The following is a 112,243-nucleotide window of genomic DNA, read 5'->3' as shown; positions in this document are numbered from 1 at the left end:
CCCCTCAGTTGGCAGGCCGACTGTGGTGCAGCAACAGCCGACTGCGGCCTCGTGGCCGGCGAGAGCCTGACTGGTGACCTGCTCCGGGAGCCCGGTGAAGAGGTAGGGCGCTATGAAATCGAGCAAGGCTCGCTTACTGACACCGCCAACCCCAACTATGCCATCACCTTTGAGGAGGGCGAGTTGTTGATTGCCGCCCTCCCCCCTACGCCGGAGCCGGAGCCCGAGCCCGAGCCCGAGCCCGAGCCCGAGCCTGAGCCGAGCCCAGAACCGGAACAAAGCGGCTCAATAGCCTACCCCGCGGAGGTAAGCATCGCGGTATTGCAACGGCGAACCATCGATAAGGCGGGGACATCGCTGTCGGAGAGTGAGGCGGCACCGCAACCCTTCGAGACGCTGCAACTGCGCGTGGAAGAAGACGGTATTCGCCTACCGGCCGGCGTCAGTACCCCACCTTTCTCGCCTTGACCGCCGCAAATGGATTATTGCCACGGGGACATGGGAACCATGCAATCGCCATATGAGATCACGACCTTTCGCTCCGAACCGGGGCGGAGACGAACGACCCGCCTGGGCCTGGCGCTACTCGGCGGTCTGCTGACAGGCCCGCAGGCATGGGCCCAGACGCCCCCGGATGCCGGACAAATACTGCAGCAGAGCCAACCGGACACCATCGCGCCACGCACGCCTTCCGTGGCACTGGAACTGGGGGGCGAGCCCTTGGCCGAGGCACCCGTCGGCGGTCAGCGGGTCACCTTGTCGGGAGTCCGTTTCGTGGGCAACACCCGTTTCTCCGACGGGGCATTGACGGAGGCCATCCACGACGACCTGGACGCGCCTCAGGATCTGGCTGGGCTACGCCATCTCGCCAACCGGATCAGCCGCTACTATCGCGAGCGGGGTTACCTTTTCGCCCGAGCCTTCCTCACGGCCCAGTCCCTGAAGGATGGCGTCCTGACTCTGCGGGTGCTCGAGGGGCGCTATGGCCAGGCCGAAGCCACCAGCGACGATGACGCGCTGGCCGATGCCGCACGCCCCTACCTGGCGCCGCTGGCCACGGGACGCCTGATCGCGTCGGACACCCTGGAGCGTCAGCTGCTGCTGCTGGGCGACCTGCCGGGCCTGGCCGTCACGCCGATCATCCGCCCGGGAGCGGAGCTCGGCCAGGGGGATCTGGAGGTACAGGTACACGACGCCGAACGCCTGGCCGTCGAGCTGGGCGCCGATAACCACGGCAGCCGCTTCGCCGGGGAATATCGCGCCCGCACCACGCTTGCCGCCCACCGGGTCCTGAGCGTCGGCGACGCGCTGAAGCTCTCCGCGCTTTACACTAACGAAGCGACCTGGCTGGGGAATGTGAGCTACTCACTCCCCCTGGGCGCCAACGGCCTGCGCGGCGAAGTGGGCTATGCGCATACCGATTACACCCTGGGCAGGGGGTTCGAAGGCTATACCGGTACGGCAGCGGTCTATTCGGCGACCCTGAGCTACCCGCTGCTACGCAGCCAGCGAGCCAATGTGTCACTCAGCGCGCGTTACCAGTACAAGGACCTGGACGACGACATCGATTTCGCCGACTACCGCAAGGCCACCGAAAGCCATGGCCTGCCGCTCGGCGTTCGCTTCGATGCCCGCGATGGCCTGGGCCGAGGGGGTATCACCTTCGGCACCCTGAGCGTAACGCCGGGTACGCTGGAACAGTCGCAGACCGGCATGGCCGACAGCGACTATGATTTTACCAAGCTCAACCTGAATATCGCCCGTGTGCAGACGCTCGGCCATGGCCTCGACCTGTATGGTCGAATTAGCGCCCAGTGGTCGGATCGCGACGCGCTGGATGGCTCGGAGAGCTTTTTCCTCGGCGGCCCCAACGGTGTGCGCGCCTTCCCTACCGGAGAGGGATCGGACAGCCGAGGCTGGCTGGCGCAGATGGAGCTCCGCTACCGCGCGGGTAACGATCTGGCCCCCTATCTGTTCTACGACCTCGGCCGCAGCCCGAATGGCGGACTGGACGCCGGCGACCCGCGCTCCCTGGCCGGGGCCGGGCTAGGACTGCGCTTTCAGCGCGCCGGGTTCCAGCTGGATATCAGCAGCGCCTGGGAAGTCCGCGGTGGCGATGCGCTGTCGGACGATCGCCAGCGCGACCCACGCATATGGGCCTCGGCGGCATACCGGTTTTAAGCCTGAAATGCCCATGGGCTAACGCGTTGAGGCCCCTGCCACATGTGCCCGGGCATCGCGCCTGACGAACGGCAAGCCGCCAAGGCATCGCCAGCGCAACGCAGAAAGGCCGACCCGCGAGGGTCGGCCCTTTCGTCATCGTTTCCAGGGCGAGGACGCTCAGCCCTGGGTTCGCGGCTCTCCCCACTGGGGCTCGCCGTCGACCACGCGGACCGTCTCGCCCTCGGGGCGCCGGTCCAGCCGGCTGGTATGGGCCTGGCCGTCGTAGCGCCAGCTGACCTCGTAACCGGTGGTCTCCTGATGGGAGTCGGTCACGGTATGGCAGCGCTGCTCGGTGGTGGAGACGGTCTGGCCGGCCTCGACGCGACGCTGGACCTCGCGGCCCGCGAAGCCGCCGCCGATGGCACCGGCCACGGTGGCGATCTTCTTGCCGCTGCCGCCGCCGACCTGGTTGCCCAGCAGCCCGCCGACGATGGCGCCGGCCGCCGTGCCGACCACGCTGTGCGGGTCGCGGGTCGGCGCCTGGCGCTGCACCACCACGTTCTCGCACACCTCGCGCGGCGTCTCCACGGTGCGGGTCAGGGGCTCGACCCCGGTGATGTCGGCAAACTGGGGCTGACGGCTTTCCTGGACCTGCCAGGCCCCGAAGGCCATGCCGCCGAGACCCAGTACCGCCAGGACGCTCCCCACCACGATCGACTTGCTCATGTTTCACCTCTTGTCGGGTTGTCGGGCGCCCGGGGCGCCACTCGCTGGAATCCTGGGAATCGCTCCAGACGGCTGCGATGGTCGGCCGGGGCGCGTCCTGCGCCGCCTTCGACGTCGATCAGTATCGTCTCCCCCGGCCCGGCACTCCAGGCGCTGCGGCGGAGTTTCACAGTTGCTGCGCCCCTGTCGCCTTGCCACGACACCCGCCGCCACCCCGGGCCGCCTGTCGCCGGGGCACATGCGAGCGTCGCCATGAGGCACTCCGGTGCCCCGAGGTGCATTAGCTTGACAGGATGGGGCACGCACCCGGGCAACGGAGGAGCACGACCATGGCGACCTTCCCCACGCAGGCGGACGCGGTGATCATCGGCCAGGGAGGCATCGTCGGCGCCTCCGTGGCCCATCACCTGATCGAGCTGGGCTGGAGCAATCTGGTGGGGCTCGACAAGTCGTCGATTCCCTCGGACATCGGCTCCACGGCCCACGCCTCGGACTTCTGCTTCATGACCGCCCACGACAAGATGTCGTGCTACACCACCACCTACAGCCAGCGCTTCTACGAGGAACGGGGACACTATGCCCGCATCGGCGGCCTGGAGGTGGCCCGGGTCGGCGACGACGCGCGCATGGCGGAACTCGCCCGCAAGGTGGCCTCGGGCAAGGCCTTCGGCACCCGGGCGCGGCTGGTCGGCCCCGACGAGGCCGCCGAGCGCTTCCCGCTGCTCGACAAGACGCTGATCCAGGGGGCGCTGTGGGATCCGGATGCCGGCCTGGTGGTGCCACGCTCCCAGCAGGTCGCCGGTGAGCTGATCGAGGAGGCCAGGGCCTCGGGCAAGCTCGCCGCCTTCGCCGACACCCCGGCGCTGGCCATCGACGTCCGCGACGGCCGGGTCCACGGCGTCGAGACGGCCAAGGGCTATATCGCCACCCCGGTGGTCATCGTCACCTCCGGCATCTGGGGGCCGCTGCCCGCGGCGCTGGGCGGGGCCGCCCTGCCGCTGATGCCGGTGGAGCACCCGCTGCTGTTCTTCGGCCCCTTCGATGCCTTCGCCGGCACCGGCAAGGAGATCGGCTACCCGCTGCTGCGCGACCAGGGCAATTCCGCCTACCTGCGCGACACCGGCGACCCCGCCACCACCGAGGGCGGCCAGCTCGAGTGGGGCTACTACGAGACCACCAACCCCAGGCTGGTACACCCCAGCGAGATACTGGAACGCCATCAGGCCAGGCTCTCGCCCTCCATGCGCGACCTGGAGCTCGACCAGGTCATGCACGCCTTCGAGCGGGCCATCGAGCTCACCCCGGTGCTCGGCGAGCTCGGCTGGGACGAGAAACACTCCTTCAACGGCCTGCTCTCGGTGACCAATGACGGCGGCTCGCTGCTCGGCGAATCCCCCGAGACCCGCGGGCTGTGGTTCTGCGAGGCGGTATGGGTCAAGGACGGCCCGGGCATGGGCAAGGTGCTGGCCGACTGGCTGACCACCGGGCATCCGGCGCTCGACCCGTTCGGCATCGACATCGCCCGCTTCTACCCGGTGCAGAAGACGCCGGACTACGTCTACGGCCGCTGCCAGGAGATCGCCCGCAAGATCTACGACCCGGCGGTGCATCCTCGCGAGCCCTTCGAATCAGGCCGCAACCTGCGCCGCGGCCCCTTCTGGCCCCGCGAGGTGGAGCTCGGCGGCCACTTCATGGAGGCCGCCGGCTGGGAACGCGCCCACGGCTACGCCGCCAACGACCACCTGCTGGAACGCTACGGCGATCGCGTGCCGGAGCGCCCGGCCGAGTGGGACGCCCGGCACTTCTGGCGAGTCTCCAACGCCGAACACCTGGCGCTCAGCGACGACGTGGGCATGATCAACCTCTCCCACTTCGCCATCTTCGACCTGCGCGGCCCCGACGCCGAGGCGCTGCTGGAGTATCTCTCGGTGGCCAGGGTCGGCGGCGACACGCCGATCGGCAAGGGCGTCTACACCCACTTCCTCGACCAGCTCGGCGGGATCCACTCCGACCTGACCATCGTGCGCCTGGCCGCCGATGCCTACCGGGTGATCTGCGGCGGCGACACCGGCCACCGCGACCTGATGTGGCTGACCCGCCAGGCCGAGGCCCGCGGCCTGACCCGCTGGCACCTGGAGGATCGCACCGACAGCCTGGCCACGCTGGGCGTCTGGGGCCCCAATGCCCGCCGCACCCTGCAGGCGCTGGCCGACGATCCCGAGGCCCTGTCGACGGAGCGCTTTCCCTTCGCCACGGCCCGCGAGATCCGTCTGGGAGGCTTGCCGGTATGGGCCTTCCGCATCTCCTACGTGGGCGAGCAGGGCTGGGAGCTCTACGTGCCCTTCAGCTACGGCCTGGCCCTGTGGGACCGGCTCTTCGCGCTCGGCGTCACCCCGGTGGGTATCGAGACCTACGCCAACAGCCGACGCCTGGAGAAGAGCCTGCGGCTGCAGAACGTCGACCTCTTGACCGAGTACAACCTCTATGAGGCCGGCCTGGCCCGCCCCAGGGTCAAGGCCGAGGACTTCCACGGCAAGGCCGCCTACCTGGAGCAACGCGGCCGCGACCGCCAGCCGGCCTACCTGTGCACCCTGACCCTGGACGATCCCCTGGACGCCCGGGGCCAGCCCCGCTACCCGGTGGGCCAGGCGCCGATCCTCGACCCCGATAGCGGCGAGGTGCTGGTCGACGCCCTGGGTCGACGCTCCTACGTCACCAGCTTCGCCTTCGGCCCCTCGGTGGGCAAGACCATCGCCCTGGGCTACCTGCCGGCGGACGCCGCCCGGGAGGGCGACACCCTGCTGATGGAGTACTTCGGCGAGCACTACCCGATGCGCATCGCGGCGGTAGGCTACAAGCCGCTCTACGATCCCGAGAACCGGCGCCCCAGGAGCTGAGGGGCCGCTCGGGGATCATGGCCACGGGCAAGGGGTAAGGGGTAAGGAGCGAGGAAGAAGGAGTGGGGAGAAAGGAGGGATAAGGAGCCGCATCTTCGGGAGGTGCTGCGCACGGGAGGGTCGGCCCCGATGAGCCAACCCCGCCGTCATGGCACGTCCTGAGATCCGGGGCGCCTCAGATCCCCAGGCGGTCGCGGGTCTCGTAGTACCAGGCGCCCATGGCCGAGAGCGGCACGCGCAGCATGCGCCCGCCCGGGAACGGCAGGTGCGGCAGGTCGGCGAAGGCATCGAAGCGTTCCTCGCGCCCGGCCATGGCCTCGGCGATCAGCCGTCCGGCCAGGTGGGTGCAGGTCACGCCGTGGCCGGAGTAGCCCTGGGCATAGTAGACGTTGTCGTTGATCACCCCGAACTGCGGCAGCCGATTGAGGGTCATCAGGAAGGTGCCGCTCCAGGCGTAGTCGACGCGCACGTCGTCGAGGCCCGGGAAGGTCTTGAGCAGCTTGGGCCGGATCACCGCCTCGATGTTGGCCGGATCCTGCCCGCCGTAGTTGACCCCGCCGCCGTAGATCAGGCGATTGTCGGCTGTCAGCCGGAAATAGTCGAGCAGGTAGTTGCAGTCCTCGACGGCGAGGTTGTTGGGCAGCAGCGCCCGGGCGCGCTCCTCGCCCAGCGGCTCGGTGGTGATAATCTGGGTGCCGCAGGGCATCGACTTGCCCTCCAGCGCCGGCATGATGCCCTGATGATAGGCGTTGCCGGCCATCACCACTCGCTCGGCGCGCACCATGCCACGGGGCGTGGACAGCCGCACCGGCTGGCCGTGCTCGACCGCCGTCACCGGCGTGCGCTCGTAGATCACGCCGCCCAGGGACTCCACCGCCGCGGCCTGGCCCAGCACCAGGTTGAGCGGATGGAGATGCCCGCCGGAGTGGTCGACCAGCGCGCCCACGTAACGCTCGGTGCCCACCTCGCGCTTGACCTCATCCCCCTCCAGCAGCTCCAGCTCGCGGTTGCCATAGCGCTCCCACAGCGCCTTGTGCTCGACCAGGCCCTTCATCTGTCGATCATTGCAGGCGGCGAACAGGTTGCCCTCGCGCAGGTCGCAGTCGATGGCGTAGCGGGCGATGCGGTCGCGGATGATGCGGTTGCCCTCGAAGGCCATGTCGCCCAGCGCCCGGGCCGTGTCGACGCCGTACTTGTCCTCGATGACGTCCATGTCACGGCTGTAGCTGTTGACGATCTGGCCGCCGTTGCGCCCGGAGGCCCCGAAGCCGACCCGGGCGGCCTCCAGCACGATCACCTTGTGACCCTGCTCGGCCAGGTGCAGGGCCGCGGAGATGCCGGTGAAGCCGGCGCCCACCACGCAGACGTCGCAGCTCGCCTCGCCCTCCAGGGCGGGCCGTTCGGGGGCGGCGTTGGCGGTGGCGGCGTACCAAGATCCGACGTGTTCGGTATCGTTCGAGACGCTCATGGGGCCTCCAGAGTGGTTATTTTATTTAACACATGATGCCCAATGATACGGCGCATTGGCGGGGAATGCCAAGTCATTAGACATGCTTTTCTTGCCAGCCTCGTTGCCAACGCAAGAGGGCGCCGGCATGGCCGGCGCCCTCCCCTCCCTGACGCGCATGGCGGGTGGGGTCACACCCGCAGCAGCAGATGTTCGCGCTCCCAGGAGCTGATGACCTGGAAGTACTCGCGGTGCTCGGCCCGCTTGACCGCCAGGTAGCTGTTGGTGAAGCGCTCGCCGAGGATCTCGGCCAGCGCCGGGCAGTCGCGCAGCAGGTCCAGCGCCGGGCCGATGTCGTCGGGCAGCTTGTGGCCACCGGACCAGGCCGAGCCGACCACCGGCGGGCGGGGCTCGAGCTGGCCGAGCATGCCGAGGTAACCGCAGGCCAACGAGGCCGCCATCACCAGGTAAGGATTGGCATCGGCCCCGGCCAGGCGATTCTCGACCCGGGTCGCCTCGGGGGGCGACACCGGCACCCGCAGCCCCACGGTGCGATTGTCGGTGCCCCATTCGACGTTGATCGGCGCCGAGCCGCTGGTCTCGGTGCGCATCAGCCGCCGATAGGAGTTGACGTTGGGCGCCAGCAGCGGCATGGCCGAGGGCAGGTAACGCTGCAGCCCGCCGATGAACTGCTGGAACAGCCGGCTGGGCTTGCCGTCGTCGCCGGCGAACAGGTTGTCGCCGGCCTCGGTGTCCACCAGGCTCTGGTGGAGGTGCATCGAGCTGCCGGGCTCGTTGGACATCGGCTTGGCCATGAAGGTGGCGTACATGCCGTGGCGCAGCGCCGTCTCGCGCAGGGTGCGCTTGAACATCACCACCTGGTCGGCCAGCTTCAGGGGATCGCCATGCTGGAAGTTGACCTCCATCTGGCCGGCCCCTTCCTCGTGGATCAGGGTGTCCAGGTCGAGGCTCATGGCATCGCAGTAGTCGTACATCTCCTCGAACAGCGGGTCGAACTCGTTGACCGCATCGATGGAGAACGACTGGCGGCTGCTCTCCTGGCGCCCGTTGCGGCCGACCGGCGGCTCCAGAGGATAGTCGGAGTCGGTATTGGTCTTGACCAGGAAGAATTCAACCTCGGGGGCCACCACCGGCTTCCAGCCGCGCTCCTCATAGAGCGCCAGCACCCGCTTGAGCACGTGACGCGGGGCGAGCTCGACCGGCTCGCCGGTCAGGTAGTGGCAGTCGTGGATGATCTGGGCCGTGGGATCGTCGGCCCAGGGCACCGGAAAGACGGCATGGGGATCGGGCACCAGCTCCATGTCGCGCTCGGCGGGATTCCAGAAGTGGATGTCCTCGTCGTCGGGATAGCCGCCGGTGACGGTCTGGATGAAGATCGAGTCCGGCAGCCGCGGGCGACCGCCGCCCAGGTACTTGCCGGCGGGCATGATCTTGCCCTTGAGGATGCCGGTGAGGTCGGTGACCAGACACTCCACCTCGGTGATGCCGCGGGCCTGGAACCAGTCGTTGAAATGGGGATTTTCCTGGCGGTTACTCATGGGATTTCCTTGCTCTGGGCTGGGGCCCCGGCCCTGCGGCCGGGGCCCGTCGTCTCACCGCGCCTTGACCTCGGACCACAGCTGCTGGAAGGTCTGCAGCTGCTCGCCCGCAAGGGTCGGAGTGAAATACAGGTGTTCCATGTCCTCGTCGGAGGGCAGGATCGGCGGCTGGGTCAGCGCCGCGTCGAGGTAGGGCTCGGCCGCGGCGTTGGGGCTCGCGTAGTAGTTGTAGTTGGAGAGCTGGGCGCCGACCTCGGCATCGAGGATGAAGTCGATGAACTTGTGGGCCAGGTCGGCGTTGGGGGCCTCGGCGGGGATCATCATGGCGTCGACCCACATCTCGGCCCCCTCCTCCGGGATCATGAACGCCAGGTTCTCGAAGGCCTCGGGGTCCTCGTCCTTGTAGAAGAAGTAGTCGCCGTTGTAGGACATGCCGGCGTGGATCACGCCCCGCGCCAGCTGCTGCAGCGCCGGGGTGCCGTCGGAGAAGCCGCTGAAGGTGTCGCGGTTCTTGGTCTCGATCATCAGCTGGGCAGCCTCGCGCCAGCCGTCCAGGCCGGTGCAGTCGTAGCCGTGGCCCAGGTAAGCGCAGGCCCCGCCCATGCTGACCTGGCCGTCGCTGATCATGGCGAAGGGATACTCGCCGTTGACCTCCGAGTCGAACAGCAGCGACCAGCTCTTGGGCGCGTCGGGGAAGGTCTCGGCGTTGTAGATGATGCCGGTGGTGCCCCACTGGTAGGGGGCGCTGTAGCGGCCGCCGGGATCGTAGGACGGGTCCTGGAACTGATCCATGACGTTGCCCAGGTTGTCGAGCTTGGACTTGTCAAGCTCCTGGACCAGGCCGGTCTCGATCAGCCGCGGGATGTAGTAGTTGGACGGCACGATGATGTCGTACTGGGAGACCCCGCCGGCGTTGAGCTTGGCGAACATCTCCGGCAGCGAGTTGAAGTAGTTCTGCACCACCTCGACATCGTACTGTTCCTCGAAGGCCTCGATGATGGCCGGGTCCATGTACTGCGTCCAGTTGAACAGGTAGAGCTTGCCTTCCTCGGCCTGGGCATGGCCGGCGAGGGCGAGCCCTCCCAGCGACAGGGCCATGGCGATCTTGTTGAACTTCATTGATGGCACTCCTTCGTTCCCTAGGGTGATGGTGCCGGCTCAGGTCGGCCGGCGACGGCTGAACGCCAGACTGAGAATGGCGGCGACGGCCACCGCGGCGATCATCAGCGCGGCGATGGCGTTGATCTCCGGCGACACGCCCTTCTTGATGGCGCCCCAGATGTAGATCGGCAGGGTCGCGCTCTCCGGTCCGGCGGTGAAGAAACTGATGACGAAGTCATCCACCGACAGGGTAAAGGAGAGGAAGAAGGCGGAAATCAACGCCGGCTTGATGGTCGGCAGCATGAAGTGCACCACTCGCTTGACCGGGGTCGCGTAGAGATCCTTGGCGGCCTCGAACAGCGTCGGATCCAGCCCCACGAAGCGCGAATAGACGATCAGCGCCACGAACGGAATCTGGAAGGTCACGTGGGCGATGATCATGGTGGAAAGCCCCGGCTGCAGCAGCCCGGTCCACTCGTGGATCTGCACGAAGAAGGCCATCTCGGAGATGCCGAAGACGATGTCGGGCAACACGATCGGCAAGTAAATCAGCACGATCAGCCAGCCCAGCTTGCGGTGACGATGGCGATACATGCCGTAGCCGAACACGCAACCGACCATCAGGGCGATCAGCGACGAGGCGATGGCCAGCACCAGGCTGTTGCCGAAGGCCGAGAGGATCTCCTCGTTGCCCAGCAGCTGGAAGTACCAGCGCAGCGAGAAGTCGGCGAAGTTGGCCGAGCTGTTGGCCGAGTTGAAGGAAAACAGCACCACCACCGCCAGCGGCAGGTAGAGAAAGGCCAGGGTCAGCCACCAGAAGGCGGTCAGGCCGCGATGCAGGGTCCGCTTTCTCATATCACCACCTCCTCGCCGCCGCCCAGGCGCTTGCCGAGGCGCCGCATGACGTAGAGCCCCAGGAAGGTCGCCAGCAGCATCAGGATCGCGCCGGCCGCCCCCAGCGGCCAGTTGGCCCCGCCGGAGAACTGATTGGCCACCAGGTTGCCGAGCATCATGCCCTTGCCGCCGCCGAGCAGCTCGGGGATCACGTACATGCCGAAGGCCGGGATGGCCACCAGCACGATGCCCGCCAGCAGCCCCGGCAATGTCTGCGGGAAGACGGCGTGCCAGAAGGCCCGCACCGGGCTGGCATAGAGGTCCTGGGCGGCCTCCACCTGGGCGGTGTCGAGCTTCTCGAAGGCGCCGTAGAGCGGCAGCACCATGAACGGCAGGAAGTTGTAGACCAGCCCCAGGGTGACCGCGAAGTTGGACGGGTAGAGGCCCATGTTGGGAGCGATCAGCCCCAGCCCCTCGGCCACCCCCGACAGCGGGGTCCCCGGCGCCAGCAGGTTCATCCAGCCGAAGGTGCGGATCACCTGGTTGGTCCAGGACGGCACCACCACGGCGAGCAGCAGGATCGGCCGCCACTTCTCACGGCAGGTGGTGATGTAATAGGCGATGGGATAGGCCACCACCACCACCAGCGCGGTGGACACCAGGGTCTGCCACAGCGAGCGCAGCAGGGTATAGAGGTTGCCCGGGCTCCAGCCCAGGAAGCCGAAACCGGCCAGGCGCTCGAAGGAGGCCAGCGACAGCGGCATCTGCGGCAGGCCGTAGGGCCCGTTGGTCATGAAGGCCACGCCCATCAAGTAGGCGCTGGGCAGCACCAGGAACAGGAAGATCCAGAACGCCCCCGGGGTCACCGTGAACAGCAGGTGGCGGGTCTCGCGGACCATGGCCCGGCTGCGGGCCGGGGGTATGACGCCGGCATAGGACATGTCCGCCTCCTCACTCGCTCAGGGTGACCAGGTCTTCCGGCGCCACCGCCACCGTCACCGTCTCGCCCACCTCGGGCAGGTGACGGCCGCGGTTGTTGACCGTGGCCTGCAGGGTGGTGTCGCCGAGCTCCAGGCGGAACTCGGCATGGCTGCCGCGATAGAGCCGCTCGGCCACCGTCGCCGTCAGGTGGTTGTCGCCCGCGACCTCGCCGGGCAGCAGGTCCAGGGTCTCGGGACGGATCAGCAGCAGCTCGCCGTCGCCGGCGTCCTCGGCGGTGAGCGTGCCCAGCGCCGTGGTCAGCCGCTCGCCCTGGCGGGCGCTGATCGGGTAGAGGTTGTCGTGGCCCATGAAGCGCGCCACGAAGGCGTTCACCGGCCGCTCGTAGACCTCCCGCGGCGCCCCCACCTGCTGGATGTTGCCGCCGTTGAGCACGGCGATGCGATCGGACATGACCATCGCCTCGTCCTGGTCGTGGGTAACGAACACGAAGGTCATGCCGAGGCGCTTCTGCACCCGCAGCAGCTCCACCTGCAGCTGGCTGCGCAGCCCGGCGTCCAGCGCCGAGAGCGGCTCGTCGAGCAGCAGCACGTCGGGCTCGCAGACCAGCGCCCGGGCCAGGGCGATGCGCTGGCGCTGGCCGCCGGAGAGCTGGTCGACGCGGCGGTCGACCAGGTCGCCAAGCTTGATGAACTCGGCGATCTCGTCGACCTTGGCGTTGCGCTCGGCGGTCGCCAGGCCGCGCATCTTGAGCCCGAAGGCCAGGTTCTCGCGCACCGAGAGATGCGGGAACAGCGCATAGGACTGGAAGACCGTATTGACGCTGCGCCGATGGGGCGGCACCTCGGTGACGTTCTTGCCACCCACCACCAGCGAGCCGTCGTCCGGCTCCTCGAGGCCGGCGAGGATCCGCAGCAGGGTGGTCTTGCCACAGCCGGACGGCCCCAGCAGGGTGAAGAACTCGCCGGCCCGGATGTCCAGGTCGACGCCGTCCAGGGCCACGGTATCGCGCCCGAAGCGCTTGTGGAGGCCCTGCATCTCGATCGAGGACGCCTTGCGGTTCGCCCGGTCTCGCTCATCGGCGGCCGGGCGGACCCCCGGCTCATCGGCGATCTCCGCCGTGATGGTCTCGCTCATGGGGATACCCTCTTCGCTTGTCGGCGGCCTCTCTCAGAGCCGGTCGCGCAGTTTGTAGAAGTTGGTGGCCAGCACCAGCAGCGGCTTGCGCAGGGCTCGCCCGCCCGGAAACCGGCGGTGCGGCATGGCGGCGAAGACGTCGAAGCGCTCGCTCTGGCCGGCGATGGCCTCGGCCATCAGCTTGCCGGCCAGCCCGGCCATGGCCATGCCGTGGCCGGAATAGCCCTGGGCATAATAGAGATTGTCGCCCAGGCGGCCGAAGTCGGGGGCCCGGTTCAGGGTAATCGCCACATCGCCGCCCCAGCGGTACTCGATCGGCACGCCCTCGAGCACCGGAAACAGCCGGGCGATCTTGGCGTCCATGCGCGCCTGCAGCCGCGGCGGCTCGCGGCCGTCGTAGCTGACCTCGCCGCCGTAGATCAGGCGGCGGTCGGCGCTGAGGCGATAGTAGTCGAGCACGAAGTTGGCATCGGCCAGGGCATCGTTCTTCGGCAGCACCTGCGCCGCCTGGGCCTCGCTCAGGGGGGCGGTGGCGATCATGTAGTTGGCGGCCCGCATGATGCGACCGGACAGCTCCGGGACCAGGCCACCGTGATAGGCATTGGTGGCCAGCACCACGAAGTCGGCGGTTACTCGGCCGCGCTCGGTGGTAACCGTGGCCGGCCGCTCACGGCGGATCTCGCGGGCGGCGCTGTGGGGGTGCACGCGCACCCCGGCACGCTGGGCCGCGCGGGCCAGGCCCAGGGTGTAGTTGAGGGGATGGAGATGGCCGCCCTCGCGATCGTGGAGGGCCGCCGGGTAGGCATCGGTGACCACGTGCTCGCGCAGGGCGTCGCCCTCGAGCCACGCCAGGGCGTCATAGCCGTAGTCGCGGGTCATCTGCTCGCGGAAGGCCTCGAGCTCCTTGACGTGGCGCGGCTTGACCGCGGCGTGCAGATAGCCCCAGGCCAGCTCGCAGGGAATGGCATGGCGCTCGACCAGCTCGGCGGTGAGGCGCACCGCCTCGCGGCTCATTTCCCATATCTCGCGGGCGCGAGGCAACCCGAGGGCCTGCTGGATGGTGGTGATGTCGGTGCCCAGGCCCGGCAGGATCTGCCCGCCGCTGCGGCCCGAGGCGCCGTGGCCGATTTCGCCGGCCTCGAGCAGCACCACCGAGTAGCCGCGCTCGGCCAGGTGCAGGGCCGTGGAGCAGCCGGTCACCCCACCGCCGATCACGCATACGTCGGCCCGGGTATCGCCCTCCAGCGGCGGGCTGGGCTCGAGCTCGACGGCGACGGAGGCGCGGTACCAGGAGGCCGGGCCGTCGGAGACGGAACTGCGCATACATTGCATCCTGTTATTGTTGTTGAATACTTTGACCGAAGGAGAGCCCAGGTCGGTCGACCCGTGGGCCTCACCGTCCCCTACAGTCTGACACCAGTCGCCGATCGCATGTCAAGTATTCAACAACACAAAATCGTGATTTTTTCATTATTAATGTAAAAACAGCGAGATAAAAAACAGTCTCGGTCGTTATCGTAAAGAAAAGACCGCCGGACGCCACCGCAAGACCGCGCCGGAGCCGCGTCGACACTCAACCGTTGAGATCGTTGAATATCTTGCGACCTTCCAACCAGGGACATGCGCCAGGATGGAGGGATCGAGCAACGCGCCAAGGGGGGGCGTAAAACACGACTGCCCGTCGATTCTCGGGGGTCGCAGGCCCAGCGGCAAGGGCCGGAGAGGGCGAAGACAGGCGGCACGGTGAACAGCCGAGCGGAGTGGAGGGAGCGAGGGCAATGGCGGCACCGCATGAGGAGCGCCGGCGGCGGCATGCAACATCCCAGGGCCGGCGGGACAGCCTGGCGATCCGCGGTCATCTCGCCCAAGCGGGCCCGCCCTCTAGAGGGTCATCCGCATAGCGGCTATGCGCATAGCGCTTCTACCGCGGCGGCGCTGCTTCACGACCCGGAACGCGCAAGAATGACCATGTAATCGCCCTCCCCTCACAAGGCCCGCACGATCTTGCAGGGGTTGCCAGCGGCAAAGACATTTTCCGGCAGTGATTTCGTGACCACTGACCCGGCCCCGATGGCCGTGCCCTCACCCACCGTTATCCCGGGAAGCAGTATTGCACCGCCTCCGATCCATGCGTTTTTCCCGATGATGACAGGCGCCGCATTCGTGCGGTAGCCGGGGATGCCGTCGCGCTCGAAGATACGGTCGCCGCTCGAGAGCGGGTGGCTGGTGGCGTAGATCTGGACCGCCGGGCCCAGAAGAGTGCCCTCTCCCACTTCGACGGTGTCGCCATCCAGGATGACGCAGTTGAAGTTCATGAAGACGCCATCTCCGAGGTGGATATTGCTGCCATCGTCGCAGTAAAACGGCGGTTCGATCCAAACTCCTTTGCCGCAATGCCCCATGAGCTCCTGGAGAAGGCGCTCGCGATGGGCAGGGAGGTCCGAAGCAGAGCGATTGTACTGCGTCAGTAAGCGGCGGGTTCTGTGGTGCCTTTCCAGGAAGTCGGCGGATCGGGTGTCGAACGAACCTCCCGCTCGCTGCCCGTTCCTATCGCCTTCTTTCATCCGTGCTCTCCTTTCCGGTGTCGTGGCTGCGGGCGGCAAATGAGGCGTTCATCCGCCGCCTGCAGCTCGGCCAGCGAGCCGGCAATGCTCGGGGCCCTGACCGCAGCGCCTTCAGGAAGGCGAATCCCCGTATCGCTCGGGGCGAGCGGCGCTGTCCATGGCTTCCCAGCCGTGCCCAGCGAAGGGGTCGACGCCGAGCTGCTGCATGACCGACGGAAAGTCGACCATGACCCAGTTATCGACGATCTTGCCGTCCACCACCTTCCAGAAATCCATGTAGCGGATCACCACTCGCTTGCCGGTGGGCGCGATACCCATGAACTCGCCGCTGTGCACGGCTTCCTGGCGGCCGAAGGCGGCACACCACTCGCCCTGGGCCAGGCGCGCCTCGTCGATGCACACCTTGTCGGAGAAGGCCGCCTGGAAGGGCCGCTGCCAGTTGGCCTGGAACTCCTCGAGCCCCTGCTTGAAACCGCAACCGGCATTACCCATCCAGCGAAAGGCATCGCTGAAGAAGCGCCCCATGTGGTCGATGTCGTGGTCGTTGAGGCCATCGACCATGGCATCGATGGTGGCGAGGGTCTCGTCGGTTTTGGAGAGGTCGTTGTGCCGCGTCAGTGCGGCCTGTTGAGGGCGTGCGCCGGGCATGGAATCACCTGTTGGGTTGATGAATCGTAACGTGCGATAGCACCTGGTCAGCCTAGCGCTCCCACGGCTCCGCCCACCATGTCACGGCGCCCTCCCTGCATGTGTTTTTGCACCCACCGATCTCGCGAGATGATAGTCTGTGCCGCTCGCCCCTTCCCGCGACGACTCGCCGGTATCGCCACCCGACAGGAGGGCCTCTCGCCATGCCACCCTTCCGTGCAGCCGCTTCCGACTTGACCGATGCCCTGCGCTGTCGCATCGACTGGTCGACCCATCGCAGCGCTCACTGCGTGAATACCGGTTGGCGGGTGCTGCCCTACTGGGTGGTCCTGCATGTGGTAAGCGGCGCCTATCACTGCGAATGGGCCGAGGGAGGCGGCGTCAGTGCGACGCCGGGAGAGGTCTTGCTGGTGCCCGCCGGGGCCCGCCACGCCCTGACCTACGAGGCAGGTACGGTGACCGACGGCCTGCATGTCGACTTCAGCCTGCATCACGCGGTCGATGTGTTTTCCGGCTATGCGGTACCGACCATCATCGCCGACGAGGCCGCCGGTGTCGGCCATGCCACCGCGGCCCTGACCGACCTGCTGGCGCGCCAGGGCGCCGATGCCCTGCAGGGGGCGGCGGCCCGTCAGGCCGCCGCCTTCGATTTCCTCGCGCGAGTGCTCGCCGTGTCCCGGGAGCGGCCGGAACGCCGGCACCACCTCGCCGCCCTCCAGCGCCTGGAGCGAGCCCTCGCGAGGATCGAGGGGCATTTCGATCGAGCGCCGACGGTCGAGGAGCTCGCCAAGTGCTGCGCGCTGTCGCGCAACCGCTTCACCGAGCTGTTCAAGGCGACCCTGGGCCAGAGCCCCAAGCAGTATCTCGACCAGCAGCGCCTGCGCCGGGCCATGTCGTTGCTGGTCCACAGCGATCAGGCCGTCGCCGAGATCGCCGACGGCCTGGGGTTCTGCGACCCCTTCCACTTCAGCAAGCGCTTCAAGCGGCTGACCGGCGAGAGCCCCAGCGACTACCGGCGCCAGGTGCGCCAGACCCTGCTGCGCTGACGCCGCCCCCGACCCTCAAGCGCCCCGGGCGGCGTCCCGGACAGCCTCGTGAGCCAGCAGCTGCTTCCAGACCGCCACCTCGTCGACGGTGATCCACTCCTGGGTGACCCGGCCATCGACCATATGGGCGTGGGACAGGCCCATGATGTAGACCGGCGCCCCGGTCGGCGCGCCGAAGTGGCCCCAGCCGGAATGGGTGGCGCGAATCGTCCAGCGCATGGCCAGGCGCACCGGCTGGCCGGGGTCGCGATTGACGATCAGGTGTTCGACCCGGAACTCGGCGTCGGGGAAGGACGCCAGGTAGCCGAGGCAGAAGCGGTCAATATCGCCATGGCCGTTGATGCTGTCGCCGCCGGGAACATTGACCGTGGCCCCCGGATGGTAGAGATCGAAGACCCCGGCCACTTCCTTGTCCGCCCAGATTCGCTGCCAGCCCTCGGCGTAGCGACTGGCCTCGGCACTGTCGTCGAACTGTGCCCGGTAGGGGCCCGGCACGTCGGTCTCGGGGGTGAAGTAGCGGGCCTCGCCGAACTGGCGCAGGTCGCTCTCGACCTGGCGGTGGGCGAGCTCGCGGGGCTCGATGCCCAGGCAGCGGGCGAAGGCCGCCTGGTCGCGCACCAGCCACTCCTCGAGAACCTGGTTCTCGCTGACCACGCAGTCGGCGATGATGCGCGAACGCACCACCTTGCCGGTGGCCTCGCCGTAGGCGCCGCTGCCGGTGTGGCGCATCACCGAGATCAGCCGGTGGGAGGAGAAATAGCCGCGCTCGTCGTCGCCGGTCCAGATCACGTCCTCGCCCACCAGTTGGCGGTCGGGGAATTCATGCAGGGTCTGCAGCGTCGCCGCCGTCACGCCGGTATTGTCGGTGATGATGCCGCTCGGGGCGCGCACCAGCACATCATCGGCGTAGTAGCGCTTGAGCTTGGGGCCGACCCCGCGGTCCTCCCAGATCTCGCGGGTGATGCCGTAGATGTAGTCGGGAAAATCCTTGAAGTGCTCGTCGAAGCCTCGCATGGGCTGCCTCCTGGGGTTCATTGTCTGTTCATGACTCGGCCATGGCATTCACCATGGCGCGTGATAGGCGACCGCCGGATCACGGCGGTCGCGCGGCCGTCAGCCTTGCGGCATGGCCCGGTGGGCCCCCTGCCTCGTCGCGGCCTTGTGCCGACGGCGCTCACCGAAATAGATCTCCAGCACTTCGTTGCTCTGGCGCGGCGCCAGCCAGCTGCCCGCCACGCAGCACGCCAGCGACAGCAGGAACGACCAGACGAAGGGGTGGACGCCCAGGAAGCTGCTGCCACCCATGGTGGTGTACTGGATGACGAAGGAACCGAAGCCGCCGATGATGCCCGCCAGGCAACCCAGGCGGTTCATGCGCGGCCAGAAGATCGCCAGGATGGTCGGCCAGGCGAAGGTAGCGCCGAGGCCGGCCCCGGCGAAGACCACGATCAGCTGCAGGTACTGCGGCGGGTTCAGGGCCAGCGCCACCCCGATCAGGGTGATGACGAAGGTCATGACGTGGGTCAGACGCTTGGCCTTGTCGCCGCTCAGGTTGGGGTCGATGTTGTGCTGATAGATATCGCGCACCACCGCACCGGCGGTGACCAGCAGGAAGGAGCTCAGCGAAGACATGATCGCCGATACCGGCGCGGCGATGATGAAGCCCGCCAGGGCCGCCGGCAGCGCCATCATGACCGTCGCCGTCAGGGCGTGATCCGGCGATTCGATCTCCGGCAGCAGCACCCGGCTGGTGACGCCGACCAGCATGATCAGCGGATACATCAGGCACACATAGAGCCCGGTGAGCAGCGCCGCGCGCTTCAGCGCCCGAGTGTCGGTGAAGGTTAGAAAACGGCTGACCAGCGCCGGCTGGCCCAGCTGCGACAGCGGCATCAGGATGAAGAACGACAGTGCGGTGACCAGCGGCAGGAAGTTGTCCGGCCCCGGCCCCGAGACCAGATCCTCTGACTGGCGGATCAGCGCCGTGTTGATCGTCTCCAGGCCACCGGCCAGGTCCACCGCGAACCAGGCGGTCAGGATGACGCCCAGCAGCATGACGATGGCCTGGAAGCTGTCGGTCCAGGCCACGGCGCGGAAACCGCCGTAGGCGGTATAGAGCGCCACCGAGACGGCGAAACCGATCACCCCCCAGTGGTAGGGCAGGCCGACGACCGCCTCCAGTACGCGGGCGCCGGCGGTGTACTGCGCCACCATGAAGGCCAGGTACAGGATCACGATCATCAGCGCCGCGAGGACGCCGATGGCCGGGCTCTCGAAGCGATCACGCAGCAGGTCCGGGAAGGTCAGCGCCCCGGTCTTGCGGCCGATCTGGCCGATCCGCTTGCCGAGGATGCCGAAGCCGGTGGTGATCACCACCATGAAGCCGGCGATCCACAGGAACACGCTCCAGCCGTAGCTGTGCAGCAGCCCGGGCACACCGATGAAGGTGCCGCCACTGGCCATGGTGGCGATCCAGGTCAGGCCCAGCACCCAGGGGCCGATCTGGCGCCCGCCCACGAAGTACTGCTCCATGAAGTCGCCCTTCCGGTTGCGGCGACCGCTGATGAAGGCGAACAGGAAGGTGATCGCCAGGTACAGGCCGATGATGATCGCCACCTGGGTCGAATTCTCCGAATACATGATGTCGCTCCCGTTATTGTGAGTCCTGGGGATCGTCTTCCAGGTAGAAGAAGGCGAAGAGGCTGTTGACCAGGGTGGCGGTGACGAAGGGCACCAGGACGCCCCAGAAGATCCAGGCGGGCAGCCCCATCACGGTGGAGAAGTCGTTGTCGACGTAACCCATGCGGTAGGAGACGCCCACCGTCCAGACCAGGAAGACCAACCAGATCAGGCCGGCGACCGCCGCTTCCTTGCGGGTACGCAGGTAGAAGCGGCGATCGCCGTTGTTGTTCGCGTCTAGGTTCATGAGAGGGCTCCGGGAACGAGGAGTGGCGAGGACCGGAACGGCATCGAGTCATCGGCGAGCGACTGCCGGGTGGCTCGTGGGCCTCGTCGGGCCGCTGCGCCGTCGGGGCAGACGCTCAGCGTCAGCAAGGAGGGAAAGGGCATGCTCGCTGTCTCGCCAGTGGTTGTCATTGTGCTGGGTCGATCACGCTCGAGCGTGATCAGGCCATCACCTTGTCACATAATGACTACGTATTCAATTTTGTTGTCAGCGCTCTCCGTCACCACAACTTCAAAGATAACTTATTGAAAAACAAAGAAAACCGCCGACTCATGAGGAGCCGGCGGCTAAAATGTCACCGAAAGGAGACGTAAGACTTTAGACCAATGATGCGCGATCCCCGATGATGCCGGCCAGGCCCTAACCGAATCCCAGGCGCGCCTTGACCCGGCCGAAGGCCGCCAGGGCCGCCTCCAGGTCCTCGCGGCTCAGGGCCGCCGATACCTGGGTACGGATGCGTGCCTTGCCCTTGGGCACCACCGGGTAGGAGAAGGCGATCACGTAGACGCCCTCCTTGAGCATCTCCTCGGCGAAACGCGCCGCCAGGGCGGCATCGTGGAGCATCACCGGCACGATGGGATGCTCGCCGGGCAGCAGCTCGAAGCCCAGTTCCTCGAGCCCCTGGCGGAAGTAGGCCGTATTATCGCGGAGCCGGTCGCGGAGTTCGCGGGATTCCGCCGCCAGCTCCAGGGCCTTGAGGGCGCCTGCGACCACCGGCGGCGCCACGGTGTTGGAGAACAGGTAGGGCCGCGAGCGCTGGCGCAGCAGCTCGACGATCTCGCCTCGAGCACTGGTATAACCGCCGCTGGCGCCGCCCAGGGCCTTGCCCAGGGTGCCGGTGAGGATGTCGATCCGGCCCAGGCAGTCGCGGTACTCATGGCTGCCGCGGCCGCCCTCCCCCAGGAAGCCGGTGGCATGGCAATCGTCGACGTGCACCAGGGCCCCATAGCGCTCGGCCAGATCGCAGATCTCGTCGAGCCGCGCGATATAGCCGTCCATGGAGAACACGCCGTCGGTGGTGATCAGCTTGAAGCGCGCCCCCGCTGCATCGGCGGCCTGGAGTTGCGCTTCCAGGTCGGCCATGTCGCTGTTGCGGTAGCGATAGCGCTTGGCCTTGCACAGCCTCACCCCGTCGATGATGCTGGCGTGGTTGAGCTCGTCGGAAATCACCGCGTCCTCGGGGCCCAGCAGGGTCTCGAAGAGCCCACCGTTGGCGTCGAAGCAGGACGGATAGAGGATGGTGTCCTCGGTGCCCAGGAACTCGCTGAGCTTGGTTTCCAGGGTCTTGTGCAGGGTCTGGGTGCCGCAGATGAAGCGCACCGAGGCCAGGCCATACCCCCACTCGTCCAGGCCCGCCCGGGCGGCCGCCTGGACCTCGGGGTGCTGGGCGAGGCCCAGGTAGTTGTTGGCGCAGAGGTTGAGCACCTCGCCTTCGGTCACGCCCACATGGGCGCCCTGGGGGGTCGCCAGCTCGCGCTCGCGCTTGGTCAGGCCCGCCTCGTCGATGGCCGCGAGCTCGTCGCGCAGATGTTGTCGAAAGTCACCGTACATGCTGTCGTTTCCTTCTTTACCGTCAGCCCACCCAATCTTGGAGCGGTTTCCAAATCCCGGGAAGCGATGAGCGTTCCCGACGACAAGCCCCGACGTGTCGGACCATCGCGAGGGCGCTGTGACCCCATCCCTGAGCGCTACCGACGCCCTGCGGCGCTCTCGCATCCTGCGCCGCTTGCAGGGCCGGTGCTGGCCATCCATGGCCAGCCCGTTCGGAGCAATGCTCCTCACCCATGGCGCAGGACCCTCGCTACACCTTGTCCCCGGCACGCATCGCTTCCGAGCGCTACGCGTATACCGATCAATCCCAGTTCAGGACCACCTTGCTGGCCTCGCCGGCCAGCATGGCCTGGAAGCCCTGCTCGAAGTCGGTATAGGGCAGGCGGTGGGTGATCACCGGCGAGATGTCCATTCCCGATTCCACCAGCACCGACATCTTGTACCAGGTCTCGTACATCTCCCGGCCATAGACGCCCTTGATGGTCAGCATGTTGAAGATCACGGTGTTCCAGTCGATGGCCAACTCCTCGGTGGGGATGCCGAGCATCGCCACCCGGCCACCGTGACACATGTTGGCGAGCATGTCCTTGAAGGCCGCCGGGCTGCCGGACATCTCGAGGCCCACGTCGAAGCCCTCGGTCATGCCCAGCGAGCGCTGCACCTCGGCCAGGCTCTCCTCGGCGACATTGACGGTGCGAGTCGCGCCCAGGGTCTTGGCCAGCGCCAGACGCTGTGGATTCAGATCGGTGATCACCACATGGCGCGCCCCGGCGTGGCGGCATACCGCGGCGGCCATGGCGCCGATCGGGCCCGCCCCGGTGATCAATACGTCCTCGCCGAGCACCTCGAATTGCAGGGCGGTATGCACGGCATTGCCGAGCGGATCGAACAGCGACGCCACATCCAGATCGATGCCGGGCCGGTGCTCCCAGACGTTGGACATCGGCAGGGCCACATACTCGGCGAAGGCCCCGGGCCGATTGACGCCGATGCCACGGGTATGGGCACACAGGTGCCGCCGCCCGGCCAGGCAGTTGCGGCAGCGCCCGCAGACCACGTGGCCCTCCCCCGAGACGATCTGCCCGGGGTGAAAGTCGTTGACGTTGGAGCCCACCTCGACGATCTCGCCGACGAACTCGTGGCCCACCACCATCGGTACCGGGATGGTCTGCTCTGCCCAGCGGTCCCACTTGTAGATATGCAGGTCGGTGCCACAGATGGCGGTGCGCTTGACTCGCACCAGCACGTCGTTGATGCCGACCTCGGGCTCGGGCACGTCCTCGAGCCAAAGCCCCGGGGCCGCTTCTCGCTTGACTAGCGCCTTCATGCGCGCCTCCTGGTTGTCGTGGATGGCTTCCATGAATGATCCCCCTGGCTGGCAATCCCCGCCGAGATGGCTAACATGGAGGAATTAATTCCAGCATAGTGGATAAAATCCACTATGCAAGAAAAAAATCTATTATCCTGGATACCAAGGAGGCCCGGGTGATCACGACACCCCCCGCACCGCAGGAGCACGGCGGCCAGTTGCTCTGCGACCGCGTCATCGAGCTGCGCAAGAGCCGCGGCCTGACCCTGGACCAGCTGGCCTCGGCCTGCGGCGTCAGCCGCTCGATGCTCAGCCAGATCGAGCGTGGCCGCGCCAATCCGACGCTGGCGGTGACCCTGCGTATCGCCCAGGCCTTCGGCCTGAGTATCGGCGACCTGGTCGACCAGCCCTGGACCGCCTCCACCATCGAGGTGGTCCGCGGCGACGACGCCACCCACCTGTTCCGCGACGACCGGGAATGCCGGATTCGCACCCTCTCGCCGCTGCATCTGGAAAAGCACGTCGAGTTCTACGAGCTGCGCATCGCCGCCCAGGCGAGCCTGCGCAGCGCTCCCCATTTCGAGGGCACACGGGAATTATTGACCATTACCCGCGGTCGCGCTCGGGTGGTCGCCGGCGACAACGAATGCCAACTAGCCGCGGGTGACTCCGCGCATTATCACGCCGACCAGGAGCACGTCATCGAGAACGAGAGCGGCGAGGAACTGCTGGCCTTCCTGGTCGTCACCTACGAATAGTCGGTGCCCACCAGCCCCGCGGTGCGCGCCAGGATGTCGAGGCCCTGCTGCTTCAACCAGTATGGCAGGTCGATCAGCACCCAGTTCTCGGCCAGCTTGTCGCCCTCGCGGCGGTAGATGTCCACCACTCGCATGTCGGCGCGAACGTCGCTGCCGGGCAGCCCCAGGAAGCCTCCCAGAGGCGTATTGGTGAGATTCGGCCAGCCGAAGAAGCCGGCATAGTCGCCCTCGGCGAAGCGCGTCACATGGCCATTGAAGACCTTGCCGGTCAGCCCAGTGCGAAACGGCAACTGGTGCTGCTCCTGGTAGCGGGGAATCGTGTAGGTGGCGCCGATGCCCGCCGGGCCATACCAGATCATGTCGTCGTGCCAGCTGCGTGCCAGCAGCTCCGGGGGCGGCAGGTCATCGCCGCTCTGATTGAGGGCGGTGAGATCGTCGACCATGCGGTTGACCAGCGCCAGGGTCTTCTCCCCCGCCGCCGGATCCTGGGCCTCGAGCAGCAGGCCGTCGTGGGTCCGAGGGCCGGGATAGACGAAGGAGGCGCCGGTCTGGGGCGGCAGCGGCTGGATCCCGGCCTGATGCATCACATCGATGATGTCGCAGAAGAATCCGCTGCGAACGATCCGTCCATCGCGGATACAGTGGAAATCCGCATAGCGCAGGAAGCCGATCTTGCGGGTCGCCGGGATGCCCAGCCAGGGCCGATCCCTGAGCCCCATGAAGTGGCCCATGCTGACCACCCAGTCGCTGCCGTCGCTTGCGTTGGTGCCGGCGAAGAACACGTCCTGGCGCCGCTGGACCGGCGACCAGGCGGCGAGGAAGGGCCGCCAGAAGGCCTCGGTGACGGCCTCGGCGCCCCGCTGCTCCTCGAAGGGATAAACGCCATGCCATTGGTAATCGGCGGCGGTGTAACGATCGACGACGCTGCCGACCGTCTCGGCATCGGCCCCCTCGAGCTCGCGATAGAACTCGAGAATCAGGGCCTTGTTGGCTTGATGACATGTCATGACAATCTCCGGGGGCAGGAAACACCGACGGCCGCCCTCGGTAACGACGACACCGAACGCGGCCAGGCGACGAGGAAGGGAACTATACGCGCCGCTTCTCGAAGGCCTCCCAGGCCTCCAGCAGGGCGTCGAAATCGAAGCCGGGCGCCCTGGCGCTGGCCAGCAATTCCTTTTCCGCGCCGACGATCTTGGCGATGGCCTCGGGCAGTGCCTGGGCCTCGCCCGGGGTCAGGCGCACCGCGCCGTGTCTGTCGGCATGGATCAGCTCGCCGGGGGCGATAGCCAGGCCGAAGACCCTGACCGGGACGTCGACGGCGGTGACCCGCACATAGGCATGGGAGGGGCCGACGCGGCCGCCCAACACGGTAAAACCGGGCTCCAGGTCGTCGAGGTCGCGGATCACCCCGTTGGTGAGCACGCCATCGACGCCCAGGCGCTTGTGCAGGCAGGTGTTGACCTCGCCCCAGTAGGCGCCCACGGCGTCCTCGCCGTCTTCGTCCTCGATCACCATCAGCGAATCGGCGGGGCTGTCGGCGACATAGCGGTAATAGGCGAGGCGTCGCTCGCGGATCACCCCGGCCTCTTCTTCGGGGGGCGTCAGGGCGCGAATCTTGGCACAGCGGGCATAGCCCACCAGGGGCGGCGCCGTGGGGTCGGCGGCCACCAGCGGCAGCCGGCTGAAGCCCTCGGCGCTGCGGGTGCCACGCACCAGGTCGAGGGCATTGGCCACCGTGGGGGTATCGAAGCGGCGCAGTTCGTTCAGCAGTTCCGGGCTCAGGGTCATGGGGTTCTCCGGGTGTGGGGATTCGGCGCACGGTCGAGCCAGCGCGCCAGCGCCTGGTTGACCGCCTCGGGGGCCTGCAGGGTGCTCAGGTGGCCGACGCCCTCGAGGATCACCAGCTCGGCATCATGAATATGCTCGGCCAGGTACGTGTGCCGGGACACCGGACACAGCCGGTCGCCGTCGCCACACAGCACCAGGGTCGGCACGGCGATGGCGGCGAGCCCGGCGCTGGCGTCGGGGCGGTCGCGCAGGGCGATGGCCTGGCGTCGGAAGGTCTCGAGGCCCCCGCGCTCGGCCATGGCCACCACCAGGGCACGGTGTTCGGGATCCTCGTCGTCGCCCTCGGCGGGATACAGCGGCGCCAGGGTCTCGCCGGCGTAGCGCCCCATGCCCAGCGCCTCGGCCTGGGCGATGTCGTCGGCCCGCTGCGCCCGGCGCTCGGGAACCTCGGCGAAGGGGTTGGTATCGAGCAGCGCCAGCCGCTCGATGCGCTCCGGCGCCAGGCGCATCAGCGCCAGCGCCAGGATGCCGCCCATCGACAGCCCGGCGACGCTGAAGCGCGGCCAGGGCGCCTGGTCGAGGATGTCCCGAGCCAGGGCTTCCAGATCGTCACTGGCATCGAGGCGCGGCACCCGAATATCGGCCCGCCCTTCCAGGGCCTCGACCTGGGGTGCCCATAGCCGCTCGTCGCAGAGGGTGCCGGGAATCAGCAGCAGCGGCTGTCGCCGGGTCACATTATGCATACGTAGTCCTCTTTGCCCTTCAGGCAGCGCGACGCGGGCCGGTGGGCGCATCCCCGCCACGCACCACGACCACTTCGGCGTCGGCATCGCCCTCGAGGCGATGCGTCCAGCCCTGGGGCGAGGTGAAGGTATCGCCGGTGCCCAGCGCCAGCTCGCCGGCCTCGCTGACCAGACGCACGCCGCCGGACTGCACGAACAGCACCTCCGGTTCGTCGCAGTGGTAGTCCGGGGTCACGGCCCCTTCGGCGATGCGCAGCACGCGCAGCTGGAAACCATGGGGCCACCAGCCGCTGATCGGCCCCGGCCCGAAGCCGTCGCCACTGGCCGCCGGGGCGATGACGCCGCACTCCTCGACGCCGGGGGCGGCGAGCACGGCGTCAGCGTTGCCGCGCAAGGCCTCGTGGCGCACCATGCATTCGGCGAGGCGCTCCGGCGAAGGCGTCACCAGCCGCGCGATCTCTTCGGCGTCGGGGGCGGTCTCGATCTCCTCGTCCTCGGGGATGGTCTCGCCGGCGGCACGGTCCACCAGGCGGCCGCTCTTGAGCAGCACCAGCCCATGATGCTCGGCCAGGTCGAAGACGCTGGGCGCCCAGCGCACCCGCCCCGGGTCGTCACCGCCCAGTACCACCCACAGGAAGCCGGTGCCGGCATCGAGCTTCTCGAAGCCGCGGAACATCTGGGTCGGCACGCTGACCACGTCGCCCGGGGCGATGTCCAGGGTACCCTCCTCCCGCTCCGGGCCGAAGAACAGCCGCCAGCGCCCGGTGTGCACCACGAACACCTCGGCACCCTCGTGGGAGTGCTGGGAGTTCAGGCAGCCATCGGGCTGGCGGGCGCCGCCGACGTTGAAGCCGTGAGGCTCGGAGATATGCACGTGCTGGTCGGAACTCTCCGCTACCCCGGGGCCGATGATGGTGAAGTTTTCCTTGCGATCGGACCCCGGCGAACGGGTATCGATGAAGGCATTGCGGCAGGGCACCAGGTCGTCGTAACGCACCCGGCGCTGGCGCAGCGTGTCGAGGGTCCAGGTCATGAGGCCTCCTGCTGTCGGTGTTGGGCGATCTGGGCGTGGATAGCGATCTCGTCGAGACGGTGCCGTTCACGAGACGACACCCTGACGCCTTCGAGGTCGCCCCTGTGATGGAGGCGGCACCGGGAAATACCGAAGTAAGTGGTCATGTCAGGCCTCGCCTACGGGAAAGGGAATCTCCCCCACCACGCGAGCCTTGTTGAATTCGCGCAGACGCGCGAAGACGTCCACGCCCAGCTGGCGATAGGCATCCAGCAGATCGACCGTCACCCAGTTTTCCCGGATCTTGCCGTCTTCCAGTCGCCAGAAATCCAGCGACCGCATGGCGATCTTCTTGCCCGAGGGAGCGATGCCCAGCCAGCCGTCGTCGGTCACCGTCTGCATCATGTTGGGCCAGCCGGTGACCGCCGCGTAATCGCCATCGCCGAAGAAGTGATAGGTGATCTCGTCCAGATACTGACCGCGGTCGGGCATGCCGCTCAGGAAGGGAATCTGGTGCCAGTTGCGGAAGCCGGCGATGCCACGGCCCGTGCCGATGCCGGCCGGACCGTACCAGTTCATTCGCTCATGCCAGAACCTTGGCATCTCCATCACTTCCGGTCCGCCCTGGCTGGGGTGTTTCTTCATGTGATCCAGCATATCGACGATGTGACGGCAGGAGGCCTGTGACTTTTCCTCGTCCCAGGGACCCGGCACAACGCCATCCATCGTCGCCGGCCCGGGGATGCAGAACTCGAGACCGAGCGAAGGCGCCAGCGGCCAGGCATTGGCCTGCATCATCACCTCGGGGATGTCCCAGATGGTCTGGATCTCGACGACTCGGCCTTCCTCGAAGCGATAAAATTCATGAAAGCGCATGTGCGTCAGGTGGCCGGTCGGTGGAATGTCCAGCCAGGGCTTCACGAAGGTGCCATAGTAATGGCCCCCGCAACCGATCCAGTCACCGCCATGTTCGGTGCGCCCGCCCATGACGATCCAGTCACGGCGCTCCAGGTCGGGCATGGACTCGAGCAGCGGCGCATAGCAGGTGTCGTAAAGCGCCTTCGGACCGACCAGGTCGCCGAAGGGGTGGCACATGTGCACCACCGCGTCCGGGGCGATCAGCCCTTCCAGCGCGGCCCGCACGCCTGTTTCGCTGAAATCGCGCATCGCTTCCCGCATCGGGGCAATCCGCATCTTGTTGTGGGTATGGGTGTCCGTCGTCATTCTGTAACCTCTACATTGCACACGTTCTTGCCGCCAAGCCGGCGGTCGCGGATATTGCGTTGTCCAGCGTTGCCGACGAAATCGGCGATCATGCAGAGAATCGTCCCTGGCTCGCCGGTTTATGTCGTTTCATCGCCGATCACGGTTTTCCTGTAACCCGGCTTTTTCCCATTCATTGCCTGCTTCTGGGCCGAGATGGCATCGGCCGGGGCGCGTTCGTCGAGCGGGTCGATAGTGCGCCCGCCCCCGCCGGGGATAGCCATCACGGATGGGTCACCCTTTCACCGCGCCGGCGGTGAGACCGCTGACGATCTGCCGCTGGAAGAGCAGTATCAGCACGAACAGCGGAGCGGTGGCCGACACCACGGCGGCGACGGCGTACATGACCTTGCCTTCGACCTGGGTCGTGCCCAGGAAGCTGTTGATCGCGGGAATGATGGTCTCGTTCTCCGAACTCAGGAGCATCGCGGTCACCGTGAAGTCGTTGTAGGCCAGCAGGAAGCTGAACAGCCCGGTGGTGATCACCCCGGGCCACATGACCGGAATGATCACGTGCCGGAAGGCCTGGAAGCGGGTGCAGCCATCGACCATGGCGCTTTCGTCCATGTCCTTGGGGATATTGAGGAAGAACGAGTGCAGCATCCACAGGGTGAAGGGCTGGTTGATCGCCACCAGTACGATGATGGTGGTCGGCAACAGCCCCCAGATGTTCCACTCGAAGAACGGCAGCATATAGCCCGAGACCAGGGTGATATGCGGCATGGCGCGGAACGCCAGCGCGGCCATCAACAGCCAGAAGGCATAGCGACGGCCCGAGCGGGCCAGGGCATAGCCGCCGAGCGTGCCAATGGTGAGTGAGATGATCACCGTGAAGAACACGACGATGGCCGAGTTGATCACATTGCGCCAGAACGCTTCGTCGACCCAGGCGCCGGAGTAGCCTTGAAGGGTAAAGGCACTGCCGGTCTCCTTGATCGTGTTGACCCCGTAGATGGCGTTCTGCCAGTCGACCTTGGAGAAGAAATCCGACTGAACCTTGAAGCTTCCCCAGAAGGTCCAGAAGAAGGGAAAGGCCGCGACGATCAGCCAGAGCGCCACGAGAGCCAGGGAGATGACGGTGAGCGGCGACAAGCGGAACCGGGCGTTGCTGCTCACCGCAGGGGCTGTGGTACGAGATAGTGTCTCGGTTGTCATGATCGTGCCCTCAGTGTGCTTTACGGTTGAAGTCGCGCCAGGTGCGAATCAACACCGGTGTCAGGAGGATGACCACGCCGATGATCGTCATCATCGAGGTCGCCCCGGCGGAACCGTAGAGGGGATTGCCGCTTTCGCGCAGGTCGTTGTAGATGATCCAGCTGAGCGACGTGGCATGGGCCTCGGCCTTGAAGCTGACGATCGGCTCGAAGACCCGGAAGTTGTCCATCAGGAGCATCAGCGTCACGAAGGACATCAACGGCGCCAGATGCGGCACCACCACATGGATCATGCGCTGCCACTTGGAGGCACCGTCGATCTTGGCGGCTTCCATGGTGTCCTCGGGCACTGTCTGAAGCCCTGCGTAGAAGGTGATGAAGCTGAACGGCAGGGTATGCCAGATGCCATACACGATCAGCATGCTCCAGGTGAGCGCCGTCGAGGCCTTCAGGCTGAGCGAGGGGTCGTCGAAGATCCGCTGGATGGTGGCGCCGATAATGCCGTCGCTATCGACCATCCAGAACAGGATCAACGCGCCCACCAGCGGCGTGACGAGAAAGGGCAGCAGCGAGATGAAGATCGACGGTCCCTTGAGCAACCTGGGCAGGTTGTTGACGCCCACCGCAATCGCCAGGCCCAGCACGATGACCACCGGGGTGACCACGGCGGTGTAGGTCAGGGTGAAGAACAACGCGCGGTAGAAAGGCAGGTTGGAGACCTGCCCCCAGAACTCGCCTAAGGTGTCGGTGCTGCTCCAGGCCTCGCCGACTTCCGCAAAGGCCAGATGCGAACGATTGAAGTAAGTCCCGAGCCCGTTGAACTGACCCAGGGGTTGCTCTTCCTGCAGCCTGGCCGTGGCCTCGGCATCGACTTTGGTGGTGGAGGTACAGCCGAACGGGCCGCAGCTTTCGGATACCACCAGCACCTGCTCGTTCTCGACGAACAGCGACTGGATGGCAACCGAAACGATGGGCAGCGCGATGAACAGGATCATCGCGGAAAGCGTCGGCAGGATGAACCAGAAGAAGGTGCGGTGCTTCATGGAGTGCGCCTCGGTGTTCAGTCCGGAACAGAGCGAGGGGGCCGATCGGCCCCCTCTAGCCGGAAGGCTTAGTTGATGAAACCGGCTTCCCTGGCCGAGGTGCGGTAGGCGGTCTCGACGTCTGCCAACGCCTTCTCGGCGCTTTCGTTACCCTTCAGGAAGTCGGTCAATTCCGAACCGAGCGCAGCGTGCAGCAGCGCCATCTGCGGGATCATCGGGTAGGGTCGGGCCCCGCCCCGCATGGTGGCGGCTACGCCCGCGGCCGCGGGGCCGGGCTCGAACCCGTCGATCATCCAGACGGCATCATCGTTGTTCTCCGCGACCATCTCCGGGGTCAGCGCACTGACCAGCGCGGCGAATGTTGCCTCGGCGTCTTCATCCGGAACGTTGGCGGCGATGGAGATACCGTCCCACCACAGGGTGGCCGCGGGGATCGAACCGCCACCGACGGTGGGCGCGGCTGACAGCACAGTGTTCGACGCCACCGCTTCGGTGGAGCCTTCCTCATCCAGGATGGGAGACCCGCGAGAGCCCCACATGATGCCCAACGCCGCCTGTCCGGACTCCCACAGGCCCTGGGTCTCGTTCGAGGCATGGGTCAGATGATCCGGATGGGCATATTCGACCAGCGCCTTCATGGTTTGCAGCGTGGCGATGCCCTGCTCGTTGCTGATCGAGGGTTCGGCGGAACCGGGCTCGAAAAACTCGCCATCGTGACCGAGGTAGAGCGTGTTGAACGCCTCGGCCAGGCTCCACCCGGTCTGGAGGTTCATGACCAGCGGATGCTCCATGATCCCCGCGGAACGGATCTTTTCCGCCGCCTCCAGCACCTCTTCATAGGAAGCCGGGATACCGTCCACACCGGCCTGCTGCAGAATATCCTGGCGCGAGAACAGATGCTGAGAATTGGCCATGAAGGCCACTGCCATCACGTCCCCATCGATGGTGATCAGCAGGTGCTCCGGGATGCTGTCTTCGTATTTTTCGACCAGGTCGTTCAACGGCCTTACCAACCCATCGTTCATCAGCTGGGTCAGCGTCGAGTTGGCCAGGATCACCGAGGTGTATTCCGCCGGGTTCGGCGTCAGCGCTGCGTTCATCATCTGGCGCGCCTCGGTGGTATGGTTGACGCTAAACTCGGCGGCGGACTCTGCACAGTTCGCTCTCGCCTGGTCCACGACGGCGCGAATCGCCGGGAAGTCGCTCGCCAGGATACGGATGGACTTCCCCTCCGGCCCACAGTCAGCAGCAAAAGCCGACGAGCACATCAGGCCCGAAACCAGTGATGCGGCAGCTAGCCTCTTCAATCGCATGTTGTCTTCCTTATATTGTTGTTAGATGAGATACCGGACTGGTTTTATTCACACGATGGGCGCCGGCGTCCGGCGACGTGGCAGATGGGTCATCACCCTCGACCCGCACACCCGTTGCATTATCAAACAGGTGGCATATTTCCTGAGGCACCGAGATCGATACCATGTCATCGATCTCGGCACGGAAGGTCTTGTCCGCCTTCACCGACACCAGTACACCGCCAACCCGCACCGAGATCATCGTCGCGTCGCCCAGCAGCTCCATCGTGTAGATGGGGGCGTTGATCTGGCCTTCCCCCGGAGAGGCAATGCTGGAATCTTCGGCACGAAACCCGATGGTCAGCGCTCCGTCCGGCACGCTCAATCCGGGGATTTCGACATGTGAGGCGCGGAAGGTACCGTTCTGGACATGCCCCTCTATCAGATTCATCGCCGGACTGCCGATGAAACTGGCGACAAAGATATTGACGGGGTTGTCATAGATATCGGTCGGGCTGCCGATTTGCTGTACTATGCCGTTTTTCATCACCACGACCCGATCGGCCAGGGTCATCGCCTCGATCTGATCATGCGTCACGTAGATCGTCGTCACGGCCAGTTCATGGCTCAGGTTCTTGATCTGAGCGCGGGTTGAAACACGTAGCTTGGCATCGAGGTTCGACAGCGGCTCGTCCATCAGGAAGACGTTGGGTTCGCGAACGATGGCCCGAGCCAAGGCGACACGCTGGCGTTGGCCGCCGGACAGCTCCGACGGCTTGCGATGCAGGAAGTCATCCAGCTCAACCATCGCAGAGGCGCGACGCACCTTCTCGTCATGTGTAGAGGGGTCGACCCCGCGCACCTTCAGCGGAAAGCGAATGTTGTCGTAGACCGTCATGTTGGGGTAGAGCGCGTAGGACTGAAACACCATTGCCACATCCCGGTCCTTCGGCTCCATGTCATTGACACGCTCCCCGTCGATCAGGATGTCACCTTCAGTGGCATCTTCCAGCCCCGCGATCATTCGCATTGTCGTGGTTTTTCCACATCCCGAGGGCCCGAGAAGTACCAGAAACTCCTTGTCGGCTATGGTGAGATCGAAGTTGTCGACACCGACAAACGATCCCCAACGCTTACCGACATTCTTGAGCGTTACTTCAGCCATAAGATCTCCCTATGGGTATCGTCTTATTTTTATGCTTACGTATGCAACAAGAGTAGACCCAAGGCCTTCGGGCCTGCAAGCCATTTCTCGATACCATACGCATGTCTTGGGTAAATCTTTATCACCAAGCTGCCGCTGGAGGCAGCCCTCATCGCAGGCCATGCACTCACCGAGGCACATTACCGGCGACACACCGGGTTTTCTCGCCACCCCTCGCGGCCGCTCGCACTAACCGGGATCACCATACCGACACCCGGGGAGGGCAACAGAGCGACCGGGCGCCAGGATTGTTGTTGAATACGCAACCACTCCGGGCCGCCACATGACCCGCCACTCACCACGCCCCACCTCGAAGCGGCATGGCCCTCGAGGCGATGCGAACGGCCCTGGCGAGAGGCAAGGGTCGACGGCATCCAGCGCTAGCTCGGCGGTCTCACTGACCGGCCGCACACCTCCGGCGCGCCCGAGGCCAGGCCATCAGGCCCCCTGCTGGCGATGCTGGGCGATCTGGGCGTGAATGGCGATCTCGTCGAGCTGGTGCCATTCGCGCACCACGGTGTCGCCGCGCAGCTCGGCATGGGTGATGCCGAGCAGCACCACCGGGGCCCCGCTGGCGGCACCGAAGACGCCGCCGCCCTGATGGGTGGTCGAGAGCGACCAGCGCAGCGCCACCCGGCGCGGCTCGCCGGCGTCCTCGCGGTCGATCCAGTGATGGATGCGGAACTGCCCCGCGGGGAAGGCGCCCTTGTAGCCGAACCAGAAGCGCTCCAGGTCGTCGTGGCCGCGCAGGGTGCGCGCTCCCGGCACCTTGGCGTCGATGGCCCGGTCGTAGCCGTCGCGCAACCGCTCGAGGCGAGCGTGCTGCCAGAGGTCCCGATAGCGCACGGCCACCGGTCCCAGGGCATCGATGTCCAGGTCCCCCTCGGGGCCGCGCCAGCGTTCCACCAGGGCCTCGGCGTCGGGCAGCGCGGCCTTGGCCGCCAGGGCCTCGCCGAGCGCCGCGGGGGAATGCCCCAGCTGCCGGGCCAGGCCGGCCTGGTCGCGGACCAGCCATTCATCGACGATGCGGTTCTCCCGGCACAGGCAGTCGGCGATGGTCATGACGCCGGCCCGCACGCCGCTAGGCGCACCGAAGGCGCCCTCCCCCGCATGGGTCATATGGGAGAAGATGCGATGCGAGGAATAGTAGGTGCCCGGGGCATCCTCGCTGTCGATGACGTCCTCGCCGAGCAGCGTGCGGTCGGGGAACTCCTGGAGCGTCTCCAGGGTGCCGCGGATCACCCCCTCGACGCCGCTGAAGGCGCCGCCCGGGGTCTTCACCGGGCAGTCCTCGGCGTAATAGTCGCGGATCAGGTCGATGCCGCGACCTTCCCAGATCCACTCGGTGATCTTGAGGATGTAGTCGCGCAGGTCGACGAACTGCGCGTCGAAACCGGTCAGGCTCATGGGGAACTCCTTGTGCTTGCTAGTGGGCGGTCCAGCCGCCGTCGACCATCAGCGCGCTGCCGGTCACCAGGCCGGCGGCGTCCGAAGCGAGGAAGGCCACCGGGCCCATGATGTCCTCGATCCGGCCGAGACGCCCCAGCGGAATCTTCGCCAGCACCGCCTCGCGAAAGCCCGGCTGCTCGAAGAACGGCCGGGTCATCGGCGTCTCGACGAAGGTCGGGCAGACGCTGTTGACGCGGATGCCGCGCGGCCCGAGCTCCACCGCCATGGCCCGGGTCATGCCCTCCACCGCCGACTTGGAGGCGCAGTAGAGGCTGCGGTCGGCGGCGCCCACGTGGCCCATCTGGGACGACATGTTGATGATCGAGCCGCCCTCCGGCATCGAGGCGATCACCGTCTGGGCCAGGAAGTAGGCGGCCCGCACATTGATATCCATCACCGCCGCGTAGTCGACCTCGCTGATCTCGTCGATCGGCTTGGGCCGATTGGTACCGGCGTTGTTGACCAGGATATCGATGCGTCGGCCGGTGAGCGCCTCGCGCACCGCCGCGGTATCGGTGACGTCCAGGGCCAGGGCCTCGGCCGAGTGACCGGCGGCGGTCAGCGCCGCCACCGCCTCCTCGAGGGCCGCGGGATCCCGGGCCACCAGGATCACTCGGGCGCCGGCCTGGGCCAGGGCGCAGGCCGCCGCCAGCCCCAGGCCCTTGCTGGCCCCGGTGATCAGTGCCGTGCGGCCATCCAGCCGCTGGCTCGGTGTCTGGGGTAGCGTCATGATTGCCTCCTCGATCGGACCGTCTCAGGCTTCCACCTGACCGGCATAGGGCACATCGCGCTGGCCGTAGCGACGCACGCGCTCGTTGGCCTGCTCGCCATGCCCGGCGAAGCCTTCGAGGGCACAGAGCCGCGAGCAGTAGCTGCCGATGCGGGCGGAGGCCTCGTCGGTGAGCACGCGCTGGTAGGTGCAGGTCTTGAGGAACTTGCCGACCCACAGGCCACCGGTGTAACGCGCCGCCTTCTTGGTGGGCAGGGTGTGGTTGGTGCCGATCACCTTGTCACCGTAGGCGACGTTGGTGCGCGGGCCCAGGAACAGCGCGCCGTAGTTGACCATGTTGTCGAGGTACCAGTCGGTGTTCTCGGTCATGATCTGGACATGCTCGTAGGCCATGTCGTTGGCGACCTGGAGCATTTCCTCGTGGCTGTCGCAGACGATGATCTCGCCGTAGGCCTCCCAGGACTGACGGGCGGCATCGGCGGTGGGCAGCTTCTCGAGCAGCTCGGCGATGGCGGCCTCGGTATCGCGGGCCAGGGTCTCGGAATTGGTCAGCAGCGCACAGGGCGAATTGGTGCCGTGCTCGGCCTGGCCCAGCAGGTCGGTGGCGCACAGCAGGCCGTCGACGCTGTCATCGGCGATCACCAGGGTCTCGGTGGGGCCGGCGAACAGATCGATACCGACGCGACCGAACAGCTGACGCTTGGCCTCGGCGACGAAGGCATTGCCCGGGCCGACCAGCATGTCGACACCGTCGATGCTCTCGGTGCCGATGGCCATGGCGCCGACCGCCTGGACGCCGCCGAGCACCAGGATCTCGTCGGCGCCGGCCAGGTGCATGGCGGCGACGATCGCCGGGTGGGCCTTGCCCTTGTAGGGCGGCGCCGCGGCGACGACGCGCTTGACGCCGGCGACCTTGGCGGTCAGCACGCTCATGTGAGCCGAGGCCACCATCGGATAGCCGCCACCGGGGATGTAGCACCCTACCGCCTCGATGGGCACATGCTTGTGGCCGAGGATCACGCCGGGGCTGTTCTCGATCTCCACCGGCTGCATGGAGGCGAGCTGGGCCTCGGCGAAGCGGCGCACCTGGGCCTGAGCGAAGCGGATGTCTTCCAGGGACTGAGCATCGACCTCGCTGATCGCCTGATCGATCTCTTCCTGGGTCAGGCGGAAGCTCTTCGGCGACCAGCCGTCGAAGCGCTCGGAGAGCTCGCGCACGGCGCTATCGCCGCGGGCCTCGATATCGGCCAGGGTGGTTTCGACGACGTCGCGCACCTTGCGGTCGGCTTCGGCGCGCACATCCTGGGTGGCACCGGACTTGAGATAACGGATCATGGATTCACCTCGGGAGTTACAGGGTATGGGTTTTCGGGTTACGGCGCCGTCGCTTGCGGCCCAGGCGCTGGCTCAGGATTAACGTGGCGCCGGTTGTTATCAGACGCTGATAGTAATCTGGCACTGATTGCATACGAATGCAAACCGGATTTTCTTATTCCTTCGTCGCGGCTCTCGTCCCGCCACCACCGGGCCCGCCCGCCATCACGGCCAGGCCCGGCGAGGCATCAGATCAATGCCGCGAACAGGTAGAGAAACAGCAGCGTGGCCAGGAAGAACGCCACCAGCAGCCAGCTGACGCGATCCACCTTGCCGGGAATCAGGTACCAGCCCTGGTCCTTGGCCGGCAGGTTCTTATCACGATACATCGCCTTCTGCCCCTGAATGGTATAGGCCGAGAGCTCTCCCTGGCGGCCATCCAGCAGCAGGCTGGCGGCGAGCGCGACGGGCACGTTGACCACCACGCCGACGGCGCAGAACCAGGGCCAGGCGAGCTCGGTCTGGGTGGCCACGAACCACACCGCCACGAAGCCGGCCGCCACCCCGATCAGCAGCCCCCGCTCGGTGGTATGCCGGGAGAAGAACCCCAGGGCATACATGCTCAGCTTGGCGCCGACGAAGTAGGAACCGACCTTGGTGAGCAGCTGCAACACCGAGCCTTCGCTCTGGGCGAACAGGATCGCCGGCAAGATGATCAGCACCGCCCAGCCGACGGTGAACCAGCGGGAAGCCTTCAGGTAATGGGCCGAGGAAGCGCCCTTCTTGAAGTACTTCTCGTAGAAGTCGAGGGTGGTCACCGTGGCCAGCGAGTTGAGCGCCGAGTCCAGGCTGGACATGGAGGCGGCCACTACCGCGGCGGCGACGATGCCCAGCAGGCCCGGCAGGCCGTAGTCGGAGGCGAACTGCAGCACGATGGTGTTGCTGTTGTCGAACTCGCGGCCGCCATAGTAGCTGTAGAACAGCACCCCCAGCAGCAGGAACAGGAAGTAGATGAAGAAGGCCGCGAAACCCATGAACAGGAAGGATTTCTTGGCATCGCCAATGTTCCTGGCGGCGAGCGCGCGCTGCACCACCATCTGGTTGGCGCCGTAGACGGTGACGTGATAGAGCACCATGGCGATGACCCCGGACCAGACGGTGGCCTCGACCCGAGGATCGAAGGAGAAATCCAGGATATTCATCCTGCCCTCGGCCTTGAGCTCGCCCAGGGTGGTCGCCAGCGACTCCGGCATGCGGTCGAGCAGGGCGTAGAAGATGATCGCCGCCCCCACCAGCAGGATCACCGCCTGCAGCACGTCGGTCCAGATCACCGCGCTGATCCCGCCCATCAGGGTATAGACCAGGGCGATCAGGGTGATCGCCAGGATCGCGGTGACCACATCCACGCCGGTGATGAAGCTCAGCACCAGCGCCGTGGCATAGAGCACCGCCGCCGAGGACAGGGTCTGGGTCATCATGAAGATGATCGACATCACGCCCCGCGCCTTCTTGCCGAAGCGACGCTCCTGGTACTCGTAGATGGACGCCACGCCGCTGTTGTAGAAGAACGGTAGGAACAGGGTGATCACCAGGAACACCACCAGCGGGTAGTTGATCTGGATCATCATCACCCCGAGCCCGCTGCCATAGGACCAGGCGGGCCCGCCCAGAAACGACATGGCGCTGACGTAGGTGGCCATCACCGACAGGCCGATCGCCCACCAGGGGATGGTCTTGTTGCCCAGGTAGTAGTCCTCGGCGCTGTTGACCTTCTTGCTCAGCAGCGACCCCATCACCAGGTTGCCGATGAGGTAGACGATCAGGATCGTCCAGTTGAGCGTCCCGAAACTTTCCATCAGTGGTGCCCCATTGCCGTTGTCGTAATCGGTGGCTGTCGAGGGAAAAATGGCACACCTTGAATACGTTTGCAAAAAACAGGCGGGACGCGACAGCAGCGTCACGCCTCTCTCGAGGCATTCGAAAATTCACTACATATCAATGAGTTAAAATGGGTTGCCGCAAAAACCTTCGCCCACGGTGCTGCGACTAAAGATTAAGTCCGACGGGCGAGTTCGACGCGGGGAACCGGCAACGGCTCACCGGGCGGGCAATCACTCGGGAGCCAGTTCCCGAGCGGGCTGGCGAGCGCTGTCGCGCAGGATGGGGGTCACCGGCAGCACCCGGTTCTCGGCACTGAAGTCGCCCTGGCGGATCTGCTTGAGCAGCAGCGTGGTGGCTTCCTCCACCATGCGATCCACCGGCTGTCGCACCGTGGTCAGGCGGTAACTCGGCCAGGCGGCGACCGGGGTGTCGTCGAAGCCGATCACCGAGACGTCCTCCGGCACGCGACGGCCCAGGTCGTCCCGCAGGGTCTCCATCACCGCGATGGCCATGTGGTCACTGGCGGCGAAGATGGCATCGGGATAGGGGGGCTCGGCGAACAGCTGCAGGGTCGCCGCCCTGGCCTGCTCGAAGTCGTAGTCGCCCCGAGCGACCACCTCGCACTGCTTGCCCAGCGAGGCCAGGCCATCGACCAGGCCCTGGTAGCGATGGCGGCTGGTCGACGAGCTCTCGAGCCCCGCCAGGTAGGCGACGCGCTGGTGGCCGCCCATGGCCAGGTAGCTGCCGACCCAGTAGCCGCCGTGATAGTTGTCGCTGTAGACCTGGCTGATCCCGGCGAAGTCCACGTTGCGGTTGATCAGCACCACCGGAATGCCGGTCTCGACGCACTCGTGGGCCAGCGACGAGGTCAGGGAGGCCGACATCATCAGGATGCCGTCGACCTGGCTCTGCAGGATGCTGTCCATGACCCCGGCGAAGTCGCCCTCCTCGGGCACCACGAACAGCAGCAGGTGGTAGTCCTCGGCCTGGAAGCGTCGCGAGGCCTTCTCCACCACCAGCGGGTAGAACATGTTGTCCAGGTGCGAGAGTACCAGGGCGATGGTGCGCGACGAGCGGGTGATCAGCGAGCGGGCGATGCTGTTGGGGCGATAACCGAGCTCCTTGGCGGCCTTGAGCACCTTGAGCTTGGTCTTCTCCGAGATGCTGGCCTTGGGCGAGAAACAGCGACTCACCGCCGACTGCGAGACTCCGGCTCGCTCGGCGACATCCCGCGATGTGACGGCAGACTTCCTCTTCATCGGCATCGGCTCACTGAGAATACGTAATCAATGTTAACAGCTTTCTCCACCACTCTCCGCCATTCACGCGCGGGGGGCATATCGAACCCGCGCACTCGACGCCAGACGCACCGCCTGCCCGGCCTCGCCGCCAAGGCTCGACTCAGCCGCCGCACACCGGGCAGGCGGGATCGCGGGGCACGCGGAAGTGGCGCCACTGGCCGCTGAGGCCGTCGAAGGTGGAGAGCCCCTGGTGCACCCGACCGGCCCGGGCGAGAAGCTTTACCGCCTCGAGCGCCTGGAAGCAGCCGATCAGGCCGACCAGCGGCGCCACCACGCCGTTCTCGGCACAGCGCAGCTCCTCGTCGCCGCCTTCCCCTGGGGGGTACAGGCAGGCATAGCAGGGGCTCTCGGCATCGCGCGGGTCGAACACCGCCAGTTGCCCGGAGAAGCGGATCGCCGCTCCGGAGACCAGCGGCACGCCGGCGGCCCGGCAGGCGGCGTTGATGGCGTAGCGACTGGCGAAGCGGTCGGTGCAGTCGAGCACCACGTCGGCCTCGGCCACCGCGGCGGCCAGCGCCTCGCCCTCGAGGCGCTCGGTGAGCGCCCGGATCTCGCAGTCCGGGTTGACCGCCAACGCGGCCTCGCGGGCCGACTCGGCCTTGGCACACCCCAGGTCGGCCATGCCGTGGGCGACTTGACGCTGCAGGTTGGAGAGCTCCACGGCATCGTCGTCGGCGATGTCCAGGCGGCCGACTCCGGCGGCGGCCAGGTAGAGGGCCACCGGCGAGCCCAGCCCGCCGGCGCCGATCACCAGGGCATGGCCGGCCAGCAGGCGCTCCTGGCCGGCGATCTCGATCTGCTCGAGCATGATCTGGCGGCTGTAGCGCAGCAGCGCCTCGTCGTTCATGTCGCTCACTTGTCCTCGAACTCCTCGACATCGGGCACGTAGAGGGAGAACTCCTCCTTGACCTCCTCCATCACCACATAGCTCTTGGACTCCTTCACCCCCGGCAGGGTCAGCACCACTTCGCCGAGCAGCTGGCGATAGGCGGACATCTCCGGAATCCGGCACTTGAGGATGTAGTCGAACTGCCCCGACACCAGGTGGCATTCCTGGATCTGCGGCAGCTTGGCCACCGCCCGGCGGAACTCGTCGAACACCGAGGGCGACTGGGTCTCCAGGCTGATCTCGACGAACACCAGCAGGTTGGCCTTGAGCGCCCTGGGGTCGAGCAGCGCCTTGTAGCCGCGAATCACGCCGGCGCGCTCGAGGCGCTTGACGCGCTCCAGGCAAGGAGTGGTGGAGAGCCCGACCTGGGAGGCCAGGTCAACATAGGAGATACGGGCATTTTCCTGCAGGCAACGCAGGATCTTGAGGTCGATACGGTCGAGCGAGCGGGTCTTGGTTTTCATTGTGGTCCAGGTGCGTCGATCGGGCCGCCACCGCATGTTCCTCTGAAAATCACCGCAAAACGGCTCCCTTCTGGAATGCATGCATGAATAGTCGGCGGCGGCTGGCGTTTTTTTCTGTTTTCAGGTGTACCACACCACGCCGGGGCGGCTCCAGTCCGCTCCTCGAGGAAGCACCGATTTATGTCGCGAGCGATGGGAGACTGGCCATCGCCGGAACGCAAAGACCGGAGTTTACGTGACAGTAAATGAGGGCGTTGACCGGGCTCGCGCACGAGTACCGCCGGTGGCCAGTATGCCGAGCGCAGCAATAAATCGGCGCTTCCTCAACGTCGCCCCAGGCTGACCCGCTCACGCCCGCCCAGATCCCGGCGACTCTGCACCTCGCCATAGCCCGCCTCGGCGAGGGCCTCACGCACCGCGGCGCCCTGCCCCGCGCCGTGCTCCAGCATCAGCCAGCCGTCGGACGCCAGGTGCGAGCGCGCCGCGGCGACCAGGTGGCGCAGGTCGGCCAGGCCGTCGTCGGCCGCCACCAGGGCGCTGCGGGGCTCGAAGCGCACGTCGCCGCGAGCCAGGTGGGGATCGTCGTCTGCGATGTAGGGCGGATTGGACACGATCAGCTCGAAGCGTTCGCCCTCGAGGGCGGCGAACCAGTCGCTGACCAGAAAGCGGGCGCCGGTGATGGCGAGCCGCAAGGCGTTGTCGCGCGCCAGGGCCACCGCCTCGGGCCGCAGGTCGACACCGGTCACCGCCCAGCCCGGCCGTTCGCTGGCGAAGGCCAGGGCCACCGCCCCGGTGCCGGTGCCCAGGTCGAGCAGCCGGCCGGCCTCGCCGGCCGCCGCCAGCGCGGCCTCCACCAGGGCCTCGGTGTCCGGGCGCGGGATCAGGGTGGCCGACGAGGTGGCGAGCCTGAGCCCCCAGAATTCCCGCTCGCCGGTCAGGTGCGCCACCGGGCGGCCCGCCTCGCGCTCGGCGACCAGCGCCTCGTATCGCGCCTCGGCCTCGGGATCGGCCTCGCGGTCGCCCCAGGTATAGAGCCAGGTGCGATCGACGCCCAGCACGTGGCACAACAGCACCTCGGCGTCGAGCCGGGCGCTCGGCGAACCGGCGTCCGCGAGGCGCCGGCCGGCGCGGGCCAGCAGCAGGTCGAGGCGCATCAGGCCTCCTGCTGCAGGGCGGCCAGCTGCTCGGCCTGATGCTCCTGGAGCAGCGGCTCGACCACCTCGTCGAGCTGTTCGCCGCCGATCACCTCGCCGAGCTTGTAGAGGGTGAGGTTGATGCGATGGTCGGTGACCCGGCCCTGGGGAAAGTTGTAGGTGCGGATGCGCTCGCTGCGATCCCCCGAGCCCACCAGCGAGCGGCGCTCGTCGGCCTGCTGCTGGCGCTGGCTGTCCTGGGCGGCCTGCTTGAGGCGCGCGGCGAGCAGCGACATGGCCTTGGCGCGGTTCTTGTGCTGGCTGCGCTCCTCCTGGCACTCCACCACCACCCCGGTGGGCAGGTGGGTGATGCGGATCGCCGAGTCGGTGGTGTTGACGTGCTGGCCGCCGGCGCCGCTGGAGCGGTAGGTGTCGACGCGCAGGTCGTTCTGGTTGATGTCGACGTCGCCCACCTCGTCGGCCTCGGGCATCACCGCCACGGTGCAGGCCGAGGTGTGGATGCGTCCCTGGGACTCGGTGGCCGGCACCCGCTGCACGCGATGGGCGCCGGACTCGAACTTGAGCCGCCCGTAGACGCCCTCGCCCTTGATCCGCGAGATGATCTCCTTGTAGCCGCCCTGATCGCCATGGCTGGCGCTGACCACTTCCACCTTCCAGCCGCGCTGCTCGGCATAGCGGGAATACATGCGGAACAGGTCACCGGCGAACAGCGCCGCCTCGTCGCCGCCGGTGCCGGCGCGGATCTCCAGGAAGACGTTGCCGGCATCGTCCGGGTCGCGGGGAATCAACAGCTGCTTGAGACGCGCCTCGAGCTCGACCAGCCGCGACCGCCCCTCGTCCCGTTCCAGCTCTGCCAGCTCGCGCATCTCGGCATCGGCGTCGTCGGCCAGGGCCTCGGCGGCCTCGATGTCGCCCTCCACGCCACGAAACGTCTGCCAGGCCTCCACCAGCGGCTCGAGTTCGGCGTATTCGCGCGAATAGTCGCGGAAGCGAGGCTGGTCGGCGATCACTTCGGGATCCGCCAACAGGGCGGCGAGCTCCTCGAAACGCTCGGCGAAGGCGTCGAGGCGCTGACGCAGGGAAGCTTTCATCAAGGATGTCCTATCGGGAAGTGTCGGAAGATTCGTCGAGCAGCAGCGCCGTGGCGGCCGTCAGCAACTCGCGTCGCTCGCCGCTGGCGGCCTCGCGCAGGGCCACCGTGGGCCGGTGCAGCAGCCGGTTGGTGAGCTGATGGGCCAGGCGGGTCACCACCGCCTCGGGGTCCTCGCCCCGGGCCAGGCGCTCCAGGGCCTGATCGCGGGCCTCGTCGCGCAGGGCTTCGCCCCGGGCGCGCACGTCGCGGATCAGCTCGCCGCCGCTGCGCAGGCGTCGCTCGTGCTGCCAGCGGTCCACGCCATGCTCGATCAGCGACTCGGCCTCGTCGGCGGCCACCTGGCGATGGCGGCGGTTCTCCTCGATGACCTCCTCGAGGTCGTCCACGGTATAGAGGAAGACATCGGAGAGCTCGCCGACCTCGGGCTCGATGTCGCGGGGCACGGCGATGTCGACCATGAACACCGGGCGGTGCCGACGCCGCTTGAGGGCGCGCTCCATCATGCCCTTGCCGAGAATCGGCAGCGGCGCGGCGGTGGAGGAGATCACGATATCGGCCCGGACCAGCGCCTCGGGAATCTCGTCGAGGGTGATGGCCTCGCCGCCGAGCGGCCCGGCCAGCTGCTCGGCCCGCTCGCGGGTGCGGTTGGCCACCGTCAGGTGGCGCACGCCCGCCTCGTGGAGATGGCGCGCCACCAGCTCGATGGTCTCGCCGGCGCCGATCAACAGCGCCGGCGAGCGCGAGAAATCGTCGAAGATGCGGCTGGCCAGGCTGACCGCGGCATAGGCCACCGACACCGGGTTCTTGCCGATGCCGGTCTCGGTCCGCACCCGCTTGGCCACGGCGAAGGTCTGCTGGAAGAGGCACTCCAGCTCGCCCCCCATGCCCCGGGCGCGGCGGGCGACCTGGTAGGCCTCCTTGAGCTGGCCGAGAATCTGCGGCTCGCCGAGCACCATCGAGTCGAGCCCGACCGCCACCCGCATCAGGTGGCGCGCGGCCTCGTCGTCCAGGTAGTGATAGGCGCAGCGGGTCAGCTCGTCCACCGCCAGGCCATGGAAACGCCCCAGCCAGGCCAGGACCGTCCGCTCGCCGGCCTCGCCGGTCACGCAGTACAGTTCGGTGCGGTTGCAGGTGGACAGCACGGCGGCCTCCTGCACCTCGGGCAGCTCGCGCAGCTCGGACAGCGCGGCCTCGAGCTGCGCGGGCGTGAAGGCGACCTGCTCGCGTACCTCGACGGTGGCGGTCCGATGATTGATTCCCAGGGCAAGAAGCGTCATGCGTGTCGGCGTCTTCGCGATAGTGATCCGGCGTCGTCGGGCGGCCTGCGACCAGGCATCGCTACCGCTCCACGGCGCCACATTCTACCACAGGCCACGGCCGCGCGGCGCCCGCCGGGACTATCGCCGGCATCGTCAACGACCATCGCCCGGCCGCCACGCGTCTTTGCCCCGCGCGGTCAAGCCGTTATGCTGGCGTCTCGACCGACTTCACGAGACAGGCATGCCCCGCGGATCCCCCATGACGCCTCACCGTCGACGCCCCCTCGCCGCCTTCGGCCTGGCCCTTGCGCTCGGCGGCTGCCAGAGCCTGTCCGCCGTCTCGCCGCCGGCGTCGGCCGAGGACCCCATGGCCGGGGCCCCACCCATCACCCGCGGCCTGGATGCCGAGGGGCTGTCAACCCTGCTGACGGCGGAGATCGCCGGCCAGCGCGGCGATTACCGGCGCGCCGCCCGGGGTTACCTGACCGTCGCCGAGCGCTACGCCGCCCCGGAGCTGGCGGAACGCGCCGCCCTGGCCGCCCGCTTCGACGAAGACCCGGCGCTGCTCGAGGAGGCCGCCCGACGCTGGCAGGCTCTGGCCCCCAGCAGCCAGGCGCCGGCCCGCCTGCGGGCCAGCCTGGCCGTGCAGCGGGGCGACTGGACGACCGCCCTGGAGCAGCGCCTGTCGCTGATACAGGAAGGCAGCGACGTCGAGCTGCTGGACTTCGTCGAGGGCGCCCTGGATGCTGGCGCCGACCCGGCCCCGCTGCTGGCCCGCCTGCGCGAGGCCACGGACGGCTCGGCGGAGGTCGAACTGGCCCTGGCGCGACTGGAGGCGGCCACGGGCGTGCCGGCCGCGGCCGAGGATCGCCTGGCGCGTCTCGCCGAGCGCCATCCCGCGCGGCCCGAGATATGGCGCCTGCGCGGCGAGGTGGCGCTGGAACGGGAGCGCCCCGAACGCGCCCGCCGCGCGGCCGATCGTGGACTGGCGCTGGCCCCCGGAGATCCACGCCTGATGCTGCTGCTGGCCCGCGCCGAGATTCGCCTGGGCCGGCTGGCCGAGGCCGAGGCGAGCACCGACGCCCTGCTCGACGACCACGGCGACCGGCCGCAGCTGCGCCTGGCCCTGGCGCGCCTGTATCTCGAGGAGGGCCACCCCCCGGCGGCGAGGCGCCTGCTGCTGCCGCTGGTCGAGGAGGACGAGACCCCGGACGTGGTGTACCTGCTGCTGGGCGGCATCGCCGAACAGCAAGGCGAAGTGGACAACGCGCTGCTCTATTACCGCCAGGTCCCGCCGGGCGACAACTTCCTGCTCGCCCGGCTGAGCGCCGCCCGCCTGCTGATCGGCGACGACCGGCTGGTCGACGCCCGCGCCTTCCTGCGCAACGAGCGCCTGAGCCACCCCGACCTCGCCTCGCAGTTGATCGCCCTGGAAGTGGAGCTGCTCGACGGCGCCGGTGCCCGCGCCCAGGGCGACGCCCTGCTGGACAGCCGCCTCGCCCAGGATCCCGACGACGCCCGGCTGCGCTACCAGCGTGCCATGCGGGCCTACCAGGACGGCGACCTGGCCGCCATGGAGGCCGACCTGCGCGCCATCATCGAGCGCGATCCCGACAACGCCAACGCCCTGAACGCCCTGGGTTACACACTCGCCGACGAGAATGTCGACGGTCGCCTCGAGGAGGCCCGGGCGCTGATCGAACGGGCCCTCGACATCGAGCCGGACAACCCGGCCATCCTCGATAGCCGGGGCTGGGTCGAGTACCGCCTCGGCCACCCCGGTGCGGCGCTGCCCTGGCTGGAGCGCGCCTGGGCGGCCATGCCCGACCAGGAGGTCGCCGCCCACCTGATCGAGGTGCTGTGGGCGCTGGGCCAGCGCGAGCGAGCCCGCGACCTGACGGCCACCGCCCTGGACCGTTTCGCCACGCGCCCGCGAATCGACGAACTGCTCGAGCGCCTGCCCGCGCTCGCCCCCTGACGCCCCGCAACGGAGAGGGACCCCGACCATGCGACGCCCGACGCTTTCCCTGCTGCCCGGCCTGGCCCTGGCCCTGCTCCTGCTCGGCGGCTGTGCCGCCCGCTCGCCCGCGCCGGACGCCGCTCGCGACGGCGACGACTGGCAGGCCCAGAAGGTCCGCCTGGAAGCCATGCAGACCTGGGAGCTGACCGGCAAGGCCGGCCTGCGCACCCCCGAGGACAGCACCAGTGCCAACCTCGACTGGCGCCAGACGCCCTACCACTTCCGGCTGCTGCTCAGCGGCCCCTTCGGCAGCGGCCGCAGCGTGCTGGAAGGGCGCGAGGGCCGCGTCTCGTTGACCACCGGCGAGGGGCGCTTCGAGGCCGACAGCCCCGAGGCGCTGATGGAGCAGGAACTCGGCTGGTCGCTGCCGGTGGGCGCGCTCAGCGACTGGGTCCGCGGCCTGCCCGCCGAGGACCGTCCGCATCGCCTGACCCGCGATGCCCGCGGCTTCCCGGACCGCCTGGAACAGGATGGCTGGACCATCGACTACCGCGACTGGACCCGCAGCGACGGCCTGTGGCTGCCGCGCCGGCTGTCCATGACCTACGGCGAGCTGCGCGTCACCCTGGTGGTGACCCGCTGGCAGCCGGAGACCACCGATGTCTGAGCGTGCGCGGCTCCGCCTGCCCGCGCCGGCCAAGCTCAACCGCATGCTGCACATCACCGGCCGGCGCGCCGACGGCTATCACGAGCTGCAGACGCTGTTCCAGTTTCTCGATCACGGCGACACCCTGACGATCGCTGCCCGCGACGACGGCGCACTGCGCCTGACCCCGACGCTGTCCGGGGTGGCCGAGGCGGATAACCTGATCCTGCGCGCCGCCCGCCGGCTGCGCGAGGCCACCGGCTGCCGCCACGGCGCCGAGGTGCACCTCGACAAGCGCCTGCCGCTGGGCGGCGGCCTGGGCGGCGGCAGCAGCGACGCCGCCACCGCGCTGCTGGGCCTGAACCGGCTGTGGGGGCTCGGGCTGTCTCTCGATGCCCTGGCCGAGCTGGGCCTCGCCCTGGGGGCCGACGTGCCGGTATTCGTGCGCGGCCACGCCGCCTGGGCCGAGGGCGTGGGCGAGCGGCTGACGCCGGTGGCGCTCGACACCCCCTGGTTCGTGGTCGTCCATCCCGGGGTAAACGTCGCCACCCCGACGGTGTTCCAGGCCCCGGAATTGACACGCCACAGCCCCCCGATTACCATGGCGCGCGCACTTCAGGGGGGAACGGCGAGCTGGCGCAACGACTGCGAGCTCACGGTCCGGGCGCTGCATCCCGAGGTCGCGAGTGCGCTCGACTGGCTGAGCGACCGGGCACCGGCCATGCTGACCGGCACCGGCGCCTGTGTCTTCGCCCGACTGGACCGGGAAGCCGACGCCGACGTGCTGCTGGCCGAGATGCCGACACGCTGGCAGGCCTTCAAGGCCCGGGGGCGGAATCGCTCTCCTCTCCATGATGCTCTGGATCGATGACCGCCCGAGCACGGCGGCCCCAAGGTTCGATCCGGCACGGTAAAGGTTGCTGGGGTATAGCCAAGCGGTAAGGCAGCGGTTTTTGGTATCGCCATGCGCAGGTTCGAATCCTGCTACCCCAGCCATTTCCCTCCCGGACGATCCGATCCGAACCCTGATGTCCCAACACTGCAAAGGTGGCTGCGCGTGTCAAAATTGATGGTTTTCGCCGGGAACGCCAATCCCGAACTCGCCCAGAAGGTCGCCGAGAGCCTGGACAACCGACTGGGTAACGCCACGGTCGGCCAGTTCAGTGACGGCGAAGTCGCGGTCGAGATCAACGAGAACGTGCGCGGCAAGGACGTCTTCGTCCTGCAGCCCACCTGCGCCCCGACCAACGACAACCTGATGGAAATGATCCTGATGGTGGACGCCCTGCGCCGGGCTTCCGCCAGCCGGGTCACCGCCGTGGTGCCCTACTTCGGCTATGCCCGTCAGGACCGTCGCGTGCGCTCCGCCCGGGTGCCGATCTCGGCCAAGATCGTCGCCGACATGATGGTCAAGGCCGGCGTCGACCGGGTGATGACCATGGATCTGCACGCCGACCAGATCCAGGGCTTCTTCGACGTGCCGGTGGACAACGTCTATGGCTCGCCGATCCTGCTCGACGACATCGAGCGCCAGAACTACGACGACCTGGTGGTGGTCTCCCCCGACGTGGGCGGCGTGGTCCGCGCCCGGGCCATCGCCAAGCAGCTCAACGCCGACCTGGCGATCATCGACAAGCGTCGCCCCCAGGCCAACCAGGCCCAGGTGATGCATATCATCGGCGAGATCCAGGACCGCACCTGCGTGGTGGTGGACGACATGATCGACACCGCCGGCACCCTGTGCAAGGCCGGCGAGGCCCTCAAGGATCATGGCGCCCGCCGCGTGGTGGCCTATGCCACCCACCCGATCCTGTCCGGCCCCGCGGTCGACAACATCACCGGCTCGGTGCTCGACGAGGTGGTGGTCACCGACACCATCCCGCTGTCCGAGACCGCACGCCGCAGCGGGCGCATCCGCCAGCTCAGCGTGGCCGGGCTGATCGCCGAGGCGATCCGCCGGGTCAGCAACGAGGAATCCGTCAGCGCGATGTTCCACTGACGACAGCGTCGTCAGCGCATCGCACGGATACGTGCTCCGGCCCGCCGGAGCGAATGGAACCACCGCCGCCTGGTCGCGGGCGCCGGTGGCTTCCTTACTTCAAGCAAGAGGCAAACTCATGTCCGATTACACACTCACAGCCAGCGTTCGCAGCGACCTGGGGAAAGGTGCGAGCCGCCGCCTGCGTCGTGCGAACCAGCAAGTCCCGGCCATCATCTACGGTGGCGAGAAGGCCCCGGAGACGATCGCCGTCGACAAGACCGCTTTCTACAAGGCGATCGAGGAAGAGGCCTTCTTCTCCTCCGTGATCACCCTGGAAGTGGAAGGCAAGGCCCAGCAGGTCGTGGTGCGTGACCTCCAGCGTCACCCCTACAAGCCGCTGGTGACCCACGCCGACTTCATGCGCATCGACGCCACTCACGAGATCACCATGCGCGTGCCGCTGCACGTGGTGAACGCCGAGACCGCGCCGAGCATCAAGGACGAGGACGGCGAGCTGCACGTCCTGGCCAACGAGGTCGAGGTCAGCTGCCTGCCGAAGGACCTGCCGGACTACCTGGAAGTCGACGTCGCCAACGTCGCCCTGGGGTCCACCCTGCACCTGTCCGACCTCAGCGTGCCGGCCGGCGTGACCCTGGTCGAGCTGAGCCACGGCGAGGACCATGACCAGGCGGTGCTGAGCATCACCCAGGCCAAGGTCCGCGGTGGCGATGCCGAGGAAGGCGAAGAAGGCGAGTCCGCCGAGGGCGGCGCCGAGGACGAGGGCAGCGCCGAGTAACTCGGTGTTGTCAGGGCCGCGCCTCGCGGCGCGGCCCCTCTTCCCGATCAAGCGCTCCGGCGCTTGATTTTTTTTGGGGGACCGCCACTGGCGCGACGCCACACGGGGTCCCGCAAGACGTGTTGGAGGCAGCGAAGATGCATCAGGTCAAAGCCATCATCGGGCTGGCCAACCCCGGCGCCGACTACGAGGCCACCCGCCACAACGCCGGCGCCTGGCTGATCGAGGCCCTGCTCCGCCAGGCCGGCGGCGAACTGCGCCCGGACAAGAAGTTCCTGGGCGGCTACGCCCGTATCCAGCTGGAGGGGCGGGACCTGCATCTGCTCGAGCCCACCACCTTCATGAATCGCAGCGGCGGTGCCGTGGCGGCCCTGGCGAAGTTCTACAAGCTGGCGCCGGACGAGCTGCTGGTGGCCCACGACGAGCTGGATCTGGACCCCGGGACCGCCCGCTACAAGACCGGCGGCGGCCACGGCGGCCACAACGGCCTGCGGGATATCATCCAGGCGCTGGGCAACGACAAGGGCTTCCATCGCCTGCGCATCGGCATCGGCCACCCCGGCGATGCCCGCCAGGTCACCAATTACGTGCTGGGGCGCCCGGGCAAGGCCGACCGCACCGCCATCGATGCGGCCATCGACGAGTGCCTCGCCACCCTCCCCCAGGCCGCCGCCGGGGACTGGTCGAAGGCCATGCAGCGGCTGCACAGCTTCAAGGCGTAAGAGAAAAGAGAGAAGAAGGAAGAGGACGCTGTCGCGCCTTGGAGCACGAGGTAAGGCAGCTGCCTTACCTCTTCCTTCTTCCCTCTTCTGGCTCGCCCCGATGGCATCTCTTAGAATGGCGAACGGCTCTGCCCTCGCCTTCCGGCACACCAATTTCAGGTACATCTTATGGGTTTCAACTGCGGTATCGTCGGCCTGCCCAACGTCGGCAAGTCCACCCTCTTCAATGCCCTGACCAAGTCGGGCATCGACGCCGAGAACTTCCCGTTCTGCACCATCGAGCCCAACGTCGGCATCGTGCCGATGCCGGACCCGCGTCTCGACCGGCTGGCCGAGATCGTGAAGCCCGAGAAGGTCATCCCCACCACCATGGAGTTCGTCGACATCGCCGGCCTGGTGGCGGGGGCTTCCAAGGGCGAAGGCCTGGGCAACCAGTTCCTGGCCAACATCCGCGAGACCCAGGCCATCGCCCACGTGGTGCGCTGCTTCGATAACGACAACGTCATCCACGTGGCCAACGAGGTCGATCCGCGGGCCGACATCGAGACCATCAATCTCGAGCTGGCGCTGGCCGACCTGGACACCGTCGATCGCGCCATCCAGCGCCTGGTGCGCGTGGTCAAGGGCGGCGACAAGGAGGCCATCGCCACCAAGGCGATCCTCGACCGCATCCAGCCGCACCTTGCCGAGGGCCAGCCGCTGCGAAGCTTCGGCCTGGACGACGACGAGAAGCAGCAGCTCAAGAGCTTCGGTTTCCTGACTCTCAAGCCGACCATGTACATCGCGAACGTCAACGAGGACGGCTTCGGCGACAACCCCTACCTCGAGACGGTCAAGGCCATCGCCGCCGAGGAAGGCGCCGTGGTGGTGCCGGTATGCAACCAGATCGAGGCCGAGATCGCCGAGCTCGACGACGATGAGCGCGCCATGTTCCTCGACGAGATGGGCATGGAAGAGCCGGGCCTGGACCGCGTGATCCGCGCCGGCTATTCGCTGCTGGGGCTGCAGACCTACTTCACCGCCGGCGTGAAGGAAGTCCGCGCCTGGACCGTCAAGATCGGCGCCACCGCTCCGGAGGGCGCCGGCGTGATCCACACCGACTTCCAGAAGGGCTTCATCCGCGCCGAGGTGGTCGCCTATGACGACTTCGTCTCGCTGAACGGCGAACAGGGCGCCAAGGACGCCGGCAAGTGGCGCCTGGAAGGCAAGGACTACGTGCTCAAGGACGGCGACGTGGTGCACTTCCGCTTCAATGTCTAGGGGAAACGCTGATTTATGTCACGAGCGAAGAGAGGCTAGCCGTCGCCGGAACGCAAAAACCGCAGTTTACACGTTAGTAAATGAGGATTTTGACCGGGCTCGCGTGCGAGTACCGCCGATGGCCAGGATATCGAGCGCAGTAATAAACCAGTGTTTACCTAGGCCGCCGAGGCTTGACGGCACGGGGTACCATCGGTAATATTCGCCCCCGTTGTCGGCTACGTAGCTCAGCTGGTTAGAGCACATCACTCATAATGATGGGGTCCCCTGTTCGAATCAGGGCGTAGCCACCAGATACCGAAAACCCGCCTGGTTCGCCAGGCGGGTTTTTGCGTTTTGGCCGAAAGGTGAGGCGTGAGGCGTGAGGCGTGAGGCGTGAGGCGTGAGGCGGCATGATGACACCTTATTGCCGCCTCGCAAGCCACCCCGCTTGTCTCAACGCCTGCCCCTCACTCCTTTCACCCCACACCTCACAACATCAGGGCAACTCGCGGCGATCGACGAAGGCGGTCAGCACCCGGGTCAGGTGCGCCACGTCCCGGGCGCCCGCGGTCTCGCGGATCGAGTGCATGGCCCATTGGGGCACCCCAACGTCCAGGGTCGGCACGCCGAGTTCGGTGGCGGTGATCGGCCCGATGGTGCTGCCGCAGCCCATGTCGGCGCGGGTCACGAAGGTCTGCACCGGCACCTCGGCCTCCCGACACAGCGTCCTGAACAGGGCCGCGGTAGCGCTGTTGGTGGCGTAACGCTGGTTGGCGTTGACCTTGATCACCGGCCCCTCGTTGAGCGCCGGGCCGTGGGCGTCGTCATGCTTGTCGCGGAAGTTCGGATGCAGGGCATGGGCGTTGTCGCAGGAGATCATCCTCGAGGCCTGGATCAGGCGGATATACCCCTCCTCGCTGCCGTCGCCCAGCTGGGCGTTGACCCGCCTGAGCACGTCGCCCAGGAAGGGCCCCTGGGCGCCGCAGGCGCTGGCACTGCCCACTTCCTCGTGGTCGTTGGCCACCAGCACCGCCCCCTGAGTGCCGTCGCTCGCCAGCAGCGCCTCGAGGCCGATAAAGCACGATAGCAGGTTGTCGAGCCGCGCCGAGGCGATCAGCTCGCCCTCCACGCCGACCCGGCCCGGCGGCTGCATGTCGTGGAAGCCCAGCTCGAAGTCGACGATCTCGACGTCGCCGAGGCCGTGCTCGGCCTCGAGCCAGCCGCGCAGCAGCCGGTCCAGGTCGGCCGACTCGCCGCCCTGCAGGAAGACCGGCGCCATCTGGGTCTGGGCGTTGATCGCCCGACCGCTGTTGGCCTCGCGATCGAGATGGATCGCCAGGCTCGGGATGATCGCCACGGCGCGGTCGACGTTGAGCAGCACGCCCTCCAGCCGACCGTCGGGGTGGCGTACATGGACCCGGCCGGCGAGCCCCAGGTCACGGTCGTACCAGGGCGCCAGCAGCGCGCCGCCATAGACCTCGACGCCGAGCTGCAGCCAGCCGGCGGCGGTCTGCGGCGCATGGGGCTTGAGGCGCAGACCGGGGCTGTCGGTGTGGGCGCCGATCATGCGCAGCGCCGAGAGCGGCTCGCCCGGCAGCTGCAGGGCGATGATCGAGGAATCGTTGCGCGTCACGAAGACCCGCTCGCCCGGCGCCAGCCGCCAGGCCTGGGTCTCGTCGAGGCGCCGAAAGCCGGCGGCTTCGAGGCGCTCGGCCATGTTGGCCGTGGCGTGCCAGGGGGTGGGCGAGCGGCGCAGGAAGTCGAGCAGCCGCTCGAGCGGGGCATCCTGGGACATGGAACTCCTCTCGGTGTCGTATCTTGGGGTCATGGGAACTCGACCGAGCTGCTACAATGGCGGCTCTGTCCGTGCAACTCGTGAGCCGATTCACGGTCTGGACGCTAGAGTGTACATGAATCCGGGAGTGCTTCATCGATGAGCCTGTTTGTGACCCTGGGTCGTGCCGCGGCCCTGGCCCTGCTGCTGGGTGCCGGCCCGGCCCAGGCGGCGTTCACCGCCACCGACGCCCAGCGCCAGGCCGCCGCGGAAGTGGCCGAATCGCTGCGCTACGGCCACTACGCGGACGTCAGCTTCGACGATGACTGGTCGCGGCAGGCCTTCGGGCGCTACCTGGACCTGCTCGACGGTCAGCGGGCCTACCTGCTGAAGCGCGACGTCGACGCCTTCGAGGACCTGTCGACCCGCCTGGACGACGCCCTGCTGGACGGCGATCTCGCCCGCCCCTATGCCCTCTACGAGCGCTATCACGAGCGCGCCGAGGCGCGCCTGGAGTGGCTCCTCGAGCGGCTCGACGGGCTCGACTACCGCTTCGACGGCGACCAGCGCATGGCCCTGGACCGCGAGGATGCGCCCTGGCCGCATCGCGAGTCGGCCCTCGACGAGCTGTGGCGCAAGCGCCTGGAGAATGCCGCCCTGACGCTGTCGATCAGCGACCAGGAGCCGGAGGAGATCGAGGACACCCTGCGCCAGCGCTACGAGAACCAGCTGACGCGCCTGGAACAGACCAACGCCGAGGACGTCTTCGGCCTGTTCATGGCCGCGGTGACCGGCAGCATCGACCCCCACAGCGAATACCTGTCGCCCCGCCAGAGCGAGTCCTTCGACATCCAGATGAAGCTCTCGCTGGAAGGCATCGGCGCCCTGCTGCAGGCCGATGGCGAGCACGTCAAGGTGGCCAGCCTGGTGCCCGGCGGCCCCGCCGAGAAGGCCGGCGTGCTCAAGCCCGCCGACCGCATCGTCGGCGTCGGCCAGGAAGGCGAGGAGATGGTCAACGTGGTGGGCATGCGGCTGGACGACGTGGTCGACATGATCCGCGGCCCCAAGGGCTCGGTGGTACGCCTCGACGTGGTGCCCGCCCAGGCCGTCGACACCACTCGCTCCAAGGTCGTGGAGATCACCCGCGACACCGTCAAGCTCGAGGACCAGGCCGCCCATGGCGAGGTCATCGAGGTCGAACGCGACGACGGACTGCATCGCCTGGGCGTCATCGAGGTGCCCACCTTCTACGTGGACTTCGATGCCTGGCAGGCCGGCGAGTCGGACTACCGCAGCACCACCCGCGACGTGGCCAGGGAGATCGAGCGCCTCAAGACCGAGGACGTGGAAGGCATCGTGCTCGACCTGCGCGACAACGGCGGCGGCGCCCTGCAGGAGGCCAACTCGATGATCGGCCTGTTCATCGATCGCGGCCCCACCGTCCAGGTCCGCGATGCCCGCGGCCGCATCAGCCTGTACGGCGACACCGAGAGCGGCACCCTCTACGACGGCCCGCTGGCGGTGCTGGTCAACCGCCTCTCGGCCTCGGCCTCGGAGATCTTCGCCGGCGCCATCCAGGACTACGGGCGCGGCCTGGTGGTGGGCAGCGACACCTTCGGCAAGGGCACGGTGCAGACCCTCGACGAGCTCAGCCACGGCCAGATCAAGCTCACCCGCGCCAAGTTCTACCGCATCTCCGGAGAGAGCACCCAGCATCGCGGCGTCACCCCCGACATCCGCTTCCCGAGCCTGGTGGACCCGGACACCATCGGCGAGAGCAGCCTCGATAACGCCCTGGCCTGGGACCGAGTACGCAAGGTGCAGTATCGCCGCTACGGCGAGCCGGAGCGCTATCTCGACACCCTGCGCCAGCGTCATCGACAGCGCGCCGACGACCACCCCAACTTCCACTACCTGGAACGCCAGGCCCAGCTCGCCGACCGGCTGCGCGAGCAGCACACCAGCGTCAGCCTCAACCGCGAGCAGCGCCAGCGCGAGGCCGAGGCCCAGGAAGCCGAGCAGCTCGCCCTGGAGAACCAGCGCCGCGTGGCACTGGGCCTCGCCCCCCTGGAGGAGTGGGTCGATGCCCGAGACGAGGACACCGAAGAGGCGCAGCCCATCGACCGCGCCCAGGTGGTGGAGAGCGCCGAGATCCTGCTCGACTACGCGCGACTGGATCACGGCCTGCGCATCGCCGACCACGACGACTGATCGCCGTTTTCCTCGCCACGCCATGACCGACGCCGGGCCCTGCGCCCGGCGTCGTCGTTCACGCGACGCTCAGGGGCCGACGACGCGCCCCGCACGGGTCACGCGCATGGCACGCAGACAAGCGACGGCCGCTACCGTCAGCGACGGGAAACATCGGCGCGCACGGGCACGAGCCGGCGTCGATCAGCGATGCGGAAAATCGCGCAGAGATGCGGAAAATCAGGGCGAAAGGCAAGGCATGGCATTGGCTCCCCGAGCAGGACTCGAACCTGCGACCCAATGATTAACAGTCATTTGCTCTACCAACTGAGCTATCGGGGAAGAATCGGTGCGCCCTGGCGGGCTGTTTCATGAGCCCTGGCGGGCTGGAAGGGCAAGCTGGCTCCCCGAGCAGGACTCGAACCTGCGACCCAATGATTAACAGTCATTTGCTCTACCAACTGAGCTATCGGGGAATGACCTTCAGCTTGTACTACCGTGGTGCTCGTTGCTCTGGGACGAAGCTGGCTCCCCGAGCAGGACTCGAACCTGCGACCCAATGATTAACAGTCATTTGCTCTACCAACTGAGCTATCGGGGAATGGCCTCGAGCACGGGGCGTAGTATACGGATCCGCTTGTAAACGTCAAGGCCCGGTTCCCGGGGCGAGCCCCGGCCCTGAAACGCAAGACGCCCGCCGGGCGCTGGGCCTGGCGGGCGTCTCGCGATGTCCTGGTGGCTACGCCCTGACTCGAACAGGGGACCCCATCATTATGAGTGATGTGCTCTAACCAACTGAGCTACGTAGCCATTTTCCACGCTGCGGGGCCAAGCCCCGACAACGGGTGTGGATTATGCACGGCGGCCCGCCCCAAGGCAAGCCCACCGTGCCCTACCCCGGGATCAGAGGGACAACGCTTGCTCGACCGCCGGCAGGCCCGGCTCGCCCTCGGCGGTGGTCACGCCGTCGAGCCAGCCCTCGAGCACCTCGGGGTTGTCCTGCAGATAGCCACGCGCGGCCTCGCGCGGGTCGGTGCCTTCGTCCATGATCTCGCCCATCAACTGGTTCTCCATCTCCAGGGTGAAGGAGAGATTGTTCAGCAGCGTGCCGACGTTGGGGCAGGATTCGGCATAGCCGGCACGGGTGTTGGTATAGACGGTGGCGCCGCCAAGGTTGGGGCCGAAGTAGTCGTCGGCGCCTTCCAGATAAGCGATGTCGAAGTTGGTGTTCATCGGGTGCGGCTCCCAGCCGAGGAACACCATCCAGGTCTCGTCCGACTCGCGGGCGCTCAGCTCGGCGAGCATGCCGGCCTCGCTGGAGTCGACCAGTTGCCAGTCGCCCAGGCCGAAGGCGTCGTCGTCGATCATGTCCTGGATGAGCTGGTTGCCGTCGTTGCCGGCCTCGATGCCGTGCAGGGTGGCATCGAACTGCTCGGCGTGCTCGTCCAGGTCGGCCACCGAGGTGACGCCCGCGTCATGGACGTACTGGGGCACCGCCAGGGTGTACTTGGCGCCCTCCAGGTTGGCGCCCAGGCGATCCACCTGGCCGCGCTCCACGTAGGGATCGCTGATCGAGGCCATGGACGGCATCCAGTTGCCGAGGAAGACGTCGAAGTCGCCGTTCTTCATGCCCGAGTAGGCGATGGGCACGGAGACGGTGTCGACCCGGGTCTCGTAGCCGAGCGATTCGAGCACCTCGGTGGTCAGGGCGGTGGTCGCGGTGATGTCCGTCCAGCCTACCTCGGCGAAGCGAACCGGCTGGCAGCCCTCCTCGGCGGCCATCAGCGGTGAAGCGGAAAACGCCAGTGCGGTGGTCGCCAGGCCCATGGTCATCTTGTTCATCGCGTGTCTCCCTTGGGTTGGACAATGAGTATAGTCTGGTAGGAAATCCGGCTTGCCGGCGTTTTTATTGATTGAACGTTCAATAAAAAAATGGCAAGCTGTGGCTATCTTAACCATGCTCCAGGGCATGGTTGCAAGACGAACCCCGGGAGAGGAGTCAGCAAGGTGCCCAAGGTTGGAATGGAACCCATTCGTCGCCAGCAGCTGATCAAGGCCACCATGGCGGCCATCGACGAGGTCGGCCTGGCCGACGCCACGGTGGTGCGCATCGCGCGTCATGCCGGCGTCTCCGCCGGCATCATCAGCCACTACTTCGGCGGCAAGGATGGCCTGCTGGAGGCGACGATGCGCCAGATCCTCAACGACCTGGGCGAAGCGGTGTCGGCGCGGCGTCGGGCGCTCGCCGCCGACGACCCGGTCGCCCACCTGGCGGCGATCATCGACGGCAACTTCGATCGTTCCCAGGTCACCGGGCCGGTGGCCAAGACCTGGCTGGCCTTCTGGGCCAGCAGCATGCACCGCCCCGTCCTGGCGCGGCTGCAGAACGTCAACGACCGCCGCCTCTACGCCAATCTCTGTCACCAGTTCCGCCGGCTGCTGCCCAAGCCCCAGGCGCGCGATGCCGCGCGCGCCCTGGCCGCCATGATCGACGGCCTGTGGCTGCGTGGCGCCCTGACCCCCGAGGGACTGGACAGCGACCGCGCACGCCGTTTGGCCCGTGACTACCTCGAGCAGTTGCTCAAGGCCCACGGCCTCGACACCCGACATCCCGAGCCTCTCTCACTCGAGTCCTGACTGGAGGTCCCCATGACCCACGCAACCGAATCCCTCTATATCGACGGCCGCCGGGTGGACGCCACCTCCGGTGAGACCTTCCCGGTCGTCAATCCCTATGACGGCAGCACCCTCGCCGAGGTCCAGCAGGCCAGCGAGGCGGACGTTGACGCCGCCGTCGCCGCCGCCCGTCGCGGCCAGCGCGTGTGGGCAGCAATGACCGGCATGGAGCGCGCCCGGGTGCTGCAGCGCGCCGTGGCGCTGCTTCGCGAGCGCAACGACGAAATTGCCGAACTGGAGAGCCGCAACACCGGCAAGCCGATCAGCGAGACCCGCGAGGTCGACATCGTCACCGGCGCCGACGTGCTCGAGTATTACGCCGGCCTGGCCCCGGCCATCGAGGGCAGCCAGATCCCGCTGCGCGACACCTCCTTCGTCTATACCCGCCGCGAGCCGCTGGGCGTGATCGGCAGCATCGGCGCCTGGAACTACCCGATCCAGATCGCCTGCTGGAAGTCCGCGCCGGCGCTGGCCGCCGGCAACGCCGTGGTGTTCAAGCCCAGCGAGGTCACGCCGCTGACCGCCATGGCACTGGCCGAGTGCCTCACCGAGGCCGGCCTGCCCGACGGCGTGTTCAACGTGGTCCACGGCGACGCCCGGGTCGGCCAGCTGATCACCGGCCACGGCGACATCGACAAGGTGTCCTTCACCGGCGAGGTGGGCACCGGCAAGAAGGTGATGTCTGCCTCCGCGGCGTCCAGCCTCAAGGACGTGACCATGGAGCTGGGCGGCAAGTCGCCGCTGATCGTGTTCGACGACGCCGACCTGGACCGCGCCGCCGACGCCGCCATGATGGCCAACTTCTATTCCAGCGGGCAGATCTGCACCAACGGCACCCGGGTGTTCGTGGCCAGCGCCGTCAAGAAGGCCTTCGAGGCCAAGATCGCCGAGCGCGTGGCACGCATCAAGGCCGGCGACCCGCAGGACCCGGCCGTCAACTTCGGCCCGCTGGTGAGCTTCGAGCACCAGGAGAAGGTGCTGTCCTACATCGCCATCGGCAAGCAGGAAGGCGCCCGGGTGCTGGCCGGCGGCGAGGCCTGGGACCAGGGCGAGTGGGCCAACGGGGCCTGGGCCGCGCCCACGGTGTTCACCGACTGCAGCGACGAGATGCGCATCGTGCGCGAGGAGATCTTCGGCCCGGTGATGTCGGTCCTCGCCTTCGACGACGAGGAAGAGGTGATCCGTCGCGCCAACGACACCGCCTACGGCCTGGCCGCGGGCGTGTTCACCGAGGGGCTGAACCGCGCCCACCGCGTCATCCATCGGCTGGAAGCCGGCATCTGCTGGGTCAACACCTGGGGCGAGTCCCCCGCCGAGATGCCGGTGGGCGGCTACAAGCAGTCCGGCGTCGGCCGCGAGAACGGCGTCGAGACCCTGGCCCACTACACCCAGACCAAGTCGGTGCAGGTCGAGATGGGCGCCTTCGAATCGGTGTTCTGAGGCCGGCGTAGGACCCGGGGAGGTAAGGCGCTTCCCCGGGGACGGCTCTGCGAGGAGGCGCTGTGAACCCTTCCCTGGGCGCTACCGACGCCATCCCTGGCGTAGGACCTCCTCTTCGAGCCGCCCCCGGCGCGCCTTACGCCCGGCGTCGGAGACGTCCCCTCCGACACCCTTTCAAGACCATGACCGGAACGCGGGGCCACCGGCGTTCCCGACCGGCGAGCGGCGCCCCAGCCGCTCGCCACGAGACCCTTTTGACTGTTTCAGGGAGGCTCCATGTCGCAGTCCCGTGAGTTCGATTACGTCATCATCGGCGCCGGCTCGGCCGGCAACGTCCTGGCCACCCGCCTGACCGAGGATCCGGACGTCAGCGTGCTGCTGCTCGAGGCCGGCGGCAAGGATCACCGCTTCGACTTCCGCACCCAGATGCCGGCGGCGCTGGCCTATCCGCTGCAAGGCAAGCGCTACAACTGGGCCTTCGAGACCGACCCGGAGCCGCACATGGACGGCCGGCGCATGGAGTGCGGTCGCGGCAAGGGCCTGGGCGGCTCCTCGCTGATCAACGGCATGTGCTACATCCGCGGCAACGCCCTGGACTACGACGGCTGGGCCAAGCGCGACGGCCTGGCGGACTGGACCTACGCCGACTGCCTGCCCTACTTCAGGAAGGCCGAGACCCGCGACATCGGCGCGAACGACTATCACGGCGGCGAGGGCCCGGTCAGCGTGACCACGCCGAAGGACGGCAACAATCCGCTGTATCACGCCTTCATCGAGGCGGGCCAGCAGGCCGGCTACCCGGCCACCGAGGACGTCAACGGCTACCAGCAGGAAGGCTTCGGCCCCATGGACCGCTTCGTCACCCCGAACGGTCGCCGCGCCTCCACCGCCCGCGGCTACCTCGACCAGGCCAAGCCGCGCGCGAACCTGACCATCGAGACCCGCGCCACCACCGACGTCATCACCTTCGAGGGCCAGCGTGCCACCGGCGTGCGCTACGCGCGTGGCGGCCAGTCCCAGGAGGTCAAGGCGCGTCGCGAGGTGCTGCTGTGCGCCGGCGCCATCGCCTCGCCGCAGATCCTGCAGCGCTCCGGCATCGGCCCTCAGGACGTGCTCGAGGAGTTCGGCATCCCCCCGGTCAAGGTCAACGAGAACGTCGGCGCCCACCTCCAGGATCACCTGGAGATGTACATCCAGTACGAGTGCAAGCAGCCGATCTCGCTGTATCCGGCGCTCAAGTGGTACAACCAGCCGAAGATCGGCGCCGAGTGGATGCTGTTCGGCACCGGCGTGGGCGCCAGCAACCAGTTCGAGGCCGCCGGCTTCATCCGCTCGCGCGACGACGAGGAGTGGCCGAACCTGCAGTACCACTTCCTGCCCATCGCCATCAGCTACAACGGCAAGAGCGCGGTACAGGCCCACGGCTTCCAGGCCCACGTCGGCTCCATGCGTTCCGAGAGCGAAGGCCGGGTGCGCCTGACCTCGCTCGATCCCAAGGCCGCGCCCTCGATCCTGTTCAACTACATGTCCACCGAGAAGGACTGGCAGGAATTCCGCGACGCCATCCGCCTGACCCGCGAGATCATCGCGCAGCCGGCCATGGACGCCTACCGCGGCCGCGAGATCTCCCCGGGGCCGAACGTGCAGAGCGACGCCGAGCTCGATGCCTTCGTCCGCGAGCACGCCGAGACCGCCTACCACCCCTGCGGCAGCTGCCGCATGGGCGAGGGTGACGACGCCGTGGTCGACGGCGCCGGTCGTGTCCACGGCGTGGAGGGCCTGCGGGTGGTCGATGCCTCGCTGTTCCCGGTGATCCCCACCGGCAACCTCAACGCGCCGACGATCATGCTGGCCGAGAAGATGGCCGACAAGATCCGCGACCGCGCACCGCTGCCGAGGAGCGACGCCCCCTACTACGTCGCCCACGGCGCCCCGGCCCAGCGGGAACCGCAGCGCCGCACGGCCTGATCGCGCCACCGGCAGCACCGAGACGCCTCGCCCCGTGCGGGGCGTCTTGCGTTGGTCGAGAAGGTATTGGCTGGCAGGCTTCGGATGCGCTAGGCTGAAGGCATTCAAACAAGTGTTTAAATCTCACGGAGCCATCCACCATGCTGACCCTGATCCTGCTGCTGCTGGCCGCCGCCGGCCTGCTCGTCGTGATGCACCGCGAGGCCGGCGCCCTGCCCGCCCTGGGCGTGACCGGCGTCCTCGGCCTCGCCGGCCTGGCCACCGGCGCCGTGGTGAGCGGCGTGCTGCTGCTGGTCGCCACCGCGGCCATCGCCGCCTGCGGCCTGCCCCTGCTGCGCCGCCGCTGGCTCTCGCCGCGGCTGTTCGCCATGTTCAAGCGCGTCGCGCCCAAGGTCTCGGCCACCGAGCGCACCGCCCTGGAGGCCGGCAGCGTGGCCTGGGACGGTGAACTGTTCACCGGTCGCCCCGACTGGCAGGCACTGCTGGCCTATCGCGACGACGGCCTGACCGACGACGAGCGCGCCTTCCTCGACCACCAGTGCGGCGTGGCCGCCGGCATGTGCAACGCCTGGGACATCGCCCGGGAGCGCGCCGACCTGCCCCAGGAGCTGTGGGACTACCTCAAGCGCGAGCGCTTCTTCGGCATGATCATCCCGCGTGAGTACGGCGGCCTGGGCTTCTCGGCCAAGGCCCAGTCGCTGGTGCTGCAGAAGCTGTCGATCAGCGAGACGCTGATGGTCACCGTGGGCGTGCCCAACTCCCTCGGCCCCGGCGAGCTGCTGCTCAAGTACGGCACCGAGGAACAGAAGAACCACTACCTGCCGAGGCTGGCCGACGGCCGCGAGATCCCCTGCTTCGGCCTGACCGGTCCCCGCGCCGGCAGTGATGCCACCTCCCTGCCGGACGTCGGCACGGTGGTGCGCCGCGAGATCGACGGCGAGGAGGTGCTGGGCCTCGAGCTGACCTTCGAGAAGCGCTGGATCACCCTGGCCCCGATCGCCAGCGTGGTCGGCCTGGCCTTCCGCCTGTTCGACCCCGATCACCTGCTGGGCGACGAAGCCGACCGCGGCATCACCCTGGCGCTGGTGCCCCGCGACACCGAGGGCCTGGAGATCGGCCGCCGCCATCACCCCATCGGCAGCCCCTTCCTCAACGGCCCGATCAAGGGCGACCGCGTCTTCGTGCCGCTGTCCACCATCATCGGCGGCGAGGAGATGATCGGCCAGGGCTGGCGGATGCTGGTCGAATGCCTGTCGGTGGGCCGCTGCATCACCCTGCCCTCCGGCGCCACCGGCACCGCCCGCTACGCGCTGGGCTGGACCGGCGGCTTCGCCCGCATCCGCCGTCAGTTCAACCTCCCGGTGGCCGAGATGGAGGGCGTCCAGGAGCCGCTGGCGCGCATGACGGCGCTCGCCTACATCGCCCAGGCCGCGGTCTACCAGACCGCCAACACCATCGATCGCGGCGAGAAGCCGGCGGTGCCCTCGGCGATCCTCAAGAGCCAGCTCACCGAGTTCCAGCGGGACATCCTGGCCGACGCCATGGACATCCACGGTGGCAAGGCGGTGACCCTGGGGCCGCGTAACTACCTCGGCATCGGCTACAGCGCCAACCCGGTGGCCATCACCGTCGAGGGCGCCAACATCATGACCCGCAACCTGATGATCTTCGGCCAGGGGGCGATCCGCTGCCATCCCTACGTGCTGGAAGAGCTGGCCGCCAAGGACGCCGACGACCTCGACGCCTTCGATGGCGCCTTCTTCGGCCACGCCGGGCTGATCTTCGGCAACGCCGCCCGCGCACTGACCCAGGGGCTCGGCCTCGGCCGGCCCTGCGTGCCCTTCGACGACGTCGCCGCCCCCTACGCCCGGGACATCGCGCGACTGTCCGCCGGCTTCGCGCTGACCGCCGACGCCGCCATGGCCAGCCTGGGCTCCAAGCTCAAGCAGCGCGAGATGCTCTCCGCCCGCCTCGGCGACGTGCTCTCCAACCTCTACCTGGCCAGCATGCTGCTCAAGCAGTGGCACGAGGGCGAGCGGGTCGAGCACGAGGATGCCCTGCTGCATTACGCCGCTCGCTTCCTGCTGGGCCGTGCCGAGCAGGCCTTCATCGAGCTGTTCGACAACCTGCCGAACCGCGCCCTGGGCCGGATGCTGCGGGTGCTGGTGATGCCGCTAGGACGGCGCTGGGCACGCCCTCACGACGACTTGACCCGCACCATCGCCCAGGCGGTGTCCCGCGACAGCGCCCTGCGCCACCGCCTGTTGACCAACACCTGGGACGCCGACGACGGCCCCCAGGACAACCCGCTGGCCCGCTACAACGCCCTGCTGGCCACCCAGGAACGCGCCGAGGCGCTCTATCGCACCGTCACCAAGGCCCACGCCAAGGGCGAGATCCCGGCCGAGGCCCTGCATCCCGAGCAGCAGGTCGACGCCGCCCTCGCCGCCGGACTGATCAGCGAGGACGACGCCACTTTCATGCGCCAGCGCGAGGCCGAGGTGCTGGACATGCTCAGCGTCGACGACTTCGAGTACGACGCCTTCGTCACCGACAAGAGCAAGGTGCTGCGCCACCATCCGGCTTGATCCTCCGCACCACTCCGTTCGCGACATCGCCCCGGCCCACGGCCGGGGCGATGTCGTTGAGGGGGCATGCGACAACAAATGAAAATAAATTTGCCAGTAAAGGCATCGTTCGCTAGATTTTAGAAAAAATAATTTCTTAAAAATGACACGCCTCGGCTCTCCCACCCCCAACAACGCCAACGGAGACGACACATGAAGCTCTCATCCCGCATTACCGCCCCCCTCGCCGGCCTGGCCATGGCCGCCGCCTTCCACGCCCAGGCCGCCGACGAGCCGCTGCTGGTGGCCGTAGACACCGCCTTCGTGCCCTTCGAGTTCGAGCGAGACGGCGAATATGTCGGCTTCGACATCGACCTGTGGCGGGCCATCGCCGAACGCCTCAACCAGCAGTACGAGCTCCAGCCCATGGACTTCGGCGGCATCATCCCCGCTCTGCAGACCGGCAACGTGGACGTGGCCCTGGCCGCCATCTCGATCACCGCCGAGCGCGAGCGGGTGATCGACTACTCGCATCCCTACTACGACAGCGGCGTCTCGCTGATGGTCGCCGCGGACGACACCACGGTGCACGGCGTCGACGACCTGACGGAAAAGCGCATCGGCGTGAAGCAGGGCACCGCCGCCGCCGACTACATCGATGACCTGGAAACCGGCGAGGTCATCAAGTTCCCCAACATCGGCGATGCCTACCTCGCCCTGCGCACCGGCCGCGTCGATGTGGCCGCCCACGACACCCCGAACGTCCTCTACTACATCCAGACCGCCGGCGACGGCGACGTAAAGGCGGTGGGCGAACGGATGGATGCTCAGTCCTACGGCATCGGCTTCCCCCAGGGCAGCGAGCTGCGCGACCCGGTCAACGCCGCCCTGCTCGAGTTGATGGAAGACGGCACCTACGACGAGATCTACGCCGAGTGGTTCGGCGAGAACTGAGTCTCGCTTCCCGCCATGCCGGGGCCCCGCCCCGGCCCACTGCCACACGGAGGCCTTCCGCATGGAATTCGACGTTTCCGCCATGGTCGCCGCGCTGCCGGAACTGGCCAAGGGCGCACGGCTGACGCTGCTGATCACCTTCTCCGGCCTGCTCGGCGGCCTGGTGATCGGCGCCCTGGCCGGCGCCGCCCGGGCCTACGGCAGCCGACTGGTCAACGCCATCGCCATGCTCTACATCGAGGTGATCCGCGGCACCCCGATCGTCGTCCAGGTGATGTTCATCTACTTCGCCATGCCGGTGCTGATGGACATGCGCATCGACGCCCTGTCCTCGGCGATCGTCGCCATCATGGTCAACGCCGGGGCCTACATCGCCGAGATCGTGCGCGGGGCCCTGCTGTCGATCGGTCGCGGCCATATCGAGGCGGGCAAGGCGCTGGGCATCACTCGCGTCCAGCTGTTTCGCGACATCATCGGCCCACTGGCCTTTCGCCGGCTGGTGCCGCCGCTGGGCAACCAGGTGATCATCAGCCTCAAGGACACCTCGCTGTTCATCGTCATCGGCGTGGCCGAACTGACCCGCCAGGGCCAGGAGGTGATGGCCAGCAGCTTCCGCGCCGTGGAGATCTGGACCACGGTGGCGCTGATCTACCTGGCCATGACCCTCACCCTGACTCTCGCCCTCAGGCTGCTGGAACGGAGGATGAAGATCCTATGAACATGGTGGAATTCAAGCGGGTCACCAAGGCCTTCGGCGACAACGTGGTACTGGAGGACCTCGACGTCGGCATCGGCCAGGGCGAGATCGTATTCATCGTCGGCCCCTCGGGCTCGGGAAAATCGACCATGCTGAGATGCATCAACGCCCTGGAACGCATCACCGCAGGCGAACTGTGGGTCGACGGCAAAGACGTCGCCGACCCGCGCACCGACATCCGCCGGGTACGCCAGGAAGCCGGCATGGTCTTCCAGCAGTTCAACCTCTTCCCTCACATGACCGCCCTGGAGAACGTCGCCTACGGCCTGCGTCGGGTCCGCGGCAAGCCGCGCCGGGAGGCCGAGGACATCGCCCGCGAGCTGCTCGACAAGGTGGGACTCTCCGATCGCGGCCACCACTACCCGGACGAGCTCTCCGGCGGCCAGGCCCAGCGCGTGGCCATCGCCCGAGCCCTGGCCGTGAACCCGGACCTGATGCTGTTCGACGAGCCGACCTCGGCGCTGGACCCCGAGCTGCGCCACGAGGTCCTCAAGGTGATGCGCGACGTCGCCGAGGCCGGCATGACCATGATCGTGGTCACCCACGAGATGTCCTTCGCCCGCGACGTGGGCACCCGGCTGCTGTTCATGGACGGCGGCCGCATCGCCCTGGATGGCGACCCTCGCGAGCTGATGCGCGAACCGCCCACCGCGCGCTTCGCCGACTTCCTGGCCCACATCCAATAGCAGGCACCTTGCCATGAACCATCTCGAGATCGCCGGCAGTCCCTACGCCATCGGCCGCGTCATGGGCGAACACGGCCGCGAGGCCTTCGCCACGCGGATCCTGCCCAGCGACGACTACCGGCGCCTCACCCCGGCCCTCGCCGACGGCTGGCTCGCCGAGGTCGGCGAGCGCGTGCGCCGGGAGTTTCCGACCTGCTTCGAGGAACTGCGGGGGCTCGCCGAGGGCCTGGCCCAGCCCCTCGAGCGAGTGCTGCTGTGGAACTGCCGGGGCGACCTCTCCCCCACCGGTCCCGAGGGCTGCACCTCGGTGGCCGTGGCCGCGGGGGACGAGGCCTGGCTGGCCCACAACGAGGACGGCAACCCGGCGCTGCGCGACGCCTGCTTCATCCTCGAGGCCCACCCGGACGATGCCCCCGCCTACCTGGCCTTCTGCTACCCGGGCTCGCTGGCCGGCCACACCCTGGGCGCCAACGCCGCCGGCTTCGCCTACACCGTCAACAACCTGCGGCTGACCGAGACCCGGAGGGGCATTCCGCGCATGGTCACCGCCCGGGCACTGCTCGCCTGCGCGACGGCCGACCAAGCCCTTCGACTATTGGGCGACACCCGGCGCTGCGGCGGCTTCCATTTCATGATGGCCGACGCCCGCGCGCGCCGCCCGCTGAGCGTCGAGGCGCCCTGGCAGGGAGTCTCGGCGCTCCCCGCGGCGCCCCTCGAGGTCCACGCCAATCACCTGGTGCATGCCCGCTTTCGCGACCTGCCGCAGCGCATCACCGCCTCCTCGGCGGAGCGCCAGCGACGTCTCGAGGAGTGGCGCGACGCCCGCCGGGGCCCGGTCGCCCCCGACGACCTCTGGGCCTTGCTCGGTGACCGCCAGCACGCGACCCTGCCCATCTACCGCCAGGCCCCGGATGATCCCGACGCCGAGAACACGCTGGCCAGCGTGCTGTTCCGAGTCAACGCGCACGGCGTATCGGGCCAACTACGATCGGGACCGGATCGGCCGGTATACTGGGAAGGCCGACTGACGCCCACCCCCTGACAAGACGAGCCGCCCATGTCCGCGACCGCCGAGATCCCCCTCCCCCCCGGTTCCCTGGAGACACTGCGCACACTGGCCGAGGCGGCCCGTCGACGGGCCGCCCCCGTGCGTCTTGGCCCCCGTCGTCAGGCCCTGCTCGAGGCACTGCTGGCGAACGCCGAAGAGGTCACCCTGCACAGCATCGGCGGCCTGGCCGAGCGTCATGGCGTCAGCGCCTCGATGCTGACCCGCCTGGCGCACCAGCTCGGCTTCGAGGGCTTTCGCGAGTTCCAGCGATTATTTCAGGAGGAGATGCTGCGCAGCCGCCATTTCTACAGCGAGCAGGTAAAGCGGCTGGCGGGCGCCCCCGGAAATGGCGATGCCAGGAGCGTGCGGATGATGACCGAAGAGCTGGACAACCTCTCGCGCACCGCGGAACACCTGGACAGCCATGCCATGCACGAGGCTGGCCAGGCCTTGATCGAGGCACGGCGAATCTACGTGCTCGGCCTGCGCGGCTGCTTCGGCGTGGCGCACTATCTCGGCTACTACCTCGGTTTCCTCGACAAGCCCGTCACCACCCTCGGCGGCGGCGGATTCACCCTCGCCGAGGATCTCGGCCGCATCGGCCCGGAGGACGTACTGGTGGCCATTGCCGTCAAGCCCGAAACCCAGATGACAGTGGCCTGCAGCGAACTCGCCACTCGCCAGGGGGCCCGGGTGATCGCCCTGACCAACCGCACCGACTCGCCGCTGCTGCCCTTCGCATGGCGTCACTTCCTGGCCTACGGCGAGGGGGACCATTTCTTCAACCCTCTGGCGGCGATGTTTGCCGTCGCCGAGGCGTTGCTCGCCGACGTGACCGCCGAACTGGGTGAAGCACTGCTACCTTCACTGCGCGCCAACGAAGCGGCCTTCCAGGCACTGAACATCGAATAGCGTGCGCTCTCAGGGCGGCCACACCAGCAGGATCATCGGGATCGCCACCGCCATCACGGCTAGCGACAGCGGCAGCCCCAGCCGCCAGTAGTCGCCGAAGCGATAGCCGCCGGGCCCCATCACCAGGGTATTGGACTGGTGCCCGATGGGAGTCAGGAAGGCACAGGACGCGCTGACTGCCACCGCCATCAGGAAGGGGTCCGGCGAGGCCTCGAAGCCACTGGCCAGGCTCGCCGCGATAGGCGCCATCAGCAGCGCCGCCGCGGCGTTGTTGACCACGTTGGACAGCAGCATGCCGATGCCGAACAGCGCCATCAGGGTGACCACCACCGGCCAGTCGCTGCCACAGGTCAACAGCAGCTCGGCGATCTGCCCGGCGCCGCCGCTGGTTTCCAGCGCCTGGCCCACCGGGATCATGGCACCGAGCAGCACGATCACCGGGCCGTCGATGGCCTGATAGGCCTCGCGCAGGGTCAACACGCCCGCCAGCAGCGAGACCAGGGCGGCGGCACTCAGCGCCACCGCCGCGGGCAGCCAGTCCAGCACCATGGCCAGGATCGCCGCGGCGAAGATCGCCACCGAGAGCAGCAGCCGCCGCGGCTGGCCCAGGGCCAGGTGTCGGCTGGCCAGCGGCAGGCAGCCCAGGGTCGCCAGGCTCTCGCCGAGATCACCCTCGCCACCCTGAAGCAGCAGCACGTCGCCGGCCCGGAAGCGGATGTCGCGCAATCGCTGGTTGAGGCGTCCGCCGTCCCGGGCCACCGCCACCAGGTGCAGGCCGAACTGGTTGAGCAGGCGCAGCTGGCCGACGGTGCGATGCAACATCATCGAGTCGTTGCGCACCACCGCCTCCACCAGTTGCAGGCCTTCGGTATCGACCGCGGTACGCTCGCCCTCCTCTACCGCTTCCGCGTCCTCCGTCTCGTCGTCCTCGCTCGGCTCGGGTCCCACCGCCAGGCCCGCCTTGTCCTCGAGCAGCGACATCTCCTCCGGGCCGGCCTCCACCAACAGGATGTCGTCAGCCCTCAGGGTGCCGAGGAAGGCGTGGCCGGGGTAGCGCGCCTCGTCGCGGACCACCGCCAGCACCGGGATGGGTTCCTCCACCGCCTCGAGCAGGTCGCGCAGCGACCAGCCCACCGCCTTGCCCTCCTCCGGCACGCGCAGCTCGATCAGGTAGTGGGCGGTGTCGAACATCGCATCCAGCGAGGCCTTGCCGGCCCGCTGGGGTACCAGGAAGCGCCCGGCCAGCACGATCACCACCAGGCCGGCCAGGGCGACGCTGGCACCAACGGGAAAGAAGGAAAACATGCCGAAGCCCTCGCCATCCAGCGACTGGCGATAGGCCGAAATGATGATGTTGGGGGGCGTGCCGATCAGGGTGGTCAGTCCGCCGAGCAGCGAACCGAAGGCCAGCGGCATCAGCAGCAGCGATGGCGGGCTGTCATGCTCGCGGGCCAGGCGCAGCGCCACCGGCAGCATCAAGGCCAGGGCGCCGACGTTGTTCATCACGCCGGAGAGCACCAGTACCGTGCCGCTGAGCACCAGGGTCTGCAGGATCAGCCGGTCGCCGACCCGCAGCGCCTGCTCGGCGATCAGGTCGACCAGCCCCGAGCGCTCGAAGCCACGGCTCAGCACCAGCACCGCGGCGACGGTGATCACCGCCGGGTGGCCGAAACCGAGGAAGGCCTCCTGGGCGGGCACCAACCCCAGCACGGTCGACACCAGCAGCGCCGCCAGGGCCACCAGGTCGTAGCGGAAGCGGCCCCAGACGAAGGCCGCAAGGGTCGCGCCGAGCAGGAGGAAGACCAGGGTGCTGTCGGCCATGGCGATTCACGTCCTTGTGACGAAACGGAAACGACGATCGATGCCTTCATCATCGCCGCTCCCGAGGCAAGACACCAGCCCGCATCGACCGACCAGTGCCGGCGGCCCTGCCCCTGCCGACCCAGCGCGACACTCGCCGCAGCCGGCCGACGCTGTGCCTCAGGCCACGGGGCCCACCCGCGGCGGCTCGGCGAAGGGCAAGGGCGCGCTGCCGCGGCGCACCTCGAAGACGTTGAGGGTCATGGCGACCAGGGCGTAGTAGCCCAGCACGCCCACCAGCTCCACCACCGCCGGCTCGCCGAAGGCCGCCACCGCCTCGGCGTAGAGGCCATCCTCGACCCGCCGAGTGGCGTAGAGGGAAGCGGCCAGGCGGTGCACCAGTGCCTCGTCATCGCGCTCGAAGGCCGGCTCGCGCCCCTCCCGCAGGGCCTCGATCACCGCCTCGGATACGCCGGCCTCGCGGGCAATGGGCGCGTGGATCTGCCACTCGGCCTGGGATCGCCACCAGGCGGCGGTGGCCAGGATCGCCAGCTCGGTGAGCCGCAACGGAAGGCGAGTGTCATAGCGGCAGAAGGCACCCAGGCGCTGGGCGTGATCGGCCAGCGCCGGGCTATGGATCCAGGCCAGGAAGGGGCCATCGAGGTTGCCGCGGGGACCGCTGAGGATGGCGTCCAGCACGCGGCGCTGCTCGGGCGCCATCTGGGCCTCGTCGAGGGGCGAGAGGCGGGAGTCGATCGACATCGGGCGAATTCCTTCAATGGTGGTCGAGAACGGTCTTCAAGGTCGCATCTAGCTTGTCGACGAGCTCGTCCAGATGCGATTCCTCGAGGATGAACGGCGGCGCCAGCAGGATATGGTCGCCGCGCTGGCCGTCGATGGTGCCGCCCATCGGGTAGCACATCAGGCCGTGGTCCATGGCCGTGCGCTTGATGGCGGCGTGAAGCCTGCGCGCCGGCGCGAACGGCGTCTTGCCGTCACGCTCGGCCACCAGTTCGAGGCCGCGGAACAGCCCCCGTCCGCGGATATCGCCGACGTGGGGATGCTCGCCGAAGCGATCCTCCAGGCGCCGCTGGAGCCCCTCGCCCAGCGTCCGGACGCGAGGCAGCAGGTCGCGAGACTCGATGGCACGCTGCACCGCCAGCGCCGCGGCACAGGCAGTGGCGTGGCCGATGTAGGTATGGCCATGCTGGAAGAAGCCCGAGCCCTCGGCGATGGCCGCGCGAATCCGCTCGCCGACCAGGGTCGCGCCGATCGGCTGATAGCCGGCCCCCAGGCCCTTGGCGATGGTGACCAGATCCGGCGACACGCCTTCCTGCTCGGCGGCGAACAGACTGCCGGTCCGCCCCATGCCGCACATCACTTCGTCGAGGATCAGCAGGATACCGTGGCGGTCGCAGATCTCGCGGACGCGCTTGAAATAGCCCGGCACCGCGGGCACGGCGCCCAGCGTCGCCCCCACCACCGGCTCGGCCACGAAGGCCATCACCGTTTCCGGCCCCAGCCGCTGGATCTCGGCCTCGAGTTCTTGTGCCAGGCGCTCTCCATAGGCCTCCGGCGTCTCGCCCGGGCCCTGGTCGCGATAGGCGTAGCAGGGGCTCACATGGCTCACCTCCACCAGCAGCGGCTCGAACTGCCGCCGCCGCCAGGCGTTGCCGCCGGTGGCCAGGGCGCCGAGGGTATTGCCGTGATAGCTCTGACGACGCGCGATCAGATGGCGACGCCCGGGCTCGCCGCGCTCGATGAAATACTGCCGGGCCAGCTTCAGCGCCGCTTCCACCGCCTCGGACCCGCCCGAGACAAAGTAGACCGAGGAGATCCCCTCGGGGGCGCGCCCGACCAGGAAGTCGGCCAGCGCCTCCATGGGCTCGGTGGTGAAGAAGGAGGTGTGGGCGTAGGCCAGTCGCCCCGCCTGCTCGCGGATCGCCTCGACCACCTCGCCATCGCTGTGCCCCAGGCAGGACACCGCGGCGCCACCGCAGGCATCGAGATAGCGTCGCCCGTCGGCATCGATCAAGTACGGACCTTCGCCACTCACGGCGGTGGGATAGCGCTGCTGCAGGTGACGATGGAACACGTGACTCATGCTGCCCTCCTCACGGGGCTATTAGCAAATACATTTCCAATTTTGATCAAAGGGAAATATATTTGCAAACAGATTCGACGCCGGCCTGACGCCATGCACCGCGGAAGCTACAATGCCCGCTCGATTGCCATCTGGAGCCCGCTCCTCACCATGTCATCTGCCTCGCCACAACGTCCGGACACCCTGGCCGATCTCGAACGCCTGCTCGCCGACATCGAGGCGGGCAACGGCGCGCTGCGCCTGGGCAAGCGCTCGCGGCAGGTGCTGACGGCGATGGTGTCCGCCCCCCAGCAGGTCGCCGTTTCGTCGATCAGCGACCTGGCCGTGCGCCTCGACGTCAGTCCTTCGACGCTGTCGCGCCTGGCCCAGCGGCTGGGGTTCGAGGGTTTCGGGGGGTTGCAGGGCGTGTTCCGGCGCCAGGTCACCGAAGGCAAGAGCTTCTACAGCGACCAGGTATCACGCCTGCTGGACGGCGAAGGAGATGGAGACGCCCTGGGCCGACTGGCCAGACTGGGACGCCAGGAAAGCGCCAATATCAGCGATACGATATCGGGGATGGATGGCGAAGCCTTCACCCGCAGCGCACGCCGGCTGGTCGACGCCCGACGCGTGAGGATACACGGCATGCGCCAGTTCGCCTCGCTGGCGTCCTTCATGGCCTACGGGCTGAGCATGCTGCGACCCGATGCGGCACCGCTCGACCCCATCCGGCACGGGGTCGCGGATGCCCTGGCCCAGCTCGACGCGGGCGACGTGCTGGTGGTGGTGAGCTGCTTTCCCTATACCCCCAGCGTGCTGGCCACGGCCGAGGTGGCGGCCCGCCAGGGGATTCACGTCATCGCCCTGACCGATGCCGCCGGCTCACCGCTGGCCAGGCTCGCCCAGGACAGCTTCACGGTGCCCAATCACAGCCTGTTCTTCAGCAACAGCATGTGCGCCTTCATGCTGCTGGCCGAGGGGCTGCTGAGCGAGGCGGCCAGCCAGCTGGGTGATGCCGGCCTGGCCGCCCTCAAGCGACGCGAGCGCCTGATCGGCGAACTCAACGACTCGCTGTGACCTCCGTCCTAGGGGGCGGTACGACTCAGGGCAGCAGGATGGTGGATCCGGTGGTGCGCCGCCCGGCCAGGGCTTCCTGGGCCCGGGCCGCGTCGGCGAGCGGGTAGCGCTGGCCGATGTCGATGGTGACCTTGCCGCTTTCCAGCATCGCGAACAGGTCGGCGGCCATGGCCTCGAGGCGCTCGCGGGTATCGGCATAACCGTTGAGGCTCGGGCGCGTCACGAACAGCGAGCCCTTCTGGTTGAGGATACCGACGTTGACGCCCTCCACGGGCCCCGAGGCATTGCCGAAGCTGACCATCAGGCCACGCTTCTTCAGGCAGTCCAGCGAGGTCTCCCAGGTATCCTTGCCCACCGAGTCATAGACCACGTCGCACATCTCGCCACCGGTGAGTTCGCGGACCCGCTCGACGACGTCCTCGCGGGTGTAGTCGATGGTTGCCCAGGCGCCGTTCCTCTCGGCCAGCGACGCTTTCTCCGGCGAACTCACCGTACCGATCAGCTTCACGCCCAGCGCCTTCGCCCACTGGCAGGCGATGGAGCCGACCCCACCGGCGGCGGCGTGCCACAGGATGGTCTCGCCGCCCTGCAGCGGGTAGGTCTGACGCAGCAGGTATTGCACGGTGAGCCCCTTGAGCATGGCGGCGGCGGCGGTTTCCACCTCGACGCCATCGGGCAACGCCACGACCTTCTCCGCCGGCAGCACGTGCTGCTCGGCATAGGCGCCCAGCGGCCCCTGAGCGTAGGCCACGCGATCGCCGACCGCCAGGTGGTCGACGCCCTCACCGAGGGCCTCGACCACCCCCGCCGCCTCGGTGCCGAGCCCTGACGGCAGGCCCGGCGCCGGGTACAGGCCTGTCCTAAAGTAAATGTCGATGAAGTTCAGCCCCACCGCCTGGTTGCGGACCCGCACCTCGCCGGGCCCCGGTTCGGCGGGGGTGAACTCGACGAGTTCGAGGACTTCGGGCCCGCCGGTACGGGAAAACTGGATGCGCTTGGCCATGCTGGGTAACCTTATGCCGCTAACGAAGATGATGCCCAGTCAAGCGCTCCCGCCTCCCGGGGTCAAGCCATACCCACCGGAGAAAGGCTTGACAGGTGGCCAGGGCTGTCAAAGAATGAAAGTGTATACATTAAGCGCACCAAATTGACGACAATAAGGACACCCCCATGAAAGCTACCTGGATGCTGATCACCACCGCCCTGGCCGCCGCCCTCACCGCCTCGCCCGCCATGGCGCAGGACGACGAGGCATGTCAGCTGACCATCGAGGGCAACGACCAGATGCAGTTCGACACCGACGCCATGAGCGTGCCGGCCAGCTGCGACGAGGTCACCCTGACGCTCGAGCATACCGGCTCGATGCAGGCCAACGTCATGGGCCACAACTGGGTGCTCTCCGAGACATCGGAGTACCAGGCCCTGGCCCAGGCCGGCATGAATGCGGGGCTGGAGGACGACTACCTGCCGGCGGACGACGACCGCATCCTCGCCGCCACCGATGTCATCGGCGGTGGAGAGAGCACCTCCATCACCTTCTCCACCGAGGGCCTGGCCGGTCGCGACCTGACCTTCTTCTGCTCCTTCCCGGGCCACTCCAGCCTGATGAAGGGCACCTTCACGGTGAACGAAGCCTAACGCCTCCCCCGAACGCGCGCCGCCCCGGCGGCGCGCTTCCCCATCAGTGGCGCGCCGACAGCGTGGCGGGAAAACCCTCCAGTCCCTTCACGAAGCGCTGCTTGTAGTCGTCGAACAGTGCCCGGTCGCGCTTGAACGACTGCACGATGCCCTTCTCGTCCACCGTCAGGGTGCGCGGCAGATCGCCGAGCCCGGTGGCCGGATGTCGGCTCGACAGCCCGATGCGTACTCCGCCCTTGCCGCTGAACCAGCGCTCGATGCCGGCCCCGCGAAAATGCCTTTCCTGGGCCTCGTCGACCGCGTCCACGCGCAGCGGCGCGCGCAGCGCCAGCTCGCCGACCAGCCGCAGCCCCGGGGCCTCGACGGTATCCGTGGACAGGTCCGCCAACTGCATCACGGTCATGCCCTCCCCGGTCTCGTCCAGGGCCAGCAGCGCCAGCGCCAGCGGCCGTCCCTGGTCGTCGGCCAGCGCCAGCAGCCGCGCGGCCTCCTGTTCGAACAGCACGCCCATCACCCCGGCGAAGGTCACCAGCGGGGCGATCCCGGCGTCCTGGCCGTACGCTTCGGCGCACAGCCGCGCCAGACAGGCCTCGCGCTGGGCCTCGTTCTTGATATGCACCACTCTCATCGCTATCGGCTCTCCCTCGATGCCTGGCGCCCGGCGCGACCGGGCTCGAAACCGCGCAGCCTAGCACACTCGTCACACCGCGTCCGGCCCCTCCCCGGCACCCTCGGGCTCGGCTCCCCACACCAGGCGACGATGATCGAAACGCTCGTCCAGGCTCGGCTTGACGACCTGGAAATAAGGCGAGACGTCGAAGTCCCGGGGCACGAAATGGCTGTAGTGACGCGGATAGAGCACCCGAATCTCGCAGCCCCAGCAGCCCGGGTCCAGCGAGGCGGCCGGCACCACTCGCGGCAGGATCGGATAGCGGATCGACTGGAAGGCCTGGGCGATCAGGGTGGAGCAGATCGCCCGGGTGGGGTCGCCGCTGCCCAGCGCCAGCATCGGCCGCCGCCAGCGCGTCGGCACCGGCGGGGTCGGCAACAGATAGCGCGCCAGGTCGACGACATGGCCCAGGTCATAGCGATGGCCCAGGCGCGCGCCGGCGAAGGCGATCAGACTCGCCACCTCCGCGTCGTGCAATCCTACCGGCCGACAGATCCGGCAGTGCAGGCCGGCATAGTGGTCGACGCCCACCCGCCGTACGCCCTCGCGCACGTCGGCCTCGACCAGGCCCCTCGGACCGCCGCCGGCCTGCTGGAAGGCCTCGCCCACATAGAGCGCGGCATGGGACCAGGTCGACTGGGTCAGGTACTTGATCGCGGTGCTGATCCGGGTATTGCCCTCGACCACCAGAACGTCGCCGGGCCGCAGGCAGGCCGCCAGGCGTTCGAGATCCACCGGCTCGAGGGTCTTCAATCCCGGCAACGGCTTGGTAAGGTAACGGCTCAGCCAGTCGCCGATATAGCGTCGCATGGTGCCCTCCTGCCCTGGGGCCGCCCCGACGACATCCGGGGGTGCACGATGGCCATCTTCCTCCCGCAACCGACACGGCGTCCAGGCCGCCCTCGAAAGGAGCCCTGCCATGCCCCTCGCTCTCCCTGCGGCACCGCCGCTACCTCGCCTGATCGCCCATCGCGGCCTCTCCGCCCATGCGCCCGAAAACAGCCTGGCGGCGGTACGCGCGGCTCATCGGGCCGGCATCGACTGGGTGGAGCTCGATGTCCAGCTGCTCGGCGACGGCACCCCGGTGATCTGGCACGACCGCGACGTGGCGCGCTGCTCGGACGGCCGCGGCCGGCTGGCGGCCATGGACCTGGCCGCGGCGCGTCGACTGGACACGGGGGCCTGGTTCGCCCCCGCCTTCGCCGGCGAGCGGATGGCGACCCTCGAGGCGATGCTCGCGCTGCTCGCCGAGCTCGACATGGGCGTCAACCTGGAGCTCAAGGTCAACCGCGGCCACGACCCGGTGGCGCTGGCCGAGGCGGCGGTGCCGGCGGTGATGGACGCCATGCCGTTCGAGCGGCGGCTGCTCTCGTCCTTCGACGCGCGGGCGCTGGCCCATTGCCGGGCACTGGTCGGCCCCGAACGGCTGGCCCTGGGCGCGCTGTTCGACCGCGTGCCCCGCGACTGGCAGGCCCGCGCGGAGGCGGTCCAGGCCGTCAGCGTGCACGCCAACTGGAAGTCCCTGAGGGCCACACGCGCCCGGGCGATCAAGGCCGCCGGCGTCGCTCTGCTCTGCTACACGGCCAACGACCCCGACGCCTTCGTCCCGCGCTGGGACTGGGGCGTCGACGCGGTGATCAGCGACGATCCCACACGCTTTCGCTGAGTCTTTTCTCGACGACCACGCGAGACCCACCCAGTGACCGTTCAGCCACCGATCAGCGCCTCGAGGGCGGCCGGGTCGAGATGTTGCTCCAGGGTATCGGCCAGGCGGTCGAGCTGGCGCTCGCGGTGGGCGGCCAGGTCCACGGCCGTAGCCTCGCCGGCAAGCCCCAGCATGGCCAGCAGCGCGGCGGCCGCCGGCGCCTCGTCGAACAGGCCATGCAGGTAGGTGCCCATCACCTGACCGTCCTCGCTCACCGCGCCGTCCGGCCGGCCGTCGAGGTCGAGCAGCGGGCGCGCCAGCGCCGGGCCCTCGCTGACGCCGTTATGGATCTCATAGCCGCTCACCGCCACGTTCTCTCCGCCTGATCCCCCCATCAGCCGCCCGCGCACGTTGCGCAGCTGCTTGCCGGCCACCATGCGGGTGCGCATGGCCAAGAGCCCCAGCCCCGGCACGCTGCCGGCCTCGCCCTCCAGGCCGTCCGGGTCGTCGATGGCCTCGCCGAGCATCTGGAAGCCGCCGCAGATGCCGAGCACCCGGCCGCCGTAGCGCAGGTGGCGGCGGATCGCCGGTTCCCAGCCCTCGCGGCGCAGCCAGGCCAGGTCGCTGGCGGTGCTCTTGCTGCCGGGCAGCAGGATGACGTCGGCGGGCGGGATGGCCCGGCCCGGCCCGACCAGCGTCAGCTCGACCCGCGGATGCAGGCGCAGCGCGTCGAGATCGGTGTGGTTGCTGATCCGCGGCAGCGCCGGCACCGCCACCGAGAGCCCCGGCGCCTCGGCGGCGCTCTCGGTGAGGCCCAGGCCGTCCTCGGCGTCGAGCAGCAGGCCATTGAGATGCGGCAGTACGCCGGTCACCGGCTTGCCGGTGCGCTCGGTGAGCCAGTCGAGCCCCGGCTCGAGCAAGGCGATGTCGCCGCGGAAGCGGTTGATCACGAGCCCGGTGGTGCGCGCGCGCTCGGACGCGCTCAGCAGCTCGAGGGTGCCCACCAGCTGGGCGAAGACGCCGCCGCGGTCGATGTCGGCCACCAGCCACACCGGGCAGTCCACCGCCTCGGCGAAGCCCATGTTGGCGATATCATTGGCACGCAGGTTGATCTCGGCGGGGCTGCCGGCGCCCTCGGCGATGACGAGATCATGGCGGCGCGTCAGCCGCTCCCAGGCCGCCAGCACGGTCTCCCGGGCCTGGCGCTTGAAGGCGTGGTAATCCAGCGCGTCCATGTGGCCGTGGACCCGGCCGTCGAGGATCACCTGGGCACCGCGGTCGGTCTCGGGCTTGAGCAGCACCGGGTTCATGTCGGCGTGGGGCGCAAGCCCGCAGGCCAGCGCCTGCAGCGCCGTGGAGCGGCCGATCTCGCCGCCCTCCGGCGTCACGGCGCTGTTCAGCGCCATGTTCTGGGGCTTGAAGGGTGCCACCGACACGCCGCGCCGGGCCAGCAGACGGCACAGCCCCGCCACCACCGTGCTCTTGCCGGCGTCCGAGGTGGTGCCCTGGATCATCAGCGCCTTCATCGCTCGCCCTCCCGCGCCGAGAGCGCCTCGAACAGCGCCGGGGCATCGGCCGCCTGGCCCCAGCCGTTGCCGTGCACTCGCTCGGCCAGCGGCAGGCGCTGGCGCCAGCCGGCGCGGGCCAGCTCGGGGCGATCGAGGAAGTCGTCGACGTAGCCCAGGCACAGGTAGGCGAGCGGATAGACGTTCTCCGGCAGGGCCAATACGTCGGCCAGCTCCTCCTGATCGAGGATGCTGACCCAGCCCACGCCGATGCCCTCGGCCCGGGCCGCCAGCCACAGGTTCTGGACCGCCAGGCAAGTGCTGAACAGGTCCATCTCGACGATGCTCTGGCGGCCCAGCACGTGCTCGCCGCCGCGGCTGCGGTCGCAGGTGATGCACAGGTTGAGCGGGCTCTCGAGGATGCCCTCCAGCTTGAGGCGGCGATACAGCGCGCCGCGCTCGCCGCTGTGGGCCTCGGCCGCCCTGGCGTTCTCGCGCTCGAAGATGGCGTGCACGCGGCTTCGCACCGCGCGGTCGTCGATCAGCAGGAAGTCCCAGGGCTGCATGAAGCCCACCGAGGGCGCGTGGTGGGCGGCCTCGAGCAGCCGCGCCAGCACCTCGGGCGGAATCGGGTCCGGGCGGAACTGGGCGCGCACGTCGCGGCGCTCGAAGATGGCCCGGTAGAGGCCCTCGCGCTGCGCCTCGGGGAAGGCGTGATCGGGTCGCCCGGTCGGGTCTGCCATGCGGCGGTCTCCTGGAAATCGTGGTGGTGGGATAGCACGAACCTCGGCGAATGATGAGCTTTCCCGGCGCCAAGCCGGCACGAGGGCGCTGTGAACCCATCCCTGGGCGCTAACTTTTGCCATCCATGGCAAAAACCCCTCGCGCCGTCTCGCCCCGGCGCTCATCCGGCGACAACAGGGCCGAGACGACTACAGCTCGACGCCTTTTTGCGCCTTGACCCCCTGATCCTTGAAGGCATGCTTGACCACCTTCATCTCGGTCACGGTGTCGGCCAGTTCGATCAGCGCCTCGGGGGCGTGGCGGCCGGTGACCACGGCGTGCTGCATGGCCGGGCGGCCCTGGAGGTCGTCGAACACCCGGTCGAGCTCCAGATAGCCGTGGCGCAGGGCGATATTGAGCTCGTCGAACAGCACCAGGGCATAGTCCGGGTCGGCCAGCATGCGCCGGGCCTCGGCCCAGGCCGCCTCGGCGGCGCGCACGTCGCGCTCGCGATCCTGGGTGTCCCAGGTGTAGCCCTCGCCCATGACGTGGTAGTCCACGCCCGGCAGCGAGCGATAGAAGGCCTCCTCGCCGGTCTGGAACTTGCCCTTGATGAACTGCACCACGCCGACCTTCATGCCATGGCCCAGGGCGCGTGCGACCATGCCGAAGCCGGAGCTGCTCTTGCCCTTGCCGGGGCCGGTGAGCACCAGCAGCACGCCCTGCTCCTTGTCGGCGGCGGCGATCCGCTCGTTCATGATCTTCTGCTTGTGGGCCATGCGCACCGCATGGCGCTCGGGGTCGACGTGCTTCATCGGGATCTCCAGCGATCGAGGGAATAGCGTGGTGGTTCTAGTGCCATACCGGGGGCAAGCCGCAGCGGAGCTCCTACGCCAGGGGTGAGGAGCATTGCTCCGAACGGGCTGGCCAAGGATGGCCAGCACCGGCCCCGCAAGCGAAGCGGGACGCGAGAGCGCCGCAGGGCGTCGGGAGCTACAAGGATGTATTTATCGCGTCTCCGCGTAGGCTTGTCCCCGGTATCCATCATTAGAGCAGCGGCGTACGCGCCAGCAGATAGACGTCCATGATCCAGCCGTGGCGCTCGCGCAGCGCGGCACGGCGCTCGACGATGGCGGGGCCGACCTCGGTCAGCGCGCCGTCGATCAGGCACTGCTTGTCCATGCCGAGATAGGCGCCCCACCAGATATGCAGCCCCTCCGGGGCCAGCACCTGGAAGGCGCCGCCGGCATCCAGCATCACCGCCACGCTGGCGACGTCGCCGGGCCAGCCGCGCTCGCGCAGGCGCCGCCCGGTGGTGATCTGCACCGGCTCGGCCAGGGCGTTCAAGGGGATGCGATGCTCGGCGGTCAGCACCTGCAGGCTGGTGATGCCCGGCACCACCTCCACCTCGAGCGCCATGCCGCTTTCGTCCTCAGGTCCCGCGCCCTTGAGGCGCGCGGCGATGCGCAGGCTGCTGTCGTAGAGCGAGGGATCGCCCCAGATCAGCATCGCGACCCGCCCGCCCTCGGGCAGTCGCTGCGTCATCTGCTCGCGCCAGGTCGCGGCGATGGCCGCGTGCCAGTCGTCCACCGCTCCCAGGTAGTCGTCGCGGCCGTCGCGGCGCGGCAGGTCGAACTCCATCACCCGCTTGAGCGCGGCCTCGTCGAGCAGATTGCGGCACAGCAGCCGACGCAGGTCAACCAGGTCCGAGCGGGCCTCGCCCTTGCGCGGCAGCAGGATCAGCTCGGCCTCGCGCAGCGCGCGCACGCCGGCCAGGGTGATGTGATCGGGGTTGCCGGTGCCGATGCCGATCAGCGACAGATGGATCATGCGCCGCCCTCTCGCTGCTCGCCCTCTTCTGCAAGGACACCGCCCTCGGCAAAGGGCGAGTCCGCCGACTGCGGCCGGAAGCGGCGGTCGTAGCCGACGGCGTAGAGGCAGCTGTCGTCGAAGTCGTCACTTGCCAGCGCCGGGCCGACCAGGATCAGCGCGGTGCGGTTCATGGCTGGCTCGAGCCTAGCGGCGAGGGTGTCGAGCCTCCCGCGGATCACCTTCTGGTCGGGCCAGCTGGCGCGCCAGACGATGGCCGCCGGGCAGTCGTCGCCGTAGAAGGGTTCGAGTTCCGCCACTACGCGGTCCAGGTTATGGATCGACAGGTGGATCGCCAGGGTCGCCCCGGTGCGCGCGAAGTTGGCCAGGGTCTCGCCGTCCGGCATGGCGCTGGCGCGGCCCGGCGTGCGGGTCAGCACCACCGACTGCGCCACACCCGGCAGCGTCAGCTCCTGGCCGAGGGTGGCGGCCGCCGCGGCGAAGGCCGGCACCCCGGGGGTGATGGCGTAGGGAATGCCGAGTTCGCGCAGCCGGCGCAGCTGCTCGCCCATGGCCGACCACACCGACGGGTCGCCGGAGTGCAGCCGGGCCACGTCCTGGCCGGCGGCGTGGGCCGCGGCGATCTCGTCGATGATCGCGTCGAGGGACAGCGGCGCGGTATTGATGATCCGCGCGTCCGCCGGGCAGTGGTCGAGGATCGCCTCGGGCACCAGCGAGCCGGCGTAGAGGCACACCGGGCTGGTGGCGATCAGATCGCGCCCGCGCAGCGTCAAGAGATCCGGCGCGCCGGGGCCGGCGCCGATAAAGTGAACGGTCATGGCATGTCTCCTGCCGGAGTGTCTTGCGTCGTAGCGGTGCTGGCCATGGCGGCGGTGGCGCGTCGATCCGACGACACCAGTCGCGGGCCGAGCAGCTCGCCGCTCGGCCCCGCCGCCAACCGCGCCACCGCCTCGGCGACGCTGCCGGTGCCGCGGGCCCGGCGGCTGTGCGGGGAGCGGGTCAGCGTCTCGGCCGCGGCCAGCGCCGCGTCGGGCACGACGAGGGTCTCGAGGCCCCGCGTATCGCCCAGGGTCTGCACCATCGACCGCATGCTGTCGGCCGCCGCCAGCCGGTCGGCCGGGCCATGGCGCGACTCGAGCCGCTCCAGCGCCTCGGCCAGCGAGGCGAGCGTGGCCGAGCGGCGAAAGCCGAAGCCCGCGATCTTCATCGTTTTGCTCTTCATGGCGCCCGGCCCCGCGCCTTGCTCTTCATGGCGCCCGACCCCGCGCCTCATGGCACCCTGCCCCGCACCGCTCATTTCACGACTCGCCACTGCACGATGGGATAGGCGGCCTTCCAGCCGCGGCGGCTACCGAGGGCGGTCGCCGCCGACAGCTCCAGGCGCACCAGCTCGCCGCCCAGCTCGCGCTGCCGCTGGGCCAGCAGCGCCTCGGATTCGAGCGTCACCGCGTTGGCCACCAGCCGCGTGCCCGCCGGCAGGCGCGGCCACAGGGCGTCGAGCAGCGCCTCGGAGAGCCCGCCGCCGATGAAGACCGCATCAGGCGGCGGCGCGTCGGCGAAGTCATTCGCCAGCAGCGCCGCGGCGTCGCCCTCGATGACCTCCAGCCAGTCGACGCCGAGCTCGCGGGCGTTGCGCCGCGCACGCTCGGCCCGCTCGGCATCGCACTCGAGGCCCAGGGCGCGGTTGTCCGGATGGGCCAGCAGCCACTCGATGGCCACCGAGCCCGAGCCGGTGCCGATGTCCCACAGCCGCTCGCCCGGCATCGGGGCCAGGGCGGCGAGCGTGGCGGCGCGCACCGCCGGCCTGGTGATCTGGCCGTCGTGAGAAAACCAGCCATCCGGTCGCCCGGGCGTCAGCGGCAGCGCCGGCCCGTCGCCGTCGACCTCGAGCCCCACCGCCACCGGATGGGCGATGTCGCCCGGCGGCTCGGCGTCGGCGCGCCGGCGGCGTACGCGCTCTTGATCGCCCCCCAGAGCCTCCAGTATGTGGAGCCGGCTGGCGCCGAAGCCGACGCGCCCGAGCCAGTCGGCGAGCTCACCGACCGCGGCACCGTCGCGCAGCAGCACCAGCAGCCGGCGGCCGCAGTGCAGGTGCGGGCGCAGGCGCGTCAGCGGCCGAGCGTGCAGGCCGAGGCAGGTCACGCCCTCAAGCGACCAGCCGAGTCTCGATGCCGCCAGGCCGAAGGTCGAGGGCGACGGCAGCGAGCGCCACTCGCCCGGCGCGAGATGCCGCGCCAGGGTGGCGCCGGCGCCGAACCAGAAGGGGTCGCCGGAGGCCAGCATCACCGTGCGCCGGCCGCGCTCGGCCAGCAGCGCGGGGATGCCGTCGGCGAAGGGCACCGGCCACTCGCGCACCTCGGCGGAAAGCGAGGGCAGCAGGCGCAGGTGGCGACGGGCGCCGAACACCACCTCGGCGGCCTCCAGTGCCTCGCGGCTTGCCGGCGTGAGCCCGGCCGTGCCACTCTCGCCCCAGCCCACCACCGTCAGCCAGGGAGCGTCGTCCGCGTCAGTCATCATGAAGGTCCTGATCCTGGGAGGTACCACCGAGGCCAGCGCCCTGGCCCGCGCGCTCGCCGAGCGCGAGATCCCCGCGCTGTTCAGCTACGCCGGCCGCGTCGCCGCACCGAAACCCCAGCCGCTGCCGACCCGGGTCGGCGGCTTCGGCGGCGCGGACGGGCTGGCCGCCTTCCTCGAGGCGCAGCGCATCACCCACCTGGTCGATGCCACCCATCCCTTCGCCGAGCAGATGAGCCGCCACGCCGTGGCCGCGGCGGCGCGGGCGGGCACCACGCTGATCGCCCTGACCCGGCCGCCGTGGGTGCCGCAAGAGGGAGACCGCTGGCAGCGCGTCGCCAGCATCGAGGTGGCGGTGGCCGCACTTGCCGGTCCGCCCGAGCGGGTGCTGCTGGCGATCGGGCGCATGCATCTGGCGGCCTTCGCCGCCCGGCCCGAGCACCACTACGTGCTGCGGCTGGTCGACCTTCCCGAGGAGGCGCCGCCGCTGCCGCGCCATACCCTGACCGTCGACCGCGGCCCCTTCACCCGGGAGGGCGACCTGACCCTGCTGCGCGAGCACGGCGTCGAGCGCCTGGTATGCAAGAACGCCGGCGGCACGGGGGCCGCGGCCAAGCTCGAGGCCACCCGCGCGCTGGGGCTTCCGGTGCTGATGATCGACCGCCCGGCGCCGCCGCCCCGCCGCGAGGCGCATACCATCCGGGAAACGCTCGACTGGCTGGGTCATAGCACCGCCTCAAATGATGGTGCCGACCGCGGCGTATAGACCCACTCGTCCGCCTCGTCGCTTGCGGCCGGAATGCGCCGCGTCAGGCTCGAGCCCACCATCACCAGGGTGCGCATGTCGGCCATCTCGGGGGTCGCCTCGCCGAGGGTGACCACCCGCAGGCGCTCCTCCGGGGTGGAGACCGCGCGAGCGAACATGATCGGGCGATCCAGGCCGCAGGCCTCGCGCAGCACGTCCAGGGCGCGGGCGAAGCCCTCCGGCCGCGAGCGGGAACGCGGGTTGTAGAAGGCCATGGCGAAGTCGGCCTCGGCGGCCAGCCGCAGGCGCTTCTCGATCAGCGCCCAGGGCTTGAGGTTGTCGGAGAGATTGAGGCAGCAGAAGTCGTGGCCCAGCGGCGCGCCGAGCCGCGCGCCGGCGGCGAGCATCGCCGAGACCCCCGGCAGCACCTGGATGTCCAGCGCCCGCCAGGCCGGCTGGCCCGCCTCCAGCGCCTCGAATACCGCCGCGCCCATGGCGAACACGCCGGGGTCGCCCGAGGACACCACCGCCACCCGGCGGCCGTCGGCGGCCATCGCCAGCGCCTGCTCGGCGCGGCGGATCTCCTCGCGGTTGTCCGAGCCGTGGCGGGTCAGCCCCGGGCGCGGCGCGACCCGCTCGACGTAGGGCACGTAGCCCACCACGTCGGTGGCCTCCATCAGCACGCTCGACGCCTCGGGGGTGATCAGCGCCTCGCTGCCGGGGCCGAGACCGACAATCCGGACCCAGCCTTTTGGTGTCTCCGCACTCATGGCCGCCTCCCGTTGCCGTGAATCACCAGGATCGAGAAATAGGGCACCCGCTCGCCGGCATCGCGCAGCGGCACCACCCGCTGACGGCCCATGGAGGCGTACTCGATCAGCCAGGCCTCGTCTTCGCGGCCGGCGCTTGCCAGGGCGCGGCGCAGCTTGTCGAGGTGGCGGCCGATCTTCATCACCACCAGGGCGTCGGTGCGCGCGATGCGCTCGGCCAGCCGGTCCTCGGGCTGGGTCGCGGTCAGCACGGTCAGCACGTCGTCGCCCCAGGTGATGGGCCAGCCCGTGGCCGTCCAGGCGGCGGACATGCCGGTGATGCCGGGCACCACCTCCACCGGCACGCGATCCAGCAGCCGCGTGTAGAGGTGCATAAAGGAGCCGTAGAAGAAGGGATCGCCCTCGCACAGCACCGCCACGTCCTGGCCCGCCCCGGCGATCTCGGCAAGCTTCGCCACCTGGCGTTCGTAGAAGGCCGCCAGCCACTCGTTGTAGCGCGGATCGTCGACGGGAATCTCGGTGGTGACCGGATACTCCATCGCAAGCTCCACGGCACCGGGCGCCAGCATGCCCTCGACGATGGTGCGAGCGTGGCCGGTGCGGCCCTTCTTGCGGAAGTAGGCGACGTGGCTGGCGCCGCGGATCAGCCGGTCGGCGCGCACGCTCATCAGGTCCTGGCTGCCGGGGCCAAGGCCGATGCCGTGAATCGTGCCGGGGGGCGTGCTGGAAGGCGTCTCTGGCATCGTCATTCGCTGCGATCCGCCATGGCATTGATGGCGGCCACCGTCACCGCGCTGCCGCCGAGCCGGCCCTCGACGATGGCGCAGGGCGCCGCCCCGCTCTCCCACAGCGCCTGCTTGGACTCCGCCGCGCCGACGAAGCCCACCGGGCAGCCGACGATCGCCGCCGGGCGCGGGCAGTCCGGGTCCTCGAGCATGTTGAGCAGGTGGAACAGCGCGGTCGGCGCGTTGCCGATCGCCACCACCGCGCCCTCGAGCTGGGGCCGCCACAGCTCCAGCGCCGCCGCCGAGCGGGTATTGCCCATCTCGTGCGCCAGCCCCGGCACCCGCTCGTCGTGCAGGGTGCAGATCACGGCGTTGTCCGCCGGCAGGCGCTTGCGGGTGATGCCCTCGGCGACCATGCGCGCATCGCACAAGATCGGCGCCCCGGCCTCCAGCGCCGCCCGGGCGCGGGCCACCGCGTCGTCGCGGAAGTGGACGTGGGGCGCCAGCGCCACCAGGCCGGCGGCGTGAATCATGCGCACGGCGACCGGCTCCTCCTCGCGCGAGAAGCGTGAAAGCTCGGCCTCGCGCCGTATGATGGCGAAGGACTCCCGGTAGATCGCCGGTCCGTCGGTTTCATAGACGTAAGGCATGTTGTTCCTCTCAATCACTCGGTACCGGCAACGAGGCGGCGCGAGCGATGAACGCGCCACCTCGTCCCCGCGTCATCGGTTGTTCCGCATCGCGACGATGCGCTCGACGGCATCGGCTTCGCTGAGGCCGGTCGCGACCGGCGTGTCGTCGGCGCGTCCGCCCAGAATCAGGTCATAGCGGCCGTCGCGCCCCGTCAGGCAGACCTCGGCCAGGCCGCCGCGGGCGCAGCCCTTGGCGCAGCCGGAAAGATGCAGGCTGCCGGTCGCTGGCTTGCCGGAGCGCTCGGCCAGCGACCGAGCCAGGCCTTGGGTCGCCACACTGGCCTGGGCACAGAACGGCGCGCCGGGGCAGGCGTCCATGGCCAGGCGCGGGTCGCGCGGGTCATGAATCAGCCCGTCGTCCGCCGCGGCTTCGTTTTGCCCCGCGTGCTCGCCTTCCAGCAGCAGGCGCCGCCAGGGCGTCACGCGCACGCCGGTGATGCCCTCGGCGGAGAATAAAGAGCGAAGCGTCGAGGCCGGCGCCCGGCCGAAGGGCAGCCCCACCACCCGGCCATGCGGATGCGGCCCCGGCGCCAGGTTCGGGGCATGGTCGGACGCCTGCGGCGCGGCAGCTGGCTCGGTATCGGCCTCCGCCCACTCAGGCAGCGGCGTCTCGAAGCGACGCATCCGCCCGGCCGCGGGGCCGCCCGACTCGACAAACCAGTGCGCCAGCCGCGTCATCAGCGCGACCGCGGCCTCGGCGTCGGCGACCGGCGTGGCGAGATCGCGCCCTTCGGCCCGCACAAGGAGGCCGCCCTCGCGCGAGCGCTCCAGACGCAGGTCGGCGGGCACGTCACCCAACACCGGCGCCGGGCCGGCATCCAGCGCCAGGCCCCACTTGTCCGGCAACGCCGGCCAGTCGGCCATGCGATGTTCCAGCAGGCGCGCCGCCTCGACGATGGCATCGCCGTCGCACCAGTCCGGGGCGAGCAGCAGCCCCGGGCGGCGCTCACCCTCGGCGTCCGGGGCCGCCAGGCCGTGCTCGACCAGAAACGCCATCAGCGCGGGCCAGCCGGCCTCGCTCACGCCGCGCAGCTGCAGGTTGGCGCGGCGGGTCAGCTCGATCAGGCCGCTGCCCCAGGTCTCGGCGGCGTCGCACAGCGCCAGCATCCGGGCCCTTGTAAGCCGGCCCAGCGGCGGGCGCACGCGCACCAACAGGCCGTCGCCGGTGGCCATGGGCCGCCAGGCGCCGGGACACCAGCCGCGCACGCGGGGCGAGGCGCTCAAGAGGCACTCTCCTTCATGCTCTTTGTTTTCAAGACATGCCCTCCCGTCGCTCGTCGAACTCGAGCAGCAGGTCCTGCAGGGCGTCGCCGCGCTCGCCGGCGTCTTCCCACAGGCCGCGTTGGACGGCCTCGAGCAGCCGCTCGGCCATCTCTTCCAGCGCCGCGGCGTTGTGCTCGCGCAGGAAGCGCTGGTTGGCGTCGTCGAACACCAGGGCATCGCTCACCTGGGCAAACTGGTGGTCGGGCACCAGGTCGGTAGTGGCGTCATAGGCGAACAGATAGTCCACGCTGGCGGCCATCTCGAAGGCGCCCTTGTAGCCGTGCTCGCGCATGGCCTCGATCCACTTGGGATTGAGCACCCGGGAGCGCACCACCCGCGTGATCTCCTCCTGCAGGGTGCGGATGCGCGGCCGCGCCGGGTTGGCGTGGTCGGCGTGGTAGACGGCCGGCGCCTCGCCGCCGAGGGCGCGGCCGGCGTTGGCCATGCCGCCCTGGAAGGCGTAGTAGGTGCTGGAGTCGAGGATGTCGTGCTCGCGGTTGTCCTGGTTGTGCAGCACCGCCTGCAGCCCCTCGAGCCGATGCGCGAAGGCGCGGCGCGCCCCGGCGCCGGAATCGGGGAACTGGCCGTAGGCGTAGGCGCCGGCCGCGACATAGGCCTCGGCCAGCTCGTCGGCGTCGTCCCAGGCACTCGAATCGACCAGCCGATCCAGGCCGGTGCCGTACTCGCCGGGCTTGCTGCCGAACACCCGGAAGCCCGCCTCCCGCTCGGCCGCCTCGGGCGAGAGCCCGGCGGCCTCCAGCTCGCCGCGGCGCGCCTCGACCGCGGCGCGGATGGTGTTGCTAGTGCCCGGCTCGTGATAGTCGGCCACCGCCCGCACCGCGGCGTCGAACAGCTTGATGACGTGGGGGAAGGCGTCGCGGAAGAAGCCGGACACCCGCAGGGTGACGTCCACCCGCGGCCGGCCCAGCAGCATGCTGGGGATGACCTCCACGTCGACCACCCGCCGGGAGCCCAGCGACCAGATCGGCCGCACGCCCATCAGCGCCAGGGCCTGGGCGATGTCGTCGCCGCCGGTGCGCATGGTGGCGGTGCCCCAGATCGACAGCCCCAGCCGACGCGGATAGTCGCCGTGATCCTGCAGGTAGCGCTCGACGAACGCCTGGGCCGAGGCCTCGCCCAGCGACCAGGCGGCGGGCGACGGCACGGCGCGATTGTCGACGCTGAAGAAGTTGCGCCCGGTGGGCAGCACGTCGAGCCGGCCGCGGCTGGGCGCCCCGCTCGGCCCCGGCGGCACGGCGAGGCCGTCGAGCCCGTCGAGCAGCGCGCCGATCTCGCGCTCGGCACCGTGGCACATGGCGGCCCAGAGGCCGTCACGGGCGTGGCGACACAGCGCCGCGGTGGCCGGCCAGTCGCGGGCCAGCGCCTCGAGATCGCCGTCTTCCAGCACATGGCCTTCGACCAGCCGCTCGGCGAGTGTTTCCAGGCGCTCGCGGGTGTCGGCGGCGCTGCGCCAGGGCGAGCCCTCCAGCTCGGCCAACTCACTCAAGGCCGCCGGCCTCGGCCCCGTCCAGGGCTCGTCGCCGGCCGCCAGCGGATCGAAACGCGTGCCCTCCTGACCCGTGACACCCGGCTCGCGCAGGCCCAGGTCGTCGGCCAGGGCGTGCAGCAGGCCCTGCTGCGTCGGCTTATCGCCTCGCGGCAGCCGCAGGATCGCGACCAGGGTCGCGGCCCGCTTTTCCGCCGGTGGCAGGGTGCCGAGCACGTGCAGGCCGTGGCGGATCTGGGCTTCCTTGATATCGCAGAGGAAGGTGTCGAGCTCGTTGAGCAGGCGCTCGTCGTCGCCCTGGCCGGCGTCATCTCCCTCGCTCGCCGACGGCTTCAGCTCGGCGTCGATGCCGGTGCGCTTCAGGTGCTCGAGGATGCGCTCGCGCAGCAGCGCCTCGCGGCGCGGGTCCATGCCCAGCGCCTGGTAGTACTCGTCGGTCAGCGACTCGAGTTCGGCCAGCTCGCCGTAGAGCTCGGCCCGGGCCAGCGGCGGCATCAGGTGATCGATGATCACCGCCTGGCTGCGGCGCTTGGCCTGGGCGCCCTCGCCCGGGTCGTTGACGATGAAGGGATAGAAATGCGGCAGCGGCCCCAGCGCCACGTCCGGCCAGCACTCGGCCGAGAGCGCCGTGCTCTTGCCGGGCAGCCACTCCAGGTTGCCGTGCTTGCCGACATGGATCACCGCGTCCACCCGGTAGTGCTCGCGCAGCCACAGGTAGAAGGCCAGGTAGCTGTGGGGCGGCACCAGCTCGGTGTCGTGGTAGCTCTTGACCGGGTCGGCGTCCGGACCGGCATCGATGTCGCGTGCCGGCTGGATGCCGACGAAGGTCTCGCCGAGGCGGATGCCGGCGATCAGCAGCCGACCCTGGCGGTGCTTGGGATCGTCCTCGGGGGCGCCCCAGCGCCGCCAGACCGCCTCCTGAAGCGCATCCGGCAGGGTGCGGAACCAGGCCAGGTAGTCGTCGACGCCGAGGCTCTGCCAGCTGCCGCGCCAGGCAAGCGACTGCGGATCGTTGGTCACGCTGCCCTGGAGGCGCCGGATCAGCTCGTCGCCGTCCGCGGGCAGGTCCGCCAGCGGATAGCCGGCCCCTTCCAGCGCGCGCAGCAGGTTGACGGCGGAGGCCGGGGTGTCGAGGCCGACGCCGTTGCCGATGCGGCCGTCCCGGGTCGGATAGTTGGCCAGCACCAGCGCCAGGCGCTTGTCGGCGTTGGCGGTGTGGCGCAGCCGCGCGTAGCGCCGGGCCAATGCGGCGACGAAGGCGGCGCGCTCGGGATGCGGCGCATGGCGGGTCACCGACAGCTGGCAGCGCTCGCTGTAGTGGGCTTCGGCCTTGAAGCCCACCGCCCGGGTGATGACGCGTCCGTCCATCTCCGGCAGCACCACCTGCATGGCCACGTCCCGGCTGTGCAGGCCGGCGGCCTTGTCGCGCCAGTCGTCCTCGGGGCTGCTGGCCAGTATCGCCTGCAGCACCACCGGGCGGCCGGCGAACGGGCCCGCCGCGTCATCCCCGTCGTCGCCGAACGCACCACCGGCGACCTCGCCCTCGTCGGGCTCGCGGTTGACCGAGAAGCCGGTGGTGTTGACCACCAGGCCGGCGCCGGTGCGCTCGATCAGGTGATCGACGAAGGCGACGCAGGCGTCTTCCTTCAGCGAGGCCACCGCCACCGCCAGCGGCGCCAGGCCCTCGGCCTCGAGCGCCGCGATCAGGCCGTCCAGCACCGCGGTGTTCGCCCCCTGCAGATGGCTGCGATAGAACAGCAGCAGGCAGACGGGGTGTGCGGGATCGCGCTGCGCCTCCCAGTCCGCCAGCGACGCCTCGGGTTGCCTCGGCAAATAGACTAAAGCTGGGGGAATCGCCCGCGGTTCGCGCCAGTCGAGCGGCGCCGCCGCGCTCTGTTCCAGGCCCAGATATTCCGCGCCGACGAAGCGCAGCAGCTGCTCGGCGTTGTCGGCGCCGCCCTCGCGCAGGTAGCGCCATACCCGACGGGCCGACTCGACCGGCACGCTGGAGGCCTCCAGCAGGGCATCGTCGGGAGCGTCGCAGCCCGGCACCAGGATCAGCCGCCGCGTCGGGTCCGCCGCCGCCCAGGCCCGCAGGCGATCGACGCCGTACTGCCAGTAGGCGCTGCCGCCGAGCAGCGAGACGATCACCAGCCGCGCGTGGTCCAGCACCCGATCCTCGTAGAGATCAAAGGCGGCCGGCTTGACCAGGTTCATCCAGTTGGCGAGGCGCACCGAGGGATAGGCGTCGCCCAGGCGCTCGACCGCCTGGGCCAACGCCGACAGGCTGCTGTCGGCGGCCGACAGGATCACGACCTCGGCGGGCGTCTGCTGCAGGTCGACGATGCCCTCGTCGTCGACGAAGCCTCCCGGCTTGGCGGCGAACAGGTGCATCAGGCGGGCGTCGCGCTCTCGGCACCGGCCAGCGCCGCCTCCAGCACCTCGCGATCCAGGTGCCGGCCGATGATGACCAGCTCGGTGTGACGCGGCTCGCCTAGCGCCCACAGCCGGTCAAAGTAGCCGTCCAGCCGTTCGCCCACGGCCTGGATCACCCGGCGCATGGGCTTGCCGGGAATCGCCGCGAAGCCCTTGGCGCGATAGATCTGGTGTTCTTTCAGCAGCGCGGCCAGGCGCGCCTCCAGCGCCTCGGCGTCGACCTCGCCCAGGCGGATCACCAGGCCGTCGAAGTGATCGTGGGCGTGGTCGTGATGGGCGCCCTCGGCGTGGTGGCGGTCGTGGTGGTTGTCGATGCGGTCGATGCCCTCCTCGCTCGCCGCGCCGATGCCCATCAGCGCCTCCAGGCGCACCGGATCGTCGGCCAGGCTCGGATCGATATAGAGCGTCTTCACGGACCCGGGGACCTTGTCGGCCACCAGCGCCTCGACCCGCGCGCGCTCGTCCTCGGCGAGCAGGTCGCTCTTGCTGACCAGCACCAGGTCGGCGGCGCTCAGCTGGTCGTCCAGCAGCTCGCGCAGGCTGGGATCGTGATCCAGGCTGTCGTCGGCGCGACGCTGGGCCTCGACCCGCTCGACGTCGCTGGCGTAGCGGCCGGCGGCCACGGCCGGGCCGTCGACCACGGTGATGATGGCATCGACGGTGCAGTGCTGGCGCACCTCCGGCCAGTTGAAGGCCTGCACCAGCGGCTTGGGCAGCGCCAGGCCGCTGGTCTCGATCAGGATGTGGTCGATGTCGTCGCGGCGGGCCACCAGCTTCTTCATCACCGGCAGGAACTCCTCCTCCACCGTGCAGCAGATGCAGCCGTTGGCCAGCTCATAGATGCCGCCGTCCTCGTCCAGCGCGACCGCCCCCTCATCGTCACAGCCGATGGCGCAGCCGCGCAGCAGGCTGGAGTCGATGTCCTGCTCGCCGAATTCGTTGACGATCACGGCGATGCGCTTGCCGGTGATGCGGCGCAGGATGCCGGCCAGCAGCGTGGTCTTGCCGCTGCCGAGGAAGCCGGTCACCACCGTGGCGGGAATCTTGTCGAGTTTCATGCGTGGCATTCCTTGGGCTTGTCGAAGTTCTGGTCGGAGGTGTGAGCGAGATCGGCCTCGACCGCGTCCGCACCGAACAGGCGGGCCACGGCGGCGGGGTTGTCGGGGAAGAACAGGTGCAGGTAGGACGCCGTCAGGCCGCGTTCGCGATAGATCGCCTCGCCCGGCGCGGGATGGCGCTGGCGGCGACCAAAGGCGATGGGCTCAGGGGTGCCGCTGGCCTGGGAGCGATGATGGGCGTGGCCGCGCACCGGCCCTTCGGGCAGCTCGGCGGTCTGCATCCCCTGGCAGCCGCGGCGCCCGCGCATGGCGCCGGCACCGGGCAGTAGGCCCAGCATGGCGTGGGTCTCGCCGTCCTGATCGGTCAGGGTCTCCAGGCAGTAGAGCAGCCCGCCGCACTCGGCGAGGATCGGCAGATCGTCCTCGAAGGCCCGCCGGAGGTCGTCGCGCAGCGCGAGGTTGGCGGCCAGGCCTTCGGCGTGCAGCTCCGGGTAGCCGCCCGGCAGCCACAGGGCGTCGCAGGCCGGCAGGGTCGTATCGGTCAGCGGCGAGAAGAATCGCAGCGTCGCGCCCAGGCGCTCGAGCAGGTCCAGGTTGGCCTGATAAATGAAGCTGAAGGCGGCGTCCCGGGCCACGGCGATGGTGCGACCGGCCAGCCAGGCCGGCGGCGCGGAGGCCTCGATGGGTGCCGGGGCAAAGGTCACCGGTGGCAGCGCCAGCAGGGCTTCTGCCAGGCCCTCGGCGGCGAGCGCCTCGGCGCCGGCGTCGAAGCGCGCCTCCAGGTCGTCGCGGATCTCCTCGGCCTGGACCAGCCCCAGGTGGCGCTCGGGCAGCGCCAGGGCCGGGTCACGGGGCACCGCCGCCAGCAGCGGCACGCTCTCCGGCAGCGCGCCCTCGATCAGCTCGCGATGGCGGGCCGAGCCGCAGGCGTTGGCGATCAGCCCGGCGATGCGCACGTCGTCGCGGAAGCCGGCCAGCCCGGCCACCAGCGCCGCCGCGGTCTGGGCCATGCCCTTGACGTCCATCACGATCACCATCGGCAGCCCGAACAGCGCGGCCAAATCGGCGCTGGAGGGCTCGCCGTCGAACAGCCCCATGGCGCCCTCGACCAGGATCAGGTCGGCTTCCCGGGCGGCCTCGAACAGCCGCTGGCGGCAGTAGGCCTCGCCGGCCATCCACAGGTCGAGCGGGTCCACCGGCTGGCCGGAGGCCTGGGCCAGCACCCGCGGGTCGAGGTAGTCCGGCCCGGTCTTGAACACCCGCACCACCCTGCCCTGGCGGCGCAGCATCCGCGCCAGCGCCGCGGTCACGGTGGTCTTGCCCTGGCCCGAGGCCGGTGCGGCGACGAACACCGCCGGGCAGCTCACGGCGTCGTGTTCGCGCATCGCGTTCGCTTCCTTGACGTTCATGTCGATGCCCAACCCCCAGCCTCCAGGCCGGCCAGCGGCCGGTAATCGGCGCCCAGCGCCCGGGCGATGTCGCGGCCGCGGCCGCGCTTCACGGCGGCGGATTCGGTGTCGACGACCACGCAGTCGCCGAGCGGCGGCAGGCCGCCGAGCGGCTGGCGGGTGCGGCCGTCGGTGATCAGGTAGGTGCGCACCTGCAGGCCGGCGTTCTGGCGACGCCAGCGGCGCACCAGCCGGGCGGCGTGGCGCACGGCTTCGCGCAGCGGCGTGCCGCCGCCGCCGGGCACGGCATCGAGCCGTTCGAGCAGGTCCTTGGGCGCGCGGCGCCGGGGCTGGAGAGTCTCGATGCCGTCGTTGCCGAAGCCCAGCACCGCGATCTGCTCGCGGGCGGCGTAGGCCCGGCGCGCCAGCGCATCGACCGCGCCCTTGGCCCGGCCCAGCAGGCGCCGGCCGAGGGTCGAGGCGGAGGTGTCCAGCAGCACCAGGTGCAGCATCGGCTGGCCGCTGCGCGGGCGGCGATAGCACAGGCGATGCCAGGGGCGGCGGCCGCGATGCTCGACCAGGGTGGCGAACCAGTCCGGGCGCGGCGCGGTATCCGCCGACTCACTCTGTCGGCGATTCAGGCGACGATCTCGGCGGCGGCCCGCCTGACGACCGGGGCGCCGGCTCGACGCGGCCGAGGCCGTCGTTGTCTTCGCTGGCGCGGCGGTGGCCCTGGGCAGCGACGGCATCGGCGTCGCCACGCTCGGCTGCGCCACCGGGGGCATGGCGCCCCACTGACCCTGGGGCCGTGCATCGGCCCCGGGGGCCCGGGCGTCGTCGGAGACCGGCTGGCGTGAATCGTCGCCGCTCGCCACACGCCCACCGGGCCCGTTGCCACCGGCACCCGAGCCGGAGCCGCTGCCATCGTCGTCGGGGGCGACGGTGCGGCGGTGGGCCAGCACCCAGGGCTCGACGACGTCCAGGTCCTCACGCTCGACGCGCGCCGCGCCGCGCCAGGCCGCATGGGCCCGGGCGGCGCGGTGCCAGGTGACGTCGGCGCGCAGCCCCTCGACGCCGGCGGCCTCGCTGCCCGCGGCGATATGCTCGTAGACCCAGGGCTCGGCCGTGATCCCGCCCAGCCGCTCGCGGGCCTCGGCCAGGCGCCGGGTCAGCGCCGCCTGCTCGGCCTGGTGGCCATCGACGAAGGCGCGCGGATCGCGGTCGAAGGCCTCGCGCTGGCGCAGGATCGCCACCCGCTCGGCCACGCCGGGGCTCGCCGCCTGTTCGACGCACAGGCCGAAGCGGTCGAGCAGCTGCGGGCGCAGCTCGCCCTCGTCGGGATTCATGGTGCCGATCAGGCTGAAGCGCGCCGGGTGGGCATGGCTAAGGCCGTCGCGCTCGACCCGGTTGACGCCGCTGGCGGCCACGTCGAGCAGCAGGTCGACCAGCGCATCCGGCAGCAGGTTGACCTCGTCGACGTACAGCAGCCCGCCGTGGGCGCGGGCCAGCAGGCCTGGCTGGAAGCGCGCCTCGCCGTCGGCGAGCACCCGCTGCAGGTCCAGGCTGCCAGTCAGGCGCTCCTCGCTGGCGCCCAGCGGCAGGGGCACCAGCGACGGTCGCCGCCCCTCGACGTCGTCGGGAAGGATCGCCGCCAGCGCCCGGGCCAGGGTCGACTTGGCGCTGCCCCTGGGGCCGCTGACCAGCACGCCGCCGATGCGCGGCTCGATGACGTTGAGCAGCAGCGCGGTCTTGAGCGCCGGCTGGCCGACGACGGCGACGAAGGGGAATTCGGGCACGGCGCTCATGGCATCGCCACCCGGCATCGGGCAGGCGCGACGAGAACGCGACGGCGGAGACGCCGCCGGAAGGAGGCATCGGGAAACACAGGCATGTTAATCCTCTCGGTGCCCACCGCACCGGCATGGAATGACTCGACGTGACAGGCCGGTCTCCGGGCTCAGAAGGGGGCACTCACCGGGTCATGGCCCTGGGTGTGGTGCCGTGATCCGCACCTTCCCGGCGGGTCGCCAGTGGTCATCGCGGATCGCGCTTCATTACCGTTGCGGGGGCAGCGCTGGGATCGGCCGTGGCCTCACCAGACTTCCCGATTATCCCCTACCAGCATGGCAGGGGCACCTGTCTCCGAACCGAATATCCTAAGTAACTGCCGACACGAGCGCAATCCGCCGCGCGCCTACGGGTGGCGAAAATATCGCTAGACCGGGCGCCATCGTGGCCCACCGAGGCATCCCTCCACGCGCGCTTTCCATGGGTGAGCCGCGATCGCTTCCCGGAAAATTCGGGACTTGTTTTTCTTCGTCGCCTTGATCCATGATGCTCGCCTTTCGAGCCCCGCCTACCGAAAACTCGACATCAACAGCCGCTTCCCGCGGAACAAAGGATGAAAAAACACGGCCTAAAGACACCCTTAAGTCACTAAAAAATTCTCCAGAAAATCACCTTCAAAGCATCTAAAAAAATGGACCACTACCCATGAAACACACCCGCCACATGCTGGCAGCCCTGGCCCTTTTACCCGGCACCTTCGCCATGGCCGATGCCACCTCCTATCCGCTGACCCTGAGCAACTGCGGCACCGATCTGCGCTTCGAAGCCGCCCCCGAAAGCGCGGTCACGGTCGGCCAGTCGGCGACCGAAACGCTCTACGCCCTTGGGCTCGCCGAGCGGGTCGAAGGCACCTCGGTATGGTTCACTCCAGTGTTACCGCAGTTCGAGGAGGTCAACGCCGATATCGAGCGTATCGCCGACAATGACCCGAGCTTCGAGGCCGTGGTGAACAAGAAGCCTCGCCTCGTCGCCGCCCAGTACGAGTGGCACATCGGCCCCACCGGCAGCGTGGCCACCCGCGACCAGCTCCATGAGCTGGGCATCCATACCTACATCATGCCCGCCGACTGCGATACCAAGGACAATTCCACCGGCGGCGACGGCACGCGCATCGCCGCTTTTTCCCCGGAATCCGTCTACAAGGGGATCGCCGAACTGGCCAGCATTTTCGACGTTCAGGACACCGGGGAAGCCCTGGTGGCCGACCTGCAACGCCGCGAGAATGCGGCCATTGAAGAGGCCGAAAATCTCGAGCTTCCGGACGATCTGTCGGCGGTCTTCTGGTTCTCTTCGCCCGACGAGTCGGTGGCCCCCTACGTGGCCGGACGGCTCGGCGCCCCGGGCTACATGATGGACAAGCTCGGCATCGACAACGTCATTCAGTCCGATGAGGAATGGCCGGTGGTCGGCTGGGAAACCATCGCCCAGGCCGATCCCGATGTCATCGTGGTAGCCCGCATGGATCGTCGCCGCTATGCCGCCGACAGCGTCCAGGCCAAGCTCGCGTTCCTCCACCAGGACCCCGTGGCTCGGAAAATGTCGGCGGTGCAGAACGGCCACATCATCGAAATGGATGCCCATGCGATGAGCGCGACGATGCGCACGATCTACGGCCTCGAAACGCTGGTGGATGCCCTGTCCGGAATGTCCTTCGCGCGATGAGCGACACCGTTCGACTATCGCGCCCTGCCATGGCCGCGGTGCAGCCGTCCCGCTCCGCCTGTCACTGGGGCTGGATGGCGCCCCTGGTGCTGTTCGCCGCGGTGATGGCCGGCACCGCCATCGGCGAGACCGCGATTCCGCTGGACACCATCCTCAAGGTGCTGGCCAACCATCTCGGCGGCACGGCCTTCGCGGTGGACCGCATCGACGCGGGTATCGTCTGGGAATATCGCCTGAGCCGGGCGATCCTCGCGGCCTGCTGCGGCGCCGGCCTGGCGCTCGCCGGGGTCGTCCTGCAGGCGCTGCTGCGCAATCCCCTCGCCGATCCCTTCCTGATGGGGATTTCCGCCGGCGCCTCCACCGGCGCCGTGTCGGTGGCCATCCTCGGCGTCGGTGCCGGCGCCCTGACGCTGTCGCTCGGCGCCTTCGCCGGGGCAGGCCTGGCCTTCGCCCTGGTGGTCACGCTCGCCCATGTCGCCGGCAGCGGCATGGGGGGCGGACGCGCGACCCAGGCCGCCGGCGCCATCATCCTGGCCGGCATCGCCGGCTCGCAGCTGTTCAACGCCCTCACCGCCTTCATCATCGCCAAGTCGGCGAGCGCCGAGCAGGCCCGCGGCATCATGTTCTGGCTGATGGGCAATCTCTCCGGCGTGCGCTGGGACGATGTGATCCTGGGGCTGCCCGTGACCCTGGCCGGCCTGGCGGTCTGCCTGTGGCACCGTCGCGCCCTGGACGCCTTCACCTTCGGCGCCGACAGCGCCGCCTCGCTGGGCATTCCGGTACGCCGAGTGCGTGGCGTGCTGATCGCCGCCATGGCGCTGGTGACCGCCGTGATGGTGTCCAGGGTCGGCGCCATCGGCTTCGTGGGGCTGGTGATTCCCCATGCCATGCGCTTTCTGGTCGGCAGCCGCCATACCCGGCTGGTGCCGGCCTCGGCCCTGGCCGGCGCCGTCTTCCTGATCGGCTCGGACATCCTCTCGCGCATTCTGGTGGCCGGCCAGGTGCTGCCGATCGGCGTGGTCACGGCGCTGATCGGCGCCCCGGCGTTCGCCGTGATCCTGGTTCGTGGCACGAGGGCAAGATGAGACTGACAGCGGAACGGATCGACTGGACGGTGCATGGCCACAGGCTGCTGGACGACGTCAGCCTGACGGTGGAAGCGGGCGAGACCTTCGGCCTGATCGGGCCGAACGGGTCGGGCAAGACCACCCTGATGCGCCTGCTGGCCGGATTGCGCCGGCCGAAAGTCGGCCGCGTGCTGATGGACGACCGCCCCATGGCGGGGATGCCGCAGCGTGACATCGCCCGCGCCATCGCCTTCGTCGAGCAGCAGGCGGATACCTTCGAGCGTATCCAGGTCCATCAGGCGGTCGCCCTGGGGCGCACCCCGTTTCTCTCGCCGCTGCGCGCCTGGTCCGATCGGGACGACGCCGCCGTGGCGCACGCCCTCGACGCCGTCGGCATGCGCCCCCTGGCGGATCGCCTGTGGCACACCCTCTCCGGCGGCGAGCGCCAGCGCGTGCACATCGCCCGCGCCCTGGCCCAGCACCCCAGCGTCCTGCTGCTCGACGAACCCAGCAACCACCTGGACATCCGCCACCAGCTGTCGATCCTGCGCCTGGTCGGGCAGTTGCCGATCACCGTGGTGATCGCCCTGCACGATCTCAACCAGGCCATGGACTGCGATCGCATCGCGGTGATGGACGGAGGACGCCTGATCGCCGTCGGTCCGCCCCGGGAGGTGCTGACCGTCGAACGGCTGCGCCATACCTTCGGCGTGCACGCCGACCTGCTCGACGATCCCGAGGACGGTCGCAGCGTCCTGCGCTTTCGCTATTCGCTATAGTCTCCCAACCACCAAGACCACAGGCGAGAACCTGCATATGCTCGACAAGAAAGCCAGTCGGCAGATGGAACGCCGGCTGACCCGCGCCCTGACCGACGCCTGCGAGGCCGCCAAGCCGCTGCTGCCGGGCTTCGCCTGGCTGACCCATCGGGTGGACTATCGCCGCTTCCCCGACAGCCTGCGGGTGGTCTGGGTGTTCGAGACCCAGGACGACCTGGCCCGCGACCTCAAGGGCGACGGCCGCCGTCGCATGCGCGAGCTCACCGAGGCCGCGCTGTTCGAGGCGAACGTGGAGGTCGGGAACATCGACGCCCACCTGGACGCCGACAGCGAGGAGGAGTGCCGCCGCGTGCACGGCGGCGACTGGGAGCGTCGGCTGTCCGTAATGGAGCGCCACTGATATGGCCAAGCGCATCGACAGCTCCTGCGTCTCGATCTGCCAGCTGAAGGGCGGGCTTTGCGTGGGGTGCGGCCGCACCACCGAGGAGATCACCCGCTGGCAGTCGATGAAGCGTCCGGAGCGCATGCAGACCAACCAGCGCGCGGCACAGCGGCTGAAGAAGCTGAAAAAGGACTGAGTCAGCGGGCCGGCACGAAGACCGGCGCCCCGTCCACCTCAACGCACGTCAGCCGCTGATCGTAGAGCCGCTCCAGGGCGTCGGGCGCCAGCATGGCCTCGGCCGGGCCCCAGCAGGCCTCGCCGTCTGGGTAGAGCAGCAGCAGGTGACTGCACCAGCGAGCGGCGAGATTGAGGTCGTGCAGGCACATGATCACGCCCCGCCCCCGCTCGGCCTGCTCCGCGAGCAGCGTCATGATCGCCACCTGATGATGAAGGTCGAGGTGGTTGGTGGGCTCGTCGGCGAGCCAGAAGCGCGGCGACTGGGTCAGCACCGTGGCCAGGCTGATCCGCTGGCGCTCGCCGCCGGAGAGGGTCGAGAGCTCGCGCTCGGCGAGGTGCGAGAGCTCGAGTCGTTCGAGTGCCGCCTCGGCCCGGGCGTGGTCCTCGGGCCCTTCCTGGCGCCAGGGCGACAGGAACGGATGGCGGCCGATCAGCGCGGTCTCGCGCACCGTGGCCGGGAAGTCGTCGTGGCGTTCCTGGAACACCACGCCAAGGTGTCGGGCCAGCTCGCGGCGCCGCCGGCGGGCCAGCGACCGGCCGTCGAGGCGCACCTCCCCCGCCCGCGGCGGACGCAGTCCGGCCAGGGTATGCAGCAGGGTGGTCTTGCCGGCGCCGTTGGGCCCGAGCACCCCCCAGCGCTGGCCGGGTTCGACGGCGAGATCGAGCGCCCGACCGTCCGGGCGCCCCGGCACGTCGATGACCAGGCCTCTCGCTTCCAGGCCCTTTCCTTCCAGGCTCTTCGACGCCGGGCCCGTCATCGTTGGCTCCGCTGCAACAGGTAGAGGAAGGTCGGCACCCCGATCAGCGCCGTGATCACGCCCACCGGCAGCTGCTGCGGGGCGATCAGGGTACGCGCCAGGGTGTCGGCCAGGGTCAGCAGGGTGCCGCCGGCCAGCAGGCTGGCCGGCAGGATCAGGCGCTGGTCGTTGCCCAGGCGCAGGCGCAGCATGTGCGGCACCATCAGCCCGACGAAGCCGACGCTGCCGGCGGTGGTCACCGCCATGGCGGTGATGAAGCTCGCCAGCAGGTAGAGGGTCCACTCCAGCGGCCGCACCGCCACGCCCAGGGCAGCGGCCTGCAATCCACCCCGGGCCAGCACGTTGAGCGTGCGCCCCAGCGGCAGCACCAGGGCCAGGCCCGCGGCGGCCGTCGCCAGCACCGGCCAGGGACTGCCCGCGTAGGCGAGGTCGCCCATCAGCCAGTAGAGCATGCCGGGCAGGCGCTCCACCGGGCTGACCGCCAGCAGGAAGGTGATCAGCGCTCCCCAGCCGGACGCCATCACCACCCCGGTGAGCAGCAGCCGAGTGGGCGTCCAGCTGCCGCCGCCATGGGCCAGCCCGAACACGATCAGCGTCGAGGCGAGCGCCCCCGCGAAGGCCGCGCCGCCGACCAGGGTAGCGCCCAGGCCGGCGAGCATGGCCAGCAGTGCGGCCACCGAGGCGCCGCCGGAGAGCCCCAGCACATAGGGGTCGGCCAAGGGATTGCGCAGCAGGATCTGCATCAGCGCCCCGGCCACCGCCAGCAGCGCCCCGGTGCCGAACGCCGCCAGCGCCCGGGGCAGGCGGAGTTCGAGCACCAGGGTGCGATGCAGGGCCTCGCCGTCGCCGGCCAGTACCGACAGCAGCTCGCCGGGGCTCAGGGAGACGCTGCCCAGCGCCAGGGCCAAAAGCTGGGAAAGCAGCGCCGCCAGCGCCAGCCCCCCCAGCGCGCCCGCGCCCGGCCGCCGGGCGAGACGAGACGCCCTAGCGCCGCCCACGGGCCGTCTCCAGATGGGCGCACAGCGCCCGAGTGCCCTCGACCAGCCGCGGCGTGGCGCGCTGCACCAGGTCCGGGTCGATGAAGAACAGGTTGTCGCGCCCCACCGCGGCAAGCTCCGAAAACTCGCGCCAGGCCTCGAGCCAGGAGGAATCGGCCTTGCCCATGCCGCCGGTGACGATGACCTCGGGCTCCCGAGCCAGCACCGCCTCGCGGGCGATGCGCGGCACCAGCGGCGCCTGGTCGGCGAACAGGTTCTCGCCGCCGCACAGCGCCAGGGCATGGCTGATCCAGTGCTCGCCGTTGACGGTCATCAGCGGCTGCTCCCAGACCTGGTAGAAGACCGGCACCGGGGCGGCGTCGGCATAGCGGCGTCGAAGTTCAGCCACCTGGTCGCGCAGCCGCGCGGCCGCGTCATGGCCCTCGGCCTCTCTGCCGGCCAGCGCCCCGAGACGCTCCAGGCTCGCGGCGATGGCGGCGAAATCCTCGGCATCGGAGAAATACACCGTCAGGCCGAGGCTCGGCAGGCGATCGATCTGCTCGCGGGGATTGCCCCCGGCCCAGGCCACCACCAGATCGGGCTCGAGGGCCAGCAGCGCCTCGAGATCGAGGCGGTCGTAGCTACCCACCCGAGGCAGCGACTCGGCCTCCGGCGGGTAGTCGCTGAAGCTGACCGCCCCCACCACCCGCTCGCCGGCGCCGGCGGCGAACAGCAGCTCGGTCACGCCGGGGGACAGCGCCACGATGCGCCGCGCCGACGCCTCCAGGCAGACCTCACGGTCGGCGTCGTCGGTGACGCAGACATCGGCGGCGGCCTGGGCCGGCACGAGACCCGTCAGCCCCAGGCCGACCAGCAGGCCCGCGCTGCGGCCCCACCCTCGGGCCAGCGCCATCATTTGTTGCATGCCAGCCTGCCAGGACATCAGCCGCCGAAGCTTACGCTGAGGAAGGCCGCGCGCCCGGCGTCGCGATAGGCGTAGTCGTTGAAGCTGTCGTAGGTGGTGACGTACTCCTTGTCGAAGACGTTCTCCAGCGTCAGTCGAGCCGACCAGCCCGGGGCGAAGTCCCACCCGGCGCGCAGGTTGAGAATGCCGAAGCCGGGCAGGCGCTGCTCGTTGGCCACGTCGTTATAGCGATGCCCCTGGGCGATCCAGGAACCGCCGAGCGTCCAGTCGCCCAGCGCCCGGTCGGCGTCGAAGCGCAGGCTGCGCGAGGCACGCCGCACCAGGCGCTTGCCGGTCTCGCGGTTCTCGGGGTCGGTGTAGGTCAGGGCGGCACGCAGCGTCCAGTCGTTGACGTCGGCGCCGGTGGCGATCTCCACGCCGCGGATGCGGGCCCGGTCGACGTTGAAGGGGGCGAAGCGGCCGTTGCGCAGGGTGTTGGCGATCATGTCGTCGATCTCGGTGCGGTACAGCGCCAGGTCCCAGAAGCCGCGACCGAGCTGGCCGCGCAGGCCGAGTTCGAGGCTCTCCGAGTGCTCCGCCTCGAGATCGGGATTGCCGAAGTTGGGGAAATAGAGCTCGTTGAAGGTCGGCGCGCGGAAGGCGGTGCCGTAGCTGGCGCGCAGGGTATGGATCTCGTCGAGGGCATACCCCAGAGCCAGGCTGCCGGTGACCTCCTCGCCGAAGGCCTCGTTGTCGTCGTGGCGCAGAGCGGCCTGCACGGAGAACGGCGAGAAGTCCAGCAGCGCCTGGCTGAACACGGCCAGGTTGTCGCGGCTGTCCTCGACGTAGGCGGTGGTGCCGGAGACGTCGTCGCGGGCGTACTCGGCGCCGGCGACCAGCTGGTGAGGCCCCAGATCCAGGGTGTTCTCCCAGCGGGCGGTGCGCGTGCGGGTGTCGATCACCGAATCGCCGAAGTCGTCATCGTTGTCGCTCTCGTCCCGGGCCTCGCTCAGCGTCAGGCGGCTGCGCCAGGCCTCGGTGACCGGCAGCTCACCGTAGACCCCGGCCACCTGCTGGGCATAGTCGGTATCGCCGCCCACGAACTCGGTGTTGCCGCGGGAGCGCAGCCCCAGCAGGCCCAGCTCGGCGCCGCCGGCGAAGGTATGCGAGAGGCGCACCAGGCCGGTGGTGTTGTCGTAGCCCTTGTCGCCCTGGCCGTCGACGGTCTCGTAGCCGTCGCTGTCCAGGTGGCTGGCGGCGACGTGATAGCGAGTGCCGCCCTCGCCACCGGACAGCGCGGCGCTGCCCCGCCGGGTATCGAAGCTGCCGCCCCCCAGGGTGACGCTCGGGGTCGGATCGCCCTCGCCCCGGGGGGTGAACAGCTGGACCACGCCGCCCACGGCATCGGCGCCGTAGAGGCTGCCCCGCGGGCCGCGCACGACCTCGACGCGCTCGAACATGCGCGGGTCGAGGAATTGCCAGGCCGGGCTACCGAGCGTCGCGGAGCGCAGCCGGATGCCGTCGATCATCAGCGGCGTGGATTCGCTGCCGGTACCGCGCAGATAGACGCTGCTGGTCTTGCCGAAGGCGCCGTTGGAGGAGACGTCGACGCCGGGCCGGGCACGCAGGATGTCGGTGATGTCCCTGGGATCCTGGCGGCGCAGGTCGGCCGCGTCGATGACGGTGACCGAGGCCAGGCTCTCCTCGGCGGTGCGCGGCGCCAGGGCGGCGGTCACCACCAGCGGGTTGAGCGTCTGTGAGGCGGCATCGTCCGCCGTGGCGGTGGTCTCGCCCTGGGCCTGGACGGCCAGCGGCAGCGCGGCCAGGGCGAAGGCCAGGCCGCGGGAGGAATGGGGCTTGTTCATGGGAATCCTTGCTCACCGTGCTCACCCGCACGGCTTCTCGGTTTTTATCGAGCCTCGAGGCCATCCGGCGCCTCGTGGCGTTGGCTCCCAGGCCGGTCTCCGGGCTGACGAGCGAGGCCTGTGCCTCGGACCGCCGCCTTCCCGTGCCGTGTTGGCACAGTGGCCTACCGTTGCCGGTAGTGGCGGCCCTTCACTCGATCACCGTTGCGGGGGCAGCGTCGGACTGGATCACCGACTTCCCGTTTCAACCCGGCCCATCGTGGGGGCCTGGCGCCGGTTCGGAGGGCGCCTGGGTCACCTGAGAGTGCGCGTAAGCTAGCAATCGCCTACCGGGGCGTCAACGCGGCGCGGGCTCTTAACCAAGACCGTCGCTACCGATACGCTCGCGGCTATCCCGTCGACAAGCCTCCGAAGAAACGCTGTGAATACGTCCCTGTAAGCTCCCGACGCCCTGCAGCGCTCTCGCGTCCCGCTTCGCTTGCAGGGCCGGTGCTGGCCATCCTTGGCCAGCCCGTTCGGCGGAATCCGCCTCACCCCTGGCGTAGGAGTTCTTCCTCGGCTTGTCCCCGGAGCCCCTCGAAAGTGATCCTGACCCGACTCACAGCCGGCGCGCCAGCCCGTGGCGCACATACCAGACTGCCTCGGCGCGGGCGGCGGCGTCCTGGGCCAGCCAGCCGGCCAGGTCGCGCAGGCGCCGGTCCGCCGCGTCCATGGGCACGATGCCACGCCCCATCTCGGGCAGGATCAGCACGATCTCTCCCCTCACCTCACGCTCGGCGTTCCCCAGCGCGTCGAGCGCCGCGACCAGCCGCGCGCGCAGCCGGTCGTCGTCGGGCTCGTCCTCCAGGGCTTGCCCCAGCCAGTCCGTCCAGCCGGTCAGCACCCGCACCGCGCCCGAATGAGGGTCGTTCTCCCAGCCTACGAGCCCGACCTCGTCGACCCGAGACCAGGCGGCGCCGGGGAAGCGCGCGGCTACGAGGTCGCGCTTGCCGGCGCAGGCACCGCCGATGAAGAGCTGCATGTCCAGTCGCCTCCCTCGCGAGTAAAGGTGAAACACCGCCCCTGGGCCTGGCCCACCACGCCGCCCCAGAAGTCCGCGTTCTCCAGGCGGCGGCGCAGCTCGCGGATGGCGCCGCCATGGCTGACCGCCAGCACCCGGCGATGGCCGGCCTCCCGGGCCTCGGCCTGCACCTCCTCGAGCCAGGCCGAGAGCCGCGCCCACAGATCGTCGGCGGATTCGCCGCCCGGCGTGGCCAGCCGCCCCCGGCTGTCGACCCAGGCCCGATAGTCGGGGTCGTCCTTGAGCTCGGCCCAGGTCCGGCCCTCGTAGTCGCCGAAGGCCAGCTCGCGCAGCCGGGCATCGAAGCGCGACGCCGCTCGTTCCTCCTCGCGCTCCCGGCCCTCCAGCACGTGGGCCAGGGTCTGGCGGCAGCGCGTCAGGTCGCTGCAGTGCACGGCGTCGAACGCGACCTCGGCCAGCGCCTCGCGCAGCCGGTCGAGGTCCGGCTCGGCGTCCGGCAGCAGCAGCGGGATGTCGCGATGGCCCTGGTAGCGACACTCGCGGTTCCAGCACGTCAGGCCATGACGAACGACCACCACGTCGAGACAGCGGGTATCGTCCAGGCGATCATCACTCATCGGCGCTCCCCCTCTTCACAGCCCCGACGGGTCAGGCCATGACGAACGACCACCAGCTCCAGGCGATCAGCAGCAGCCATAGTTCTCCTCCCTCGATGGCGGCGCCGACGATGTCGCCGTTGATGCCGCCGAAGGCCCGGCGCACCGCCCGGCCATAGATGATGACGAAGCCCGCCATTCCGACAAGCAGCCAAGCCAGCAGCCAGCCCATCCCGGGCACGAAGACGAGACACGCCAGCGCCGGCAGCGAGGCCAGCGCCAGGTCGCGCCGGCCGAGGCTCTGCTGCCAGGCGTGGGCCAGGCCCTCGGTGCGGGCGGCGGGCTGGCTCACCAGCAGGCCGACCGCGGCCAGCCGCCCCAGCGCCACCACCGGCACCAGCCACCACGGGCTAGCCCCGGCGGCCAGCAGCGCCCACAGCAGCGCCGCCTTCCAGGCCAGCTGGAAGACCAGCGCCAGCATCCCGAAGCTGCCCACCTGCGGGTCCTTCATGATCGCCCAGCGCTTCTCGAGCGGCGCGTTGCTGCCGAGCGCGTCGGCCAGGTCCATCAGGCCGTCGAGGTGCAACCCGCCGGTCAGCGCCACCCACAGGCTGAGCAGCAAAAGCGCCAGCAGCGGCAGAGGGAGCATCTCCTCGAGCAGCGCGCCGGCGACGGCCAGGATCGCCCCGACCAGCGCGCCGACCAGCGGATAGGCCCGCGCCGCCCAGCGCCGGGTGGCCGGCGTCCAGGGGCAGGACAGCGGCACCGGCAGCCGAGTCAGGAACTGGAGGGCCAGCAGCGCGCCGAAGCCCGCGTCCTTCATGAATCGTCTCCTTTCCACTCGATGGCGCGGCCGGCCACCACCTCAATCACGCGGTCAGCGGCCGCGGCCAGGTCGCGATGCAGGGCCTGCAGGAAGGCCAGATAGCGCCACACCAGGGCGTCGCGGGGCGGCAAATCCTCGTTCAGGTCGTTGGAGACCACCACCAGGGCGAGGTCGCGCCGGCGGGCCTCGTCGAGCCCGGCCGACAGCATCGCCCGACCCTCCGCCTCAGAGAGATCGGCCTCGAACATCACCCGGCTGGCCCACAGGGTCAGGCAGTCGAGCAGTACCGTGCTGCCCCTCGGCATGGCGGCGAGCGTCTCGGCGAAGGCCAGCGGCGGCTCGTGAGTCAGCCAACCCTCGCCGCGCTCGCGGCGGTGGCGGGCGATGCGGGCGGCCATCTCGGCGTCGCCGGCCCGGGCGGTGGCGAGATAGACCTGCTGCCCGCCTCGCGCGGCCTGCCAGTCACGCACCAGGGCCTCGGCGACGCCGCTCTTGCCGGAGCGCGCCCCGCCGGAGACGAAGGCGATCATGGCCGCCTCCAGGCCGCCAGGGCTTCGAGCAGCCGGGCGTTGTCGTCGCCGCCGCGCAGCGCCAGGCGCAGCCAGGCGCCGTCGAGGCCGGGGAAGCCGTGGGTGTGGCGGGCCAGCAGCCCGCGCTCGAGCAGGAAGGCGAACAGCGCCCCGGCCTCGCTGGCATCGGCCCCGCCGCGCAGCAGCAGGAAGTTGGCATGGGTCTCGGGCACCGCATAGCCCAGCGCCCGCACGCGTTCGGGCAGATCGCGCTCGGCGGCGAGCCAGGCCCGGGTGCGAGCCAGGTAGTCACGGTCGGCGAGCAGCGGCGCCGCCAGCCCCAGCGCCAGGGCGTTGACGCTCCACGGCATCTGCAGCGCGGCCAGCCGCGCGACGGCCTCGGGGTCGCCGAGCAGGTAGCCGAGCCGGAGCCCCGGCACGTCGAAGAGCTTGGTCAGCGAGCGCAGCAGCAGCAGGTTACTCGAGCGCTCGAGCAGTGGCGTGAGCCGCTCATCCGTCTCGGTGAAGTCGACGAAGGCCTCGTCCACCACCAGGGTGGTGCCGGCCTCGTCGGCCCTCTCCAGCAGCCGCTCGACGTCGGCGCGGGGAATCAGGGTGCCGCTGGGGTTGTTGGGCCGGCACAGGAAGACGATGTCGACGCCGACCAGGGACGCCTCGGCGGCGTCGAGATCGAGCCGGAACTCGGGCGTCTCCAGCGCCAGCCGCTCGACGGAAAGACCGTGCCGGCCGCAGGCCAGGGCGTACTCCGAGAAGCTGGGCTCGATCACCAGCGCCCGGCCACCGGCGTGCAGCGCCGCGGCGAGGTGGATCGCCTCGATGCCGCCGTTGGTGACCAGCACCCGCGCCGGGGCCACGCCGTCGTGGGCGGCGATGGCGCGGCGCGCCCGGTCGTCGTCCGGATCCGGATAGCGGGAGAGCCACTCGCCGGCGCCGGCTAGCGGCTCACTCAGCCGATCGCTCAGCCAATCGCCGAGCCAGGGCGGCGGCCCCAGCGGATTGAGGTTGGCGCTGAAGTCGACCACCGGATGGTCGGCGGGCAGGCCGTGACGCGCCAGCAGCGGCGCGATGCGCCCGCCGTGGGCCGGCCAGTCCGGCATGCTCTTGGCGTCCGTTCTCGCCGGTGTTGTCATGCCAGCCACTCCTTCAACAGCACCAGGGGCGCCAGCAGCGCCAGCACGCCCAGCCAACCGCCGTGCATATGACGGATGGCGCGCTCGATATGGGCCACGCTCAGCGGCTCCAGGGCGCGACCGAGGACGGCGCGATGCGAGGGGCGACCATCGTAGTGGTTGAGCCCGCCGAGCCGCACGCCCAGCAGGTGCGCCACCATCGCCTCCGGCCAGCCGGCGTTGGGGCTGGGGTGCCGCGGCGCCTCGCGGCGAGTCGCAGCCATGGCACCTTTCGTGCGGCCACCGACGACGAGGCGCGCCGCCAGCCACATGGCCAGCGCCGTGAGCCGCGCCGGCAGCCAGTTGACGGCGTCGTCCAGGCGCGCCGAGGCGCGGCCGAAATCCTCGAAGCGCGGGCTGCGATAGCCGACCATCGAATCCAGCGTGTTGACCGCCTTGTAGGCCAGCGCCAGGGGCGCGCCGCCGAGCAGCGCCCAGAAGAGCGGCGCGTTGATGCCGTCCACGGTGTTCTCGGCCACGGTCTCCACCGCGCCCCGGGCGAGCCCGGCCTCGTCCAGCGCCTCGGTGTCGCGGCCGACGATCCGGCCCAGGGCTCGCCGCGCCGCCGGCAGGTCGCCGCGCTTGAGCGGCTCGGCCACCGCCCGGGCCGCCTCGGCGAGCCCGCGGGTGGCGAAGGCCGTGGCCAGCAGGATGAGCTCGGCGGCAAGCGACAAGCCGGGAGATATCCAGGCCAGCGCCGTCAGCAGGCCCCAGACCAGCGTCCAGGTGCCGACGGGCACGACCAGCGCCAGCCAGAGGCCCTGCCGCCGCCGGGCCTCGGCGGGGCCGTGATTCCAGTGGCGTTCGAGCCGGGCGATCGCCCGGCCGATGCCCACCACCGGATGCGGCAGCCAGGGGGGATCGCCCAGCGCCAGATCGACGACGAGTGCGACGACGATCAGCGCCAGCAGCTCCCAGGACAGCGGCTCCAGCGTCATGCCGTGCCCTCCCCGGCGGCCAGGGATTCGCGCACGGCGCGATAGACCGCGGCGCCGATCGCGCGGCCGAGACGCGTGCCCGAGCCGGCATAGGGCGTCGGCGCGCCGCGCTGGGTGGCGGCGATGGCCAGGCAGTCGGTGGAGGTGCCGGTGGCCGGGGTGCCGTGCTCGGGATCGCGCACCCCGTCGGCCGCCAGGGCCTGCACCTTGGCCTCGGTGGCGGAGAGCGCGGCGTTGACCAGGGCGCCGTCGGTGAGGTGGCCGTCGACGAACACCAGGACATTGATGGTGCCCGCGACCAGGCGCGGATCGCCGCTCGCCGGCGCGGTGATGTCCACGGCATTGCCCACCCCGGCGGTGACCGCCGCCAGCACCCGAGGCCTGCCCTCCACGTCGTCGATGTCGACCGGCACCAGCGCCAGATGCGCCAGCGGCACCGCGGTCATCATCGCCAGGGCCTCGCCGTCCCTGCCTTCAAACAGGCCCCGCGCGGCGAGCCAGCGGCGCAGGTCCTCCGACGGGGCCCGGCCATCGTAGTCCTTGTCGACGCAGAAATTGCAGAAGTCGCGGGCCCAGCCGAGCCCTTCCCCGACCAGGGCGTTGCTGAGGGTGCGCAGCGGTTCAGGGTAGTGGAAGTGCAGGCAGCCGGCCTCGGCGACGAGGCGCAGGCCATCGCCGAAGGCCAGCCTCCGAGAGGCCGGCCCCTGGTGCCGGCAAGGCTCATGGCGAAGGGCGTGACGCAAGGGGGCATCCATGGGATCAAGGCCCCTCGCGGTGGTCGACCCCGGCGCCGTCGAAGGTGGCCATCTCGGCCAGCATCGCCGTGGCCGCCTCGAGCAGCGGGAAGGCCAGGGCCGCGCCGCTGCCCTCGCCCAGGCACAGCTCCATGGCCAGCAGCGGCTCGGCGTCCAGCGCCGCCAGGGCGTGGGCGTGGCCGGGCTCGTGGGAGCGATGGCCGAAGATCAGGTAGGGCCGCAGCGCCGGGTCGAGCCGGCAGGCGGTCAGCGCGGCCACCGTGGCGATGAAACCGTCGACGAGACAGGGAAGACGCCTGGCCGCCGCTTCCCGGTAGGCCCCGACCATGGCGGCGATCTCGAGCCCGCCGAGCTTCGCCAGCACGTCCAGGGGATCGGCGGGGTCCGGGGCGCGCTCGGCCAGGGCCGCCTCGATCACCGCGCGCTTGTGGGCCAGCGCCTCGCCGGCCACGCCGGTGCCGGGGCCGACCAGCTCGGCGACGGGCACGCCGGTCATGGCCGCCAGCATGGCGCTGCTGGCGGTGGTGTTGGCGATCCCCATCTCGCCGGCGATCAGGCAGCGACAGCCCGCCTCCGCGGCGCGTTCGGCGGCGCGCCGGCCGGCGGCGATGGCGGCCAGGGCCTGGTCGCGGGTCATGGCGTTCTCGCGGGCCAGGTTGGCGGTGCCGGAGCGGACGCGATCATGGACCACGCCGTCATCGGGCAGCTCCCCCGCCACGCCCACGTCGACCACCTCGAGCCGCGCGCCGATGCGCCGCGCGAAGGCATTGATGGCCGCCCCGCCGGCGACGAAATTGGCCACCATCTGGCCGGTCACCGCCTGGGGGAAGGCCGAGACGCCCTCCGCCGCCACGCCATGAT

Annotated in this window: 101 protein-coding genes, 6 tRNA genes and 2 riboswitches (2 of these 109 cut by a window edge); of the genes, 33 read left to right on the top strand and 74 right to left on the bottom strand. The window is 69.1% G+C overall.

Going from position 1 to position 112,243, the window contains the following annotated elements; genetic code table 11:
- Window positions 1–468 carry the 3' portion of a two-partner secretion domain-containing protein gene (locus tag ACXAFN_RS13655; RefSeq protein ID WP_474989366.1) on the top strand. 4,530 nt of this gene lie to the left of the window's left edge, so the window shows 468 of its 4,998 coding nt (coding positions 4,531–4,998); its start codon lies beyond the left edge, outside the window; the stop codon is at window positions 466–468.
- Window positions 469–507: 39 nt separating this feature from the next.
- Window positions 508–2,181: a ShlB/FhaC/HecB family hemolysin secretion/activation protein gene (locus tag ACXAFN_RS13650; RefSeq protein WP_474989364.1), complete on the top strand. Its 1,674-nt coding sequence runs from the start codon at window positions 508–510 to the stop codon at window positions 2,179–2,181.
- Window positions 2,182–2,340: 159 nt separating this feature from the next.
- Here the strand turns inward: ACXAFN_RS13650 and ACXAFN_RS13645 are convergent, their stop codons facing one another.
- A complete protein-coding gene (locus ACXAFN_RS13645) occupies window positions 2,341–2,889 on the bottom strand; it encodes a glycine zipper 2TM domain-containing protein (RefSeq protein WP_474989362.1) in 549 nt (182 codons plus the stop codon).
- 329 nt (window positions 2,890–3,218) lie between these two features.
- Here ACXAFN_RS13645 and ACXAFN_RS13640 point away from each other — a divergent pair, with 329 nt between their 5' ends.
- On the top strand, window positions 3,219–5,786 hold the full coding sequence (locus tag ACXAFN_RS13640) for a GcvT family protein (RefSeq protein WP_474989360.1): 2,568 nt from the start codon (window positions 3,219–3,221) through the stop codon (window positions 5,784–5,786).
- A 175-nt stretch (window positions 5,787–5,961) separates the two neighbouring features.
- On the opposite strand, the gene ACXAFN_RS13635 is transcribed toward ACXAFN_RS13640, so the two are convergent.
- The 9 genes from ACXAFN_RS13635 to ACXAFN_RS13595 all read right to left on the bottom strand — a co-directional run bounded on the left by ACXAFN_RS13635 (window position 5,962) and on the right by ACXAFN_RS13595 (window position 16,015).
- Window positions 5,962–7,254, bottom strand: coding sequence for an NAD(P)/FAD-dependent oxidoreductase (locus ACXAFN_RS13635; RefSeq protein WP_474989358.1), 1,293 nt, complete (start codon window positions 7,252–7,254; stop codon window positions 5,962–5,964).
- A 170-nt stretch (window positions 7,255–7,424) separates the two neighbouring features.
- A complete protein-coding gene (locus ACXAFN_RS13630; protein WP_474989356.1) occupies window positions 7,425–8,792 on the bottom strand; it encodes a glutamine synthetase family protein in 1,368 nt (455 codons plus the stop codon).
- 54 nt (window positions 8,793–8,846) lie between these two features.
- The gene (locus ACXAFN_RS13625) at window positions 8,847–9,911 is read right to left on the bottom strand and encodes an ABC transporter substrate-binding protein (protein ID WP_474989354.1); all 1,065 of its coding nucleotides are present in this window, start codon (window positions 9,909–9,911) and stop codon (window positions 8,847–8,849) included.
- Window positions 9,912–9,950: 39 nt separating this feature from the next.
- Window positions 9,951–10,748, bottom strand: coding sequence for an ABC transporter permease (locus ACXAFN_RS13620; protein WP_474989352.1), 798 nt, complete (start codon window positions 10,746–10,748; stop codon window positions 9,951–9,953).
- Window positions 10,745–11,668 (bottom strand): ABC transporter permease, encoded by a 924-nt coding sequence (locus ACXAFN_RS13615; protein WP_474989350.1) that lies wholly within the window; start codon window positions 11,666–11,668, stop codon window positions 10,745–10,747. The genes ACXAFN_RS13620 and ACXAFN_RS13615 overlap by 4 nt, the downstream gene beginning before the upstream one ends.
- A 10-nt stretch (window positions 11,669–11,678) precedes the next feature.
- Window positions 11,679–12,803: an ABC transporter ATP-binding protein gene (locus ACXAFN_RS13610; protein WP_474989348.1), complete on the bottom strand. Its 1,125-nt coding sequence runs from the start codon at window positions 12,801–12,803 to the stop codon at window positions 11,679–11,681.
- A 33-nt stretch (window positions 12,804–12,836) separates the two neighbouring features.
- Entirely contained in the window at window positions 12,837–14,126 is a 1,290-nt protein-coding gene (locus tag ACXAFN_RS13605; RefSeq protein ID WP_474989346.1) for an NAD(P)/FAD-dependent oxidoreductase, read from the bottom strand.
- 662 nt (window positions 14,127–14,788) lie between these two features.
- On the bottom strand, window positions 14,789–15,367 hold the full coding sequence (locus ACXAFN_RS13600; RefSeq protein ID WP_474989344.1) for a sugar O-acetyltransferase: 579 nt from the start codon (window positions 15,365–15,367) through the stop codon (window positions 14,789–14,791).
- A gap of 111 nt (window positions 15,368–15,478) precedes the next feature.
- Complete coding sequence (locus ACXAFN_RS13595) at window positions 15,479–16,015, bottom strand: ester cyclase (RefSeq protein WP_474989342.1); 537 nt, start codon at window positions 16,013–16,015, stop codon at window positions 15,479–15,481.
- Window positions 16,016–16,218: 203 nt separating this feature from the next.
- On the opposite strand from ACXAFN_RS13595, the gene ACXAFN_RS13590 reads away from it, so the two are divergent.
- Window positions 16,219–17,061, top strand: coding sequence for a helix-turn-helix transcriptional regulator (locus ACXAFN_RS13590; protein WP_474989340.1), 843 nt, complete (start codon window positions 16,219–16,221; stop codon window positions 17,059–17,061).
- Between the two features lie 15 nt (window positions 17,062–17,076).
- Here ACXAFN_RS13590 and ACXAFN_RS13585 read toward each other — a convergent pair whose 3' ends face one another.
- The 5 genes from ACXAFN_RS13585 to tdh form a co-directional block, all read right to left on the bottom strand.
- The gene (locus ACXAFN_RS13585; RefSeq protein WP_474989338.1) at window positions 17,077–18,075 is read right to left on the bottom strand and encodes a nuclear transport factor 2 family protein; all 999 of its coding nucleotides are present in this window, start codon (window positions 18,073–18,075) and stop codon (window positions 17,077–17,079) included.
- 99 nt (window positions 18,076–18,174) lie between these two features.
- Window positions 18,175–19,701: a sodium:solute symporter family transporter gene (locus tag ACXAFN_RS13580; protein WP_474989336.1), complete on the bottom strand. Its 1,527-nt coding sequence runs from the start codon at window positions 19,699–19,701 to the stop codon at window positions 18,175–18,177.
- A 13-nt stretch (window positions 19,702–19,714) separates the two neighbouring features.
- Window positions 19,715–19,987 carry a DUF997 family protein gene (locus ACXAFN_RS13575; RefSeq protein WP_474989334.1) on the bottom strand — a complete coding sequence of 91 codons (273 nt, stop codon included), beginning with the start codon at window positions 19,985–19,987 and terminating at the stop codon, window positions 19,715–19,717.
- A gap of 399 nt (window positions 19,988–20,386) precedes the next feature.
- Window positions 20,387–21,577 carry a glycine C-acetyltransferase gene (gene kbl / locus ACXAFN_RS13570; RefSeq protein ID WP_474989332.1) on the bottom strand — a complete coding sequence of 397 codons (1,191 nt, stop codon included), beginning with the start codon at window positions 21,575–21,577 and terminating at the stop codon, window positions 20,387–20,389.
- 301 nt (window positions 21,578–21,878) lie between these two features.
- The gene (gene tdh / locus ACXAFN_RS13565; protein WP_474990154.1) at window positions 21,879–22,904 is read right to left on the bottom strand and encodes an L-threonine 3-dehydrogenase; all 1,026 of its coding nucleotides are present in this window, start codon (window positions 22,902–22,904) and stop codon (window positions 21,879–21,881) included.
- Between the two features lie 158 nt (window positions 22,905–23,062).
- Between tdh and ACXAFN_RS13560 the strand changes: the two genes are divergently transcribed.
- The gene (locus tag ACXAFN_RS13560; RefSeq protein WP_474989330.1) at window positions 23,063–23,644 is read left to right on the top strand and encodes a helix-turn-helix domain-containing protein; all 582 of its coding nucleotides are present in this window, start codon (window positions 23,063–23,065) and stop codon (window positions 23,642–23,644) included.
- On the opposite strand, the gene ACXAFN_RS13555 is transcribed toward ACXAFN_RS13560, so the two are convergent.
- From ACXAFN_RS13555 to hemA, 20 genes are all read right to left on the bottom strand, one after another.
- Window positions 23,635–24,651 (bottom strand): nuclear transport factor 2 family protein, encoded by a 1,017-nt coding sequence (locus ACXAFN_RS13555; RefSeq protein ID WP_474989329.1) that lies wholly within the window; start codon window positions 24,649–24,651, stop codon window positions 23,635–23,637. The two genes, ACXAFN_RS13560 and ACXAFN_RS13555, sit on opposite strands and share 10 nt — an antisense overlap.
- 82 nt (window positions 24,652–24,733) lie before the next feature.
- Entirely contained in the window at window positions 24,734–25,435 is a 702-nt protein-coding gene (locus ACXAFN_RS13550; protein WP_474989328.1) for an RraA family protein, read from the bottom strand.
- Window positions 25,432–26,178 (bottom strand): alpha/beta fold hydrolase, encoded by a 747-nt coding sequence (locus ACXAFN_RS13545; RefSeq protein WP_474989327.1) that lies wholly within the window; start codon window positions 26,176–26,178, stop codon window positions 25,432–25,434. Before ACXAFN_RS13545 ends, ACXAFN_RS13550 begins: the two co-directional genes overlap by 4 nt.
- 19 nt (window positions 26,179–26,197) lie before the next feature.
- Entirely contained in the window at window positions 26,198–27,211 is a 1,014-nt protein-coding gene (locus tag ACXAFN_RS13540) for a cupin domain-containing protein (RefSeq protein WP_474989326.1), read from the bottom strand.
- Between the two features lie 147 nt (window positions 27,212–27,358).
- A complete protein-coding gene (locus tag ACXAFN_RS13535; RefSeq protein ID WP_474989325.1) occupies window positions 27,359–28,414 on the bottom strand; it encodes an ester cyclase in 1,056 nt (351 codons plus the stop codon).
- 119 nt (window positions 28,415–28,533) lie between these two features.
- Window positions 28,534–28,680, bottom strand: coding sequence for a hypothetical protein (locus tag ACXAFN_RS13530; RefSeq protein WP_474989324.1), 147 nt, complete (start codon window positions 28,678–28,680; stop codon window positions 28,534–28,536).
- Window positions 28,681–28,687: 7 nt separating this feature from the next.
- The gene (locus ACXAFN_RS13525) at window positions 28,688–29,608 is read right to left on the bottom strand and encodes a carbohydrate ABC transporter permease (protein WP_474989323.1); all 921 of its coding nucleotides are present in this window, start codon (window positions 29,606–29,608) and stop codon (window positions 28,688–28,690) included.
- Window positions 29,609–29,618: 10 nt separating this feature from the next.
- The gene (locus ACXAFN_RS13520) at window positions 29,619–30,650 is read right to left on the bottom strand and encodes a carbohydrate ABC transporter permease (protein WP_474989322.1); all 1,032 of its coding nucleotides are present in this window, start codon (window positions 30,648–30,650) and stop codon (window positions 29,619–29,621) included.
- A 68-nt stretch (window positions 30,651–30,718) separates the two neighbouring features.
- Window positions 30,719–31,963, bottom strand: coding sequence for an ABC transporter substrate-binding protein (locus ACXAFN_RS13515; protein WP_474989321.1), 1,245 nt, complete (start codon window positions 31,961–31,963; stop codon window positions 30,719–30,721).
- Window positions 31,964–31,973: 10 nt separating this feature from the next.
- A complete protein-coding gene (locus ACXAFN_RS13510; protein WP_474989320.1) occupies window positions 31,974–33,107 on the bottom strand; it encodes an ABC transporter ATP-binding protein in 1,134 nt (377 codons plus the stop codon).
- A 477-nt stretch (window positions 33,108–33,584) separates the two neighbouring features.
- Window positions 33,585–34,553 carry an ester cyclase gene (locus ACXAFN_RS13505; protein ID WP_474989319.1) on the bottom strand — a complete coding sequence of 323 codons (969 nt, stop codon included), beginning with the start codon at window positions 34,551–34,553 and terminating at the stop codon, window positions 33,585–33,587.
- A 19-nt stretch (window positions 34,554–34,572) separates the two neighbouring features.
- Window positions 34,573–35,325 carry an SDR family NAD(P)-dependent oxidoreductase gene (locus ACXAFN_RS13500; protein WP_474989318.1) on the bottom strand — a complete coding sequence of 251 codons (753 nt, stop codon included), beginning with the start codon at window positions 35,323–35,325 and terminating at the stop codon, window positions 34,573–34,575.
- Window positions 35,326–35,349: 24 nt separating this feature from the next.
- Complete coding sequence (gene hisD / locus ACXAFN_RS13495) at window positions 35,350–36,660, bottom strand: histidinol dehydrogenase (RefSeq protein ID WP_474989317.1); 1,311 nt, start codon at window positions 36,658–36,660, stop codon at window positions 35,350–35,352.
- Window positions 36,661–36,887: 227 nt separating this feature from the next.
- A complete protein-coding gene (locus tag ACXAFN_RS13490) occupies window positions 36,888–38,495 on the bottom strand; it encodes a sodium:solute symporter family transporter (RefSeq protein ID WP_474989316.1) in 1,608 nt (535 codons plus the stop codon).
- Between the two features lie 255 nt (window positions 38,496–38,750).
- On the bottom strand, window positions 38,751–39,779 hold the full coding sequence (locus tag ACXAFN_RS13485) for a LacI family DNA-binding transcriptional regulator (protein WP_474989315.1): 1,029 nt from the start codon (window positions 39,777–39,779) through the stop codon (window positions 38,751–38,753).
- A 142-nt stretch (window positions 39,780–39,921) separates the two neighbouring features.
- Window positions 39,922–40,668: a HesA/MoeB/ThiF family protein gene (locus tag ACXAFN_RS13480; protein ID WP_474990152.1), complete on the bottom strand. Its 747-nt coding sequence runs from the start codon at window positions 40,666–40,668 to the stop codon at window positions 39,922–39,924.
- Window positions 40,669–40,673: 5 nt separating this feature from the next.
- A complete protein-coding gene (locus ACXAFN_RS13475) occupies window positions 40,674–41,174 on the bottom strand; it encodes an Lrp/AsnC ligand binding domain-containing protein (protein ID WP_474989314.1) in 501 nt (166 codons plus the stop codon).
- A 323-nt stretch (window positions 41,175–41,497) separates the two neighbouring features.
- A complete protein-coding gene (gene prmC, locus ACXAFN_RS13470; protein WP_474989313.1) occupies window positions 41,498–42,328 on the bottom strand; it encodes a peptide chain release factor N(5)-glutamine methyltransferase in 831 nt (276 codons plus the stop codon).
- A complete protein-coding gene (gene prfA, locus ACXAFN_RS13465) occupies window positions 42,328–43,419 on the bottom strand; it encodes a peptide chain release factor 1 (protein ID WP_474989312.1) in 1,092 nt (363 codons plus the stop codon). Before prfA ends, prmC begins: the two co-directional genes overlap by 1 nt.
- Before the next feature lie 10 nt (window positions 43,420–43,429).
- A complete protein-coding gene (gene hemA, locus ACXAFN_RS13460) occupies window positions 43,430–44,698 on the bottom strand; it encodes a glutamyl-tRNA reductase (protein WP_474989311.1) in 1,269 nt (422 codons plus the stop codon).
- A gap of 223 nt (window positions 44,699–44,921) precedes the next feature.
- On the opposite strand from hemA, the gene ACXAFN_RS13455 reads away from it, so the two are divergent.
- The 9 genes from ACXAFN_RS13455 (at window position 44,922) to ACXAFN_RS13415 (ending at window position 52,338) form a co-directional block, all read left to right on the top strand.
- The gene (locus tag ACXAFN_RS13455) at window positions 44,922–46,658 is read left to right on the top strand and encodes a tetratricopeptide repeat protein (protein WP_474989310.1); all 1,737 of its coding nucleotides are present in this window, start codon (window positions 44,922–44,924) and stop codon (window positions 46,656–46,658) included.
- Between the two features lie 28 nt (window positions 46,659–46,686).
- Window positions 46,687–47,307, top strand: a complete 621-nt coding sequence (gene lolB, locus ACXAFN_RS13450; RefSeq protein ID WP_474989309.1) for a lipoprotein insertase outer membrane protein LolB — start codon at window positions 46,687–46,689, stop codon at window positions 47,305–47,307.
- Window positions 47,300–48,157 (top strand): 4-(cytidine 5'-diphospho)-2-C-methyl-D-erythritol kinase, encoded by an 858-nt coding sequence (ispE, locus tag ACXAFN_RS13445; RefSeq protein WP_474989308.1) that lies wholly within the window; start codon window positions 47,300–47,302, stop codon window positions 48,155–48,157. Before lolB ends, ispE begins: the two co-directional genes overlap by 8 nt.
- A 50-nt stretch (window positions 48,158–48,207) precedes the next feature.
- A tRNA-Gln gene (locus tag ACXAFN_RS13440) sits at window positions 48,208–48,282 on the top strand.
- A gap of 61 nt (window positions 48,283–48,343) precedes the next feature.
- Window positions 48,344–49,285 carry a ribose-phosphate pyrophosphokinase gene (locus ACXAFN_RS13435; RefSeq protein ID WP_474989307.1) on the top strand — a complete coding sequence of 314 codons (942 nt, stop codon included), beginning with the start codon at window positions 48,344–48,346 and terminating at the stop codon, window positions 49,283–49,285.
- Window positions 49,286–49,403: 118 nt separating this feature from the next.
- The gene (locus ACXAFN_RS13430) at window positions 49,404–50,063 is read left to right on the top strand and encodes a 50S ribosomal protein L25/general stress protein Ctc (RefSeq protein ID WP_474989306.1); all 660 of its coding nucleotides are present in this window, start codon (window positions 49,404–49,406) and stop codon (window positions 50,061–50,063) included.
- A gap of 137 nt (window positions 50,064–50,200) precedes the next feature.
- The gene (gene pth, locus ACXAFN_RS13425; protein ID WP_474989305.1) at window positions 50,201–50,785 is read left to right on the top strand and encodes an aminoacyl-tRNA hydrolase; all 585 of its coding nucleotides are present in this window, start codon (window positions 50,201–50,203) and stop codon (window positions 50,783–50,785) included.
- A 168-nt stretch (window positions 50,786–50,953) separates the two neighbouring features.
- A complete protein-coding gene (gene ychF, locus ACXAFN_RS13420; protein WP_474989304.1) occupies window positions 50,954–52,045 on the top strand; it encodes a redox-regulated ATPase YchF in 1,092 nt (363 codons plus the stop codon).
- A 216-nt stretch (window positions 52,046–52,261) separates the two neighbouring features.
- Window positions 52,262–52,338 (top strand) — tRNA-Met (locus tag ACXAFN_RS13415).
- Window positions 52,339–52,523: 185 nt separating this feature from the next.
- Here ACXAFN_RS13415 and ACXAFN_RS13410 read toward each other — a convergent pair.
- Complete coding sequence (locus ACXAFN_RS13410; protein ID WP_474989303.1) at window positions 52,524–53,822, bottom strand: M18 family aminopeptidase; 1,299 nt, start codon at window positions 53,820–53,822, stop codon at window positions 52,524–52,526.
- Window positions 53,823–53,960: 138 nt separating this feature from the next.
- Between ACXAFN_RS13410 and ACXAFN_RS13405 the strand changes: the two genes are divergently transcribed.
- Entirely contained in the window at window positions 53,961–56,012 is a 2,052-nt protein-coding gene (locus ACXAFN_RS13405) for a carboxy terminal-processing peptidase (RefSeq protein WP_474989302.1), read from the top strand.
- A 245-nt stretch (window positions 56,013–56,257) separates the two neighbouring features.
- Here ACXAFN_RS13405 and ACXAFN_RS13400 read toward each other — a convergent pair.
- From ACXAFN_RS13400 to ACXAFN_RS13380, 5 genes are all read right to left on the bottom strand, one after another.
- Window positions 56,258–56,333 (bottom strand) — tRNA-Asn (locus tag ACXAFN_RS13400).
- A gap of 58 nt (window positions 56,334–56,391) precedes the next feature.
- Window positions 56,392–56,467: transfer RNA gene (locus ACXAFN_RS13395), tRNA-Asn, on the bottom strand.
- Between the two features lie 49 nt (window positions 56,468–56,516).
- Window positions 56,517–56,592, bottom strand: a tRNA-Asn gene (locus ACXAFN_RS13390).
- 132 nt (window positions 56,593–56,724) lie between these two features.
- Window positions 56,725–56,801: transfer RNA gene (locus ACXAFN_RS13385), tRNA-Met, on the bottom strand.
- Window positions 56,802–56,894: 93 nt separating this feature from the next.
- On the bottom strand, window positions 56,895–57,833 hold the full coding sequence (locus tag ACXAFN_RS13380) for a choline ABC transporter substrate-binding protein (RefSeq protein WP_474989301.1): 939 nt from the start codon (window positions 57,831–57,833) through the stop codon (window positions 56,895–56,897).
- 165 nt (window positions 57,834–57,998) lie between these two features.
- On the opposite strand from ACXAFN_RS13380, the gene betI reads away from it, so the two are divergent.
- The 9 genes from betI to ACXAFN_RS13335 all read left to right on the top strand — a co-directional run bounded on the left by betI (window position 57,999) and on the right by ACXAFN_RS13335 (window position 68,999).
- Complete coding sequence (gene betI / locus ACXAFN_RS13375; RefSeq protein WP_474989300.1) at window positions 57,999–58,628, top strand: transcriptional regulator BetI; 630 nt, start codon at window positions 57,999–58,001, stop codon at window positions 58,626–58,628.
- A gap of 12 nt (window positions 58,629–58,640) precedes the next feature.
- Entirely contained in the window at window positions 58,641–60,107 is a 1,467-nt protein-coding gene (gene betB / locus ACXAFN_RS13370; protein ID WP_474989299.1) for a betaine-aldehyde dehydrogenase, read from the top strand.
- Window positions 60,108–60,383: 276 nt separating this feature from the next.
- Entirely contained in the window at window positions 60,384–62,075 is a 1,692-nt protein-coding gene (betA, locus tag ACXAFN_RS13365; RefSeq protein ID WP_474989298.1) for a choline dehydrogenase, read from the top strand.
- A 140-nt stretch (window positions 62,076–62,215) separates the two neighbouring features.
- A complete protein-coding gene (locus ACXAFN_RS13360; protein ID WP_474989297.1) occupies window positions 62,216–64,663 on the top strand; it encodes an acyl-CoA dehydrogenase in 2,448 nt (815 codons plus the stop codon).
- Between the two features lie 192 nt (window positions 64,664–64,855).
- Window positions 64,856–65,596 carry a glutamine ABC transporter substrate-binding protein GlnH gene (glnH, locus tag ACXAFN_RS13355; protein ID WP_474989296.1) on the top strand — a complete coding sequence of 247 codons (741 nt, stop codon included), beginning with the start codon at window positions 64,856–64,858 and terminating at the stop codon, window positions 65,594–65,596.
- 61 nt (window positions 65,597–65,657) lie between these two features.
- Window positions 65,658–66,314: a glutamine ABC transporter permease GlnP gene (gene glnP / locus ACXAFN_RS13350; protein ID WP_474989295.1), complete on the top strand. Its 657-nt coding sequence runs from the start codon at window positions 65,658–65,660 to the stop codon at window positions 66,312–66,314.
- Entirely contained in the window at window positions 66,311–67,039 is a 729-nt protein-coding gene (gene glnQ, locus ACXAFN_RS13345; RefSeq protein WP_474989294.1) for a glutamine ABC transporter ATP-binding protein GlnQ, read from the top strand. The genes glnP and glnQ overlap by 4 nt, the downstream gene beginning before the upstream one ends.
- Before the next feature lie 13 nt (window positions 67,040–67,052).
- Window positions 67,053–68,081, top strand: a complete 1,029-nt coding sequence (locus tag ACXAFN_RS13340; protein ID WP_474989293.1) for a C45 family autoproteolytic acyltransferase/hydolase — start codon at window positions 67,053–67,055, stop codon at window positions 68,079–68,081.
- 15 nt (window positions 68,082–68,096) lie between these two features.
- Window positions 68,097–68,999, top strand: coding sequence for a MurR/RpiR family transcriptional regulator (locus ACXAFN_RS13335; RefSeq protein WP_474989292.1), 903 nt, complete (start codon window positions 68,097–68,099; stop codon window positions 68,997–68,999).
- Between the two features lie 9 nt (window positions 69,000–69,008).
- Here ACXAFN_RS13335 and ACXAFN_RS13330 read toward each other — a convergent pair whose 3' ends face one another.
- The 3 genes from ACXAFN_RS13330 to ACXAFN_RS13320 all read right to left on the bottom strand — a co-directional run bounded on the left by ACXAFN_RS13330 (window position 69,009) and on the right by ACXAFN_RS13320 (window position 72,903).
- On the bottom strand, window positions 69,009–70,820 hold the full coding sequence (locus ACXAFN_RS13330) for an SLC13 family permease (protein WP_474989291.1): 1,812 nt from the start codon (window positions 70,818–70,820) through the stop codon (window positions 69,009–69,011).
- Window positions 70,821–70,979: 159 nt separating this feature from the next.
- Window positions 70,980–71,561 carry a carboxymuconolactone decarboxylase family protein gene (locus ACXAFN_RS13325; protein ID WP_474989290.1) on the bottom strand — a complete coding sequence of 194 codons (582 nt, stop codon included), beginning with the start codon at window positions 71,559–71,561 and terminating at the stop codon, window positions 70,980–70,982.
- 13 nt (window positions 71,562–71,574) lie between these two features.
- Complete coding sequence (locus ACXAFN_RS13320; RefSeq protein ID WP_474989289.1) at window positions 71,575–72,903, bottom strand: aspartate aminotransferase family protein; 1,329 nt, start codon at window positions 72,901–72,903, stop codon at window positions 71,575–71,577.
- 150 nt (window positions 72,904–73,053) lie between these two features.
- Here ACXAFN_RS13320 and ACXAFN_RS13315 point away from each other — a divergent pair, with 150 nt between their 5' ends.
- Window positions 73,054–73,959, top strand: a complete 906-nt coding sequence (locus tag ACXAFN_RS13315; RefSeq protein WP_474989288.1) for a MurR/RpiR family transcriptional regulator — start codon at window positions 73,054–73,056, stop codon at window positions 73,957–73,959.
- 25 nt (window positions 73,960–73,984) lie between these two features.
- On the opposite strand, the gene ACXAFN_RS13310 is transcribed toward ACXAFN_RS13315, so the two are convergent.
- Window positions 73,985–74,962 (bottom strand): NADPH:quinone reductase, encoded by a 978-nt coding sequence (locus ACXAFN_RS13310; protein WP_474989287.1) that lies wholly within the window; start codon window positions 74,960–74,962, stop codon window positions 73,985–73,987.
- Window positions 74,963–75,129: 167 nt separating this feature from the next.
- Between ACXAFN_RS13310 and azu the strand changes: the two genes are divergently transcribed.
- A complete protein-coding gene (gene azu, locus ACXAFN_RS13305) occupies window positions 75,130–75,597 on the top strand; it encodes an azurin (protein WP_474989286.1) in 468 nt (155 codons plus the stop codon).
- 43 nt (window positions 75,598–75,640) lie between these two features.
- Here the strand turns inward: azu and ACXAFN_RS13300 are convergent, their stop codons facing one another.
- The gene (locus ACXAFN_RS13300) at window positions 75,641–76,225 is read right to left on the bottom strand and encodes a hypothetical protein (protein WP_474989285.1); all 585 of its coding nucleotides are present in this window, start codon (window positions 76,223–76,225) and stop codon (window positions 75,641–75,643) included.
- Window positions 76,226–76,297: 72 nt separating this feature from the next.
- Window positions 76,298–77,077, bottom strand: coding sequence for a C40 family peptidase (locus tag ACXAFN_RS13295; RefSeq protein ID WP_474989284.1), 780 nt, complete (start codon window positions 77,075–77,077; stop codon window positions 76,298–76,300).
- Between the two features lie 109 nt (window positions 77,078–77,186).
- On the opposite strand from ACXAFN_RS13295, the gene ACXAFN_RS13290 reads away from it, so the two are divergent.
- Window positions 77,187–77,933, top strand: coding sequence for a glycerophosphodiester phosphodiesterase family protein (locus ACXAFN_RS13290; RefSeq protein WP_474989283.1), 747 nt, complete (start codon window positions 77,187–77,189; stop codon window positions 77,931–77,933).
- A 41-nt stretch (window positions 77,934–77,974) separates the two neighbouring features.
- Here ACXAFN_RS13290 and ACXAFN_RS13285 read toward each other — a convergent pair whose 3' ends face one another.
- The 7 genes from ACXAFN_RS13285 to cbiE form a co-directional block, all read right to left on the bottom strand.
- Complete coding sequence (locus tag ACXAFN_RS13285) at window positions 77,975–79,438, bottom strand: cobyric acid synthase (protein ID WP_474989282.1); 1,464 nt, start codon at window positions 79,436–79,438, stop codon at window positions 77,975–77,977.
- Window positions 79,435–80,160 (bottom strand): 5,6-dimethylbenzimidazole synthase, encoded by a 726-nt coding sequence (gene bluB, locus ACXAFN_RS13280; RefSeq protein ID WP_474989281.1) that lies wholly within the window; start codon window positions 80,158–80,160, stop codon window positions 79,435–79,437. The genes ACXAFN_RS13285 and bluB overlap by 4 nt, the downstream gene beginning before the upstream one ends.
- A 189-nt stretch (window positions 80,161–80,349) precedes the next feature.
- Entirely contained in the window at window positions 80,350–80,955 is a 606-nt protein-coding gene (gene cobO, locus ACXAFN_RS13275; RefSeq protein ID WP_474989280.1) for a cob(I)yrinic acid a,c-diamide adenosyltransferase, read from the bottom strand.
- A gap of 232 nt (window positions 80,956–81,187) precedes the next feature.
- Window positions 81,188–81,970 carry a precorrin-6A synthase (deacetylating) gene (cobF, locus tag ACXAFN_RS13270; RefSeq protein ID WP_474989279.1) on the bottom strand — a complete coding sequence of 261 codons (783 nt, stop codon included), beginning with the start codon at window positions 81,968–81,970 and terminating at the stop codon, window positions 81,188–81,190.
- Window positions 81,967–82,788, bottom strand: coding sequence for a precorrin-4 C(11)-methyltransferase (cobM, locus tag ACXAFN_RS13265; RefSeq protein ID WP_474989278.1), 822 nt, complete (start codon window positions 82,786–82,788; stop codon window positions 81,967–81,969). The genes cobF and cobM overlap by 4 nt, the downstream gene beginning before the upstream one ends.
- Complete coding sequence (locus ACXAFN_RS13260; protein WP_474989277.1) at window positions 82,785–83,177, bottom strand: cobalamin biosynthesis protein; 393 nt, start codon at window positions 83,175–83,177, stop codon at window positions 82,785–82,787. Before ACXAFN_RS13260 ends, cobM begins: the two co-directional genes overlap by 4 nt.
- 86 nt (window positions 83,178–83,263) lie before the next feature.
- Window positions 83,264–84,487 (bottom strand): precorrin-6y C5,15-methyltransferase (decarboxylating) subunit CbiE, encoded by a 1,224-nt coding sequence (cbiE, locus tag ACXAFN_RS13255; RefSeq protein WP_474989276.1) that lies wholly within the window; start codon window positions 84,485–84,487, stop codon window positions 83,264–83,266.
- Between cbiE and ACXAFN_RS13250 the strand changes: the two genes are divergently transcribed.
- On the top strand, window positions 84,486–85,250 hold the full coding sequence (locus ACXAFN_RS13250) for a cobalt-precorrin-6A reductase (RefSeq protein ID WP_474989275.1): 765 nt from the start codon (window positions 84,486–84,488) through the stop codon (window positions 85,248–85,250). The genes cbiE and ACXAFN_RS13250 overlap by 2 nt on opposite strands.
- Here ACXAFN_RS13250 and cobJ read toward each other — a convergent pair.
- The 8 genes from cobJ to ACXAFN_RS13210 all read right to left on the bottom strand — a co-directional run bounded on the left by cobJ (window position 85,208) and on the right by ACXAFN_RS13210 (window position 96,873).
- Window positions 85,208–85,999: a precorrin-3B C(17)-methyltransferase gene (cobJ, locus tag ACXAFN_RS13245; RefSeq protein WP_474989274.1), complete on the bottom strand. Its 792-nt coding sequence runs from the start codon at window positions 85,997–85,999 to the stop codon at window positions 85,208–85,210. The two genes, ACXAFN_RS13250 and cobJ, sit on opposite strands and share 43 nt — an antisense overlap.
- Window positions 85,996–86,748 (bottom strand): precorrin-2 C(20)-methyltransferase, encoded by a 753-nt coding sequence (gene cobI / locus ACXAFN_RS13240; protein WP_474989273.1) that lies wholly within the window; start codon window positions 86,746–86,748, stop codon window positions 85,996–85,998. Before cobI ends, cobJ begins: the two co-directional genes overlap by 4 nt.
- Window positions 86,745–87,374: a precorrin-8X methylmutase gene (locus ACXAFN_RS13235; RefSeq protein ID WP_474989272.1), complete on the bottom strand. Its 630-nt coding sequence runs from the start codon at window positions 87,372–87,374 to the stop codon at window positions 86,745–86,747. The genes cobI and ACXAFN_RS13235 overlap by 4 nt, the downstream gene beginning before the upstream one ends.
- 72 nt (window positions 87,375–87,446) lie before the next feature.
- The gene (locus tag ACXAFN_RS13230; RefSeq protein WP_474989271.1) at window positions 87,447–88,640 is read right to left on the bottom strand and encodes a cobalamin biosynthesis protein CobG; all 1,194 of its coding nucleotides are present in this window, start codon (window positions 88,638–88,640) and stop codon (window positions 87,447–87,449) included.
- Between the two features lie 28 nt (window positions 88,641–88,668).
- A complete protein-coding gene (cobN, locus tag ACXAFN_RS13225; protein WP_474989270.1) occupies window positions 88,669–92,580 on the bottom strand; it encodes a cobaltochelatase subunit CobN in 3,912 nt (1,303 codons plus the stop codon).
- Entirely contained in the window at window positions 92,580–93,680 is a 1,101-nt protein-coding gene (gene cobW / locus ACXAFN_RS13220) for a cobalamin biosynthesis protein CobW (protein ID WP_474989269.1), read from the bottom strand. Before cobW ends, cobN begins: the two co-directional genes overlap by 1 nt.
- A complete protein-coding gene (locus ACXAFN_RS13215; protein WP_474989268.1) occupies window positions 93,677–95,065 on the bottom strand; it encodes a cobyrinate a,c-diamide synthase in 1,389 nt (462 codons plus the stop codon). The genes cobW and ACXAFN_RS13215 overlap by 4 nt, the downstream gene beginning before the upstream one ends.
- Window positions 95,066–95,085: 20 nt before the next feature.
- Window positions 95,086–96,873 carry an AAA family ATPase gene (locus ACXAFN_RS13210; RefSeq protein ID WP_474989267.1) on the bottom strand — a complete coding sequence of 596 codons (1,788 nt, stop codon included), beginning with the start codon at window positions 96,871–96,873 and terminating at the stop codon, window positions 95,086–95,088.
- 120 nt (window positions 96,874–96,993) lie between these two features.
- Window positions 96,994–97,223: riboswitch (cobalamin riboswitch) on the bottom strand.
- A gap of 338 nt (window positions 97,224–97,561) precedes the next feature.
- Between ACXAFN_RS13210 and ACXAFN_RS13205 the strand changes: the two genes are divergently transcribed.
- From ACXAFN_RS13205 to ACXAFN_RS13185, 5 genes are read left to right on the top strand one after another with little or no spacing between them, the layout of a single operon-like run.
- Window positions 97,562–98,578: an ABC transporter substrate-binding protein gene (locus ACXAFN_RS13205; RefSeq protein ID WP_474989266.1), complete on the top strand. Its 1,017-nt coding sequence runs from the start codon at window positions 97,562–97,564 to the stop codon at window positions 98,576–98,578.
- 29 nt (window positions 98,579–98,607) lie between these two features.
- Window positions 98,608–99,663: a FecCD family ABC transporter permease gene (locus ACXAFN_RS13200; RefSeq protein ID WP_474990150.1), complete on the top strand. Its 1,056-nt coding sequence runs from the start codon at window positions 98,608–98,610 to the stop codon at window positions 99,661–99,663.
- Window positions 99,660–100,424 carry an ABC transporter ATP-binding protein gene (locus tag ACXAFN_RS13195; RefSeq protein WP_474989265.1) on the top strand — a complete coding sequence of 255 codons (765 nt, stop codon included), beginning with the start codon at window positions 99,660–99,662 and terminating at the stop codon, window positions 100,422–100,424. The genes ACXAFN_RS13200 and ACXAFN_RS13195 overlap by 4 nt, the downstream gene beginning before the upstream one ends.
- Window positions 100,425–100,461: 37 nt before the next feature.
- Window positions 100,462–100,824, top strand: a complete 363-nt coding sequence (locus ACXAFN_RS13190) for a hypothetical protein (RefSeq protein ID WP_474989264.1) — start codon at window positions 100,462–100,464, stop codon at window positions 100,822–100,824.
- Window position 100,825: 1 nt separating this feature from the next.
- On the top strand, window positions 100,826–101,002 hold the full coding sequence (locus tag ACXAFN_RS13185) for a DUF1289 domain-containing protein (protein WP_474989263.1): 177 nt from the start codon (window positions 100,826–100,828) through the stop codon (window positions 101,000–101,002).
- Window position 101,003: 1 nt separating this feature from the next.
- On the opposite strand, the gene ACXAFN_RS13180 is transcribed toward ACXAFN_RS13185, so the two are convergent.
- The 12 genes from ACXAFN_RS13180 to cobT all read right to left on the bottom strand — a co-directional run.
- Entirely contained in the window at window positions 101,004–101,801 is a 798-nt protein-coding gene (locus ACXAFN_RS13180) for an ABC transporter ATP-binding protein (protein ID WP_474989262.1), read from the bottom strand.
- Window positions 101,798–102,799, bottom strand: a complete 1,002-nt coding sequence (locus tag ACXAFN_RS13175; RefSeq protein ID WP_474989261.1) for a FecCD family ABC transporter permease — start codon at window positions 102,797–102,799, stop codon at window positions 101,798–101,800. The genes ACXAFN_RS13180 and ACXAFN_RS13175 overlap by 4 nt, the downstream gene beginning before the upstream one ends.
- Window positions 102,786–103,703: a cobalamin-binding protein gene (locus ACXAFN_RS13170; protein WP_474989260.1), complete on the bottom strand. Its 918-nt coding sequence runs from the start codon at window positions 103,701–103,703 to the stop codon at window positions 102,786–102,788. Before ACXAFN_RS13170 ends, ACXAFN_RS13175 begins: the two co-directional genes overlap by 14 nt.
- A gap of 17 nt (window positions 103,704–103,720) precedes the next feature.
- The gene (locus ACXAFN_RS13165) at window positions 103,721–105,547 is read right to left on the bottom strand and encodes a TonB-dependent receptor domain-containing protein (protein WP_474989259.1); all 1,827 of its coding nucleotides are present in this window, start codon (window positions 105,545–105,547) and stop codon (window positions 103,721–103,723) included.
- 87 nt (window positions 105,548–105,634) lie between these two features.
- A riboswitch (cobalamin riboswitch) is annotated at window positions 105,635–105,818 on the bottom strand.
- A gap of 327 nt (window positions 105,819–106,145) precedes the next feature.
- Window positions 106,146–106,568, bottom strand: coding sequence for a bifunctional adenosylcobinamide kinase/adenosylcobinamide-phosphate guanylyltransferase (locus ACXAFN_RS13160; RefSeq protein ID WP_474989258.1), 423 nt, complete (start codon window positions 106,566–106,568; stop codon window positions 106,146–106,148).
- Entirely contained in the window at window positions 106,520–107,185 is a 666-nt protein-coding gene (locus ACXAFN_RS13155) for a histidine phosphatase family protein (protein WP_474989257.1), read from the bottom strand. The genes ACXAFN_RS13160 and ACXAFN_RS13155 overlap by 49 nt, the downstream gene beginning before the upstream one ends.
- A gap of 31 nt (window positions 107,186–107,216) precedes the next feature.
- Complete coding sequence (gene cobS, locus ACXAFN_RS13150; protein WP_474989256.1) at window positions 107,217–107,987, bottom strand: adenosylcobinamide-GDP ribazoletransferase; 771 nt, start codon at window positions 107,985–107,987, stop codon at window positions 107,217–107,219.
- Window positions 107,984–108,520 (bottom strand): bifunctional adenosylcobinamide kinase/adenosylcobinamide-phosphate guanylyltransferase, encoded by a 537-nt coding sequence (locus tag ACXAFN_RS13145; protein ID WP_474989255.1) that lies wholly within the window; start codon window positions 108,518–108,520, stop codon window positions 107,984–107,986. The genes cobS and ACXAFN_RS13145 overlap by 4 nt, the downstream gene beginning before the upstream one ends.
- Complete coding sequence (gene cobD / locus ACXAFN_RS13140) at window positions 108,517–109,650, bottom strand: threonine-phosphate decarboxylase CobD (RefSeq protein ID WP_474989254.1); 1,134 nt, start codon at window positions 109,648–109,650, stop codon at window positions 108,517–108,519. The genes ACXAFN_RS13145 and cobD overlap by 4 nt, the downstream gene beginning before the upstream one ends.
- Window positions 109,647–110,627, bottom strand: a complete 981-nt coding sequence (gene cbiB, locus ACXAFN_RS13135) for an adenosylcobinamide-phosphate synthase CbiB (RefSeq protein WP_474989253.1) — start codon at window positions 110,625–110,627, stop codon at window positions 109,647–109,649. The genes cobD and cbiB overlap by 4 nt, the downstream gene beginning before the upstream one ends.
- A complete protein-coding gene (locus ACXAFN_RS13130; RefSeq protein WP_474989252.1) occupies window positions 110,624–111,382 on the bottom strand; it encodes an adenosylcobinamide amidohydrolase in 759 nt (252 codons plus the stop codon). Before ACXAFN_RS13130 ends, cbiB begins: the two co-directional genes overlap by 4 nt.
- 4 nt (window positions 111,383–111,386) lie before the next feature.
- Window positions 111,387–112,243, bottom strand: partial view of a nicotinate-nucleotide--dimethylbenzimidazole phosphoribosyltransferase gene (cobT, locus tag ACXAFN_RS13125; RefSeq protein WP_474990148.1) — the 3' portion only. 181 nt of this gene lie beyond the right edge of the window; only the last 857 of its 1,038 coding nucleotides appear in the window; the start codon falls outside the window, past its right edge; the stop codon is at window positions 111,387–111,389.

This window comes from Halomonas sp. ABH4_019 (assembly GCF_056159885.1).
The sequence above is the reverse complement of the archived record's forward strand: the minus strand, read 5'-3'. Positions and strand labels throughout refer to the sequence as shown.

Excerpts from the sequence above, each read along its gene's own strand:
- cobW (WP_474989269.1), bottom strand. The coding sequence starts at position 93,680 with ATGAAACTCGACAAGATTCCCGCCACGGTGGTGACCGGCTTCCTCGGC.
- ACXAFN_RS13545 (WP_474989327.1), bottom strand. The coding sequence starts at position 26,178 with ATGCATAATGTGACCCGGCGACAGCCGCTGCTGCTGATTCCCGGCACC.
- ACXAFN_RS13595 (WP_474989342.1), bottom strand. The coding sequence starts at position 16,015 with ATGCCCGGCGCACGCCCTCAACAGGCCGCACTGACGCGGCACAACGAC.
- ACXAFN_RS13165 (WP_474989259.1), bottom strand. The coding sequence starts at position 105,547 with ATGAACAAGCCCCATTCCTCCCGCGGCCTGGCCTTCGCCCTGGCCGCG.
- ACXAFN_RS13575 (WP_474989334.1), bottom strand. The coding sequence starts at position 19,987 with ATGAACCTAGACGCGAACAACAACGGCGATCGCCGCTTCTACCTGCGT.
- ispE (WP_474989308.1), top strand. The coding sequence starts at position 47,300 with ATGTCTGAGCGTGCGCGGCTCCGCCTGCCCGCGCCGGCCAAGCTCAAC.
- glnH (WP_474989296.1), top strand. The coding sequence starts at position 64,856 with ATGAAGCTCTCATCCCGCATTACCGCCCCCCTCGCCGGCCTGGCCATG.
- ACXAFN_RS13250 (WP_474989275.1), top strand. The coding sequence starts at position 84,486 with ATGAAGGTCCTGATCCTGGGAGGTACCACCGAGGCCAGCGCCCTGGCC.
- ACXAFN_RS13300 (WP_474989285.1), bottom strand. The coding sequence starts at position 76,225 with ATGAGAGTGGTGCATATCAAGAACGAGGCCCAGCGCGAGGCCTGTCTG.
- ACXAFN_RS13600 (WP_474989344.1), bottom strand. The coding sequence starts at position 15,367 with ATGAAAGAAGGCGATAGGAACGGGCAGCGAGCGGGAGGTTCGTTCGAC.
- prfA (WP_474989312.1), bottom strand. The coding sequence starts at position 43,419 with ATGAAAGCTTCCCTGCGTCAGCGCCTCGACGCCTTCGCCGAGCGTTTC.
- ACXAFN_RS13630 (WP_474989356.1), bottom strand. The coding sequence starts at position 8,792 with ATGAGTAACCGCCAGGAAAATCCCCATTTCAACGACTGGTTCCAGGCC.
- ACXAFN_RS13485 (WP_474989315.1), bottom strand. The coding sequence starts at position 39,779 with ATGAAGAGGAAGTCTGCCGTCACATCGCGGGATGTCGCCGAGCGAGCC.
- pth (WP_474989305.1), top strand. The coding sequence starts at position 50,201 with ATGCATCAGGTCAAAGCCATCATCGGGCTGGCCAACCCCGGCGCCGAC.
- ACXAFN_RS13215 (WP_474989268.1), bottom strand. The coding sequence starts at position 95,065 with ATGCGCGAACACGACGCCGTGAGCTGCCCGGCGGTGTTCGTCGCCGCA.
- ACXAFN_RS13650 (WP_474989364.1), top strand. The coding sequence starts at position 508 with ATGCAATCGCCATATGAGATCACGACCTTTCGCTCCGAACCGGGGCGG.
- ACXAFN_RS13340 (WP_474989293.1), top strand. The coding sequence starts at position 67,053 with ATGAACCATCTCGAGATCGCCGGCAGTCCCTACGCCATCGGCCGCGTC.
- ACXAFN_RS13520 (WP_474989322.1), bottom strand. The coding sequence starts at position 30,650 with ATGAAGCACCGCACCTTCTTCTGGTTCATCCTGCCGACGCTTTCCGCG.
- cobI (WP_474989273.1), bottom strand. The coding sequence starts at position 86,748 with ATGACGATGCCAGAGACGCCTTCCAGCACGCCCCCCGGCACGATTCAC.
- ACXAFN_RS13170 (WP_474989260.1), bottom strand. The coding sequence starts at position 103,703 with ATGCAACAAATGATGGCGCTGGCCCGAGGGTGGGGCCGCAGCGCGGGC.
- ACXAFN_RS13405 (WP_474989302.1), top strand. The coding sequence starts at position 53,961 with ATGAGCCTGTTTGTGACCCTGGGTCGTGCCGCGGCCCTGGCCCTGCTG.
- ACXAFN_RS13200 (WP_474990150.1), top strand. The coding sequence starts at position 98,608 with ATGGCCGCGGTGCAGCCGTCCCGCTCCGCCTGTCACTGGGGCTGGATG.
- ACXAFN_RS13205 (WP_474989266.1), top strand. The coding sequence starts at position 97,562 with ATGAAACACACCCGCCACATGCTGGCAGCCCTGGCCCTTTTACCCGGC.
- ACXAFN_RS13335 (WP_474989292.1), top strand. The coding sequence starts at position 68,097 with ATGTCCGCGACCGCCGAGATCCCCCTCCCCCCCGGTTCCCTGGAGACA.
- ACXAFN_RS13500 (WP_474989318.1), bottom strand. The coding sequence starts at position 35,325 with ATGACGCTACCCCAGACACCGAGCCAGCGGCTGGATGGCCGCACGGCA.
- ACXAFN_RS13285 (WP_474989282.1), bottom strand. The coding sequence starts at position 79,438 with ATGAAGGCGCTGATGATCCAGGGCACCACCTCGGACGCCGGCAAGAGC.
- lolB (WP_474989309.1), top strand. The coding sequence starts at position 46,687 with ATGCGACGCCCGACGCTTTCCCTGCTGCCCGGCCTGGCCCTGGCCCTG.
- hisD (WP_474989317.1), bottom strand. The coding sequence starts at position 36,660 with ATGATCCGTTATCTCAAGTCCGGTGCCACCCAGGATGTGCGCGCCGAA.
- ACXAFN_RS13555 (WP_474989329.1), bottom strand. The coding sequence starts at position 24,651 with ATGACATGTCATCAAGCCAACAAGGCCCTGATTCTCGAGTTCTATCGC.
- ACXAFN_RS13505 (WP_474989319.1), bottom strand. The coding sequence starts at position 34,553 with ATGAGCCTGACCGGTTTCGACGCGCAGTTCGTCGACCTGCGCGACTAC.
- ACXAFN_RS13625 (WP_474989354.1), bottom strand. The coding sequence starts at position 9,911 with ATGAAGTTCAACAAGATCGCCATGGCCCTGTCGCTGGGAGGGCTCGCC.
- ACXAFN_RS13640 (WP_474989360.1), top strand. The coding sequence starts at position 3,219 with ATGGCGACCTTCCCCACGCAGGCGGACGCGGTGATCATCGGCCAGGGA.
- cobJ (WP_474989274.1), bottom strand. The coding sequence starts at position 85,999 with ATGAGTGCGGAGACACCAAAAGGCTGGGTCCGGATTGTCGGTCTCGGC.
- cobN (WP_474989270.1), bottom strand. The coding sequence starts at position 92,580 with ATGCACCTGTTCGCCGCCAAGCCGGGAGGCTTCGTCGACGACGAGGGC.
- ACXAFN_RS13185 (WP_474989263.1), top strand. The coding sequence starts at position 100,826 with ATGGCCAAGCGCATCGACAGCTCCTGCGTCTCGATCTGCCAGCTGAAG.
- ACXAFN_RS13290 (WP_474989283.1), top strand. The coding sequence starts at position 77,187 with ATGCCCCTCGCTCTCCCTGCGGCACCGCCGCTACCTCGCCTGATCGCC.
- ACXAFN_RS13195 (WP_474989265.1), top strand. The coding sequence starts at position 99,660 with ATGAGACTGACAGCGGAACGGATCGACTGGACGGTGCATGGCCACAGG.
- ACXAFN_RS13235 (WP_474989272.1), bottom strand. The coding sequence starts at position 87,374 with ATGCCTTACGTCTATGAAACCGACGGACCGGCGATCTACCGGGAGTCC.
- ACXAFN_RS13590 (WP_474989340.1), top strand. The coding sequence starts at position 16,219 with ATGCCACCCTTCCGTGCAGCCGCTTCCGACTTGACCGATGCCCTGCGC.
- ACXAFN_RS13605 (WP_474989346.1), bottom strand. The coding sequence starts at position 14,126 with ATGCGCAGTTCCGTCTCCGACGGCCCGGCCTCCTGGTACCGCGCCTCC.
- ACXAFN_RS13410 (WP_474989303.1), bottom strand. The coding sequence starts at position 53,822 with ATGTCCCAGGATGCCCCGCTCGAGCGGCTGCTCGACTTCCTGCGCCGC.
- ACXAFN_RS13430 (WP_474989306.1), top strand. The coding sequence starts at position 49,404 with ATGTCCGATTACACACTCACAGCCAGCGTTCGCAGCGACCTGGGGAAA.
- ACXAFN_RS13510 (WP_474989320.1), bottom strand. The coding sequence starts at position 33,107 with ATGGCTGAAGTAACGCTCAAGAATGTCGGTAAGCGTTGGGGATCGTTT.
- cobS (WP_474989256.1), bottom strand. The coding sequence starts at position 107,987 with ATGAAGGACGCGGGCTTCGGCGCGCTGCTGGCCCTCCAGTTCCTGACT.
- kbl (WP_474989332.1), bottom strand. The coding sequence starts at position 21,577 with ATGTACGGTGACTTTCGACAACATCTGCGCGACGAGCTCGCGGCCATC.
- ACXAFN_RS13585 (WP_474989338.1), bottom strand. The coding sequence starts at position 18,075 with ATGCGAGGCTTCGACGAGCACTTCAAGGATTTTCCCGACTACATCTAC.
- ACXAFN_RS13295 (WP_474989284.1), bottom strand. The coding sequence starts at position 77,077 with ATGCGACGCTATATCGGCGACTGGCTGAGCCGTTACCTTACCAAGCCG.
- ACXAFN_RS13580 (WP_474989336.1), bottom strand. The coding sequence starts at position 19,701 with ATGTATTCGGAGAATTCGACCCAGGTGGCGATCATCATCGGCCTGTAC.
- glnQ (WP_474989294.1), top strand. The coding sequence starts at position 66,311 with ATGAACATGGTGGAATTCAAGCGGGTCACCAAGGCCTTCGGCGACAAC.
- ACXAFN_RS13620 (WP_474989352.1), bottom strand. The coding sequence starts at position 10,748 with ATGAGAAAGCGGACCCTGCATCGCGGCCTGACCGCCTTCTGGTGGCTG.
- cbiE (WP_474989276.1), bottom strand. The coding sequence starts at position 84,487 with ATGATGACTGACGCGGACGACGCTCCCTGGCTGACGGTGGTGGGCTGG.
- ACXAFN_RS13210 (WP_474989267.1), bottom strand. The coding sequence starts at position 96,873 with ATGAGCGCCGTGCCCGAATTCCCCTTCGTCGCCGTCGTCGGCCAGCCG.
- ACXAFN_RS13540 (WP_474989326.1), bottom strand. The coding sequence starts at position 27,211 with ATGACCTGGACCCTCGACACGCTGCGCCAGCGCCGGGTGCGTTACGAC.
- ACXAFN_RS13475 (WP_474989314.1), bottom strand. The coding sequence starts at position 41,174 with ATGAAAACCAAGACCCGCTCGCTCGACCGTATCGACCTCAAGATCCTG.
- ACXAFN_RS13320 (WP_474989289.1), bottom strand. The coding sequence starts at position 72,903 with ATGAGTCACGTGTTCCATCGTCACCTGCAGCAGCGCTATCCCACCGCC.
- glnP (WP_474989295.1), top strand. The coding sequence starts at position 65,658 with ATGGAATTCGACGTTTCCGCCATGGTCGCCGCGCTGCCGGAACTGGCC.
- ACXAFN_RS13160 (WP_474989258.1), bottom strand. The coding sequence starts at position 106,568 with ATGCAGCTCTTCATCGGCGGTGCCTGCGCCGGCAAGCGCGACCTCGTA.
- ACXAFN_RS13515 (WP_474989321.1), bottom strand. The coding sequence starts at position 31,963 with ATGCGATTGAAGAGGCTAGCTGCCGCATCACTGGTTTCGGGCCTGATG.
- ACXAFN_RS13360 (WP_474989297.1), top strand. The coding sequence starts at position 62,216 with ATGCTGACCCTGATCCTGCTGCTGCTGGCCGCCGCCGGCCTGCTCGTC.
- azu (WP_474989286.1), top strand. The coding sequence starts at position 75,130 with ATGAAAGCTACCTGGATGCTGATCACCACCGCCCTGGCCGCCGCCCTC.
- ACXAFN_RS13130 (WP_474989252.1), bottom strand. The coding sequence starts at position 111,382 with ATGGATGCCCCCTTGCGTCACGCCCTTCGCCATGAGCCTTGCCGGCAC.
- ACXAFN_RS13610 (WP_474989348.1), bottom strand. The coding sequence starts at position 12,803 with ATGAGCGAGACCATCACGGCGGAGATCGCCGATGAGCCGGGGGTCCGC.
- ACXAFN_RS13260 (WP_474989277.1), bottom strand. The coding sequence starts at position 83,177 with ATGAAGATCGCGGGCTTCGGCTTTCGCCGCTCGGCCACGCTCGCCTCG.
- cobO (WP_474989280.1), bottom strand. The coding sequence starts at position 80,955 with ATGAAGCACGTCGACCCCGAGCGCCATGCGGTGCGCATGGCCCACAAG.
- bluB (WP_474989281.1), bottom strand. The coding sequence starts at position 80,160 with ATGGCAGACCCGACCGGGCGACCCGATCACGCCTTCCCCGAGGCGCAG.
- ACXAFN_RS13325 (WP_474989290.1), bottom strand. The coding sequence starts at position 71,561 with ATGTCGATCGACTCCCGCCTCTCGCCCCTCGACGAGGCCCAGATGGCG.
- ACXAFN_RS13635 (WP_474989358.1), bottom strand. The coding sequence starts at position 7,254 with ATGAGCGTCTCGAACGATACCGAACACGTCGGATCTTGGTACGCCGCC.
- cobF (WP_474989279.1), bottom strand. The coding sequence starts at position 81,970 with ATGATCCATCTGTCGCTGATCGGCATCGGCACCGGCAACCCCGATCAC.
- ACXAFN_RS13615 (WP_474989350.1), bottom strand. The coding sequence starts at position 11,668 with ATGTCCTATGCCGGCGTCATACCCCCGGCCCGCAGCCGGGCCATGGTC.
- cobM (WP_474989278.1), bottom strand. The coding sequence starts at position 82,788 with ATGACCGTTCACTTTATCGGCGCCGGCCCCGGCGCGCCGGATCTCTTG.
- hemA (WP_474989311.1), bottom strand. The coding sequence starts at position 44,698 with ATGACGCTTCTTGCCCTGGGAATCAATCATCGGACCGCCACCGTCGAG.
- ACXAFN_RS13310 (WP_474989287.1), bottom strand. The coding sequence starts at position 74,962 with ATGGCCAAGCGCATCCAGTTTTCCCGTACCGGCGGGCCCGAAGTCCTC.
- prmC (WP_474989313.1), bottom strand. The coding sequence starts at position 42,328 with ATGCGCCTCGACCTGCTGCTGGCCCGCGCCGGCCGGCGCCTCGCGGAC.
- ACXAFN_RS13145 (WP_474989255.1), bottom strand. The coding sequence starts at position 108,520 with ATGATCGCCTTCGTCTCCGGCGGGGCGCGCTCCGGCAAGAGCGGCGTC.
- ACXAFN_RS13455 (WP_474989310.1), top strand. The coding sequence starts at position 44,922 with ATGCCCCGCGGATCCCCCATGACGCCTCACCGTCGACGCCCCCTCGCC.
- betA (WP_474989298.1), top strand. The coding sequence starts at position 60,384 with ATGTCGCAGTCCCGTGAGTTCGATTACGTCATCATCGGCGCCGGCTCG.
- ACXAFN_RS13550 (WP_474989328.1), bottom strand. The coding sequence starts at position 25,435 with ATGACCCTGAGCCCGGAACTGCTGAACGAACTGCGCCGCTTCGATACC.
- ACXAFN_RS13315 (WP_474989288.1), top strand. The coding sequence starts at position 73,054 with ATGTCATCTGCCTCGCCACAACGTCCGGACACCCTGGCCGATCTCGAA.
- ACXAFN_RS13480 (WP_474990152.1), bottom strand. The coding sequence starts at position 40,668 with ATGAACGACGAGGCGCTGCTGCGCTACAGCCGCCAGATCATGCTCGAG.
- ychF (WP_474989304.1), top strand. The coding sequence starts at position 50,954 with ATGGGTTTCAACTGCGGTATCGTCGGCCTGCCCAACGTCGGCAAGTCC.
- ACXAFN_RS13490 (WP_474989316.1), bottom strand. The coding sequence starts at position 38,495 with ATGGAAAGTTTCGGGACGCTCAACTGGACGATCCTGATCGTCTACCTC.
- ACXAFN_RS13180 (WP_474989262.1), bottom strand. The coding sequence starts at position 101,801 with ATGACGGGCCCGGCGTCGAAGAGCCTGGAAGGAAAGGGCCTGGAAGCG.
- ACXAFN_RS13535 (WP_474989325.1), bottom strand. The coding sequence starts at position 28,414 with ATGACGACGGACACCCATACCCACAACAAGATGCGGATTGCCCCGATG.
- betB (WP_474989299.1), top strand. The coding sequence starts at position 58,641 with ATGACCCACGCAACCGAATCCCTCTATATCGACGGCCGCCGGGTGGAC.
- ACXAFN_RS13330 (WP_474989291.1), bottom strand. The coding sequence starts at position 70,820 with ATGGCCGACAGCACCCTGGTCTTCCTCCTGCTCGGCGCGACCCTTGCG.
- cobD (WP_474989254.1), bottom strand. The coding sequence starts at position 109,650 with ATGACAACACCGGCGAGAACGGACGCCAAGAGCATGCCGGACTGGCCG.
- ACXAFN_RS13155 (WP_474989257.1), bottom strand. The coding sequence starts at position 107,185 with ATGAGTGATGATCGCCTGGACGATACCCGCTGTCTCGACGTGGTGGTC.
- ACXAFN_RS13525 (WP_474989323.1), bottom strand. The coding sequence starts at position 29,608 with ATGACAACCGAGACACTATCTCGTACCACAGCCCCTGCGGTGAGCAGC.
- ACXAFN_RS13380 (WP_474989301.1), bottom strand. The coding sequence starts at position 57,833 with ATGAACAAGATGACCATGGGCCTGGCGACCACCGCACTGGCGTTTTCC.
- tdh (WP_474990154.1), bottom strand. The coding sequence starts at position 22,904 with ATGAAGGCGCTAGTCAAGCGAGAAGCGGCCCCGGGGCTTTGGCTCGAG.
- ACXAFN_RS13190 (WP_474989264.1), top strand. The coding sequence starts at position 100,462 with ATGCTCGACAAGAAAGCCAGTCGGCAGATGGAACGCCGGCTGACCCGC.
- ACXAFN_RS13645 (WP_474989362.1), bottom strand. The coding sequence starts at position 2,889 with ATGAGCAAGTCGATCGTGGTGGGGAGCGTCCTGGCGGTACTGGGTCTC.
- cbiB (WP_474989253.1), bottom strand. The coding sequence starts at position 110,627 with ATGACGCTGGAGCCGCTGTCCTGGGAGCTGCTGGCGCTGATCGTCGTC.